The organism is Streptomyces sp. MNU76 (assembly GCF_020982545.1).
Taxonomy (GTDB): Bacteria; Actinomycetota; Actinomycetes; order Streptomycetales; family Streptomycetaceae; genus Streptomyces.
Genome location: NZ_JAJKLK010000021.1, coordinates 115,343 through 230,685, shown reverse-complemented (window position 1 = coordinate 230,685; position 115,343 = coordinate 115,343). Strand labels below are relative to the sequence as shown.

Here is a 115,343-nt window from a genome sequence, read left to right as displayed (position 1 = left end):
CTGGATCGGGTCCGGGACGAGGATCATGATGACGTCGGCCTCGGCGGCGGCCTCCGACGGGGTCACCACGCGCAGGCCCTGCTCCTCGGCCTTCGCCTTGGACTTGGAGCCCTCGTGCAGACCGACGCGGACGTCCGCGCCCGAGTCGCGCAGGGACAGCGCGTGGGCGTGGCCCTGGCTGCCGTAGCCGATGACCGCGACCTTGCGGCCCTGGATGATGGACAGGTCGGCGTCAGCGTCGTAGAACAGCTCGGCCACTTTGGGTTCTCTCCTTGAGTGCAGGTGTTGCGTCCCACCGTATGACGGCGGGCGGAATGAAGGTCTGCGGGTCTCGGCATACGGGCGGCCGCGCGTCGTCGGCCGCCCGTCTCGTGCGTCAGGCCGATCGGTCCAGGGCGCGCAGCGAGCGGTCCGTGATCGAACGGGCACCGCGGCCGATGGCGATCGTGCCGGACTGGACCAGCTCCTTGATGCCGAACGGCTCCAGCATCTTGAGCATGGCGGTCAGCTTGTCGCTGGACCCGGTGGCCTCGATGGTGACGGCCTCCGGGGAGACGTCGACGGTCTTGGCGCGGAACAGCTGGACGATCTCGACGATCTGGGAGCGCGTCTCGTTGTCGGCGCGCACCTTCACCAGAACGAGTTCCCGCTGAACGGCGGAGCCCGGTTCCAGTTCGACGATCTTCAGGACGTTGACGAGCTTGTTGAGCTGCTTCGTCACCTGCTCCAGGGGCAGTTCCTCGACCACCGTCACCACGATGGTGATGCGGGAGATCTCGGGGTGCTCGGTGACACCGACCGCGAGCGAGTCGATGTTGAAGCCGCGGCGGGAGAACAGGGCGGCGATCCGGGCCAGGATGCCGGGGGTGTTCTCCACCAGGACGGAGAGCGTGTGCTTGGACATGGTCGGGTTCCTTTACCTACGGCTCTCAGTCGTCTTCGTTGTCGCCGAAGTCGGGGCGGACGTCCCGGGCGGCCATGATCGTGTCGTTGGAGGTGCCGGCGGCGACCATCGGCCACACCATCGCGTCCTCGTGCACGACGAAGTCGACGACGACCGGGCGGTCGTTGATCGAGTTCGCCTCCTCGATGACCTTGTCGAGGTCGTCCGGGGACTCGCAGCGGATGGCGTAACAGCCCATGGCCTCCGACAGCTTGACGAAGTCGGGGACGCGGGTGCCGCGGGCGTTGGGGTTGATGTCGTCCGGACCGCTGTGCAGCACGGTGTTGGAGTAGCGCTGGTTGTAGAACAGCGTCTGCCACTGGCGCACCATGCCGAGGGCGCCGTTGTTGATGATGGCGACCTTGATCGGGATGTTGTTCAGGGCGCAGGTGGTCAGTTCCTGGTTGGTCATCTGGAAGCAGCCGTCGCCGTCGACCGCCCAGACGGTCCGGTCCGGGGCGCCGGCCTTGGCACCCATGGCGGCCGGCACCGCGTACCCCATCGTTCCGGCGCCGCCGGAGTTCAGCCAGGTGGCGGGCTTCTCGTACTGGATGAAGTGGGCGGCCCACATCTGGTGCTGGCCGACGCCCGCCGTGAAGATCGTGCCCTCGGGCGCGAGCTGACCGATGCGCTCGATGACCGCCTGCGGGGAGAGCGAACCGTCGGCGGGCTGGTCGTAGCCGAGCGGGTAGGTCTCGCGCCAGCGGTTGAGGTCCTTCCACCAAGCGCTGTAGTCGCCCTGTCCGCCCTGTCCGCCCTCGCTGTGCTCCTTCTGCACCGCCTGGATGAGGTCGGCGATGACCTCGCGGGCGTCACCCACGATCGGCACGTCGGCCGCACGGTTCTTGCCGATCTCCGCCGGGTCGATGTCCGCGTGGACGATCTTGGCGAACGGCGCGAAGCTGTCCAGCTTGCCGGTGACCCGGTCGTCGAAGCGGGCGCCGAGCGCGACGATCAGGTCGGCTTTCTGCAGGCCGGTGACCGCGGCCACCGAGCCGTGCATACCGGGCATGCCCAGGTGCTGCGGGTGGCTGTCGGGGAACGCGCCGAGCGCCATCAGCGTGGTGGTGACGGGGGCGCCGGTCAGTTCGGCCAGCACCTTCAGCTCGGCCGTGGCCCGCGCCTTGAGGACACCGCCGCCGACGTACAGCACGGGCCGCTTGGCGGCGGTGATCAGCTTGGCGGCCTCGCGGATCTGCTTGGCGTGCGGCTTGGTGACGGGCCGGTAGCCGGGCAGGTCCATGGCGGGCGGCCAGCTGAAGGTGGTCTTCGCCTGGAGGATGTCCTTGGGGATGTCGACCAGGACCGGGCCGGGACGGCCGGTGGAGGCGATGTGGAACGCCTGCGCGATGGCCTTGGGGATGTCCTCCGCCTTGGTGACGAGGAAGCTGTGCTTGGTGATCGGCATGGTGATGCCGACGATGTCCGCCTCCTGGAAGGCGTCCGTACCGATCGCCTTCGACACGACCTGTCCGGTGATCGCGACCAGCGGGACGGAGTCCATGTGCGCGTCCGCGATCGGGGTGACCAGGTTGGTGGCGCCCGGCCCGGACGTCGCCATGCACACCCCGACCTTGCCGGTGGCCTGCGCGTAACCGGTGGCCGCGTGGCCGGCGCCCTGCTCGTGGCGGACCAGCACGTGCCGCACCCGCTTGGAGTCCATCATCGGGTCGTACGCCGGCAGGATGGTGCCCCCGGGGATGCCGAATACGGTGTCGGCCCCGACCTCCTCAAGCGAGCGGATGAGGGACTGCGCACCCGTGACGTGCTCGACGGGGGTGGTCGGTCCTCCGGATCGGGGCCGCGGCTGCGGATGGTGGGCCCCGGTGGCCTGCTCGGTCATCGGCATTCTCTTCTCGATGCTGAGGGTGTTTTGCGAGGTTCGTGCGGTGTGCGGCTCACGCCGACTGGTGCCCGTGCAACAAAAAACCCCTCCTTGCCACGAGGCAAGCGAGGGGAGCGCGTCGGGTACGGTCGCTGGGGATTCCGGATCGCCGTCCGGTGGGTCCCAGCTTCAGCCGACGCGCTTTCCAAGTACGAGGATTCGGGTGCGCATGGCACTGACCCTCTCCCTCGCGCGCACCACGTGTCAAGCGGGTGGGACGGGAGTCTCATTATGTGAGCGAAGGGCACTTCCGCCTCCGTAGACAGCGGGTACACCACTTGTGTACACCCCGCGCCCCGCCATGCCCGCTCACCCCCGACACGTCCCTCGGGCTCTCTCGCGCCACCCGCGAACGCCGGTTCGGCGGGCCCTCCGGGCACCGGGTAGTGCCCGAGGGAGAGGGCCCGGCGGAGCCGGTACTCGTCCAGCGGTCCGGAGAAGGCCGCGCCCTGGCCGTGGGTGCAACCCATGGCGCGCAGGACCACCACCTGCTCGGGCAGGTCGACGCCGTCGGCGACGGACTGGAGCCCCAGGTCGTCGGCGATACGCAACAGCCCCCGGGTGATCTTGTGCAGTCGGGTGGACTCCACGATGCCCTCGACGAGGCTTCGGTCCAGCTTCAATACGTCGACCGGGAGCCGGCGCAGTGCCGTGATGGCCGCGTGGCCGCTGCCGAGGCCGTCCAGGGCGACCCGGATCCCGAGCCGCCGCAGATGGTGCAGGCGGCGCTCCAGTTCGTCGAGCGGGCCCTTGAGCTCGGTGTCGGAGAGCTCGACCACCAGGGAGCCGGAGGGCAGTCCGTGGCGGGTCAGGAGCGCCTCCACCGAGCCCGGGGGCAGCGAGCGGTCCAGCAGGCGCCGGGCGCTCATCCGGACGGACACCGGGACGTTGAGGCCGTTGGTGAGGCGGTCGGCGGCCTGCTCGACGGCCTGTTCCAGCATCCAGCGGCCCAGTTCGGCGGTCTTGTCGCTGCCCTCGGAGACCCGCAGGAACTCGGCGGGCGTGAACAGCACACCCTGGGACGAGCGCCATCGGGCCGCCGTGGCGACCGACGAGATCCGGCCGGTCTCCAGCTCCACGACGGGCTGGTTCAGCAGCATGAACTCGCCGTCGTGCAGCGCGGCCCGCAGCCGGGTGGCCAGCTCGGCCTTGCGAACGACGTCCTGCTGCATCTGCGGCTTGTACAACTCGACGCGGCCCTTGCCGGACGCCTTGGCCCGGTACATGGCGAGGTCGGCGTTGCGCAGCAGCTCGCCCGCGCCGAGGCCGGGCTCGGCGAAGGAGACCCCGATGGAGGCGGCCACCCGGACGTCGTTGCCGTCGATGGTGTACGGCTGCGAGAGGGCGACCCTGAGCCGGTCGGCGAGCTCCAGGATGTGCTGTTCCCGGGCGGCGCGGTCGCGGGACCCGTCACCGACGATCAGGGCCGCGAACTCGTCCCCGCCGAGGCGGGAGGCGGTGTCCCCCTGCCGGACGGCGTCCTGGAGTCTGCGGGCGGCCTGGACGAGCAGTTCGTCCCCGGCCTGGTGCCCGATGGTGTCGTTGACGGCCTTGAACCCGTCGAGGTCGATGAAGAGGACCGCGGTGTTGCGCAGGGCTACGCCCCGGTCGGAGGAGCGGCGGCCGGAGAGGGCCTGCTGGACACGCTTGGTGAACAGGGCGCGGTTGGGCAGGTCGGTGAGCGGGTCGTGCTCGGCGTTGTGCTGCAGCTGGGCCTGCAGGCGCACTCTTTCGGTCACGTCCCGGCTGTTGAAGATGAGGCCGCCGTGGTGGCGGTTGACCGTGGACTCCACGTTCAGCCAGCCTCCCCCGCTCCCGGCCTCGCTCGACCGGGAGGTGCCCCCGCCGCCGGCCTTGAACCGGCACTCGATACGGGTGGTGGGCTCCTCTGCGGGGTCGGCGGCGAGGAAGCGGCGCACCTCGTGGACCACGCAGCCGAGGTCCTCGGGGTGGATGATCGAGGCCAGCTCCTTGCCGACGAGATCCTCCGCGGGGCGTCCGTAGACCCCGGCGGCGGCCGGGCTGACGTAGCGCAGGATGCCGTTCGGCGCGGCGATCATGATGACGTCGCTGGAGCCCTGGACCAGGGAGCGGAAGTGGTTCTCCTTCTGGGCCAGTTCCTGGGTGAGGGTGATGTTGTCCAGAAGCATGATGCCCTGGCGGACGACGAGGGCGAGCACGACGGTGCAGGCGGTGATGAGCACCACGCGGTCGACGCTGCGGCCGTTGAGGACGTTGTAGAGGATGCCCAGGGTGCAGACGGCGGCGGCCAGGTACGGAGTGAGCGCGGCCAGGGATCCGGCGATGGGGCGGTTGGCCGGATAGCGACTGTGACCTCCTCCCTGGAGGAGCACATGGACGTGCCCTCCCTGAGCGCCGTCGTGCCGGTGGCCCGGCTGCGCCTCGTGGCGGTGTGCCGCGCGCACGTCGGGCCGCTGGCCGGGGATGTGCTCGTGCACCACGCGCCCGTGCCCGCCCTCGTCCGTCTGTCCACCGCGCTGGCCGGTCCAAGGGGCGTAGGCGAGGAGCAGGGAGCCCGCGAACCAGCCGGCGTCGAGGAGCTGACCGGACTGGTAGCTGGTGTGCACCAGGGGCGAGGTGAACAGGGCGTCGCACATCACGGTGAGCGCGAGGGCGCCGATCGCCGTGTTGACCGCGGAGCGGTGCATCGAGGACCGGCGGAAGTGCAGGGCGAGCACCATGCTGACCAGGGCGATGTCGAGCAGCGGGTAGGCCAGCGAGAGCGCGGTGTGCGCGGTGTTGGAGTCCTCCAGCTGCGCGTTCTGGGCGAGCGCGAGGCTCCAGGAGAGGGTGACCAGGGAACCGCCGATGAGCCAGGAGTCCAGGACGAGGCAGACCCAGCCGGCCTTGGTCACCGGCCTCTTGGCCAGCACCAGCAGGCCGACGATGGCGGGTGGCGCGAAGCAGAGGAAGAACAGGTCCGCGTAGCTCGGCTCGGGCACGGGCCGCTCCAGGACGACCTCGTACCACCCCCAGACGCCGTTGCCCAGGGCCGCCATCGCGGAGGAGAGGGCGAACAGCAGCCAGGCGGGTCGAAAGCGGCTGCGGCGGCTGCGCGCGTAGCGGAAGCAGGAGACGGCCGCGGCCCCCGCGGCGGCGCTGAGCCCGAAGTCGCCCATGAAGAGGGCGACTTTCTCATTGCCCCAGCCGAACGCGGCACCGACGGCGTAGGCCGCGCAGAGCAGGGCGAGGACGAGCTGGGCCCGCAGGCTCGCGCCGCCACGGCGGGGCGACCGCCCGCCGGTCGACTGCGCCCCGGACAGCGGCCTGGCGGCCCGGAGCGTGCGGTCCAGCGTGGAGGCGGTGGTCGGGCGGGTGCTCACGGGGTCTCCCCGGTGAGCACCACTCCCGTGTCCCGCCGGTCGCGCTGCGTCGGGTGCGTGTGCTTTCTGCGGCTGCTGTGCCTGCGGTACTGACCGTGACCGCCGCGACCGCCGTGGCTCCCGTGCGGGTGCCTCCGCGTCGCAGCTCGCCAGGGCCGCCGTCGGCGGCTCCGCCGCGTCGGATCGTTCGTCCATAGGCCGTGCATCGCCCGTCGCCCCCCTCGCTGTCTCAAGTCCGTCCCCGGCGCCGAACGATGCGCGGCGCAGCCCCTGTCGGGGACGATACACCAGTCTCGTCACTCAGGGACATAGTCCCTCTACGCTCAGTGAGCATCTGCGGCAAAACGAGCACGTTCCGCTTCCGAAGGAATGCGGAGGGTGCCCGAAGTGGATTACGCGTCGTCCGTCTCGCCTGTCGTAAGGACCACGTTGCGCAGTGGCTCCCGGTTCACGAAACGCCCCAACTGGTCCACCAACAGCCTTTTGGCACGCGGCAGGAAGGCCGACGTGGGGCCGCCGACGTGCGGGCTGATGAGCACCCCGGGCGCGCGCCAGAGCGGGTGCCCGGGCGGCAGCGGCTCGGGGTCGGTGACGTCGAGCGCCGCGGTGATCCTGCCGTTGTCCAGTTCCGCCAGCAGTGCCTTGGTGTCGACGACGCCTCCGCGGGCAACATTCACCAAGAGGGCCCCGTTCTTCATATGGGCCAGGAAATCGGCGTTGACCAGGCCTTTCGTCTGTTCCGTGAGAGGCGTGGACAGGATCACGACATCCGCCTGCGGCAGCAGGGAGGGCAGTTCGGTGAACGAATGCACCGGTCCGCGCGCCGTGGTGCGCTCAGAGCGCGCGACGCGCGCCACCCGCGCCACCTCGAAGGGTACGAGCCGTTCCTCGATGGCGGCGCCGATCGCGCCGTAACCGACGATCAGCACGGTCCTGTCGGCGAGCGCGGGGCGGAAGTCGCCCGTCCAGCGCTCCTGTTGCTGGGCCCTGACGAAGTCGGGGACGCCGCGCAGCGAGGCGAGGGTCAGGGTGAGCGCGAGTTCGGCCGTGCTGGCCTCGTGCACTCCGCGGGCGTTGCACAGCTGGACACCGGGAGCGACCACCGACAGCCGGGCGGTGATGTCGTCGACCCCCGCGGTGAGCGTCTGGACGACCCGCAGGCTCCGCATGGACGCCAGCGGGTTGCCCGCCACTCCCCGGCGCTTCATGTAGGGGACCACGTAGAGGACGCAGTCGGCGGGGTCGCCCGGGTAGGGCTGTGTGCCGTCCTCGCCCCCGTCCCAGAAGAGGTAGTTGGGGCCCTGCGGGAGCCCTTCGATCTCGTCCGGCGGGATGGAGAGCCACACGTCGGCGGTCACGTCCGGGACCGGGTGGGCAGTCGCGTCAGCAGTCATGCTCCGGAGGCTATGTCAGGTACCCGCTACGGCAGAGGTTAGGTTGGGGGTTCGGGAGAGGGAGGGTCACGACCAGGTGGAGCGCAGGACGATCGGCGCGGCGACGCTCGAGGTGGGGGCCGTAGGACTCGGGTGCATGCCGATGAGCTGGGCGTACACCGGGTCACGGCAACGGGGCGACGAGTCGATGCGGACGGTGCACCGGGCCCTCGACCTCGGCACCACACTGCTGGACACGGCCGACATGTACGGCCCCTTCACCAATGAGCTGCTGGTGGGCCGGGTACTGAAGGAGCGCCGCGCGGAGGCCTTCGTCTCCACCAAGGTGGGCCTGCTGGTGGGCGAGCAGCACATCGTGGCCAACGGCCGTCCCGGCTATGTGAAGCGTGCCTGTGACGCCTCCCTGCGCCGGCTCCAGACCGATGTCATCGACCTCTACCAGCTCCATCGGGCGGACCCCGAGGTGCCCGTGGAGGAGACATGGGGTGCGATGGCGGAACTCGTACAGGCCGGGAAGGTGCGGGCGTTGGGCCTCTGCGCGGTGGGCGCGCGGGCGGGCCGGCGGCCGGGGGCGGGCGTGCACGACACCACGCTGCGCCAGCTCCAGCGGGTCCAGCAGGTCTTCCCGGTGAGCGCGGTGCAGGCGGAGTTGTCGGTCTGGTCGCGGGAGGCCCTGGACACCCTCCTCCCCTGGTGCGTGGCCCGCGGCATCGGTTTTCTCGCTGCCATGCCTCTGGGGAACGGTTTCCTCACCGGCACCCTGACACCGGGCGGGGGCTTCGAGCCGGACGACCTCCGTGCCCGCCACCCCCGCTTCACCGCGGAGATGATGGCGGCCAACCAGCCCCTCGTCGTCGGCCTGCGCCGGGTCGCGGCCCGGCACGGGGCGGAGGTGACCCCGGCCCAGGTCGCCCTGGCCTGGATCCTGTCCCTCGGGCCCCATGTGGTCCCGGTGCCGGGCACGAAGCAGGCGCGGTGGGTGACGGAGAACGCGGCGGCCCACGCGCTGCGCCTGACCCCGGAGGACCTGGCCGAGGTGGCGGGCCTTCCGCCCGCGCGGGGATCCTGGGACTGAGGCCCACCCCGGGCCTGGCATCGGCATCGGCATCGGCATCGGCATCGGCATCGGCATCGGCATCGGTGAAAGATCCGCTGGTTCGGGCGGAGGTGGAACTTGTGGGGCACTCGCGGTGTAAGACAAGTAGAAGTTCCACGCCGAAGGGATCGTGATGGTGCAACGTCGAGTGGTGACGGCCGCGTTGGCCGCAGCCGTGCTCCTGGTGACGACCGGCTGCTCCTCCGAGGACGGAGAGAAGCCGGACGCGGCCGGCAGCTCACCCCCGAGCAGCAGCAGTGCCGGTTCGTCCCCGCCCGACCGGGCGGCGGACGAGGCGCCCCCGGCGAAGGGCTCGGTGAAGGTCGTCCGCACCGTCGCCGAGGATCTCGACACCCCCTGGGGCCTCGCGCCCCTCCCCGAGGGCGGCCTCCTCGTCTCCTCCCGTGACGAGGCCACGATCAGCAGAATCGACGAGAAGACCGGCAAGCGGACCGAGCTCGGCGAGGTGCCCGGCGTCGCCCCGGCGGGCGAGGGCGGCCTCATGGGCATCGCCGTCTCCCCGGAGTACGCCTCCGACCACATGATCTACGCGTACTTCACCTCGGAGTCCGACAACCGCATCGTGCGGATGCTGTACAACCCCGAGAAGCCGGCCGGCGAACAGCTCGGCGCCCCCGACACCATCCTCCGCGGCATCCCCAAGGGCACCAACCACAACGGCGGCCGCCTCGCCTTCGGCCCCGACCGGATGCTGTACGCGAGCACGGGCGAACGGTACGAGGGCCCCCTGGCCCAGGACAAGAAGTCCCTCGGCGGCAAGATCCTCCGTATGACCCCGGAGGGACAGCCCGCTCCGGGCAACCCCTTCGACGACTCCGTCGTCTACTCCTACGGCCACCGCAATGTCCAGGGCCTCGCATGGGACTCCGAACAGCGCCTGTTCGCCTCGGAGTTCGGCCAGAACACCTGGGACGAGCTGAACCACATCCGCCCCGGTGGGAACTACGGCTGGCCGGAGGTGGAGGGTGAGGGCGGCGAGTCCGGCTATGTCGACCCGGTGGCCGTGTGGAGCACGGAGGAGGCCTCCCCGAGCGGGATCGCCATAGCGGAGGGTTCGGTCTGGATGGCGGGCCTGCGCGGCCAGCGGCTGTGGCGCATCCCCCTCGACGGCACCGAGACCGCCGCCGAGCCGCAGGCCTTCCTGGAGGGCGACTACGGCCGACTCCGCACCGTGGTCTCCGCCGGCGGTGACAAGCTCTGGCTGGTGACCAGCGAGACGGACGGCCGTGGTTCCCCGGAGGAGGGCGACGACAAGATCCTGGAGCTGGAGGTGACGTAGGCCTCCCCCTACTCCTCGGCCGCCGTGCCGGACTCGGCCTCTTTTTCCACGGGCTCGGGCGGGCGTACGACGACCTTCCCGGACGCGAGGTCTATCGGTCCGCGTCCCGGATCGTTGTCCCCGACGTCCTCGCGGGTCAGTGCCAGCCGGTTCTCCTCGTCACGGGTGTGCTTGCGGCCAGGTGCGAACAGTTCCTCGAAAGCGTTGAACACCGTGTTCCCTCCCCAGGGCCACGAGGCGGCGGGCGGTCGGTCCCGGTCGAACAGCGGAGCCTCGGCGGTCCTCCCCACCATCATCGCGCTGCCAGCCGTTCTCCGGCCCCCGCCGGAGCCAGTCCGACACGATGGGCCACCGCCGCCGCCTCGCCCCTGCTGGAGACGCCCAGCTTGGCGAGGATGTTGGAGACGTGGACGCTCGCCGTCTTCGGGGAGATGAAGAGTTCCTCGGCTATCTGGCGGTTGGTGCGGCCGACGGCCACCAGGCGGAGGACGTCGTCCTCCCGGTCGGTGAGGCCGAGCGCGGCCACGGGGTCGGCGGGGTGAGAGCCGGCTCGGGGGCGCGGCTCAGGGCGAGGCGGGCCCGGCGGGCGAGGAGGGCGACCTCGTCGGCTAGGGGCGGGCGCCGAGATGGTCGCGACGGCGGCGGCCAGCCGCAGGAGTTCCGTCGCGCGGTCCCGGGCCTCGTCGTCGGTGCCGTCGGCCAGCAGGGCCTCGGCGAGGCGGTGCCGGACGCGGGCGAGGTCGTAGGGCCGCTCCAGGGGCTCGAAGGCGGTGACGACGTCGGACCAGACGTCGGGGGCCGTCGTGCCCTCGGCGCGCTGGAGCTCGGCTCGCACCCAGCACTCGTGGGCGAGCCAGATCGGTGAGCCGATGGTGAGCTTCTTGACCGCGGTGAAGATCCGGTCGAGGACCTCAGCGCGGCCGGGCCCGGCGGCCGCCAGGGCGCGGGCGTCGGCCTCGGCGGTGGCGGCGGTGAGCAGCAGGGGCCAGGCGTAGCGCTGGGTGCCGACGGCGAAGCCGGTGTCGAGGACGCGGGTCAGTTCCGTGCGGGCGTCCATGAGTCGGCCCTCGGCGGCGGCGATGCCGAGGGCGAGGAAGGAGAGCGGCAGGTCGTTCTGGGGCATGGGGTTGTGGTGACCGTAATGGCCGCGGGCGGCGGCCAGTTGGCCGCGGGCCTCGGCGACGTCGCCGCGGGCGAGGGCGACGGAGGCGTGGATGAGGGTGCTGAGGCCTCGGGGCTTGTGGCTGGAGACGACGTTCTGGGCCTTCCGCACCGCTTCCAGGGCCTCGTCCCATCGGCCCAGGGAGAGCAGGGACTCGGCGAGGTTGCCCCAGACCCAGGCCTCGGACTCCAGCAGGCCGCGGCGTCGGGTGACGTCGATGCCTTCCTTCAGCAGGCGCACGGCTTCCTGGGAGCGGCCGATGCCCTCCAGGCAGGACGGGATGTTCACATAGGAGCGGCCGACGACGACGGCGGGGCCGCGTTCGAGGGCTCGGCGGCGGACCTCCTCCATCACCTCGATGCCCGTCTCGACGTCACCGGCGTCGACCATCAGGCCGCCGAGGGTGAGGCGGGCGTTGAGCTCGATGTCCTCGGCGCCCACCATGCGGGCGTAGTCGACGGCGCGCTGGGCGTCGGAGAGGGCGTCGGGGCCGGGGGCGTGCAGCATCGACCAGCCGGCCACCCGGGAGAGCACCTCGGCGTGCACCTCGGAGGGCGGCAGTCCGCGGACGAGTTCCTGGGCGGTGGCGAGTTCCTTCCAGCCGTCGCCCCGGGCGAGACCCTCGGTCAGCATGGAGCGCTGGACCCAGAACCAGGCGGTGCGCAGCGGGTCGCCCCCGTCCGCGAGCAGGTCCAGTGCGCGCCGGGTGATCCGCATGGCCCGTTCCCGCTCTCCGCACAGCCGTCCGGCGACCGCAGCCTCGGCCATGAGGTCGAGGTAGTGCAGCGGGGTGGTGGCGGGGTCGCAGCCGCAGGGCGGGTAGACCTCGGTGTAGTCGACGGGGCGGAGGGAGGCTCGTACGGGTTCGGGGGCGGTGTCCCAGAGCTCCATCGCCCGCTCCAGGAGGCGTAGTTGCTCGGCGTGGGCGTGCCGGGAGCGGGCCTCGGCGGAGGCGTCGAGGACGGCGGGCAGGGCCTTGGCCGCGTCGTGGGCGTGGTACCAGTAGCTGGCCAGGCGGGTGGCGCGGCCGTCGGTGGGGACGAGGGCCGGGTCGGCCTCCAGGGCCTCGGCGTAGCGGCGGTTGAGGCGGGAGCGTTCGCCGGGCAGCAGGTCGTCGCTGACAGCCTCGCGGACCAGGGAGTGGCGGAAGCGGTAGCCGTCGCCGCCGGGGGCGGCGAGCAGGATGTTGGCGCCGACGGCGGCCCGCAGGGCCTCGATGAGGTCGTCCTCGGGGAGCCCGGCGACGGCGGCGAGCAGGGCGTACTCCACGGTGGAACCGCCCTCGGCGACGATGCGGGCGATCCGCTGGGCGTCCTCGGGGAGCCGTTCGACGCGGACGAGGAGCAGGTCACGCAGGGAGTCGGTGAGGCCGGGGCAGCCGCCGTCGTGGACGGCGACGGCGAGTTCCTCGACGAAGAAGGCGTTGCCGTCGGAGCGGTCGAAGATCTCGTCCACGCGCTCCGGTTCGGGTTCGGTGGCGAGGATGCCGGCGAGTTGGTGGCCGACCTCGGCGCGGTTGAAGCGGCGCAGTTCGACGCGGCGGACGGTGCGCAGGCGGTCGAGTTCGGCGAGGAGGGGGCGCAGCGGGTGGCGGCGGTGGATGTCGTCGGAACGGTAGGTGGCGAGGACGACGAGGCGGCCGGTGCGCAGCGTGCGCAGGAGGTAGGAGAGGAGGTGGCGGGTGGAGGCGTCGGCCCAGTGCAGGTCCTCCAGGACGAGGACGATCGTGCGGTCGGTGGCGAGGCGTTCCAGCAGGCGGGCGGTGAGTTCGAAGAGGCGCGCGGTGCCCTCCTCGTCGTGCCGTGCGCGCGAGGTCTCGCCCAACTCGGGCAGCAGCCGGGCCAGTTCCTGTTCCTGGCCGGCGGCCGCGGTGGCCAGTTCGTCGGGCAGGCTGCGGCGCAGGGCGCGCAGCGCGGTGGAGAAGGGTGCGTAGGGCAGGCCGTCGGCACCGATCTCGACGCAGCCGCCGAGGGCGACGACCGCGCCCCCGCGCGCGGCCTCACCGGTGAACTCCTCGACCAGGCGGGTCTTGCCGACCCCGGCCTCCCCGCCGAGCAGCAGTGCCTGCGGGCCGCCGCCCCGCCGCCCCCGATTTCCCCGTCTCCCCGTTCCCCGCCGCGTTCGCGGCGCCTCCATCGGCGCGGGTCAATGCCTCGCGCAACACCTTCAGTTCGTCGGTACGCCCCACGAACACCGGACTGACGGACCTGGTCTCCACAGCGCCGAGCATCGCACGGCCCTCGGACACTCGGGCACCGAATTTTCCCGCAGCAGAGCCCGGGAAGTCCGGTTGCGGGGCGGCCGTGGGTGGTGCGGGGTCGCTCGCGCGGTTCCCCGCACCCCTCGGCGGCATGGGCTCACGCCCCATGTCCCCCACGCCCCGCGTTCACGCGGCGCGGAGGAAACGGAGCCTGCGTGGGCGTTCACCATGCCCTCCGTGTTCCGTGTCCCGTTCCTCGCGGCGGGCGCGGCGGGCCGCGCGGACCCGGCGGTACTGCTCGGCCTCGCGGATCAGCTCGGCGGAACGGATCTGCTGGAGCTCGTACTCGAACATCTGTTACCCCTCGTGAAGCGTCGGTCTCGGCTCGCTTGCCGCGATGCCTCAACCTTCGTCCGTGAGGGGGGTGCGTCACATCGGGAGAGTTCCGCATCTTGAACGCGGGAGGGGCCTTAGGCCCGCCGTAGGTATGCCTACGGCGGGCCTAGGGCCCCTCAGAAGCAGCCGCTCCGCCCGGACCGGGCGGGCGCGTCAGGTCTTCGGCAGTGCGAGCAGGAGGTCGGAGTACTTCAGGGCGGCCAGCACCAGCCCGATGAAGCCGACCGAGACACCGGCCCAGGCGACCGACTTGATCCACGGTGCCTGTACCTGGTCGGGGTCGCCGAACGCGGGCCGCACCAGCACGGCCACGCCGACGATCAGGCCGACCAGCGCGAAGATGCCGCCCCACAGGGCGGAGGCCTGCCAGGCGTCGCCGTAGACGGCCTGGAGCTGGGTGGCGACGGTCGCGTTCGTCGCGGCCTGCATCTCCAGCTGCCCGGTGATCTCCTCACGCGCGGAGGCGACGGTGCCGACCCAGCCGCCCGTCAGGGAGACGAGGCCCAGCACCACCGACACGATGCCGGCGGCACCCTGACCGACGCCCGGCGTCGCCTTCGCGGTGGCCGGCGGGAACTCCTCGTCGAACTCTGCGGCCTCGTCGGAGGCGTCGGCGCCGTCGGTCTCGACCGAGTCGCCGGCCGGCGTCGCGGTCTCCTCCCGGGCCGCGTCCTCCTTGGTGACGTCGGTGCCCTTCACCGACTCGTCGTCGTTCCTGGCCTCGGCGCCCGTGTCGGCCCCGGTCTCGTCAACTGTCTTGGTTCCCATACCTCGCACCGTACGAATGTTGTCTGAGAGGTTTCTTAACGCTCGCTGTGAGCAACGCGAGCGCGTTCCGCACGCCATTCGGGCGCCAGGACGGACCATATCTCCAAGTCGTGCCGGACACCCCGGTGGGGATATCTCTCGCGCTGCACCCCGTCCCTCACCATGCCGAGCCGCCGGGCCACGTTCAGACTCGCCGTGTTGCCGGTGGCAGCGATCCATTCGACGCGGTGGATGTCCCGGACGTCCACGGCCCAGTCGATGAGGATCCGCATCGCGCGGGTGACCAGTCCCCGTCCGGTGCCGGCGGGCTCCAGCCAGCAGCCGACCTCGCAGTTGGCGTTCTCCGCGTCGAAGTTGAGGAAGAGGACCCCGCCGACGAGCTTGCCGTCCAGCCAGATCCCGTGCAGGGAGCCGGTGTCGGCGGAGCGCATGTCGGCGTACCGCTGGAGGACGGCGCGCGCGCCCTCGACGTCCGTGGCGGTCTGCCCGAAGGGGACGTACTGGTTGATGAAGTCCCGTCCCCGCTCCAGGTGGGCGAGGAACTCCTCGGCGTGCCAGGGCTCCAGGGGCCGCAGTTGCGCTCCGTCGTCACCCAGGGATATCGCGTACATCCGTCGGCCGCTCCTTCTCCACATCTTCCACCACGACGTCCGCGAGCCTCTCATGGGCGGCGCGGGTCTCGGGCGGTTCGATGCTGATGCGGGGCATGCGGCGGTCGAGCCAGCGCGGCAGCCACCAGTTGGCGCCGCCGAGCAGGTGCATGAGGGCGGGGACGAGGAGTGTCCGCAGGACGAAGGCGTCCAGGGCGACGGCGGCGGCGAGCGCGATGCCGAACATGGCGATCACACGGTCGCCGCTGAGCACGAAGGCGAGGAAGACGGAGATCATGATGACCGCCGCGGAGTTGATCACCCGGCTGGTCTCGGCGAGGCCGACCCGGACCGCGCGCCGGTTGTCGCCGGTCTCCAGCCACTCCTCGTACATCCGGCTGACCAGGAAGACCTGGTAGTCCATGGAGAGCCCGAAGAGGACCGAGACCATGATCACGGGGAGGAAGGGTTCGATGGGCCCGGCCCGGCCGAGGCCGAGCAGTTCGCTCCCCCAGCCCCACTGGAAGACCGCGACGACCACGCCGAACGCGGCGGCGACGGCGGCCACGTTCATCGCGGCGGCCTTGAGCGGTATCCCGACGGACCGGAAGGCGAGCAGGAGCAGCAGACAGCCGAGGCCGATGACGACGCCGACGAACAGCGGGAGCTTGCCGACGATGACGTCCGCGAAGTCGTCGTATCCGGCGGTCATCCCGCCGACGTGCAGATCGAGGGAGGTGCCGGTCTCGGCACGCGGCAGCACCGCGTCGCGCAGTCGTTCGACCAGCTCGCTGGTCCTCGCGGACTGCGGGGCGGAGTCGGGTACGACGGTGAGGTACGCGGTGTCGCCGTCGGCGCTGAAGGTCACCGGGGTCACCGCCGAGACGCCCTCGGTGGCCCTGAGCGTGGTGTCGAGGTGGTCGAGGGCGAGCTTGTCGGCGGCGCCGTCGACCTCGGTGACCAGGGTCAGAGGGCCGTTCACGCCGGGCCCGAAGCCCTCGGCGAGGAGGTCGTAGGCCTGGCGGGTGGTCGTCGTCTTCGGGTCGTTGCCCTGGTCGGAGGTGCCGAGGCGCAGTCCGAGGGTGGGCAGGGCCAGCAGGGTCATGACGACGAGGGCGATGGCGCCGAGCTTCTTGGGGTGCCGTTCGACGAAGGCGGACCAGCGGGCGGCGAAGCCCGTGGGCAGCTCGGGCTCGGGGCCGTGCTCGGCGAGGCGGCGGCGTTCGCGGCGGCTCAGCGCCCGCATGCCGATGAACGACAGCAGGGCCGGCAGCAGCGTCACGGAGGCGGCGACGGTGAGGACCACGGTGAGGGAGGCGGCGATCGCGACACCGTTGAGGAAGCCGAGCCGCAGGATCAGCATCCCGAGCAGGGCTATGCAGACCGTGGCGCCGGCGAAGACCACGGCCCGTCCGGTGGTCGCGACGGCGCTGCGCGCGGCCTCCTCGACGGACAGGCCCCGCTTCAGCCCTCGGCGGTGCCGGGTCACGATGAACAGCGCGTAGTCGATGCCGACGCCGAGGCCGATGAGGGTGCCCAGCATGGGCGCGAAGTCGGCGACCGTCATCGCGTGCCCGAGCAGGGTGATCCCGGCATAGGCGGTGCCCACGCTGACCAGGGCGGTCGCGAGCGGCAGCAGACTGGCGGCGAGCGAACCGAACGCCAGGAAGAGGACCACGGCGGCGACCAGCACCCCGACGATCTCGGCGAGATGCCCGCCGGAGGTCTCGGTGAGCCCGATCGACGTGCCGCCCAGCTCCACCTGGAGCCCGTCGCTCTCGGCGGACTTCGCCGTGTCGACGACGGCCTCGGCCTGCGCCTTGTCCACGTCCTCGGCCGGCTGGTCGAAGGTGACGGTGGCGTACGCCGTGCGGCCGTCCTCGCTGATCCGGCCGCCGTCGACGCCGTCGTAGGGGTCGGTCACGGCGGCGACGCCGGGCAGGTCGGCGATCTCGGCGAGGGTGCGGGTCATCGTCTGCTCGACGGCGGCGGCCCGCACACTCCCGACCTGGTCGCTCGTGTGCCAGACGACGGTGGCGCTGTCCCCGGTGACGCCCGGGAAGCCCTCGTTCAGCAGCTCGGTGGCGCGGCTGGACTCGGTTCCGGGGGTCTTGTAGTCGTTCGAGTACGCGGCTCCCGCGGCGGCGGCGCCGGCGGCCGTGCCGGCGAAGGCGAGAAGCCACAGGAGGACGGCGACAAGACGGTGCCGGACACACCAGCGCGCGAGGGCTGCCACGGATTGTGCTCCTGGGGAGGGGAGACATGGACAATTCCTGGCAACTCTTGCACCACAATCTGATCGTTTGGCCCCTTTGAGGGGCTCCTCACATGGGATGCGAGGCACCTCACAGAACAAACGGCGGCACTCTGTCGCCCCGTGTCACCGTCGTGACACGCCTGAGGGCGGCCCATCGCAGTGATGTGCCGCCCTCAGGAATACGCGGGGAGCCGCTGTCGCGTTCAGCCCTCGCCGACGCCCAGCTTCTCCAGGATCAGCTCCTTGACGCGAGCCGCGTCCGCCTGACCGCGCGTGGCCTTCATGACCGCGCCGACCAGGGCACCGGCCGCGGCCACCTTGCCGCCGCGGATCTTGTCCGCGATGGCCGGGTTGCCCGCGATGGCCTCCTCGACCGCCGTCGTCAGGGCACCCTCGTCGGAGACGACCTTCAGACCGCGCTTGTCGACGACCTCGTCCGGGGTGCCTTCGCCCGCGAGGACGCCCTCGATGACCTGCCGGGCGAGCTTGTCGTTCAGGTCGCCCTTCGTGACCAGCTCGGTGACGCGGGCGACCTGCTGCGGCGTGATGGCCAGCTCGTCCAGCGCCTTGCCCGACTCGTTCGCGCTGCGGGCCAGCTCGCCCATCCACCACTTGCGGGCGGAGGCGGCGTCCGCCCCGGCCTCGATGGTGGCGACGATCGGCTCCAGCGCGCCGGCATTGAGGATGGCCTGCATGTCGGTGCCACTGATGCCCCACTCCTCACGGAGCCGGTTGCGGCGGACCAGGGGCAGCTCGGGCAGCGCGGCCCGCAGCTCCTCGACCCACTCGCGCGAGGGGGCCACCGGTACGAGGTCCGGCTCGGGGAAGTACCGGTAGTCCTCGGCCTCCTCCTTCACACGGCCCGAGGTCGTGGACCCCGTGTCCTCGTGGAAGTGCCGGGTCTCCTGGATGATCGTCCCGCCGGACGACAGTACGGCAGCGTGCCGCTGGATCTCGAAGCGGGCGGCGCGCTCGACGGACCGCAGCGAGTTGACGTTCTTCGTCTCCGAACGCGTACCGAACTTCTCGGTGCCGTGCGGGCGCAGCGACAGGTTCACGTCGCAGCGCATCTGGCCCATCTCCATCCGGGCCTCGGAGACGCCGAGCGCCTTGATGACCTCGCGCAGCTCACGGACGTACGCCTTGGCGACCTCGGGAGCGCGCTCGCCCGCGCCCTCGATCGGCTTGGTGACGATCTCGATGAGCGGGATGCCCGCGCGGTTGTAGTCGAGGAGCGAGTGCGAGGCACCGTGGATGCGGCCGGTGGCACCGCCGACGTGCGTCGACTTGCCGGTGTCCTCCTCCATGTGGGCGCGCTCGATCTCCACGCGGAAGGTCTCGCCGTCCTCCAGCTGCACGTCGAGGTAGCCGTTGAAGGCGATCGGCTCGTCGTACTGGGAGGTCTGGAAGTTCTTCGGCATGTCCGGATAGAAGTAGTTCTTCCGGGCGAAGCGGCACCACTCGGCGATCTCGCAGTTCAGCGCGAGACCGATCTTGATCGCCGACTCGACGCCGATCGCGTTGACGACCGGGAGCGCGCCGGGCAGGCCGAGGCAGGTGGGGCAGGTCTGCGTGTTGGCATCCTGACCGAGTTCGGTCGAACAGCCGCAGAACATCTTCGTCTTGGTGCCGAGTTCGACATGGACCTCAAGGCCCATGACGGGGTCGTACGACGCCAGCGCGTCCTCGTACGACACCAGGTCGGTCGTGGTGGTCACGGTCTTACTTCCCTCTCAGCCCAGCAGGACGTCGTCGTCGCCCAGCCGCTTCAGTTCGCGGTAGAGGACGGCGAGGCCGGTGACGATGCCGATGGCGGCCACGGACGCGTCGATCAGCCGCAGCGTGTCCTGCTCGGCGCGAGCCTTCTTGATCCGCTTGGCGATGCCCCACGCGCCGAAGGCGGTGGTGGCGATGGACACGTACGTACCGGACTTGGACTTCTGGAAGTCCTTGGCCTTGGACAGTGTCTTGCTCACAGCGACGGAGCCTCCTCGAGAAGCGGGTGCCCCCACTTTTCCACGAAGGCGGCCTCGACGGCGGCGCCGACCTTGTAAAGACGGTCGTCCTTGAGCGCCGGGGCGATGATCTGCAGTCCGACCGGCAGCCCGTCCTCCGGCGCGAGGCCGCAGGGCAGGGACATCGCGGCGTTGCCCGCGAGGTTGGTCGGGATGGTGCAGAGGTCCGCCAGGTACATCGCCATCGGGTCGTCGGCGCGCTCGCCGATCGGGAAGGCGGTGGTCGGCGTGGTCGGCGACACGATGACGTCGACCTTCTCGAACGACTTCTCGAAGTCCCGGGTGATGAGCGTACGGACCTTCTGGGCGCTGCCGTAGTACGCGTCGTAGTAGCCGGAGCTGAGCGCGTACGTGCCGAGCATGATGCGGCGCTTCACCTCGGGACCGAAGCCCGCCTCACGGGTGAGGGAGGTGACCGCCTCGGCGGAGTTGGTGCCGTCGTCGCCGGTCCGCAGGCCGTAGCGCAGCCCGTCGAAGCGGGCGAGGTTGCTCGAACACTCGCTCGGCGCGATCAGGTAGTACGCGGCCAGCGCCAGGTCGAACGACGGGCAGTCCAGCTCGACGATCTCGGCGCCCAGCTCCTTCAGCAGCGCGACGGACTCGTCGAACCGCTGCACCACACCGGCCTGGTAGCCCTCGCCGCGGAACTGCTTGACGACACCGACGCGCATCCCGGCGACGCTGCCGTTGCGGGCGGCCTCGACGACCGGCGGGACCGAGGCGTCGATGGAGGTGGAGTCCAGCGGGTCGTGACCGGCGATCACCTCGTGCAGCAGCGCCGCGTCCAGGACCGTACGGGCGCAGGGCCCGCCCTGGTCGAGGGAGGAGGAGAACGCCACCATGCCGTAGCGGGAGACCGCGCCGTACGTCGGCTTGACGCCGACGGTGCCAGTGACGGCGGCCGGCTGGCGGATGGAACCGCCGGTGTCGGTGCCGATGGCGAGGGGCGCCTGGTAGGAGGCGAGCGAGGCGGAGGAACCGCCGCCGGAGCCGCCCGGGATACGGGTGAGGTCCCAGGGGTTGCCGGTCGGCCCGTAGGCGCTGTTCTCGGTGGAGGACCCCATGGCGAACTCGTCCATGTTGGTCTTGCCGAGGATGACGACGTCCGCGTCCTTCAGCCGCTTGGTGAGAGTGGCGTCGTACGGCGGGATCCAGCCCTCCAGGATCTTCGAACCGACGGTGGTGGGAACCCCGACCGTGGTGAAGATGTCCTTGAGCGCGAGCGGGACACCGGCGAGCGGCCCGAGCTTCTCGCCCCGGTCCTTCTTCTCGTCGACGGCGCGGGCCTGGGCGAGGGCGCCCTCGCGGTCGACGTGCAGGAAGGCGTGCACCTTCTCGTCGACGGCCTCGATCCGGGCCAGGTGGGCCTCGGTGACCTGGACGGCGGTCAGCTCGCCGGAGGCGATCTTCGCGGCGATCTCCGCCGCGGTGAGCTTGATGATGCTGTCGGTCATGACGTGATCAGTCCTCCCCCAGGATCTGCGGCACCTTGAAACGCTGCTGCTCCTGGGCCGGGGCGGCGGACAGCGCCTGCTCGGGGGTGAGCGACGGACGGACCTCGTCCGCGCGCATGACGTTCGTCAGCGGCAGCGGGTGCGAGGTCGGCGGTACATCTTGGTCGGCGACCTCGCTGACGCGGGCGACCGCGCCGATGATGTCGTCCAGCTGGCCCGCGAAGTGTTCGAGTTCTTCGGGCTTCAGCTCCAGACGCGCCAGCCGTGCGAGGTGGGCGACCTCCTCGCGCGTGATGCCAGGCATGCAGCGATCCTCTGGGGTGAGTGTGTGTGGTTTGGCGCCAATCCTATGGGGCGCGGGGCGCTGGCCGCGCCGCTGGGCCGGGCGCCCAGTGGCTCGGGTGCACTGTAATCGGGCGACCTCGGCCGCGTGGGGCTTCTCGCGCAGTTCCCCGCGCCCCTGAAAGACCAGGCCCTGCGGGCCTGAAAGGCGACGGAGCTGCGGGCCTGAAAAGCACGGGGCGCAGCCCCTGCTTTTCAGGGGCGCGGGGAACTGCGCGAGAAGTCCCACGCACCCGCGCCCGCCCACACACCCGAACCCCGAGCTGTCAGGCGCCGGCGCTACTCCTCGGCGGTAGCCGCCGGCAACGCCGCCGCCGGCCGCTGCCACCCCCGAGACCCCCGCGCCCGCAGCCACGCCGTGGCCTCCTCCGGCGGCATCGCGGCAGCGACGAGCCATCCCTGCACCGCGTCGCACCCGAGGTCCCGCAACCGCTCCCACGTCTCGTCGTCCTCGACGCCCTCCGCCACGACGAGCAGACCCAGCGAGTGCGCGAGATCGACCGTGCAGCGCACGATCTCCGCGTCCTCGTTGTCGATGGCCAGCCGCGCCACGAACGACCGGTCGATCTTCAGCTCGCTCACCGGCAGCCGCCGCAGGTGCACCAGCGACGAGTACCCGGTCCCGAAGTCGTCGAGCGACATCTTCACCCCGTGCCCGGTCAGCCCGGCCAGCGTGTCCGCGGCCCGCTGCGGGTCCTCCAGGAGCACGTGTTCCGTTATCTCCAGCTGAAGCGCCCCGGCCGGCACCCCGTGCCGGGCGAGCCGCGCGGCCACCGCCCCCGCGAACCCGGGGGTGTGGACGTCACGCGGGGACACGTTCACGGCGACAGGCACGTGGAGCCCCTGCGCCCGCCACCTCGCCACCTGCGCGAGGGCCGTGTCCAGGACGTACTCCGTCAGATGCGGCATCAGCCCGGACGACTCGGCGATCGCTATGAACTCGTCCGGCGGTACCTTCCCCCGCTCGGGGTGCACCCACCGCACCAGCGCCTCCAGACCGGCGACCTGCCCGTCGAAGCGGACCTTGGGCTGGTAGTGCAGCTCGACCTCGCGCGCGTCCAGCGCACGCCGCAGGTCGCCGAGCAGACCGAGCCGGTCCGGGGTGTTGGAGTCCCGCTTGGACTCGTAGACCTCGACACCCGTACGGTCCCGCTTCGCCTGGTACATCGCCACGTCCGCCCGCCGCAGCAGCCCCTCCGCGTCGAGCGCGTGGTCGGGGAAGACGGCGAGCCCGGCGCTGGCCTCCAGGACGAGGGTGAGCCCGTCGAGGTCGAGCGGTGAGCCGAGCGCGGCGACGAGGTTGCGGGCGACGCGCGACGCGGACGTGGTGGAGTCGGCGACGGGCAGCAGGACGGCGAACTCGTCGCCGCCGAGTCGCGCGGCCTCCGCTCCGCGGGGCAGGGCGACCCGCAGCCGGTCGGCTATCTGCAACAGCAGCCGGTCACCCGCGAGGTGCCCGAGCGTGTCGTTGACGGACCGGAAACGGTCGAGGTCGATCAGCATCAGTGCCGATCTCGCCCCGATGCGTTCGGCGTCGTCCAGGGCGGTCCAGGTGCGTTCCAGCAGCCACTGACGGTTCGGCAGTCCGGTGAGCGGGTCGCGCAGCTGTTCCTCGGCCCGGGCGCGGGCGATCCACAGGGTGGAGTCGAGCGCGATGAGGGGGATGGCGAAGAGCGGCAGCAGCAGCGGCTGGGCGAGGGCGACGACACAGACCAGCGGAGCGATGCCGAGCAGCGCGACGGCGACGAGACCCTGTCTGACCAGGGCCGTGCGCGCGACGGTGGGCAGACCGCCGCGCGGTGCGGCCAGGTACCAGAGCAGGACGCGGCTGACCACGAGATAGGCGATCGCGACCAGGGCCACCTGGGGCGCCGAGTAGAGGTTCCAGCTGTCCGGGTCCCAGGGGTGTTCCACCGAGGGGACCCGGCCGAAGACCCGCAGGACGAGCGCGGCGGCGCCGATGCCGAGGATGTCGACCGCGCCGTGCAGCACGCCCTGGCGCCAGCGCCCCCGGCGGGCGACGCCGACGAGCACGACGACCGTGAGGCTGACCATGCCGGCCGCCACCCAGCCGTAGAGCAGCAGGACGGCGAGGGTGAGGGCGGCTCCGGAGCCGGTGCCGCCCCACCAGCGGGCGCGGCCCATGGCGACGAGGTGGCCGACGATGATGCCGGTGAGCAGGGCGAGGGACCAGCCGACCGCTCCGGCCGGGAAGAGGGCGTGCTGCCCCGCGAACGCCCGGTAGAACCCGGCGCCCAGGATGGCGCCGGCCAGGCCCACGATCACGGCGGGCAGTGCGGGCCAGGACAGGTGCCGGTCGGCTTCGTGGCCCGGTAGCTCGTGGCCGCGGCTCTCGCCGAGCGAGCCGGTGAGGGTGGGCGCCCGGCCCGCGTCGACCGCGGTGCCGGAGGTGAGCTGTGCCGGGCCCGGTACGAGCGGGCCGCGTGCGCTCGCACCCGCACGGCCCGGCGGCCAGGTGACCCCGGTCCTGGGCTCCGTCCCCGTCGCCCGGCCGGGTCCCCGCTCCCGGCTCCCCGGATCCGGGCTCGTGGGTCCCCGGCTGCCCGGCTCCCGAGGTCCGGACTCGCGGCCTCCCCCGAACGGGCGTTCTCCCATGAGCAGGGAGCGGCCCCGTCGCCAGGCCCCGGAGACCCGGCGCAGGCGCAGCCGCGAGTCCGGGGCGACGCTCTCGGTCGGTTCCATTCCCGTCCCTCTCACAGCCGGCGGTGCCCACGCCACGCGGCCCGTTGCTCCCGGACTACCCGGGGCGACACCGCGTCCGAGAACCCGCCACGCGTCCGGGCACGGCAGGCGCACATCTCAACAGTAGGCCGCACAAGGCTTCCACGGGCAGCGGTCGGTGTCGGTTGCCCGAATGCGACCGGCCACCCGTATGCATCTGGTATGCGCCGAACGGGTGACCTTCAACCCCTACTCCTCGATCGGGAGCGCGACTTCCGCGGCCGCGTCCGGTCCCTGTTCGAGCAGGACGGCGAAGCCGTCCTCGTTCAGGACGGGTACCTTGAGCTGCATCGCCTTGTCGAACTTGGAGCCCGGGTTCTCACCGACCACGACGAAGGAGGTCTTCTTCGACACCGAGCCGGTCACCTTGGCGCCCCGGCTCTGCAGTGCCTCCTTGGCCCCGTCGCGCGTGTGGTGTTCGAGTGTGCCGGTCACGACGACCGTCAGCCCTTCGAGGGGCCTGGGACCTTCGTCCTCGCCGGCGCCCTTGTCCTCCAGGGGGACTCCGGCCGCCTTCCACTTACGGATGATCTCCCGGTGCCACTCCTCGGCGAACCACTCCTTGAGCGCCGTGGCGACGATGGCGCCGACCCCGTCGACCGCGGTGAGTTCCTCCTCCGTGGCCTGCTCGATCCGCTCGATCGAACGGAACTCGCGGGCCAGGGCCTGGGCGGCGACCGGTCCGACGTGGCGGATGGAGAGCCCGTTGAGGAAGCGGGCGAGCGGACGGCTCTTGGCCTCCTCGATCTTCTGGAGCAGCGCGAGGGTGTTCTTCTTGGGCTCGCCCTTCTGGTTGGCGAAGACCGTGACGACCTTCGGTTCGCCCGTCTTCGGGTCGTGCTTGGGCAGGCCGCTGTCCGCGTCCAGGACGTAGGCCTTGATGGGGAGCAGCTTCTCCACGGTGAGGTCGAAGAGGTCGCCCTCGTCGACCAGGGGCGGGTCGGCCGGCTCCAGCGGGCGGGTCAGTGCCGCGGCGGCGACACCGCCGAAGTGCTCGATGTCCAGGCACTCCCGGCCCGCCAGATACGAGACGCGCTCTCTCAACTGGGCGGGACAGCTACGGGCGTTGGGGCACCGCAGATCGATGTCGCCCTCCTTCATCGCGCGCAGCGGCGTCCCGCACTCCGGGCACTCGCTCGGCATCACGAAGGGACGCGTCTCGTTCTCGTCGCGCAGCGCCACGACCGGCCCGAGGATCTCGGGGATGACGTCCCCGGCCTTGCGGATGACGACCGTGTCACCGATGAGGACGTTCTTGGCCTTGACGACCTCCTGGTTGTGCAGGGTGGCGAACTCGACCTCGGAGCCCGCCACCGTGACCGGCTCGACCTGGGCGTACGGGGTGACCCGGCCGGTGCGGCCGACGCCCACCTTGATGTCGATGAGCTTGGTGTTGACCTCTTCCGGCGCGTACTTGTAGGCGATCGCCCAACGGGGTGCGCGGGCCGTCGATCCGAGACGGCCCTGGAGCCGGATCTCGTCGAGCTTGACGACCGCGCCGTCGATCTCGTGCGCCACGGAGTGGCGGTGCTCGCCGTAGTAGGCGATGAACTCCCGTACGCCGTCGAGGTCGTCGACCACGCTGTTGTGCTCGGCGGTGGGCAGGCCCCACGACTTGAGGAGGTCGTAGGCCTGGGAGAGGCGGGTGAAGCCGCCGTCGAAGCCCTCCAGGGCGCCGATGCCGTGGACGACCATGTGCAGCGGCAGGGTCGCGGTGACCTTGGGGTCCTTCTGGCGCAGTGAACCCGAGGCGGAGTTGCGGGGGTTGGCGTACGGCTTCTCGCCGGCCGCCACCCGGCGTTCGTTGAGGCCCTGGAATGCCTCCATCGGGAAGTAGACCTCGCCCCGGATCTCGACGAGCCCAGGGACGCGGTCGCCCTTCAGCCGGTGCGGGATCTCGGCGATCGTCATGACGTTGGGCGTGATGTCCTCGCCGGTCCGGCCGGTGCCCCGGGTGGCGGCTCGGGTGAGCCTGCCGTCCTCGTACGTCAGGTTCACCGCGAGGCCGTCGATCTTGAGCTCGCACAGCAGGTGGTAGTCGGAGGTGCCGACGTCCTTGGCGACGCGCTCGGCCCAGGCGGCGAGCCCTTCGTCGTCGAAGACGTTGTCGAGGGAGAGCATGCGCTCGCGGTGCTCGACCTCGGCGAGGTCGGTCTCGTACTCGACGGCCACCTTCTGCGTCGGCGAGTCCGGGGTGCGCAGCTCGCTGTACTCGTCCTCCAACGCCTCCAGCGTGCGCAGGAGTTCGTCGAACTCCGCGTCGCTGACGATCGGGTCGTCCTTCACGTAGTAACGGAAGCGGTGCTCCTCGATCTGTTCGGCGAGCCGCGCGTGCTTCTCGCGGGCCTCGGCGGGCACCGCCGCCTCGGCGGGCACCGATGTGGGCTGTGCGTCCTTGTCGCCGGCCACCGTGTTGTCCTCCGTCACTCTGGGTTGTCCGCGAGGGATCTCGCCGCCTTGACGCAGTGGGCGAGCGCCCGGCGTGCGTACGCCGGGGAGACCCCCGCGAGTCCGCACGTCGGAGTGACCGTGACCGCCTCCGCGAGCAGCCCCGGATGCAGTCCCAGCCTGCGCCACAGCGTCCTGACCCCCATGACGCTACCGGCAGCCTCTGACAATGCCCCCTCGGTGGTCGGCACGACACCGACGAGCAGCTTCGTGCCTCCTTCCACCGCTTCCCCGATCATGTCGTCGTCACGCTCAGTGAGCAAGGTGAAGTCGAAGGAGATACCGGTGGCACCGGCGCGACGCAGGAGCGCGAAGGGTACGTCGGGGGCGCAGGAGTGCACGACGACGGGCCCGTGCTCCGCGTGGACGCCGATGACGTCCCTGAGGGTGGCCTCGACGAGCTGGCGGTCCACGGCGCGGTGGGTGCGGTAGCCGCTGGCGCTCTTGACCTGGCCGCGCAGGACGGCGATCAGGGACGGCTCGTCGAGCTGGAGCACGATCCGGGCGCCGGGGACGCGCCGCCGCACCTCGGCGAGGTGCTGGCGCAGGCCCTCGGCGAGCGAGCCGGCGAGGTCGCGGCAGGCGCCGGGGTCGGAGAGGGCGGCCTCACCGTTCTTCAGCTCCAGCGCGGTGGCGAGGGTCCAGGGGCCGACGGCCTGGACCTTCAGCGGGCCCTCGTACCCCTGGGTGAACTCCTCCAGCGCGTCGAGGTCCTCGCCCAGCCACGACCTGGCCCGCTTGGTGTCCCGGCCCGGGCGGTCGCCGATGCGCCAGCCGCTGGGTTCCACGCGGGCGTACAGCTCGACGAGCAGGCCGGCGGTTCTGCCGATCATATCGGCGCCGGGGCCTCGGGCGGGGAGTTCGGGGAGGTGCGCCATGCCTGTCTGCGGCCACTCGAAGGTGCCGGTGACTGTCTTGGCGGCTTCTCTGGCGTCCCCGCCCGGCATGGATCCCACGCCGGTGGCCGGGCCGAAACTGAAGTCTTCGCTCACGCACCGAAGCGTACGGCTCCGCTGGGGGCGCGTTGTCGGGTGCGGCTCCGGTGGGGCTTCTCGCGCAGTTCCCCGCGCCCCTGAAAAAGCGGGGCTGCGCCCCGGCTTTTTTCAGGCCCGCAGGGCCTGAATCCTTTAGGGGCGCGGGGAACTGCGCGAGAAGCCCCGCTCACCCGCACCCGCCGCCGAAACACGCACCCCCCGAGTTGTCAGGCGCCGGGGCGGACCGTGAGGTCGTTCACCTCCGCGTCCCGGGGGAGGTCCAGGGCCATGAGGATCGTCGTGGCGACCGACTCCGGCGCGATCCACCGCGAGGCGTCGTACTCCTTGCCCTCCTGCTGGTGGACCTTCGCCTGCATGGGACTGGCGGTGCGCCCGGGGTAGACCGTGGTCACCCGGATCCCATTGCCGTGCTCCTCCCAGCGCAGGGAGTCGGCGAGTGCCTTGAGCCCGTGCTTGGAGGCCGCGTAGGCGGACCAGTCCGCGTGCGCGTTGAGCCCCGCGCCCGAGTTGACGAACACCACGTGCCCCCGCGCGGCCCGCAGTGGGGGCAGGAAGTGACGGGTCAGCTCGGCGGGCGAGACGAGGTTGACGTTGAGCTGGTGCCGCCAGGTCTTCGGGGTCAGGTCGCCCACCGCGCCGAGGTCGACCACACCCGCGATGTGCAGCAGCGAGTCCACCCGGTCGGGCAGGGTCTGGTGGGAGAAGGCCCAGGACAGCTTGTCCGGGTCCGCCAGATCGCCGACCAGGGTCCGCGCCCCCGGGAACTGAGCCGCCAGCTCCTTCGCCCGCCCCGCGTCGCGCGCGTGCAGCACGAGGTCGTCGCCGCGCTCGTGCAGCCGTCGGGCGACGGCCGCGCCGATGCCGGAACCCGCCCCGGTGATCACATGAGTAGCCATGCGGTCATGCTCGCATCATCCGGGGCGCACCCTCACGCTCACCCGGCCCCACGCTGCCCCCGCCTCGCGCTCACCCGGCCTCAGGCGACGCCCCGGCTCTCCTCCAGATAAGCCATCGCCCCCACCGGCTCCTCCGCGAAGAAGACCAGGTCGGTGAGCGGGCGAGGCAGGAAGCCCTCGTCCTCCATGCGCCGGAACTGCTCCTTCAACCCGTCGTAGAAACCGGCGGTGTTCAGCAGGACCACCGGCATCTCGGTGTGGCCGTGCTTCTTCAGCTCCAGGATCTCGGTCGCCTCGTCGAGCGTGCCGGTGCCGCCGACCATGATGACGACCGCGTCGGCCTTCTCCAGCAGCAGCCGCTTGGCTCCCCCACTGCCTTAAGGGCGTGGGAGGTGCCCCCAGGCCAAATCCCGGGCGACCACCATCTCGTCGGTGCCGGGCCGTGCCTTCGCCGACAGGAACTCGGCGGAGACGCCCAGCAGTCTGCCGCCCGCCTCCTGCACACCGTCGGCGACCACCTTCATCAGCCCGACGTCCGAACCGCCCCACACCAGGGTGTGTCCGCCCTTGCCGATCAGCTTGGCGAAGTCCTTCGCGGGGCCCGTGTAGCGGTCGGCGAGGTCGGCGGCGGAGAGGAAGACACAGATTTCATACGTCCACGTTAGGGGGCGGCACCGACATCGGGGTCCGCCGGTCCACCGGCTTCCTCCGCCACCGTCACGCGGATCTTCGACTGGCGGTGCGGCAGGTCCTCCCAGTCGTCCATCAGGCGGGCGGACAGGCCGTATGTGCGGGCGAGTTCGACGAGGGTCTCGGTCCGGTAGTAGAAGTCCTCGTGCAGCACCTGGTGTTCGGCGCCCTCGGTGCGGCCGAAGGTGAAGTCGAAGAAGCCGCCCGGGGCGAGGACCCGGCCCACGTGGGCGAGGCACTGCTCGATGACGTGCGGCGGCGAGTGGGAGAACACGCTGTGCGCGTGGACGACGTCGAAGTACCCGGAGGGCAGGAAGGAGAAGGTGAGGTCGGCGACGAGCGCCAGATGCGGCAGCTTGGCCTGCAGACCCTCTCGGGCGAGGGTGCGCTGCGCCTCCATGAGGATGGCCGGCGAGATGTCGATGCCGTAGTAGTTGCCGGTGTCCAGGTGGTCGATGAACAGCCGACCGGCCCGCAGGTTCCCGCAGCCGATCTCCAGCATCCGGTGCCGTGGCTCCAGGCCGTGCCGCAGGAGGTACTCGAACTGCATCCGGCCCATGCGTTCCCACTTCTCGACCGACGGGTTGTGCCCGACGGCGGCCTCCGGGCTGCGCGCCGTGTCGGCGGCCATGACGGCCCGGTAGTAGGAGATGTGGTCGCGGTGCTTGAGCTGAAGCCAGGTGTCCCGCGCGACCCGCCGGGCGTGCGCGGGCACGCGCCGGGGGTGACGCAGCGCGTAGCGGACGCGGTGGGTGAGACTCCGCCGGTTCCTGGACTGACGCCCGCGTCCGGAACCCCTCCCGGACGGGTCCACGGCCTGCCCGGACGCTCTCCCGGGCCGCTCGGCCAAGTTCCCTGACTGCTCGGACGGGTTCCCGGCCTGCCTAGAGGGGTTCCCGGACCGCCCGGTGGGGTTTTCGGGCCCCCCGGAGGGGTTCTCGGGCCGCTCGGACGGGTTTCCCGGCTGCCCGGACGGATCTATGGCTGTCATCACGGCCTCCTACGTCCCCCCTGCGGCCCGTCAGGGCCTCCGGCTGGGCTCGACGAGCACACCAAGCAGCCTGCGCCGCGCACGCGCGGACGGCTACCCGGAGGGGGACGATCGTGGCCGTGGAGCTACACCACGCCCGCCCGCGCGCGCGTGGTCGACGCGATCGTCGCCGACCCCACCACACGCGTGCCGTCGTACAGGACGATCGCCTGCCCGGGGGCCACGCCCCGGACCGGCTCGGTGAAGCGGACCTGGAGCTCGTCGTCGACCAGCTCCGCGCGGACCTCGGTCTCGCCGCCGTGGGCGCGCAGCTGGGCCGTGTAGGTGCCGGGGCCGGTGGGTGCCGCGCCGCACCAGCGGGGGCGGATCGCGGTCAGGGCGTCGACGTCGAGGGCGGCGGCCGGGCCGACCGTCACCGTGTTGTCCACCGGGGAGATGTCGAGGACGTAGCGCGGCTTGCCGTCGGGGGCGGGCGTACCGATGCGCAGGCCCTTGCGCTGGCCGATGGTGTAGCCGTAGGCGCCCTCGTGAGTGCCCAGGACGTTGCCGGACTCGTCGAGGATGTCGCCCTCGGAGCGGCCCAGCCGGTGGGCGAGGAAGCCCTGGGTGTCGCCGTCGGCGATGAAGCAGATGTCGTGGGAGTCGGGCTTCTTGGCGACCGCCAGTCCCCTGCGCTCGGCCTCCGCGCGGATCTCGTCCTTCGTCGTCACCGTGTCGCCGAGGGGGAACAGGGCGTGGGCGAGCTGCCGGTCGTCGAGCACGCCGAGGACGTAGGACTGGTCCTTGGCCATGTCGGAGGCGCGGTGCAGCTCCCGCGTGCCGTCCTCCCGCACGATCACCTGGGCGTAGTGGCCCGTGCAGACGGCGTCGAAGCCCAGGGCGAGGGCCTTGTCGAGCAGGGCCGCGAACTTGATCTTCTCGTTGCAGCGCAGGCAGGGGTTCGGGGTCCGCCCCGCCTCGTACTCGGCGATGAAGTCCTCGACGACGTCCTCGCGGAAGCGCTCGGCGAGGTCCCAGACGTAGAAGGGGATGCCGATGACGTCCGCGGCGCGGCGGGCGTCCCGGGAGTCCTCGATCGTGCAGCAGCCGCGCGCGCCGGTCCGGAAGGACTGCGGGTTCGCGGACAGCGCCAGATGGACGCCCGTCACGTCGTGCCCGGCTTCCGCCGCGCGGGCGGCGGCCACGGCGGAGTCGACCCCGCCGGACATGGCGGCGAGGACACGGAGGGGGCGGGTGCGCTGCGAGATCTCAGTCATAACCCTTCCAGGGTACGGGGCGCCGGGAACCGGAGCCCGCGAGTATCCGTTGACAGCTCGTGGGAACGAGAAGGGCTTCGAAGAACGGTTCCGGGAGCGGCGGAGCGAGCGCCTCCGGCGGCGGGGACGCGGACCGCCGCGTCGGCCGCCGCGCGCTGCTCATCGGCACGGCCGTGGCCGCCGTCGGTACCGCCGTGGTGGCGCGGGACGAGCTGACGCGCGCGTGGTGGCGGGTGCCGGGGGTCGCGAAGCCGCGCAAGGACGGCGAGGTCGACTACACGGGTGCGAAGTGGGTGGCGGCGTCGGACGCGAACTGGCGACTGGCGGACCGGCCGGACGACTTCGGCATAGACATGGTGATCATCCATGTCACCCAGGGCAGCTTCGACAGCGCGGTGAAGGTCTTCCAGGACCCGGCACACGGCGCGGCGGCGCACTACATCGTCCGCAAGGACGGCCATGTCGCCCAGATGATCCGCGAGCTGGACGTGGCGTACCACGCGGGCAACCGCGACTACAACGAGCGCAGTGTCGGCATCGAGCACGAGGGTTTCGTCGAGAAGCCCGAGGACTTCACCGACGAGATGTACGAGGCCTCCGCACGGCTGACGGCCCGGATCTGCGCGCGGTACGACATCCCTCTCGACCGCGAGCACATCCTCGGCCATGTCGAGGTCCCGGGGACGGACCACACGGACCCCGGAGAGGGCTGGGACTGGGACCGCTACATGAAGCTGGTGCGCGCGGCGGCGAAGACCGGGGCGTCCACGCCGGCCTGAACCTCGACGGTCCCGCGCCTGGTTCCGGGGCCTGATCGGCTCAGCTCAGGCCCGCGGTGCGGGCGCGTTCCACCACCGGGCCGATCGCCTTCGCGACCGCCTCGACGTCCGCCTCCGTGGAGGTGTGGCCGAGGGAGAAGCGGAGGGTGCCGCGGGCCAGGTCGGGGTCGGTGCCGGTGGCGAGGAGGACATGGCTGGGCTGGGCGACGCCGGCCGTGCAGGCGGAACCCGTGGAGCACTCGATGCCCTGGGCGTCGAGGAGCAGCAGCAACGAGTCGCCCTCGCAGCCGGGGAACGTGAAGTGCGCGTTGGCCGGAAGGCGTCCCGCGGGGGACGGGTCACCGCCCAGCACGGCGTCCGGCACCGCCGTACGGACCGCCTCGACGAGGGCGTCGCGCAGGGTGCCGATCTCCCGGGCGAACCACTCGCGCTGCTCGGCGGCCAGCCGGCCGGCGACCGCGAAGGAGGCGACGGCCGGGACGTCGAGAGTGCCGGAGCGGACATGGCGCTCCTGGCCGCCGCCGTGCAGCACGGGTACGGGGCTGTACTCGCGGCCCAGCAGCAGCGCGCCGATGCCGTACGGGCCGCCGATCTTGTGACCGGAGACGGTCATCGCGGCGAGCCCGGAGGCCTCGAAGTCGACCGGAACCTGACCGAACGCCTGGACCGCGTCGGCATGCAGCGGGACGTCGAACTCCGCCGCCACGTCGGCGAGTTCGCGGACCGGCATGATCGTGCCGATCTCGTTGTTGGCCCACATCACGGTGGCCAGGGCGACGTCGTCGGGGTTGCGGGCGACGGCCTCGCGGAGGGCATCGGGGTGGACCCGGCCGTACGGGTCGACCGGGAGGTACTCGACGGTGGCGCCCTCGTGGTCGCCGAGCCAGTGGACGGCGTCGAGGACCGCGTGGTGTTCGACGGGACTGGCCAGGACCCGGGTGCGGGCCGGGTCGGCGTCGCGGCGGGACCAGTAGAGACCCTTCACGGCGAGGTTGTCGGCCTCGGTGCCGCCGGAGGTGAGGACCACCTCGCTGGGCCGGGCCCCGAGGGCCTCGGCGAGGGTCTCGCGGGCCTCCTCGACGGTGCGCCGCGCTCGGCGGCCGGAGGCGTGCAGCGAGGAGGCGTTGCCGGTGACGCCCAGCTGGGCGGTCAGGGCCTCTGCCGCCTCGGGGAGCATCGGGGTGGTCGCCGCGTGGTCGAGGTAAGCCATGGTGAGCCGATTCTACGGGGCCGTGTTCGGGTGGCCTCAGCGGTGCGGCCCGGACTTGGCCGTAAGAGCACCTGGTGCTCCTGGCCGCGCTCTCGGCCCTCGACCGTCAGATGCTCCAGGAGACGGTGTTCGTCGTCTGCATCAGGGTGGCGAGGACGATCAGGTCGGCGACGCCCAGGCCGAGGCCCAGGAAGGCGCGGCCCCGTCGTGTCGTGCCGCGCTTGAGGGCCACCGCCGCGAGGACGATCGCGATGGGGCCGAGGAAGAGGTTGAGCACGAGGAGGCCCAGCAGGCCTAGTAGTGCGTCGCTGCTTAGTTGTGGCGTGTCTGGTTGGGAGGCTGGTGTCTGGTGGGTTCCTCCTTCCCTTTTGCCGGACAGGACTGTCGTCATGGGTTCACAGAAGAAGCGGCCGGTCAGGTTGACACCGCAGGATCGTGAGGAGTTGGTCCGGGTGACCACCACGGGTGTTCGTGGGGCCTCGATGATCATGCGTGCGCGTGTACTGCTAGCACTGGACACCTCGGTGGGAGACGTGGATCCCAAGGCGGTGATCGCGGCCCGGCTCGGCGTCTCCGGTGAGACGTTACGGCTGGTCGCCAAGCGTTTCGCCGAGACCGGTGGCGATGTGCACGCCACGATCGCGCGGAAGAAGCGCGACCTCCCACCGGTGCCCTCGCCGGTGACCGGCGAGGTCGAAGCCCGGCTGATCGCGATGGCGTGCTCACAGCCACCCCAGGGCCATACCCGGTGGTCGCTGCGGCTGCTGGAGAAACATGTCGCGCTGGCCGAGGACATCCCCGATCTGGACCACTCCACCATCGGGCGGGTCTTAAAAAAACGGAACTGCGCCCTCACCTGAGAAAGTGCTGGACCATCCCACCCCGGGCGAACGCGGAGTTCGCGGCCCGGATGGAAGACGTGCTGGCCGTCTATGCCCGGCCCTACGACCCGGCACGTCCGGTGGTGTGCATGGACGAGAAGCCCTACCAGCTCCTCGGCGATGCCCGCGACCCACTCCCGGCCCGCCCTGGTCACGACGCCCGCCAGGACAGCGAGTACATCCGCTGCGGCACGTCCTCGATCTTCGTGTGGGTCGAACCCCTGCGCGGGTGGCGTCGCGTTCAGGCACTGTCCCGGCGGACCCGGATCGACTGGGTAAGCCAGGTCAAACAGTTACTGAGCGTGGACTACCCCGACGCCGAGACCGTGGTGCTGGTGATGGACAACCTCAACACCCACAACATCGCCTCGTTGTACGAGGCGTTCGAACCCGAAGAGGCATTCGCCCTGGCCCAACGCCTCGAGATCCACCACACGCCCAAGCACGGGTCATGGCTCAACATCGCCGAGATCGAACTCTCCGCACTGACCCGGCAATGCCTCGACCGCCGGATCAGCGACCTCGACACCCTCAACACCGAACTCTCAGCCTGGCAGAACGCCACCAACACCGACCAGCGTCAGGTGAACTGGCAGTTCACCACCCACGACGCACGCATCAAACTGCGCCACCTCTATCCCAAAAACTAGCCGCGACAGTCTACTAGGACGAAGGAGGCGACGGCCATGCCGTCGGCGTCCCGGCCCCGGGGACGGGACGTGGTGGTTCCGGTCTGCTGACGTGCGGCGGTGAGCTGCATGGTCGATCTGCTCCCAACGGGTTCTCGGCGGACGGTCGTTCGACGGTGGCGGTGGCTGCCGCTGTGGCGGTGGCCGTCGCGGCGGACGGTCAGTGCGTGCCGCGGCCGCGGCGGGATTGGCGCTCGCGGTACGCGAAGATCGCCAGCCAGAGGGCGATACCGACGGCCAGCACGGTCGAGACGGCCGGCGGCACGTGAGCCACGGTGCCCAGGACGACACCCAGCAGAAGAAGTGCGGCGACGAGGAACAACATCGTGGGAACGCCTCTCGTGACAGTTGGGTGAACGGTTGTAGTTACAGTTGTTCACTGACTCCCGAGTCTAGCGCGCTGCCCGGCTTTGCAATTACGGAGAACAGTTGTTAACTGCATGGCATGAGTCACACGTTCGGCGTCCGGCAGGTGCAGAAGCAGAAGACCCGGCGGGCGCTCATGGACGCCGCGCTGGCCCTGCTGGAGGAGCAGAGCCTCAGCAGCCTGGGACTTCGCGAGGTCACCCGCGCCGTGGGCGTCGCCCCCACCGCGTTCTACCGGCACTTCCGGTCGACCGCGGACCTCGGTGTCGCGCTGGTCGAGGAGGTGCTCGGCAGTCTGCACCCCGTGCTCGCGGACCTGATGTCGGCGGTGGGCGACAGTGACGAACTCGTCGAGCGCGCCGTGGAGCTGATCGCCCGCCATGTCGACGGGTACCCCGCACACGTCCGGTTCATCGCGCGCGAACGGCACAGCGGGGTCCAGCCGGTGCGGGACGCCATCCAGGGCCAACTGACCCGGTTCGCCGAGGAGGTGCGCGGCGAGCTGGCCAAGCGGCCGGAGACCGCGGGGTGGACGGACGACGACCGGCTGATGCTCGCGGGCCTGTACGTCGACCAGATGCTGATGACCGCCTCGCTGTTCCTGGAGGCCCAGGGCCAGCCGGAGGAGGAGCGCCTGCGGGTGACCCGGCTGGCGGGCCGACGGATGCGGCTGATCAGCATCGGCTGTCACCACTGGCTGGACTGACACATCTCCGCGCGCGTTCGCGCACGCGCGCGGGTAGGGCGCGCCCCGCGTTCGGGGCGCGCCCTCATCGAATCAACCCTGCTCGGGGGCCTCTTGGGCACCAGGAGTTCGGCACCCGGAGACCGTCGACTCAGTCCGACAGCCTGGCCCTCGCCAACTGCCGCGACTGGGCGACCAGTCGGTCCGCGCTGTCCCAGACCTCGGCGTCCTCCTCCAGGAAGCCCCCGGCGAGGTTGCGGGTGGTGATGGCGACCCGGAGCGGTCCCGGCGCCGGGCGGCACCGGATGTGCGCGGTCAGCTCGACCGTCGGCACCCAGCCCTTCAGACCCATCTCGAAGGCGGTCGGCGGCAGCGCGTCCACCGCGAGGAGCAGGGAGAACGGGTCGGCGTCACGGCCGTCGGCGAGCCCGAACCAGGACCGCATCTCACCCTTGCCGGAGGGTGCGCCCAGGGCCCAGCCCAGCGTCGCCGGGTCGAGCTTCAGGAACAGCCTGTCGGCGATGGCGGAGCCGCCGGGGACGGGGCCGGGAGCGTCCTGGGGGCCGAAGCACTGCTCGATCGGCGGGATCGCGGGCGGCTTCGCCGTCGTCCGGACGTCGTCCGGGAGGGAGTCCAGGTCGCCGTAGGAGGCGAGGACGCGTATCCGCTCGATCTCGCGGCCCTCGTCGTCGTACTGGAAGAGGGAGGCCTGGCCGGTCGACAGGGTCCGGCCGGTGCGGACGACGTCCGTGCGGACGACCGCGGGGCCGGGCTGGGACGCGGTCAGGTAGTACGCGGAGATCGTGAACGGGTCGTCGTGCGGGAGCGCGTCGGCGAGGGCGCGTCCGAGGACGGCCAGGAGATAGCCGCCGTTGACGGCGCCGATGATCGTCCAGCCGGCGGAGAGGTCGATGTCGTAGACGCCGGGGACCCGCCGGGTGACCGCGGTGTCCCGGTCGAACTCGCTGTCGCCGACGGTGGCCTGTACGGAAGCTGCTTCGGGCATGGATGAACCGTACAACAGCTCATTACTAAGCGGTAGCTTTATGCTGTGGGGTGGCCTCGCCCCTTACGCCTCGGCCCTTACGCCTCCCCCTCCACGGCCGACGACCGCCGGTTCCACGCCCTCGGGGCCCGCCAGTGGTAGCGCATCGCCAGCAGGCGCAGCACGAACGCCGCGATCGCGGCGAGGGCGGAGGTGAGCGGGGTGAGGGCGTCGAGCTCGATGCACAGGACCACCGTCGCGGCACCGACCATCGCGGGCACGGCGTACAGGTCGCGGTCCCAGCGCAGCAGGGAGGGCACTTCGTTGGCGAGGACGTCCCGCAGCACACCGCCGCCGACGGCCGTGGCGAGGCCGAGGGCGGCGGAGGCGGTCAGGCCGAGGCCGTAGTCGTACGCCTTCGTCGTGCCCGCGACACAGAAGAGGCCGAGTCCGGCCGCGTCGAAGACGTTCACGCCGGTCTGGATGCGCTCCACGTGCGGATGGAGGAAGAAGACGAGGAGGGCGGCGAGCAGCGGGGTGAGGAAGTAGCCGAGGTCGGTGAAGGCGGCCGGCGGTACGGCGCCGATGATCAGGTCGCGGAACAGCCCGCCGCCGAGCGCGGTGACCTCGGCGAGGACGGCGATGCCGAAGATGTCGAAGTTCTTGCGGACGGCCAGCAGTGCGCCGGAGATGGCGAAGACGAAGATGCCGATCAGGTCGAGAGGGTATGGGGACACCCGTACATTCTGCCCCGCAAACAGGTGTGCGCCTTGCAATGCAAGGCGCACACCGTCTGGCGTCAGTCTTTACCGGGTTCCTCGGACGCCGCGGGCTCTTCCGGGCCCGCCGGCGCCTCAGGCTCCTCGGGCGTCTCGGGCGTCTCGGGCTCCTCCGGCGTCTCCGTCTTCTTCACCGTGTCCGGTACCAGCTCGCCGGCCTCCTTCGCGGCCGTCAGCAGGACGACGTCCTGCTGCTGCTGGTCCTCGAAGTTCTCCGGGTGGTGGCAGGCGACCCGCTGACCGGGCTTCAGCTCGGCGAGCGGCGGCTCGGTGGTCTTGCAGACCTGTGTCGCCTTCCAGCACCGGGTGTGGAAGCGGCAGCCGCTCGGCGGCGCGATCGGCGAGGGCACATCGCCCTTGAGCAGGATGCGCTCGCTCTTGGCGCCCCGGCGCGACGGGTCCGGGATCGGCACGGCCGACAGCAGCGCCTTGGTGTACGGGTGCATCGGCGCCGCGTAGAGCGAGTCCCGGTCGGCCAGCTCGACGATCTTGCCGAGGTACATCACCGCGATGCGGTCGGAGACGTGCCGGACGACGGAGAGGTCGTGCGCGATGATCACGTACGTCAGGCCGAGTTCGTCCTGGAGGTCGTCCATCAGGTTGACGACCTGGGCCTGGATCGAGACGTCGAGCGCGGAGACCGGCTCGTCCGCGACGACCATCCGGGGCTTCAGGGCGAGCGCGCGGGCGATGCCGATGCGCTGGCGCTGACCGCCGGAGAACTCGTGCGGGTAGCGGTTGTAGTGCTCCGGGCTCAGGCCCACCAGCTCCAGGAGGCGCTGGACCTCCTTCTTCACCCCGCCCTCGGGCTCCACGCCCTGGAGCTTGAAGGGCGCCGAGACGATGGTGCCGATGGTGTGCCGGGGGTTCAGCGAGCCGTACGGGTCCTGGAAGATCATCTGGATGTCGCGGCGCAGCGGGCGCATCCCGGCGGTCTTCAGGTGCGTGATGTCCGTGCCGTCGAACTCGATCTTCCCGCCGGAGGGTTCGAGCAGACGGGTGATGAGCCGGCCCATGGTCGACTTGCCGCAGCCGGACTCGCCGACGACGCCGAGGGTCTCGCCCCGGCGGACCTCGAAGTCGATGCCGTCGACGGCCTTGACCGCCCCGACCTGCCGCTGGAGCAGGCCCTTCTTGATGGGGAAGTGCTTGACCAGGCCCTCGACCCTGAGCAGCGGTTTCTCGTCGGCGTCGGCGCGCGGGGCCGGCACGGCGGCCCGGGTCTCAGTCTCGCTCACAGCTTCGGCGCAATCTCTTCGGTCCAGATCCGCGTACGGTCCTCCTGCGACAGGTGGCAGGCGGTGAAGTGGCGGCCGCCGACCTCGCGCAGCTCGGGGCGCTCGGTGCGGGTGATGTTGTCCTTGGGGACGTCCGCGTAGGGGCAGCGCGGGTTGAAGGCGCAGCCCGAGGGGACGTTGATGAGGCTCGGCGGCTGGCCCTTGACCGGGATGAGCCGGTCGGTCTGCGCGCGGTCGATGCGCGGCATCGAACCGAGCAGGCCCCAGGTGTAGGGGTGCTGGGGCTGGTGGAAGATGTGGTCGACCGGGCCGCGCTCCACGCAACGGCCGCCGTACATCACCAGGATGTCGTCGGCGATCTCGGCGACCACGCCGAGGTCGTGCGTGATGATGATGACCGCGGAGCCGAACTCCTTCTGCAGGTCCCGGATCAGGTCGAGGATCTGCGCCTGCACGGTCACGTCGAGCGCGGTGGTGGGCTCGTCGGCGATCAGCAGTTCCGGGTTGTTGACCAGGGCCATGGCGATCATGGCGCGCTGGCGCATACCGCCGGAGAACTCGTGCGGGTAGCCGTCGACCCGCTTGTGGGGCTCCGGGATGCCGACGCGGTCGAGGAGTTCGATGGCGCGCTTGCGGGCGACCTTCTTGCTGACGTCGTGGTGGACGCGGTACGCCTCCACGATCTGGCTGCCGACCTTGTAGTACGGGTGCATCGCGGACAGCGGGTCCTGGAAGATCATCGCCATGTCGCGGCCGCGCAGCCGGCGTACCTCGTCGGGGCTCGCCCCGACGAGTTCCTTGCCGTCGAGCCAGATCTCGCCGGACATCCGCACGTTCTTGCCGCGCGCGCCGAGCCGGTGCAACCCCATGATCGCCAGCGAGGTGACCGACTTGCCGGAGCCGGACTCGCCCACGATGCCGAGGGTCTTGCCCTTCTCCAGCTGGAAGGAGAGGCCATCGACGGACTTGACCACGCCGTCGTCGGTGGGGAAGTGCACCTTGAGGTCGCGCACTTCGAGGAACGCCTCGGGGGCGTCCCCGGCACGTGCGGGCTCGCCGACGGCGGCCCCGGTCTTGGACAGTTCGGTCACGAGAGCCTCACCCGCGGGTCGATCGTGGCGTACAGCAGGTCCACCACAAGGTTCATGAAGACGACGAAGAACGCCGCGAGCAGGGTCACCCCGAGGATCGGGGGCAGGTCGTTGGCGCTGATCGACTGGACCGCGTACTCACCGATGCCGTGCAGGGAGAACACGCTCTCGGTGATGAGGGCACCGCCCAGCAGCAGACCGACGTCCATGCCGAAGACGGTCACCAGCGGGGTCAGCGCGGCCCGCAGACCGTGCTTGACGACCACGTTGCGCTCGCGCAGGCCCTTGGCCCGCGCGGTGCGGATGTAGTCCTCGTTCATCGTCTCCAGCATGCCCGAGCGGGTGAGCCGGGCGTAGATGGCCGAGTAGAGGAGCGCCAGCGAACACCACGGCAGGAAGAGGGTGTTGGCCCACTGCGAGGGGTTCTCGGTGAAGGGGACGTACGTTCTGCCGAAGATCTCCAGCTGGTAGCTGAACAGCAGCAGGGCCAGCTGACCGGTGAAGAACATGGGCAGGGAGACGCCCGCGAGCGCCACACCCATCGCGGAGCGGTCGAAGATCGACCCGGGCTTCAGGGCCGAGATGACACCGGCCGTGATGCCACCGAGCAACCACAGCACGGCGGCGCCGGAAGCGAGGGAGATGGTCACCGGAAGGCGGCTGGTGAGCTGCGGCCAGACCTCCAGGTGGTCCTTGAACGAGTAGCCGAAGCAGGGCGCGTCGCAGCGGACCGTGGTGGGACCGAGGTCGTACGTGGCACCGGAGACGATGCCCTTGATGAAGTTCCAGTACTGCTCGTAGACCGGCAGGTCCAGACCCAGGTTCCGCTTGACCGCCGCGATGTCCTCGGGCGTGGGGTTCTTGCCGATGTACTGCTGTGCCAGCTGGTCGACCGTCTGCCCGGCGAGCTTCGGCAGGATGAAGAAGATGCCGAAGGTGACCGCGGTGACGACGAGCAGCAGGATCACCGCCGCGATCGTCCGGCGGATGATGTACGAGATCACGAGGACCGGCGCCGGCGCCCGCGGGTGTGCTCACCCGCGGGCGCCAATGCCTTCACCTGCCTTCCGGGGCTACTTCTTTTCCTTGGCACCGATGTTGAGGTAGTCGTACTGACCGCTGAAGGCCGAGGACGACACCAGGTTGGTGGCGTACGGCGAGCGGTACAGCAGGACCTTGAAGTAGGTCAGCGGCACGATGGCGGCCTGCTCCATGACCTTCTTGTCGACCTCGGTGTACGCGGCGGTGCGGGCGGCCTCGTCGGTGTTGCCGATCGCCTCGTCGAGCAGCTTGTTGATCGCCGGGTCGTCCAGCTCGGAGAGGTTGGTGTTACCGGACTCGCCGATGGCCTTGCCGTGCACGATCTGCTGCAGGAAGCCGTAGCCGGTGGGCCAGTCGGCACCCCACTGCATCATGATCAGGCCGATGTCGTTCTTCTTGTTGAACGCGGGCACGCCCGCGTAGTCCGAGAAGTACTTGCCCGACGGGTACTGCTTGATGTCGGCCTCGATGCCGACCTTCTTCAGCGCCTCGACGATCGCGGTGGCCGCGTCGACCTCGCCCTGACGGTCGGTACGGGCGGAGATGGAGGTCTTGAAGCCGCCCTCCTTGCCACAGGCCTTCAGGTGCTCCTTGGCCTTGGTGACGTCACCCTTGTTGTCCGCAGTGGCGTACGTGTCGGCCTTCTCGTAGCCCGTGACGTCGGTCGGCAGCACGGTGGAGGCGATGTCGCCGCGGATCGGGCCGCCCATCGCGGTCTGCACGGCGACCTTGTCGATCGCGTACTGGACGGCCTTGCGGCACTCGACGTTGTCGAAGGGCGCGACCTTGGTGTTGATCGCCGTGTAGACGAGACGGCCGCCGAGCGCGTTGTCGGTGTTGGCCAGCTCGTCCTTGTTCTTGAGGACCTGGGCCTGGGTCTGGGCGTCGACACCGGTGCCCTGGATGTCGATCATGGTGTCGCCGGCCATCACGTCCTTGTCGATGGTGGCCTTGTTGACCTTCAGGTTCACCACGATCTTGTCCGGGTACTGCTTGCGCAGCGGGTCCGTCTTGGCGTCCCACTCGGGGTTGCGGACGAGGACTATCTGCTTGCCCTCGTCGTACTTCTCGAACTTGTACGAGCCGGTGGAGACGACCTTCTTGGTGTAGTCGACGCCGGTGTCCTTGGCCTTCGGCACCGGAGCCGTCTGCGGCATGCTCGCCAGGTAGTCGAAGTCGGCGAAGGGCTTGTTGAGCTTGAAGACGATGGTGTTGTCGTCCGGCGTCTCGAGGGAGGAGATGCCCGCCTCGTTCTTGTCCTCGTACGGGCCCTTGTACTTGTCCCCGCCTTCCAGCAGCTGCTGGAAGTAGTTGGGGCCGGAGGAGAGCACGTCGCGCGCGAAGTTCGAGCGCTCGACCGCGTACTTGACGTCCTTCGAGGTGACGACGGTGCCGTCCTCGAACTTGACGCCCTGGCGGATCTTGTACGTCCAGGTCTTGCCGCCGTCGCTGGGCGTGCCCGCGCTCTCCGCCAGGTCGGGAACGAGCTCGTTGCCCTTCTCGCCGGGGCCGGGCTTGAACGTCATCAGAGGACGCGCGTAGAGGCGGCTGAAGTTGAAGCCGTACGCGTAGTACATGTTGCCCGGGTCGAGGGACTCGGGGGCGTCGGTGCTGGCGTAGGTGACCGTGCCGCCCTTCTCCGTCGACTCGTTCACGACACCCTTGGTCGCGGCGTTGGCGCCGGCGCCCTTGGGGGCGTCGTCCGTGCCGTCATCCGCCTTGCTGCAGGCGGACAGAAGCAGTCCGGCGGCGCTCGCAACCGCGACCGCGGCCATTGCTGACCTTCGCATGATGGTCGGTTTCCCCTTCGTAGTTGGACAGTTGTGTGGGACGACAGACCGCAGACGTCAGCGGCTGCGGGGGTCGAGGGCGTCCCGGAGGCCGTCACCGAGAAGGTTGAAGGCCAGCACCGTGATGAAGATCGCGAGGCCGGGAACGATCATGTATTGCGGGTCGACCTCGAAGAAGTCGACCGCCTGGTTGAGCATGCCGCCCCAGGAGGCCTGCGGCGGCTGGATCCCGACCCCGAGGAAGCTGAGCGACGCCTCGAAGATGATGTTGGTCGGGATCAGCAGGGTCGAGTAGACGATGATCGGCGCGACGAGGTTCGGCAGCAGTTCCTTGAACAGGACGTACGGGCCGCCCGCTCCCATCCCGCGCGAGGCGTCGATGAACTCCCGCTCGCGCAGCGCCAGGGTCTGACCGCGCACGATGCGCCCCATGTACGGCCAGTTGAAGAAACCGATCACGAAGATCAGCACCGTGATGTGCAGCGGCAGCCCTTCGAGGCCGAAGGCGCCGCCCTGCAGCGTCGCGGAGATGGCGATGGCGAACAGCAGCAGCGGGAACGCCAGGAAGGTGTCCATCAGCCGGCTCACGATCGTGTCGACCCGGCCGCCGTAGTAGCCGGCGACCAGTCCGAGCACCACGCCGATGGCGTTGGACAGCATCGTCGCACCGAAGGCCACCACCAGGGAGACCCAGGAGCCCTCCAGGATGCGGGCGAGGATGTCACGGCCGAACTTCGGCTCGACGCCGAGCGGGTGGTCCAAGCTCATCCCGCCGAAGTCACCTTTGGGGAGGGAGGTGTTGGGGTCGATCAGGTCCTGGTTGAAGGCGTTGGGGTCGAGCCCGAGCATCGACTGCAGGGGCCGGGAGAGGGCCGCGATCAGGATCAGCAGGACGACGATGATGCCGCCGGCGACCGCCACCTTGTCGCGCTTGAAGCGGGTCCAGGCGATCTGGCCGAGCGAACGGCCCTCGATCTTCTTCGCCTCGACACCTTCCAGCACGGCTTCGGGCTGAGCGTCGGTCTGCGCCCCAGTGGTCTCGATCGGTGCGGTCACAGTGACCCGACCCTCCTCGCCGGTGGTAACCGGCCTTCACCCGCCGTGGATTACGGCTTTGTCGACTTTCCATCGATCACGGGATCCGTCGATCCCGCATCTGACTGGGGGAGTCTTCAACGTCGTCGCGATCACCCGCCAGATCTGGCGGGGAAAGTATGCACAACCGTGATGCGGCGCCGGGGATTCCGTTATCCGAACACGGGGTAGCGCCTCTCGAACGAGAGACAGTCGGGGCATACGGGGTGAATCGCCGGAATCCATGGCCATCCGCAGCCCTCTACGCGCGAAGAGTGCGTCAGGGAGAAGATCGCGTCTCATAGACCGGAGAGCGCATCCGCGTCACCCCGGGTGCACGCCGGACCCCGACAAACCGCCCCGACCTTCATTTGTGCAAACTCGCGGGCGCTTCGCGGGCTCGGTCAAGTGTGCGAACGATGCCCCCGGCGGGCCCTGCACGCCGGAGCCGTGAGGGCGGTCGGGGCGCCGGAGCGCGCGGTGAACACAGAAGAGCACAGCTGTGGGAAGCGGTGCGTGAGCGAAGAGCACTCACTCTCGGCGGAGGCCCGGGAGCGTCAGTACGAGGGCGGGGCCGGGTAGCCGTACCCGGCGGCCGGGGCCTGGGCGGGGGCCGCGGCGTGGGCCTCGCGGTCGTAGAAGGGGCGGGCGCCCGCGCGCAGCCACATGGCGACCGGGTCGTACTCGTCGGACATCGCGACGGTGGAGACGGGCAGGCCGTCCGGGACCGCGCCGACGGACTGCTGCATCATCGCCCGCACCGAGTCGACGGCCGGCGGCGAGGTGTCGTACACGTCGAGGCCGATGGCCAGGTACGGCGCGCCGAGCGCGGGCTGCACCCAGGCGCGGCGCAGCGAGCGCACGGCGGGCGTGCGGTGGGCGTTCTGTGTCAGCAGGGCGTAGAACTGCGGGATCTCGATGGCCGGTTCGGACAGTCTGAGGGGGCCGGCGGGCTGCCGCTCCAGGCCGGTCGCGATCCGGCGCAGATCGAGCCAGGGGATGCCGACGCCGCCGCCCGGCGCGTGCGGGTTGAGCCAGAGGCCGTAGTGGTCGGGGTAGAGGGTGCGGGCCACGTCGAGGCCGTCGACCACCTCGTAACTGCGGTTCCAGCCACTGGCGGAGAGTTCCTGGGCGGAGGTCACGCACGGGGCGTAGTTGAACCCGTCGACCTCCATGTTCCCGTACTGGGCGTCCGGGGAGCCCGCCTGGCCGTGCCAGAGCAGCATCCAGATCTGGCCGGAGGACGGGGTGGCGACGGCACGCAGCAGTGCCTCGTAGGCGTCGTAACGCCCCGGTGTCACCTGGCGCAGCATGTGCTCGACGTTGCCGCTGCCGCTCACGTTGGCCGCCCTTCGGTGTTGGACCTTGGTTTTGGGAACAGCTTAGGTGGTGTGCTGGTCGAGCCGATCAGGGCTGGGGGGTTGTCGTGCGTCGCGGGGTGCGGGCTCGTTGTGGCTGGTCGCGCCCACACGGCGGAGCCGCATATGGACGCAGTCCCGCGCCCCTTCAGGGCGCCGGTCAGTACCCCTGCTGATAGAAGGGCCGTACCTTTTCGCGGAGCCAGTCGCCCACCGGGTCCTGGGCCACGTCCAGGAAGACCATGTTGACCGGCCAGGGGACGGGGGCCTTGGTGAGGACCCGGCCGAGGGCGGCGAGGGGGAGGGAGCGGTCCGCCTCCCAGGAGACCAGTTCGACGCCGATGAACATCACGGGGTCGGCGGTCTCGACGGTGGCGAGGCAGCGGCGGGCGGAGAGGACGACTCCGGTGCCGGCGAACTCGGCGGAGGCCGCGGCCAGGAAGTCCACCGGGTCGTCCTGCCAGTCCGGTTCGAAGAGGCGGACCCGCGCACCGCTCGCCGTTCCGTCCAGCGAGGTCCGGCCGGCCCGGCACAGCTCGGCCACGGCGGGCGGCGGCAGCGGGATGCCCACGACTCCGTCGGGGTTGAGGGCGAGCCCGACCTGCGGGGGCAGACCCCGCGCGAACTCGACGGCCGGGGCGATCGTGTACGACATGTGGTTGCCGACGACCTGCCGGAACTGTTCCTCGGAGCTGAAGACCGGCACATACGCCTGCCCGTCGAACTCCATGGTCGGCAGGTCGAGCTGACCGCTCTGCGGGCCGCCGCCCTCCGGCAGCGGCACCCACACGAAGCTGCGGGCCAGCACTTCCACGATCCGCGCCCCGGCCTGGGGCACCCCGAGCGAGGCGGACAACACCTCCTCCAGCTCGTTGCCGGGCCATCCGCCGTGCCCATGGGGATACGCCTGTGCCGGAAAGTCCGCCGGGAAGTCCATCTGCTGCCTACCGCTTTGCTCCGTGATGCTGTTGTCCCTGCACCTTAATTGCTCCCGGGGCGGGGGCGCGCCCCTCAGGAGCGCGGGAAGTCGATCCGCTTCAGGACATCGGCGGCGGCCCGGTCGATGAGGACGGCCGCCCCGCACCCCTTGGGCAGTCTCCCCTTCTCCACCGCCCGCAGCAGCCGGGTCATCGCCCCCCGGTGCCGGGCGAACGCGTACCGGGAGACGCCCCGGCCCCGCTCCCGCTGCCCGTCCCGGGCCTCGCCGGGAGTGACGTCGAGCAACAGCAGGTGCAGCGTGCCGCCCCGGCGGCGGGCCTCGCGCGCGAGCCAGTTGCGCACCCACGCCTGTGCCCCGCAGTCGTGCACGACCACGCCCTCCCCCGAGCGGAGGGCGCGTCGCAGCGCGGCGTAGTGCGCGAGGCGCACGAAGGGGCGGTAGACGGCGTACGGCAGATGGCGGGCGAAGCGGTCGTCGAAGCGGTCGCGCGTGTCCTGGGAATCGATGCGGGTGCCGGGCACGGTCCGCCGCATCAGGGTCGACTTGCCGCTGCCGGGGAGCCCGGTGACGACCACCAGGTCGTCCGGCCCGAAGGACAGCTCGTGGGGACTGCGCCCGGACCGCCCCCGGAGGTCGCGGACGACCGCCCTCGGGAACGGGCCGCAGGCCGCACCGGCCGGTGCGATGGGCTGCTTGGGCATCGCGACACCCGAGGTCGTCGCGTACGCCCTGGTCCTGTTCACCGTGATCGTCCTCCCCGGGGGTATGGGCGTCCCATCCCCACAGACCGTAAAGAAAAGGTAATGCCCGATCCCTCCTGGTTCAGTCCTCGTATGGCCACAAGAGTGCTACGGACCGCTGTGTCCGGCTCCCCTCCGTCGCCTCCCACCTCTCGAAGCTCCCCCTGCCGCCCCGCGTCGATGCGTGCAATGATGTCCGCGCCAACTGCATACCGGCCGCTTGAATCCGCGCGGGAGAGCTCCCAGCAGTCGATCGCTGGGGCGCCGAAGGAGCAAGTACCTCCCTTGAATCTCTCAGGCCCAGATACCGCGCGGGCGAGGCACATCTGAAAAGCGGGCCGTACCTCTCTTTTTGGGGGCCGGCTCCACCCACGGTGCAAGTCACGACCACCGGTACGTACGGTCGTGGTGAACCTCTCAGGTTCCGATGACAGATGGGGAGGACTTTCCCTCGCCTGTCGCCTGTCTTGCACTGGGAGCAGAATCCGATGAGCAGCAGCTCCACCACTGAACCGCGCCGTACCGCGCTCGACGCCCTGCACCGCTCGCTCGGCGCGACGATGACCGACTTCGCCGGCTGGGACATGCCCCTGCGCTACGGCTCCGAGCGGGACGAGCACCTCGCCGTCCGCACGAAGGCCGGCCTCTTCGACCTCTCCCACATGGGCGAGATCACGGTGACCGGACCGCAGGCCGCGGCCCTCCTGAACCACGCCCTCGTGGGCAACATCGGCAGCGTCGGCGTCGGCCGCGCCCGCTACACCATGATCTGCCGCGAGGACGGCGGCATCCTCGACGACCTGATCGTCTACCGGCTGGGCGAGACCGAGTACCTGGTCGTGGCGAACGCCTCCAACGCCCAGGTGGTGCTGGACTCGCTCGTGGAGCGTTCCGCCGGCTTCGACGCCGAGGTGCGCGACGACCGCGACGCCTACGCGCTGCTGGCCGTACAGGGCCCCGAGTCGCCCGGCATCCTGGCCTCCCTCACCGACGCCGACCTCGACGGCCTGAAGTACTACGCGGGGCTGCCCGGCACGGTCGCCGGAGTGCCCGCGCTGATCGCCCGCACCGGCTACACCGGCGAGGACGGCTTCGAGCTGTTCGTGAAGCCGGAGCACGCGGTCGAGCTGTGGCAGGCGCTGACGAAGGCGGGCGAGGGCGTCGGCCTGGTGCCGTGCGGGCTGTCCTGCCGGGACACGCTCCGTCTGGAGGCGGGCATGCCGCTGTACGGGCATGAGCTGTCGACCGCGCTGACGCCCTTCGACGCCGGGCTCGGGCGGGTCGTGAAGTTCGAGAAGGAGGGCGACTTCGTCGGGCGCGCGGCCCTCGCCGAGGCCGCCGAGCGCGCCGTCTCCGCCCCGCCGCGCGTCCTCGTCGGGCTGGTCGCCGAGGGCCGCCGGGTGCCGCGCGCCGGCTACCCGGTCGTCGCCGACGGCCAGGTGATCGGCGAGGTCACCTCCGGCGCCCCCTCCCCCACGCTGGGCAAGCCGATCGCGATGGCGTACGTCGACGCCGCGCACTCCACGCCGGGTACGGCCGGTGTGGGCGTGGACATCCGGGGCAGCCACGAGCCGTACGAGGTCGTGGCGCTGCCCTTCTACAAGCGCCAGAAGTAGACACTGGGCGCGCGGCCGCCCGGCCCGAGCGTGACACTGGGCACCTTCGCGCTGCTCAACAGCGGTTTCAGCAGTCCCCCCTTCATCACCACACCCTCGCGTACAGGAGAATTCAGGCCATGAGCAACCCCCAGCAGCTGCGCTACAGCAAGGAGCACGAGTGGCTGTCGGTCGCCGAGGACGGCGTCTCGACGGTCGGCATCACGGAGTTCGCGGCGAACGCGCTCGGCGATGTCGTCTACGCCCAGCTCCCCGAGGTGGGCTCCACGGTGACCGCGGGCGAGACCTGTGGCGAACTGGAGTCCACGAAGTCGGTCAGCGACCTGTACTCGCCGGTCTCGGGTGAGATCACCGAGATCAACGAGGACGTCGTGAGCGACCCGTCGCTGGTGAACACCGCCCCCTTCGAGGGCGGGTGGCTGTTCAAGGTACGCGTCGCGGAGGAGCCGGACGATCTGCTCTCCGCCGACGAGTACGTAGCCCACACCGCCGGCTGAGAAGACGAGGTCGTACGCATGTCGCTTCTGAACACGCCCCTGCACGAGTTGGACCCGGACGTCGCCGCCGCCCTCGACGCCGAGCTGCACCGTCAGCAGTCCACCCTGGAGATGATCGCCTCGGAGAACTTCGCTCCGGTGGCGGTCATGGAGGCGCAGGGTTCGGTCCTGACCAACAAGTACGCCGAGGGCTACCCGGGCCGCCGCTACTACGGCGGCTGTGAGCATGTCGACGTCGCCGAGCAGATCGCCATCGACCGGGTGAAGGAGCTGTTCGGCGCCGAGTACGCCAACGTGCAGCCCCACTCGGGCGCCTCGGCCAACCAGGCGGCCCTGTTCGCCCTGGCCCAGCCCGGCGACACCATCCTCGGGCTGGACCTGGCGCACGGTGGCCACCTCACCCACGGCATGCGGCTGAACTTCTCGGGCAAGCAGTTCGAGGTCGTCGCCTACCACGTGGACACCGCGACCGGCCTGGTCGACATGGCGGAGCTGGAGCGCCTCGCCAAGGAGCACCGGCCCAAGGTGATCATCGCGGGCTGGTCGGCGTACCCGCGTCAGCTGGACTTCGCGGAGTTCCGCCGGATCGCCGACGAGGTCGGCGCCCATCTGTGGGTGGACATGGCGCACTTCGCGGGTCTGGTCGCGGCCGGGCTGCACCCCAACCCGGTGCCCTACGCCGACGTGGTCACCTCCACGACCCACAAGACGCTCGGCGGGCCGCGCGGCGGCATCATCCTGGCGAAGAAGGAGTTCGCGAAGAAGCTGAACTCCTCGGTGTTCCCCGGTTTCCAGGGCGGTCCGCTGGAGCACGTCATCGCGGCGAAGGCGGTGTCCTTCAAGGTCGCCGCGAGCGAGGAGTTCAAGGAGCGGCAGCGGCGCACGGTCGAGGGCGCGCGGATCCTCGCGGAGCGGCTGACGGCACCGGACGCCCGCGAGGCCGGTGTCGACGTGCTCTCCGGCGGCACCGACGTGCACCTGATCCTGGTCGACCTGCGCAATGCGGAGCTGGACGGACAGCAGGCCGAGGACCGCCTCCACGAGGTCGGCATCACCGTCAACCGCAACGCGGTCCCGGGCGACCCGCGTCCTCCGATGGTCACCTCCGGCCTGCGCATCGGCACGCCCGCCCTGGCCACCCGCGGCTTCACCGCCGAGGACTTCACCGAGGTCGCCGACGTCATCGCCGAGACGCTCAAGCCGGCCTACGACGCCGAGGCGCTCAAGACCCGGGTCAAGGCACTCGCCGACAAGCACCCGCTGTACCCGGGGCTGGGGAAGTAACCCGGGCTTCACCGGCCCGTAGTCCCGCTTTTCCGGGGCACCGCGCACACTGGGAAGTGAGCGCGGTGCCCCACCCCCTGCACAACCCTCCCCCGTTCTGAGGAGTCACCGTGGCCATCTCGGTCTTCGACCTGTTCTCGATCGGCATCGGCCCGTCCAGCTCCCACACGGTCGGCCCGATGCGGGCCGCCCGGATGTTCGCCCGCCGGCTGCGCAACGAGGAACTGCTCGCGGGCGTCGCCTCCGTACGCGTCGAGCTGTACGGCTCGCTGGGCGCGACCGGTCACGGCCACGGCACCCCCAAGGCCGTGCTGCTGGGACTGGAGGGCGCCTCACCGCGCACGGTGGACGTCGAGTCGGCCGACGACCGCGTGGAGGCGATCAAGGCATCGGGTCGCATCCGTCTCCTCGGCGACCACGAGATCCCGTTCGCCTTCGACGAGGACCTCGTCCTGCACCGGCGCGAGACGCTGCCCTACCACGCCAACGGCATGACGATCTGGGCCCACGGCACCGACGGCGCCGAACTCCTGTCCAAGACCTACTACTCGGTGGGCGGCGGTTTCGTCGTCGACGAGGAGGCGGTCGGGGCGGACCGGATCAAGCTCGACGACACGGCCCTGAAGTATCCCTTCCGCACGGGCGACGAACTGCTGCGCCTGACCCGGGAGACGGGCCTGTCCATCTCCGCGCTGATGCTGGAGAACGAACGGGCCTGGCGCACGGAGGAGGAGATCCGCTCCGGGCTTTTGGACATCTGGGGGGTGATGCAGGCCTGTGTCTCCCGCGGCATGACCCGTGAGGGGATCCTCCCGGGCGGTCTGAAGGTCCGCCGCCGTGCGGCCGTCTCCGCCCGCCAACTGCGCGCCGAGGGCGACCCGTTGGCCCACGCCATGGAGTGGATCACGCTCTACGCGATGGCCGTGAACGAGGAGAACGCCGCCGGGGGCCGGGTCGTCACCGCGCCGACGAACGGCGCGGCCGGCATCATCCCCGCCGTCCTCCACTACTACATCAACTTCGTGCCCGGCGCGGACGAGGACGGCGTCGTGCGCTTCCTGCTCGCGGCCGGCGCCATCGGCATGCTCTTCAAGGAGAACGCCTCCATCTCCGGCGCCGAGGTCGGCTGCCAGGGCGAGGTCGGCTCCGCCTGCTCCATGGCGGCGGGCGCGCTGGCGGAGGTGCTGGGCGGCTCCCCCGAACAGGTCGAGAACGCCGCCGAGATCGGCATGGAGCACAACCTCGGCCTCACCTGCGACCCCGTCGGCGGCCTCGTCCAGATCCCCTGCATCGAACGCAACGGCATGGCGGCGGTGAAGGCCGTCACCGCCGCGCGTATGGCGATGCGGGGCGACGGCACCCACAAGGTGTCCCTCGACAAGGTCATCAAGACGATGAAGGAAACCGGCGCCGACATGAGCGTGAAGTACAAGGAGACGGCGCGGGGCGGGCTCGCGGTGAACATCATCGAGTGCTGAGGAAAAGGCCCTGCCCAGCGCGTTCGCATCTTTGCAGTTGCGGCTCGGCCCGGAACCCGTCGCCCAACACGCGGCCGTTCAACCGCCGAACAGCCCGGACTCCTCATGCGGGTCCGCCGGCCGGGGCGGTCGGCCGGTCCCCCGCGCTGCAGATCGGGAGTCACTCTCCGTGGTAGAGGCGGGGCAGGTCGATCAGTTGAATCGTGGGGTCGCTCTTTGCCAGGTGATGCAGCTCATCGGTGAAGCCCGTGCCGCTGAAGCAGTAGAGCCTCGTTGCCTCGGTAGCCGTGCCGTTCTTGATCAGGAGGGAACGGATGTGCCGGAGGCGTTCCAGGTGGCTGGCTCCCATCACCTCACTCCACTTCGCTTCGCCGATGGCGAGCAGCACCTGTCGACCCTCTTGGCTCTCGCCGTGGACTGCGACGTCGACCTCGTGACTGGTCCTGACAGCCGGGTCGTTGACAGTTCCGCCGGCGACGCGTGTGACGTGTCCTCCCTGAGTCTCGGGTGCCGCATGCCAGCGGGCCCATTCCCGGCAGACCTGCTCGAAGTGCGGACCGACGACTTTGCTGCGGAAGGTGGACCGGGTCCGGCGCCATACGTCGGACGCCCGCCCGGGGCGTTCCAGATCGCCCCAGGCCGGGCGCATGACCGCGTGGTAGAAGGTGACGAGCGGTTCGGCGATGCGGTAGGCGGAGCGGTTACGGCGAAAGGCATCGGCTTCGTGGGTGATCATGCCGACGTCCTGCAGAACGCTCAACGGGTGAGCGAGGTCGGTGGACTTGCGTCCCAGGTAGTCGGCGATGCCGCCACGAGCGGCGTTACCGGCGGCGATGGCTGCCAGTACCGAGTGGTACAACGCGGTGTCGTGAAGCTCAGGCTCCTCGGCGAGAAGGTAGCGGGCTTCTCGGAAAAGCGGACGCGCCGGGTTGAGGACGGCTCGGACGACCCAGTCGTCGAAGTCGTCCGGCCCGGCCGGGGTGTCGCCCTGGGTGAACTCACGGCGGTAGGCGGGCGTGCCGCCGACGATGGCATTGGTCAGCAGCGCGGTGCGCGGGTCGTCGATCTGCCAGAATTCGGCCGCGAGCCGGAAGTCCAGGGTCGGGACCACGAGTTCGAGGCCGGCTCGGCCACGCAGCGGAGCGTTACCGGACAGCAACCGGCCCATGAACGACAGTGCGGAGCCGCACAGCAGCAGGCGCACGGGAGTGTTGGTGTGCTGGGCAGCAGGGTCCAGAGCACGCTGGATGATCGAAGGCAGGGAGGGAGACGCCTTGGCGAGGAAGGGGAACTCGTCGATGACCGCCACGGTGGGGCCGCCCGCGTCGGCGATGCGCATGAGTTCCGCGACCGCCTCGTCCCAGTGCGCGAAGCGGAACGGAGTGGACTGCCCGCGATAACGGGCCAGTGCCTCACCGAACTGACGCAGGGCGTCGGCCTCGGTGGTCTCGGTGGCGGTGAACATGAAGCCGCCACTGGCACGAGCGACGGCGTCGAGCAGGAAGGTCTTGCCCTGTCGGCGGCGACCGGAGACCACGCCCAGCGTGGCCCTCGGGCCCGGCAGGGTGGCGAACCGAGTCAGCTCGACCCATTCGAAGACACGGTCGAACATCTCGGCGGGCTTGTCCACAGCACCAGCTCCTACGTATGGGTGCAGTTATTATAGCTAGACCTATACGTCACCTCGATCCGCCGCACCGCCTCCGGACCTCGCGAGACGAACGGACCTCGCGAGACGAACACTCGTGCCACTGCTTCCGGGCGATGTGCGCATTGAGGGATTCCGGCTCGTTTCAACGGACGCCAGCAGACGGAAGCGACGCCATGTTTCTCTATGGCTTCACTTCGTCCGCAACGTCTTCTCGGTGATCCCGAAGGGAGCTGCGGAGATGGTCGCCACGACGATCCGCACGCTCTTCGCCCAGCCCACCGCCGAAGCGGTCCGGGTCCACCTTGACACCGTCGCGGACATGCTCGGCGAGCAGTTCCCCAAGGTCAAAGAGATGCTTCTCGACGCGAAGGAGGACCTGACCGCTACATCACGCCAAGGGACGCCGTCCGCGAGACGACCACGGCCACCGGCCGCGCCGACTACGCCCTGTACGTGGAACGCAAGCTCGTCGGCGTGATCGAGGCCAAGCGGGAGGGCGCCGACCTGACCACCGCCGAGGCGCAGGCCGACCGCTGCGCCGACCACCCCACCGAGGCACAGCTGCGCCTGATCGCCTGGCGCACCCCTCTGCCCTTCCGCTATGTCTCGGACGGCGGCGAGACGCGGTTCCGCAACACACTCGACCCCGACTCGCGCAGCAGGCGGATCTTCTCCTTCCACCAGCCCCGCACCCTGGCGCGCTGGATCCGCCAGGCCGATCAGGCCCCCCAGGCGCCCTCCTACCGGGCCCGACTGCGCCTGCGCATGCCCGAGCTGGACGAACGCCCGCTGCGCCCCGCGCAGATCAAGCCGGTGCTCGGCGTGGAGAAGTCCGTCGCCCTGGGCAAGGGCCAGCAGGGCACGGGCCAGTCCCGCTCCCTGGTCCAGATGGCGACCGGCGCGGGCAAGACATACACGGCGGTCACGTTCTCGTACCGGATGCTCAAGTACGCGCAGGCCGAGCGGGTCCTCTTCCTGGTGGACCGCAACAACCGGGGTCCCTGACCGTTCGGCGCGGATGCCCGTCACTGCCTGCGGAGAGTCCGCGCGCGCGTTCAGCTCCCAGTCCGGCTCCGTGCCGTCGAGGGCCCAGCCCGTGTACATCGCCGCCGGGTTCTCGATGATGCCGAGGTCCGGCAGGGGCGTGCGCAGCCATGCGTCGAAGCCGTCCCGCGACATCGGTATCCGGGTCGCGAGCATGAACGAACGAGCGCCCATCGGGTGCCTCCTCGGGGCGACGGCTGCGGCGGTGCACCGCACCCTGGCCGCGGCCGTCCGCGCCGATCGTTCCTGCCGCGTCCGCGTGGTGAAGCTCCGTAGCGGGTTACGTGGTTCCACGTACGGGGCTGGTGCGGGCCTCGCGGCCGGTGAGGCCCGAGAGGGCCAGGGCGCCCGGGCCGGCGAAGACCAGCAGGAGGAAGCCCCAACAGAAGAGGACGGGGGCGAGGCCGCCGTTCTGGAGGGGGAAGAGGCCGTCCTTCTGGTGTTCCGTGAAGTAGGCGAAGGCCATGATGCCCGAGCTGAGGAACGCGGCGCCGCGCGTCGCCACGCCGAGGAGGATCAGGACGCCGCAGGTCAGTTCGATGACTCCGGCGTACCAGAAGGGCCAGTCGCCGACCGGGCTCGCCTTGCGGTCCAGGATGCCGAAGACCGTGGCCGCGCCCTCGCTGGTGAACAGCAGGCCCAGGACGATGCGGAACAGGCCCAGGACGAGGGGCTGACGTTCCGTCAGCCAGTCGTTCAGGCGGGGCGGGCTGCTCATGGGTACTCCTTGGATGTGTCGGCTACGCGTGGGTGCTCCCGGTTTTCCTACGCATCCGCCCGCCGTCCGGTTCACGGAATCGGGCGCGGACTTTCGACGGACATCGGCGCCGACTTCGGTGCGGGCACGGCGCGGGCGCGGTGCGGGCGCGGCGCGGCCTTCGGACGGCGGGACGGGGCGAATGTTCCGGGGCGTATCAGGGGGCCTCCCCGGTGTCGGTGAGGGCCGCGCCGAGTTCCGATCTGCGGCGGATGCCCAGCTTGCGGTAGGTGCTGGTCAGATGGGTCTCGACGGTGCGGCGGGCCAGGTGGAGGAGCTGCCCTATCTCGGTGTTCGTGCGGTTCTGGGCGGCGAGTTCGGCGATACGGCGCTCGCCGGCGGTCAGGGCAGAGGGGCCGGTGAGCGGCGTCGCCGTGCGGCGGGCACCGCCCTCGCGCAGCGCCGACTCCGCGAGGGCGCGCATGCGGTGGGCGCCGAGGCGCTCGGCGCGTTCGGCCGCCTCCCGGAACGCGTCCCGGGCCCGCCCCGCTCCCCGACGGCGACGAGCCCTCGCCCCTGCGCCACGAGCGCCGGTATCAACTCCACGTCGACGGGCGCGAACGAGTCCGGCGGCGTCCCTCGCAGGCCGCCCGCGGCCACCGATCCACCGCCGTCCGCCGTGGCCCGGCCACGGGCCCACGGCGCGGAACCGTTTCCGTCCGGCGACACCGCCCCGCGACCGTACGCCGCGCCGTGCCGGTCTCCGACCGGCGGCACCGCCTCGGCCGTGGTCGGCGAGGGGGGCCGTTCCACGTGCGGGGCGACGGGCTTCCTCGTTCGCGGGTCAGGGGTGCGTGCCGCGTCCGCCCGCGCCGCGGTCCACCGCCCACCCGCGGTGACGGCCCGTCCGAAGCCGGATGGGTCCGTCGCCGGTCCGCCACCCGGCGCCTCCGCTGCCGGTCGGCCGCCGCCCGGTGTCTCGGGCGTTGCCCAGCCGGTGATCGACGACAACGTGGACGTCCCGTCCGTCGGGCGGTCGGACACTGCTCGCAGCGGGCCCCCGCCCAGTGCCCAGCCGCGCGTCGCCGTCACCCTCGCGGGCGGGCCGCCCGCCGCTGTGACGCTCCACGAGGTCGCGCCTGCGCGCGAGGCCTCGGCACCCCACCGCAGCGGGCCGCCACCCGACGCGTCGGCACCCCACAGCGCCGGCCCGTGGTGGGCGGCGGCGGTCTCCGGCGGCGCGGCCGTGGCCCCGGGCTCCCCGGGGCCCTCCGTGCCGTGGCGGAGGAGGTGCACCGCCCGGTCGGCCAGGTGGAGGCCCCGGTGGCCCCGGGTGGCCGTGGCGAGCGTGGTGAGGGCGCGGCCGACCACTCGGGGCGTGTTCCAGACGGTGGCCAGGGAGAGTTCCTCTTCGGCCAGGGCCAGGGCCTCGTGGGGGCGGCCGAGGGCGAGGTGGCACTCGGCGGCGGCGGTGCGCCAGGGGGTGACGACCGGGCTCGCCACGTCCCGTGCCGCCTGGCGGCGGCCGCACTCCAGGAAGTCGTCCAGGGCGGCCGCCGGGTCGCCGGTGGCGGCGCGAAGGAGTCCACGGGCGTAGAGGAAGCGGTTCAACTCCCAGGTGTCGTGGGCGTTCTGGAGGTCGAAGGCGTCGGCCAGGCGCGCGGCCTCGTCCGTGCGGTCGGTCTCCACGAGGGCGATGACCGCGTGGGCCAGCGCGTTGGCGGACTCGGAGCGGCCCGCGACCGCGCGCCTGACCTCGGGGTCTGCGAGGACCTCCGCGTGGGCGCCGCGCGCGGCGGTGATGTCGACGCGGACGTTGCGCAGGGCCAGGTGCATGGGGTGCAGCAGGGAGGTCCGCCGGCCGCCGAGGCCCCGCCGGACCAGCCGTTCGGCCTCGTCGAGCTGGTCGGCCCACTGGGCGACCGCGGCGGCCGTGCCCAGCAGGAAGACCTCGTCCGTGGGGTCGACCGGCTGGGCGAGCAGGGCCCGGACGCGGTCCATCGCGGCGGCCGCCGAGGTCAGGCCGGCGGTGGCCTCGTAGCGCACCAGGAGCGCCTGCCCCGGGGTGCCGACCAGGTGGGGGGAGGCCTCGGCGGTCTCGCGCAGCCGGCGGTAGACCTCCTGCCGTACGCCCTGGTCGTGGTCGGAGAGCAGCGCCGAGGCGGTCTGGACCGTGCGGATCAGGTCCGGATGGTCCGTCAGGTGCTCGTCGTGCAGCCCGCGCAGCACGTCGACGGCGGCGCGGGCCTCGCCGCGTCGGGCCAGGGCGGTGCCGAGCGCGACGGCCGCCCGGACGCGCTCGTGGGGCGGGCCCGGCTGGCGCATCGCCTCGACGAGCCGGGGAATGCCCGCGCCGGACCGTACGGTGGCGTACTCCAGGGAGCCCAGTTCGGTGAGGACCACGGTGCGGCGGGCGGGCGGCATCGGTTCGTCGAGGGCGCGGCGCAGGAGGGCGACGGCGTCGTCGCTGCGGTCGTCGCGGACGGCGAGGTCGGCGGCGTCGAGCAGGGCGACAGCCGCCCAGGTCTCGCCCACGGGGCCGCAGCGCAGCAGTTGGCCGGCGACGGCCGCGGCGCTGTCACCGCGGTGCAGCAGCGCCTCGGCGGCCCGGCGGTGGGCGGCCTGCCGGTCGGCGCCGGCCCAGCCGCCGAGCACGGCGTCCCGCAGCAGCGGGTGGGCGTAGCGCGGCCGGCCCTCGGTGTCGGGGCTCAGCAGGCCGAGGCCGGTCATGGCGGTGAGCCAGCCGGGGACGCGGGCGGGGTCGACGCCGGCCGTGCGGGCGAGCAGGTCGGCGTCGATCGGCACGGGGGTGCCCTCGCCGGCGGGCGAGGGGGCGTTCTCGTCATCCGGTGCGCAGGTGCGAGCGTCACCCGGTGCGCGGGCGTGCGTGTCGTCCAGCGCGGCGAGTGCGCGGGCGACCTCGACGGTCGCGGGCCCGGCGCTGTCCAGCCACCAGGACACCGCGGCGGCGTAGTTGCCCGGGTAGAGCGCCGCGCAGGTGTCCGGAAGGGCAGCCTCGAAGGCCCCGGGGTCGGTGTCGCGGAGGTCGGACAGCAGGGCGCGCAGCCACAGCGGGTTGCCCGCGCCCGCGCGTAAGCAGGCGTCGACCCGTTCCGGCGGGGCACCGGCGTGGACGCTGCGGACCAGTCGCGCCGCGGCGTCGGGGCTCAGCGGGGCAAGGGTGTGGGTGTGCACGAGGGCGGGCGAGAGGGCGTGCGCGAGACCGTCCGCCGGGGGGTCGATGTCGTACTGGCCGCGCTCGGTGGCCACCAGGAGGACCGGCAGCCGGTCGATGCGGCGGACGGCCTCGACGAGCCAGCGGCGGGAGGCGGGGTCGGCGAAGTGGACGTCGTCCACGGCGACGAGGAGGGGGGACTCGGCCGCGTAGGACCGCAGCAGGCGCCACAGCCGGGCGGGCCTGCCCCGGTGCGGCGGGGTACCCGGCGGGTCCGGCGCCTCGCCCGCGGCCTGGTCGAACTCCGGCCCGTGGGAGAGGAGTTGGAAGACGGTGTCGAACGGTACGGAGGTGTGCTCGGGCGAGCAGCGGGCCCGCAGGACCCGCATGCCGTTCGCCGCCGCGTGCTCGGCCGCGGACTCCAGGAGCGCGGTGCGGCCGGTGCCGGTGGCACCCCGGAGCAGCACCAGGCGACCCGAGCCGTTTCGGGCACGGGTTGCCTCCGCGGTCAGCAGCTCCATGGCCTCACGGCGTTCGAGAAGCGGTTCCGGCGGGCACATCGCTGTCTCCTTCGTGGAAGGTGGTTTTCCGCTTCCGTAGACGGGGCAGGGCCCGTCGGGGTGCACCGTTCGCGGACGGTCGGCGTGAAAACGCCGTGGCCGGTCCCGCGGCCCCTCCCGCGGTGGTCCCGTGGTCCCTCCCGCGGTGATCTCGTGGTGCATCTCGTGGTCCTCCACGATTGCGCAGCGCACACGACACACAGAAGTGTGAATCGAGCCCATCGGCCACTCCCCTCACGGGAGCGGCGATTTCGTGCATACGGGAGAAACGGTTGCGCAGCACATTCCGGACCACGGACCCGGCGACGGCCCTGGCCGCGGCCACCGTCACGTCGGAGTCCCAGGAGACCCGGCGCCGCATCCCGGTCGTGGTCCACACCCTCGACCCGCTCTCCCGCGCCGGCGTGCTCAGCCAGCTGCGGGGGCACCCGGTGATCGACCTCGTGGACGACACCGAGGTACGGCCGGGCACCGTGGCCGTGCTCGTCGGGGACACCCCGGACGAGCCGCTGCTGTCCACGCTGCGCCGGCTGGTGCGCAGCGAGGGGGCACGGGCCGTGCTGGTGGTGAGCACGATCCGCGAGACGGAGCTGCTCGATGTCATCGAGTGCGGGGTCGGGGCCATCGTGTGGCGGCAGGAGGCGACCTCGCACCGGCTGGCGCAGGCGGTGCTCGCGGCCTCGCGCGGGGACGGCGATCTGCCCGCCGATCTGCTCGGCCGGCTGATCAACCAGGTGGGGACGTTGCAGCGTTCGGTGGCCGGGCGCACCGGGGCGCCCCTGTCGGGCCTGGTACCGAGGGAGATCGACGTCCTACGGCTGGTGGCCGAGGGGATGGACACCGGCGAGATCGCGAGCAAGCTCTCCTACTCCGAACGCACCGTCAAGAACGTGATGCACGGGCTCACCACCCGGCTGCACTTGCGCAACCGGGCGCACGCGGTGGCCTATGCCCTCCGTGAAGGCTACATCTGATCGAACGGGCAACCGAACCCGGCCAGTTGGGCACCGCACTCTGCCCGCCGGTTGTCCCCGGCGCGTCTACGGAGATGCCCCCGCGCCGGGGAGGATCGACGGACAGGCATCCGACACAGCAGGAGCACAGGAGCACGACCGTGATCCACGAGGTGGACGAGGTCCTCAAGGGACTGATCGGCGGTGGTGCCCTGGCCGGCTCCGGCATCGACGTCTCCTTCGAGGCCCCGACCCGCGACTGGGCGGCCCGGCGCAACGCGCCCGCCGTCAACACCTATCTGTACGACATCCGTGAGGACGTCTCGCGCCGCCAGCGCGGTCACATGCCGGTCCGCGACGAGCGCGACATCGTCGTGCGCCGCCGTCGGCCGCCCCGCTGGTTTCGGCTGTCGTACCTGGTGACGGCCTGGACGAAGCAGCCCCAGGACGAGCACCGGCTGCTCTCCGCGGTGCTGGCCAACCTGCTGTGCCGGGAGCTGCTGCCCGCGGACGAACTCCCGGGCGCGCTCGGCGCGCTGGGCCTGACCCTGCCGATCTCGGTGGCCGGGCTGCACACCGAGTCCCGGTCCCTCGCCGAGATCTGGTCCGCGCTGGGCGGCGAGCTGAAGCCGTCCCTCGACCTCGTGGTGACCGCGCCGTTCCCGGCGTTCCCCGAGTACGACGCCGGTCCCCCGGTCACCGAGGGCGCGGCGATCCGGGTGCGCGGCATCGACGGCGGCCCGGAGGACTCGGAGGAACGCGCGCACCGGCCGGGGCAGTTGGCGTCCGCGCCGATCACCGGGGAGCGGCGGCGGTGACCGTGCGCGTCGCCCGGGACACCGATGCCCTCCTGTTCCGGCTCGCCCGACTGCGCGAGCGCGTGGCCGAGTTGGTGGCCGAGCGCGGTGCCGGTGATCCGACGGCGAGCGATCCGCTGCGTGGGCTGTACCTGTCCGAGGAGGGCGTACGGCATCTGCTGGAGCCGTCCGCGCGGCCGGACGCGTCCGTGTTCGCCGACGCGCGACCGGAACCGGAAGAAGGGCCGGATCCGGAACCTGGCCGGGAACCCCCCGCCGACGGTCCGCTGGAGCGGCTCGCGGGGCGGCTGGGGCTGACCGAGCTGGACACGCGGATCCTGCTCATCGCCCTGGCGCCCGATCTGGACCGCTCCTACGAGCAGTTGTACGGGTACCTGAACGACGACGTGAGCAGACGCCGGGCCACGGTCGGGCTCGCGCTCGATCTGTGCGGACTGCCCGTGCACCTCGCGCGGGCGCGGGCCAGATTCAGTCCCTCGGCGCCGCTGAGCGCGCTCGGGCTGCTGACCGTCGAGGACCCCGAACGCCCCTTCCTCGGGCGGGGCTTGCGGGTGCCGGACCGGCTGGTCGCGCATCTGCTCGGCGACGACACGCTGGACGCGTCGCTCGTCGGCCATGTCCGTCCGCTCGCGTCGCCGTCGGCGGTGGCCGCGCCCTCGTCCGCGGAGGACGGCGGGTTCACGGCCCGGCTGGCCGCCCGGCTCGCCGCCGCTCCGCTCACCGTGCACCTGCGGGAGCGCCGCGAGGGCGACGGTCTGCTGCGCGCCGGAGCCGCCCTGCAAGCGGCCGGCACGCGGGCGCTGCACTTCACACCCCCGGCGGCCGAGGACGAGCTCTCCGCGCTCCTGCCCCGCCTGCTGCGCGAGGCCCGGCTGCGCGGGTGCGCGGTCGTGGTGTCGCCGTTGCCGGAGAAGCCGGGGCCGTTGTTCCGGGCGCTCACGGCGGCCGATGTGACCGTGCTGTTCGCGGGGCCGCAGCCGTACGACCCGCAGTGGTGCGACCGTGATCCGCTGGTCCTGGATGTGCCCCGGCCGCCCGCGGGCGCGGTGGACGCCTGGGCGGCGGCGCTCGGCGCCGGGGCGGACGGGCCGGGGTTCGACCTGGCCGCCACGGTCGCCCCGTACCGGCTCGGCGGTGACCGGATCGAGCGGGCGGCCCGCGCGGCCGTGGACCTCGCGGCGTTCGACGGCAGCGAGGTGACCGCGGCCCATCTGCGGCTCGCGGCCCGTCTGCAGTCCGCCTCCGGTCTGGAGCGGCACGCCCGCCGGATCCGGCCCGACGTCGGCTGGGACGACCTGGTGCTGCCCGACAAGCCCCTCGCCCAGCTGCGGGAACTCGCTCTGCGCGCCCGGCATCGCGACCGGGTGCTCGGCGACTGGCGGCTGAGCGCCGGGGGCGGCCGGGGACGGGGGGTGCTCGGGCTGTTCGCGGGCGATTCGGGCACCGGGAAGACACTGTCGGCTGAGGTCGTGGCGGCCGAACTCGGCCTGGACCTCTATGTCGTGCAGCTCTCCTCGGTGGTCGACAAGTACGTCGGCGAGACCGAGAAGAACCTGGAACGGATCTTCACCGAGGCCGACCGCACCGACGCCGTGCTGCTCTTCGACGAGGCGGACGCCGTGTTCGGCAAGCGCTCGGAGGTCAAGGACTCCCACGACAAGTACGCCAACATGGAGAGCGCCTATCTGCTCCAGCGGCTGGAGTCCTTCGACGGGATCGCCCTGCTGACCACGAATCTGCGGGCCAACATCGACGAGGCGTTCACCCGGCGGCTGGATCTGGTGGTCGACTTCCCGTTCCCCGACACCGCCCAGCGGCTGGCCCTGTGGCGGCACAGCCTGGCGGCCGTGCCCCGCGCCGACGACACGGATCCGGCGGCGGTCGCCCGCGACTTCGAGCTGGCCGGCGGGTCCATCCGCAGCGCGGTGGTCACCGCCGCCTACGCCGCCGCCGGACGCGGCGGGCCCGTCACCTCCGCCGACCTGCGGGAGGGCGCGGAGCGCGAGTACCGCAAGGCCGGACGGCTGGTGCCGGGCGAGGGCAACTGGTAGCGGGGCGGCGGCCGGTGGGGCGGGCCGAAGGCGGGGCGCCCCACCGGGACGGCAAGGGCCGCCCGCCGGTGGCGGCCCCGCCGCTTCGACCCGTGACTACGTCACACGCCACTTCTGGTTCGGTGTGCCCGAGCACGTCCACAGCTGGAGGTCGCCGCCGTTGCGGGTGGCGTTGTCCTTCACGTCGACGCACTTGTCGGCCTGCGGGTTGACCAGGTCGCCCTGGGTGCTGAGCACGAACTGCTGGGCGGGGTTGCCGCTGCACCTGGCCAGCTGGATGACCGCGCCGTCGTCCCGGGAGCCCCAGGCGACGTCCATGCACAGGCCGAGGGAGCGGACGGTGCCGTCGCCCCGGAAGTCCCACTTCTGGTTGGCCGAGCCGGCGCAGTCCCAGATCTGGAGCGGGGTGCCGTCCTTTCCCTTGCCGTTCTGCGCGTCCGTGACGTCGACACAGCGGTCCGAGCCCTGGCCGATGATCGCGAAGCCCTTCACGGTGGACGGCTTCTTCGTCTCCTTCGTCTCCGGTTCCTTCTGCGACCCGGATCCCGAGCCGCCGGATCCGGAGCCGGAGCCCCCGCCCGAACCGGAGTCGGTGTCGGAACCCGGATCCGCCTGCTCGGGCTCCTCCTCCTGCTGGGGAGCCTCGGGCGTCTCCGAGGGCAGCGGCGCCGCGGAGACGGTGGGCGCCGGGGCCATCGCGGACGGGCTGGCGCTCGGCAGAGTGGTCGTACCGGCCTGCTGGAGGTCGCTCGCGGCGCTGACGACCTTCGGCTGGTAGGCGAACCACAGGGTCACGAAGGTGATCGCCAGCGCCACGGCCACCCCGAGGCAGGTGGCGAGCCAGCCCGGCAGGAACCCCCGCTGGACATAGGTGCCGTCGACGGACTGCGGTGCCACGCCCGCCCGTTGGACGGCGAGCGCGTACGGTCTCTCCTCCTTGGACCCGAACCAGATGATCTGCCGGGGCTTCAGCGTGGCCTTCACGAACGCGGCACGGCCGGGCTCGATCTGCACATTGCTCGGGTGGATGTCGTACGACAGCTGATCGCCGTTGTCGCTGCCGCTGACGGCGGCGGTGACCCTGGTGTTGCCGAGGTTGTCGATGGCGAGCTGCGGACGGCCCCGCAGGCGTCCCTTCACGGTGGGCGGGACGAGTTCCGCCCTCACCTCGGTGAAGGGCGTGATCGTCAGGTTTCCCTCGGGGACCGTCGTGGCCTCCGGGTGCTGCGTGGGCGTGATCCGCACCGCGTACGGGTGGGGCCCGGCCGTCGCGTCGGGGGTGCGCGGCGGAGCGAACGTCAGCTCGACCGTGCCCGTGGTCCCCGGGTAGAGCCGCAGGGTCCCCGGCTCCACGGTCGTCCACGGCGCCACGTCGCCGACCGGCTCGAACCGGTACTCGTCGACCACGTCACCGGTGTTGCGCAGCCGCAGCCGTACGGTCGTACTGCTCCCCGGGTCCACGGTCGCGGAGGCGGGTTCGAGCGAAGTCCAAAGGCTCACAGAGGGACGCTACGCGGTCGCCCGCGTACGGTCAGGAGTCGCCGGGGCAGGCCGGGCTGCCCCGAAGGCCACCCGGCTCCGCCCCGACAGCCTTGTCACACGGTGAACTTGACGGCTTCCAGCCAGATGCCGTTGTCGAGGGTGCCGCCGAAGATGTAGTTCTCCCCCTCGCCGGGCTTGTCGCAGGCCAGGTTCTGCCAGCCCCGGTCCTTCTGGTGCACCGACTGGCAGACGCCCCGGCGGCCCTCGTCGACGTTGATGGTGAAGCCCAGCATGTTGGGGGCGTCCGGCTTGGAGTCGCCGATGTAGTTGTCCAGGCCGTCGGGCGCGCCCGACCAGGGTTCCACGTAATGGCCCTGACCGTTCGTCGAGCCGGGGTTGTGGACGAAGGCGGCGCTGGCGGTGCCGCCGACGCCGGACACCGCGATGTTGAGGGCCGTCAGCGGCCGGCTCTGGCCCACCGTGCCGGCCGTGTCGCCGTCGCACTCCGGGGCCGTCCAGCCCTTGCCCTTGACGAAGGCGCGGTAGCAGACGTGCCGGCCACCGGGGTCGGAGGCGGCCAGCTGCCGTACGGCGGTCGCGGCCGTCGGCGCCTTCTTCGGTTTCTCCTCGGACCCACCGCCCGATCCGCCGCCACCGTCGCCGGCACCGCCCCCGCCGCCGCTTTCGTTCTTCGGCTCCTCCGTCTGCGGGGGCGCCGACGAGACCGGCGGAGGGGAGGGCGTCGGCTCTGCGGGAGCGGACAGGGACGGCGTGGGCGAGGGCGCCAGCGTGCTGACGCCGGCCTCCCGCAGCTCCGTGGTGGCGCTGACGACCCTGGGCTGGTAGGCCAGCCAGAGCGTCAGGAACGTGATGGCGAGCGCCAGGAAGATGCCGAGACAGGTGGCGAGCCAGCCGGGCAGGAAACTCCGCTGCACATAGGTGCCCTCGACGTCGAGCGGGGTCACCCCCGACCGCTTCACCGCGAAGGTGTACGGCCGCTCCTCCTTCGACCCGAACCAGATGATCTGCCGGGGCTTCAGCGTGGCCTTCACGAACGCGGCACGGCCGGGCTCGATCTGCACATTGCTCGGGTGGATGTCGTACGACAACTGGTCGCCGTTGTCGCTGCCGCTGACCGACGCGGTGACCTTCGTGTTGCCCAGGTTGTCCACGGCGAGCTTCGGCCGCCCCCGCAGCCGCCCCTTGACCGTCGGCGGCACGAGCTCCGCCCGCACCTCCGTGAACGGCGTGATCGTCAGGTTCCCCTCGGGGACGGTCGTCGCCTCGGGATGCTCGGTCGGCAGGATGCGCACCGCGTACGCGTTCGGTCCGGCCGTCGCGTCCGGGGTGCGCGGCGGCGCGAACGTCAGCTCCACCGATCCCGTCGTCCCCGGGTACAACCGGAGCGTCTGCGGCTCCACGGTCGTCCACGGCGCGATGTCACCGACCGGCTCGAAGCGGTACTCGTCGACCACGTCACCGGTGTTGCGCAGGCGCAGTCGTACGGTCGTACTGCTCCCCGGGTCCACGGTCGCGGAGGCGGGTTCGAGGGAAGTCCAAAGGCTCACCACCGGGACGCTACGGCAGTGCCCGGCGGCGGGGTCAGAGACGCCGGGGCAGCCTTCCCTGCCTCAAGGGGCAGCCTCGGTGCCGGTCACCCCGGCCGACGGGGGAGGCGGCGGTCAGCTCCTGCCCTTGACCTTCGTGACCGTGGCGCTGGAGATGTCCACGGAGTTGGGCAGCATCGCCTGCGGGCGCAGCAGGTCCCGGAGCAGGAAGTCCATCAGCTCGGCTCCGCCCATGGCCTTGAGCCGCTGGGCCAGCGGCGGGTTGGCCTGCTCGAACCGGATGATCTCCACGAGCGTGCGCTCGACCAGGCCGGGGATGATGTCCGAGCCGGCGAGGATGTTTCTTGTGGAGGAGTTCGGGCCGTTTGAGCTCCTTCTCCGGGCCGTAGACCATCTGGTCCCCCGGCACCGTGAGCGCGAGCTGCCGCGCGAACATGTGCGCCTGCTGCTCCTCCGGGTCCTGGATGTGCGAGAAGGCGGTGGCCATGCCCATCAGGGCCTCCCCCTCGACCTCTCCCCGCTCGAACTCGCGCACCGGCTTGTACGCGGCCTGCTTCTGCGCGAGTTCCCGCTGACCCGATTTCGCCTTGTGCTCCGGCAGGTCCGGCCGGTTCGCGGGGGCGACGAGTTTGGGGTAGTCACGCTGGACGAAGTCGCTCAGCATGATCCAGCCCTCGCTCACCAGCCGGTCGATGCCGAGCTCCAGCCGGATCTCGCCGAAGCGGGGGGCGCGGTCCGTCTTGCCCCTGGGCTCGATGTAGAAGAAGACGAAGCCGTCGTTGCCGAGGACCAGTTCGTCGACGTTCATGGTGTTGTTCTCGGCGTCTCCCAGCTCCGACTTGGGCTTCAGTTTCTTCTCCGAGGCGAGCATCGCGTCGGCCCGTTCCTGCTGGGTGTAGTGGGCGAGCACGCTGCTGTTCAGCTCGTTCTCCAGCTTGGCCCTGACGTCCTTGACCCAGGCCCTGGCGCTCGCGCCGCCGATCTCCTTCGTGAGCTCGGCCCGGTTCAGCTCCGACATCTCCCGGACGTAACCGAAGCCGGACATGTCGAAGTTCACGGTGCTCTGCGCGAACTGCGGGTCCTTCCACATGGTGCCCCGGTCCGTCATGGCCTTGTACGGCGCGGCCGCCGCCTCGGGCATGCTCCCGTCGCGCTCGGCCTGCCCGCCCACGACCTGCATCTCGGCCCTGACGGCGGTGAGCACGTTCTCCAGGTAGCGCAGGTCGCCGGGGAGCGCCCCCTCGCGCAGGGGCAGGGCGAGCATCTGGAGCTCCGCCAGCCGGCTCAGGCATTTCTCCGGGTCGCGGACGGTGGACCTGTCGTACGCCAGGACGGCCTCCTTCACCGGGGCCACCGCCTCGGAGACCGGTTTCTCCTTGATCCAGCCCGCGAGGCGGCCGGTCAGCGACTTGGCCGGGGCGTTCGCCGCGCTCTCCAGCGTCTCGTGTCCCTTGCGCTGGACCGTGTGCCCGGCGGGGGCACCCGGCGCGACCGCCTTCGCGGGGCCGTCCGTCGCGCGTTCCGTCCCGGAGCCGTCCGTCGCGGGTGCCTTCCCAGGGTCGTCCGCCGCGCGCTCCAGCCCCGGCCCGTCCGTCGCGCGTTGCACGGGAGCGGGGCCGTCCATCACCCGCCGGGCGGTGGCCTCCGCCTGCTTCTCGGCCCAGTCGGAGGGGTCGGAGACGCGCAGGCCGGAACCGTCGTCGGTGCCGGGCACCGCGCCGCGCCGCTGCTGGCGGACGTGGTCCAGCTCATGGGCGAGGGTGTGCTTGTCCCGGCCGTCCCACACCACATGGGAGCCGGAGGTGTACGCCCGCGCCCCGATCTCCGCGGCGGAGCGCTGGGCCACGGCGTCGGTGTGGACGCGGACGCCGCCGAAGTCCTCGCCGTCGAACCGGCCCTCCATCTCGGTACGCAGCGCGGGGTCCAGCGGCTGACCCGAGGTACGCAGGACCTGATGCACGGCGGAGCGCTGCACCGGCGCGTGCTGTCCGCGGTCCGCGCCGCGTGCACGGTCCGGGGCGTGTCCGCAGTCCGGGCCGTGCCGGTGGCGCTGCTCCTCGACGGCGCGGGCCACCGCCGCGTTGCCCGCGGTGCGTTGCAGGGCCAGGAGCGCGGCGGCGGGCCCCTGCGGCGTGACACGTCCGGGCGTGCGCGCGGCTCCCGTCCCGCCCCGCTCCCTCTCGGTCGCTCCGTTCTGCGCTCGCACCGGTTCTCCTCGGCTCGAAGACACCTGCTCGGACACCTGCTCGGATCGACCAGCCTCACCGGACCGGCCACGGCGGCGGAAGGTCCACGGGGGCAGTCCCGGGGGCAGGCCGGGCCGTCGTTGCCCCCGCACGTGCCCCTGCGGGCAACGACGGTGCCCCCGTCCCGGCCCTCCGGGACGTTTCGGGGCACGCGCTTCGCGCGTGAGGGTGAGAGGCGACCTGTCTCGTACCCCAAGGAGAGCAGAGCATGCCGTCCTACCTGTCGCCGGGCGTCTACGTCGAGGAGGTGGCCAGCGGCTCGCGTCCCATCGAGGGTGTGGGCACCTCGGTGGCCGCCTTCGTCGGCCTGGCCCCGACCGGTCCGCTGAACGAGCCGACCCTGGTGACCAACTGGTCCCAGTTCGTCGCCGCCTTCGGCGAGTTCACCGACGGCTACTACCTCGCGCACTCGGTGTACGGGTTCTTCAACAACGGCGGCAGCGCCGCGTACGTCGTCCGCGTGGGCGGTACGGCCCAGGACGGCGCGTCCGCCGGCTCTCCGGCCGCCGTGACGGGGTCCGCCGCGCCGGCCGCGCTCCCTCCGGGCGAGCCGAAGCAGCTGGGCACGTTCAGTGTGACCGCCATCGCGGGCGGTTCGCTGAGCGTCGAGGTCGCCGACCCCGACGGCGAAGGCCCGGCCGAGCGCTTCAAGCTGATCGTCAAGGACGGCGACAAGCCGGTCGAGTCCTTCGACGTGACGGCCAAGAAGGGCGGCCGCAACTACGTCGTCACCCAGGTCAAGGAGCGCTCCAAGCTCATCACGGTCACGGAGACCGCGCCGGCCGCGCAGCTGGTGCGCCCCGACAACCAGACCGTGGCCCTGGCGGCGCCCGCCGCTCCGGCCGCCGTCGCGCCCGCCGCGGCCGACGACGCCCACCCGGGTCCGGCCGAGTACCTCGGCGACTCCGCCGACCGCACCGGCTTCGGCGGCCTGGAGGCCGTGGACGAGATCTCCATGGTCGCGGTGCCCGACCTGATGGCCGCCTACCAGCGCGGCGCGATCGACCTGGAGGCCGTCAAGGCGGTCCAGCTCGGTCTGATCGCGCACTGCGAGCTGATGGGCGACCGGGTCGCCGTCATCGACCCGCCGCCCGGCCTCAACGCCCGGCAGATCCGTGTCTGGCGCCAGGAGACCGCCGGCTACGACTCCAAGTACGCCGCGCTCTACTACCCCTGGATCAAGGTCTTCGACCCGGCCACCGGCCAGTCGAAGGTGATCCCGCCGAGCGGTCACGTCGCCGGTGTCTGGGCCCGCAACGACTTCGAGCGCGGGGTGCACAAGGCGCCCGCCAACGAGGTCGTACGCGGCGCGGTGGACCTCGAACTCCAGATCACCCGGGGCGAGCAGGACCTGCTCAACCCCATCGGCGTCAACTGCATCCGTGCCTTCCCGGGCCGCGGCATCCGCGTCTGGGGCGCCCGCACCATGTCCTCCGACCCGGCCTGGCGCTACCTGAACATCCGCCGGTACTTCAACTACCTGGAGGAGTCGATCCTGATCGGCACCCAGTGGGTGGTGTTCGAGCCGAACGACCACGCGCTGTGGGCCCGGATCCGGCGCAACGTCTCCGCGTTCCTCGTCAACGAGTGGCGGCAGGGCGCCCTGTTCGGCCAGCGGCCCGAGGACGCGTACTACGTCAAGTGCGACGAGGAGACCAACCCGCCGGAGTCGGTCGACCTCGGCCGCGTCATCTGCGAGATCGGTATCGCCCCGGTGAAGCCCGCCGAGTTCGTGATCTTCCGGCTGGCCCAGTTCTCCAGCGGCAGCGGCGAGTTGGAGGAGTAGGCCGCCGCCACCGGCCCGCGCCCTTTCCCGCTTTCCCGCTGAAGCCCCATCCCCGCTGAAGCCAGCCCCTTTCCCAGCCCCCTCAGAAGGACACAGAACAGATGAGTCTCGCGCCGGGTGACGCCCTTACTTCACACAATTTCGGCCTGCAGATCGACGGGGTGATGGTCGAGTACCTCGCGGAGGTCAGTGGCCTCACCCTCGAACAGGACGTCATCACGTACCAGCAGAACTCCGCGCAGGGCCGGCCCGAGGTCAACCTCCTGCCCGGTGTGCAGAAGAACGGGCAGTGCACGGTGGTCCGCGGTATGACCCAGTCGGCCGCGTTCAACACGTGGATCAACGACTCGATCAACGGTCAGATGGGCTCCGCACGCAAGAACGCGTCGATCATCATGATGGATTACCAGAACAACCCGGTGAAGCGTTACAACATGCGCAACGCCTGGTGCAGCAAGATCGACGCGAGCACTCTCAAGGCGGGCGAGGCGTCCGCGCTCACCGAGACCGTGACCATCGTCTTCGAAGAACTGGTCATCGAGTAATGCGGCGTACGGCTGGCAGGGCGGGCGCGATGACGGTGACGGGACAGGAGGCGGCGCCTTCCGCCACGTCCCCCTTCCCCACCACCGGCGCTCCCGTCGCCGCGCCGGAACCGGCGCCTTCTCAGGCGTCGGGTCCGGCATCGGCTCCGGCTCCGGCCGTCGCGCCGGTGGCGCAGCGGCTGCGGACGGAATTCCCGTTCGAACTGCCGCGCGGGTACGTCGACGAGGCGGGGAACGTCCACCGGGAGGGCGTGATGCGTCTCGCCACCGCCCGGGACGAGCTGATCCCGCTGCGCGACGTCCGGGTCCAGGAGAACCCGGCGTACCTGTCGGTCGTGCTGCTCGGCCGGGTCATCACCCGGCTGGGCAATCTGCCGATGGTCCACGACGGGATCGTGGAGAACATGTTCGCGTCCGACCTCGCGTTCCTCCAGGACTTCTACCGGCAGGTCAACGCGGAGGGCCACACCCGCGCGGCCGTGGAGTGCCCCCACTGCTCCGAGCCCTTCGAGGTCGAACTCGGCGGGAGCCGCCTGGGGGAATCGTGACGTACGCGACCGACCGGCTGCACGAGGAGATCGCGTACGTCGCCTTCCACTTCCACTGGAGCTTCGAGGAGATCCTCGACCTCGAACACCACGACCGCCGCCGCTACACCGAACAGATCGCGTCCCTCGTGACACGGGGCGGGTCGGAGGGCTGAACACGTGGGCTTCATGGATCGCCTACGGGGCGCCGCCGGGTCGGCGGCGCGCCGGGGTGCGGTTGACGGCGACGGCGGTGCGTCGGGTGACGGGGTCGGTTCGGGCTCGGCTTCGGGCTCTTCGGGCTCGGGTTCGGGCTCGGGTTCGGGCTCGGGTTCGGGCTCGGGTTCGGCTCGGGTTCGGGCTCGGGTTCGGGCTCGGGTTCGGGCTCGGGTTCGGGCTCGGGTTCGGGCTCGGGTTCGGGCTCGGGCTCGGGTTCGGGCTCGGGTTCGGGTTCGGGTTCGGGTTCGGGTGCAGGGGCGTCTGCGGGTGCCTCGGCCGGCGGGGCCGTTCCGGTCGGCGAGGGTGCTTCCGTCGGTGGGGCCGCTCCTGCCGATGGGGCTGCTCCTGCCGATGGGGCTGCTCCTGCCGGTGGTGGTGGCTCCGGTGGCGGTTGGGAGGGGCTGGGTCCGATTCAGCGGGCCACCGGGGGCGGACGGGCCGCTGTCGCGGACGCCGGGTTCAGCGGGCGGCTGAGCACCTGGCAGAACCCGTCCTTCACCGGGACCCTGTCCCACGCCGTCCTGCCCGGCGCTCCGGGCGGGCTGGTCAAGAACGTGCTCACCACGTCGGCGACACCCGTCGCCGGCCTCGAACTGCCGTCGCGCACCCTGCCGGTGGCCGGCGACGAGCCGGAGACCTCGTCCGCGTCCGCCGGTTCCTCGCCTACGTCCACGTCCGGCGAGCCTCGGCCGGTGCTGCGAGCCCCGTACCAGGTCACGCCGTCCCGTCCGACCGGCCCGCGGGTCACCCCCGCGCGTCCCCGGGCCACCCGTCCGACCCCGCTGACCAAGGCCCCCGCCACACCGGCCGTCCAACGCCGGACGCTACCGGCGGCACGGCCCACAGCCACCGGGTCCACCGGCACCCCGGCGGGTACCGCTTCGGGGCCGACGGCTTCGAGCGATGCGTCCTCCGGGCCCGTGACGTCCGGTGGCTCCTCGTCACCGCGTACGGAGTCGGCGGCCGCCCCTCCGGGGCGTACGGCAACCGCCGAGCGCGGGGCGGACGCGGGTCAGGGTCCGGTCGGCATGCCGGGCGGCACGCCTCGGGCAACGGCGCCTGCCGCAACGGCTGTCGGGCGCCAGGCATCTGCGAGCGGCTCCCCCGGTACAGCCGAGGCCGCCGCCCCGGGCAACACCACCGCCGACGCCGGTCGCGCGGGACTCGCCGTCCAGCGAGCGACGCCCGACACGCCCGCGGGTACGACGCCCAACTCAGCCCAGGCATCCGCGAACTCCCGCCCGGGCCCTACGGCATCGCACTCCCCGGGTACGACGCCGAGCCCCGGCCGTACGCCAACGAAGCCCGCGGGCACGACGCCCCACCCCGACCCTGCGGCGTCGAAGCCCGCAGGCACGCCGTCGAACTCCGGACGTCCGACACCGCACTCCGCCGGTACGACACCGAGCCCTGGCCGTACGACGTCGAACTCAGGCCGTACGACGTCGAACTCAGGCCGTACGCAGGCGAACTCCGGCCCAACCTCTGCGCCCTCCGCCGGTACGACGCCGAACTCCGGCCGTACGCAGGCCAACTCCGCCGGTACGACGCCGAACTCCGGCCGTACGCAGGCCAACTCCGGCGGTACGGCATCGGACTCCGCCCCTACGGCAGCGAACCCCCCGGCCACGGCAGTCGGCGCCCCCGGGACCACGCCTTCCACCGGCGTCACGGGCAGCCGCCGCACCACCTCCGGACGCGGCGAGGTCAGCGTCCGACGAGCGGCTACCGGGCGCACCACCCCCACCGCTTCAGGTCCCGGCGAGGCCGGCACCCACCGGGCAACGACCCCATCGGGCGGCACAGTTGGCACCCCCGGCGTACCCGGGCGCTCCGGCGCCGACATCCAGCGGTCAACGAGCGGGCCCAGCGCCACGGCGACCAGCCCGGCCGGTACGACGACCGGGCCCACCGGCACCCGCACCAACTCTGCCCGCGTCCCGGCCACCCCCGGACACCCCGAGGCCGACGTCCAGCGGACAGCGACCGGTCCCGGCCGTACCGCGCCGACCACCACCGGCGAGGCGATCACCCGCCCGAACGCCGCATCGGACAGCGCCCAAGGAGCATCCGGCCTCCCCGGTGGCACGGCGGCCGGTGCCGGCGCCCAGGCGCACGACAGCCGACCGTCAAGGGCCGGTCTCGGCAACCCGCCCGGCACCACACCCCGTACGACGACGCTTCACGGCACCACTCCCCACGTGCCCCACGACCCCGCCACCCGAGCCCCGTCCCCGGCGCCCCGTCGGCCGACATCCAGCGCTCGGCGACCGCCCCCACCGGCACACCGGCCCCGCCCTGCGCCGAAAGCCCGGCCCCCGTACGGCCCCCGGAGGGACGGGCTCACCTCACGTCCCACCGCGACCAACCCCTTCGACGTGCAGCGCACGGCGGCCACCACCAGCCCCAGCCCCGCGGCGGACGGTCACAGCGCGGCGGCACACCATCGCGGCGGAACGACAACGAGCCCCGGCAGCACGGCAGTCGGCCCGAGCGGCACGTCCTCCGGGACCCCCGCCGCCCCGCCCACCCGCAGCGCGGCCGGCACCACCCGGCGGACAACGACTGCCCCGGCGGCACGGCCTCCACCGTCCAACCCACCGCCACGCCCACTCGCCCCGTCCAGCGGAGCACCGCCCCCAGCGCGCGGCGCGTAGGCCTCGGCACCCCCACCCCGGCCCCGTGCCGCCCCCGCGCCCACACCCACGACCACGCCCCAGGCAACCCCGGCACCCCGACTCAGCGCACCTCCCCCACCCCCACCCCTGCCCCTGAGCCCGAGCCCGACCCCCGTCAGCCCCCTTGCTCGGTGCCCCTCACCGTCCCTCCTGTCGACGCGAAGCCACTGGCCGGACGCCCGACCCCCGGCACCCCGAGCCCCTCGCCCACCCCTCTCCCTGTACAGCGAGCAACGGCACCTGCCCCGGCGGCACCACACCGAGCAGGCCCCAGCCCCACCCCGGCGGCCCTGCCTGTCCCCTGACACCCATTGGCCGGCCCAGGGCCGCCCCCGGGCGCGGGAACTGCGCGACCGGCCACCCACGGACCGCAGTCGTCCCACAGCCCACTGCCGTCCCACAGCCCACAGCCGCCCCACACCCCGACCCGGCCCACCCACGAACCACCAGCACGCCGGCTGGCCGCAGCCGAGCCGAAGGCCCAGCCCGTCCGCCCCTCACCCCCACCCGCGCCCTCACCTCGGCGCTCCCTGCCCCCACTGCGCCCCCGGCAGCGCAGCGTCAGGCCCCCGGCCCGCCGTGCCCCTACGCCGCCCCACGGCCCCGGCACCGGCCCTGCCGTACAACGCCTCACCGGGACAAGCCCGCCCGCCCTGCCGTACCCCGCGGTCGCCGCCCCCACGACGCCCCCGCAGAAGCCCCTGCCGCGCGCCCTCCCGGTGGTCCAACGCCAGGCCCTCACCCCGCCCGCACCCCTCACCACCCCGCAGGCCCCCACTGCACCTGACCCCGGAACCGGCCTGCACCCTGCACCCCGGCTCCTGCCGCACCGCACCCGCCGCGATCCAGCGAGCCCCCTGACCCCCACGGCCCCACCCCCGCCACCGCGACTCACCGCACCGCGTCGGCCAACTCCCCCGTCCCACTCCTCCACCTCCTCCGCTCCTCCACGGCGGACGTCGCACCCCCGTTCGACCCCCGCGCCCTCACCGACTTCCAGCTCGACGAACTGACCCACAAGCTCATCGGCCGCGTCACCCGCCTCGTCCGCACCGAACTCCGCATGGACCGCGAACGCATCGGCAAACTCCGCGACCCCCGCCACTGACCCGGACCACCGACCCAGAGCACCCAGACCACCGCCGCCGACCGACCCCGCCCACCGACCTGTACGACCCGGCGGCAGCCGCCCGCAGAAAGGCCCACCCGATGCCCCGCGATCTCGACCCGGGCTCCACCATCTTCTTCACCCTGACGATCGACGGCGAGAGCCTCGGTTACTTCAACGGGTGCGAGGGGCTGTCCTCGACGGTGGAGATCGAGCACCGCCAGGAGGGCGGGAACAACGGGTTCGTCTGGCAGTTCCCGTCGCGCGTGACGTTCTCGAACATCCGGCTGACGCGACCGCTGACCCCGGACACGGCGAAGGTCGCGGCGTGGATCTCCTCCGTGGCGACGGGCGTGAAGCGCCCGACCGCCCAGATCGCGGCGCTGCGCGCGGACGGCTCGGAGGTGGCGCACTGGGGCCTCATCGACGTCCTGCCGGTGAGCTGGCAGGGGCCGTCCCTGGACCCGGCGAACCCGAGCGTGGCGACCGAGGTCCTGGAGATCACGCACCACGGATTCACGGACTGAGGGGCGGGGACAGCACATGGCGAAGGGCAGCAAGGGCGGCGCGGGCAAGAGCCTCGTGCGGGCCACACTGGCCATCCACGAGCCGCCGGTCGGGACGAGCACCACGCCCGGCGGGCTGATCAGGACGTTCAGCTTCGAGTTCAACCCGGCGGAGCTGACGCTGCGTCAGGGCGCCCAGTGGAAGACCACGATCAGCGCGGCCGTGCGCGACGGCGCCCTGCCGGAGTTCATGGGGCCCGAGGCCCGGCAGATGAACGTCGAGATCTTCCTCGACTCCTCCGACAAGCCGAGCGGCACCACGGTGCTGAAGAAGGTGGAGTCGCTGCTGTCGTGCTGCGAGGTGACGTCCAAGAGCCTCGCCGCGAAGCAGCCGTCGCCGCCCTGGGTGGTGTTCCAATGGGGGTCGTTCTCGACGGCCCGCTTCACGGCGTACGTCAGTTCGGTGGACGTCACGTACTCGCTGTTCGGAACGACCGGCGTGCCGATCCGGGCCACCTGCCGGCTGTCGCTGCACGAGATCCCCAGCACCACCAAGGGGCAGAACCCGACGTCGGGCGCGCTGACCGCGCGGAGTGTGCACCGGGTCGTCGCGGGCGACTCGCTGCAGTCGCTGGCGTGGCGGGAGTACGGGAACGCGTCCGCGTGGCGGGCGATCGCGGAGGCCAACGGCATCGACGATCCCACCCGGCTGCCCACCGGCATCGAACTCGTCCTGCCGGCCGCCGAGGAGGTCGGTTTCTGATGGTGAAGCCGTCCTTCTCCAACGTCATCCACGTCACGCTCGACGGGGCGAAACTGCCGCCGGAGTACGCCGATCTGCTGGTCGGCGGATGGGTCGACCTCGGGGCCGGGGTGCCGGGCGCGTTCCGGCTCACCTTCCGGGACCCGCACGGGCTGCTGCTGGGCAAACTGAACGTCAGGTTCGGCACCGAGGTCGTCATCGCACCCGTCGCCGACGGGCAGGGCGCGGGCAACCCGCTGCTCACCGGCGAGGTCACCGGTATGGAGACCGACTACGACGGCACGGGCACCTTCACCGTCGTCCGCGGCTACGACCCGGGCCACCGGCTGATGCGGGTGCGCCGGGTGGCCGCGTACCGCAATCAGACGGCCTCCGACATCGCCCGCAAACTGGCCGGGCTGAACGGCATCCCGGTCGGGCAGGTGCAGGGCACCCGGACGGTCTACGACTTCATCTCGCAGTCCAACGTGACGGACTGGGACTTCCTCGCGCGGCTCGCCGACGAGAACGAGATGGTGATGTCGCTGGACTCGAAGGGGAAGTTCCAGTTCGTCAAGCCGAAGCCGGCGTCCGGCGCGCCCCCGACGAGCACCCCCGGCGAGAAGAGCCCGTTCGTGCTCCAGGCCGGGGTGGACATCCTGCGCTGCCGGGCCGCCGTCACGGCCGCCGACCAGGTCGGCAGGGTCGAGGCACGCGGCTGGAACGTCACGACGAAGAAGAAGCTCACGGCGACCACCCCCGCGAACGACAACCCGGGGATCGCGATCGGCACCACCCCGCAGAAGGCGGCCGGCGCCTTCAAGGCCGCGAAACTGGTGGAGACGGACACGCCGTACGACCTCCAGACCGAGGTCACGCACGCGGCCGCCTCCCTCGCGGACGACATCACCTCCTCCTTCGCCGAGCTGGAGGTCACCGTGCGCGGCAACCCGCAGCTGCGGCCCGGGGTGCCGGTCACGCTCACCGAGGTGGGCACCCCGTTCGAGGGCAAGTACACCTGCACCTCCGTGCGGCACTCCTTCGGCGACGGCAGCCACTACGAGACCTGGGTGACCGTCAGCGGACGGCAGTGGCGCTCCCTGTTCGGTCTGGCGTCGGGCGGCGGCGCCTCCGCCGCGCCCCGGCTGCCCAGTGTGGCCAACGCCCTGGTCACCGACGTACAGGATCCGCTGAAGCAGGGCCGGGTGAAACTGCAGTTCCCGTGGCTGGACGACACCTACGTCAGCGACTGGACGCGGACGGTGCAGATGGGCGGCAAGGGAGGCGGCGGGATCTTCCCGCTGGACGTCGGCGACGAGGTGCTGGTCGCCTTCGACCGGGGCGCGCTCGACCATCCGTTCGTGATCGGCGGTCTCTACAACGGCGTCGACAAGCCGACGCCCGTGAAGGACGTGTGGCTGCACGACCCGGTGAAGAAGAAGGCGATCCGGCACACCCTGTCGGACCGCGAGGGCAACCGGGTCGACCTGCTCAGCCAGCAGACCGGCCTGCGCAAGCAGGGCGTGCGGATCGCCAGCGGCAACGACAAGCTGATCATCAACCTGGACCGGACGAAGACCGAGATCACGGTGGACAGCAAGGGGGCCGTCAGCATCACGGGCGGCACCTCGGTGTCCGTGAAGGCGGGGACCGATCTGACGCTGAGCGCGCTGCGGTCGGTGACCATCCGCAGCGGCGGGCCCCTCAACCTCCAGGGCCAGGGCATGGTCGGCCTGAGGTCACTGGGCGGCGCGGTCAACATCAACGCGGTCGGCGCCCTCTCCATGAACGCGGCGGGCGCCGCGACGCTCAGCGCGGCCGGGACCGTGCAGATCAACGCGGTCGGGCAGGCGGCGCTGCGCGCGGCCAACGTCGACATCACCGGCATCGTCATGGTCAACAAGAAGCTGTACCCGATCCCGTGACGGCCCCCGACAGCGCGCCATGGCCCGCCACGCCGCCGTGGCCCGCCGCGCCGCCGCGGCCCGTGGCCGAGGTCGTCCGGCGGCCGCTCATGAGAACACGTTCGTCTATAAGGAGGGTGGCCCGCTGATGGCCGAGCAGTTCGTCGGATCCGGCTGGGCGTTCCCGCTGCGCATCGGGCCCACCGGGGGCATCGCCCTGGTCAGCGGGGAGCGCGAGGTCGAGGAGGCCATCCGGCTGGTGCTGGCCACCGCGCCGGGCGAGCGGCCGATGCGCCCCGAGTTCGGCTGCGCCATCCACGACCTGGTGTTCGCGCCGGTCAACGAGGCCACCGCAGGCCGTATCCAGCACGAGGTGTACGCGAGCCTCGACCGCTGGGAGCCGCGGATCGAGGTGACCGACGTCGAGGTGACGGCGGGCGCCGACCAGGGCGTCCTGTTCATCGACGTCCGCTACTCGATCCGGGGCACCAACAACCCGCGCAGCCTGGTCTTCCCGTTCTACGTCATCCCCTCCCACGACGAGCCGGACCTGCCCTCCGAGGGCGCCGACCGTCCTGATCGTCCCGACCGTCCTGAAAGCGACCGATGATGGCCCTGCCCTCCCCGAACCTCGACGACCGCCGCTTCCAGCAGTTCGTCGACGACGCCAAGCGCTACATCCAGCAGCGGGCCCCGGAGTGGACCGACCACAACGTCTCCGACCCCGGCGTCACCCTGGTGGAGACGGTCGCGCACATGGCGGACCAGATCGTCTACCGGCTCAACCGGGTGCCGGAGAAGAACCACCTGGCGTTCCTGGACCTCGTGGGCATCACTCTGTTCCCTCCCTCTGCCGCGCGCACGGACGTGACGTTCTGGCTGTCGGCGCCGCAGGAGGAGCCGGTGCCGCTGCCGGTGGGCACCGAGGTCGCGACCGTGCGCACCGAGAGCGAGGAGGCGGTGGTCTTCACCACCGAGCGCGAACTCGACGTCGTGCCCTGCGCGTTGCGGTATCTGGTGACCCAGCGCCCCGGTGAGCCGGTCGCCGACCGGACCTCCGACCTCGCCGAGGGCAAGGACCTGATGTGCTTCGCCGAGTCCCCGCGCCCCGGCGACTGCATGCTGTTCGGGCTGACGGCCGCCGTGCCGCACTGCGCGGTCGTGCTGGAACTGGACAGTGTGGTCGACGGTGTCGGCGTGGACCCCCGGCAGCCGCCGCTGGTCTGGGAGGCGTGGACGGAGGACGGCTGGACGGTGTGCGAGGTCGACCGCGACGGCACGGGCGGCCTGAACCGGCCGGGCGAGGTCGTCCTGCACCTGCCCGGCGGGCACACCCTGTCCCGCACCGGCGGCCAGGAGGCCGGCTGGCTGCGCTGCCGGGTCACCGAACCCCTGCCCGGCCAGCCCTTCTACACCACCTCGCCGACCGTCCGGGCCGCCGAGGCCTTCACCATCGGCGGCACCACCACCGTCGTCCACGCCGAGACCGTGTACGACGAGGCGCTCGGCGAGTCCACCGGCCTGCCCGGCCAGCGGCTGCGCCTCGCGCACTTCCCGGTGGTCGGCGACACCCCGCCCGTGCTGCTGCAGACCGCCGAGCACGACGGCTGGACCGACTGGGACGTCGTCCCGTCCTTCGCCGCGTCCACCTCGTACGACCGCCACATCACCCTGGACTCCGCCACCGGCGAGATCGCCTTCGGGCCGGCGGTACGGGAGCCCGACGGGAGCCTGCGCCAGTACGGGGCCGTCGCGCCCAAGGGGTCCGTCATCCGCGCCGTGCGCTACCGCACCGGCGGCGGCCGGGCCGGCAACGTGGCCCGGGGTGCCATCCGGGTGCTGCGCACCTCCGTGCCGTACGTCTCCGAGGTCGTCAACCGGGAGGCCGCGCGCGGCGGTGTCGACGCGGAGACCGTGGAGGAGGCGAAGGTCCGGGCGCCGATCACCCTGCGCGCCCAGGAACGCGCCGTGACCCTGCGCGACTACGAGGAACTCGCCCGCCGCGCGGCCCCCGAGACCGCCCGCATCACCTGCCTGGAGGGCGAGGAGGGCGACCACGGGGCTTACGCGGTACGGGTGTTGGTGGTCCCCCAGGCGGTTCCGGACCCGGGCGGCCGGCTCCGCTTCGAGCAACTCGTCCCCGGTGACGCCCTGTTGCGCCGTATCACCCGCCATCTGGACGAACGCCGGCTGATCGGGACGCGGTTGGCCGTCGGGCCGCCGTTCTACCAGGGCATCACGGTCGTCGCGACGCTGCACGCCTTCCGGGGCGTGGACACCGACCGCGTCCGCCGTCAGGCGCACGACGCGCTCTACCGCCACCTCGACCCGCTGACCGGCGGCGCCGACGGCCGGGGCTGGCCCTTCGGCCGCCCCGTCCAGTCCGGCGAGGTCTTCGCCGTCCTCCAGCGCGTCCCCGGCGTCGAACTGGTCGACGACGTCCAGCTCCACCCGCCGACCCCTCACCGGCAAACGAGGCGACCCCACCAACCGCATCGACCTCTCACCCCCGTCCCTGGTCTTCAGCTTCGACCACCGGGTCCGCGTGATCGGGGACAAGCAGTGAGGGCGGCCTTTGACGGGGCGCAGCCCCAAAAGGGGCGCGGGGCTGTTACATATGCGGCTCCGCCGCGTGGGCGCGAACAACCACGACGGACCCGCGGCCGCCAACGCACCGCGCCCCCCGAGCTCCTGGGCGCACTCGGAGGCCACATATGAGGGGCTCCATCGACGGCCTCGGCTCCTCCACCCCCATCGGCACGATGCTCCCGGCCGTGTTCGCCGACGACGACCTCGCCCAACGCTTCATCGGCGGCCTCGACGAGGTCCTCGCCCCGATCCTCTCCGTACTCGACTGCCTGGACTCCTACTTCACCCCCTCCCTGGCCCCCGTCGACTTCACCCAGTGGCTCGCCGGCTGGGTCGGCGCCGAGACGGACGGCACGGAGCCGGAGGACCGCCTGCGTGCCGCGGTGGCCGCCGCCGCGTACCTGCACCGGGTACGCGGCACCCGGCGCGGCCTGTCCGAGGCCGTACGCCTGGTCTTCGGCGTGACCCCGGAGATCACCGAGAGCGGCGCCGCCACCTGGGACGCCCGCCCCTCGGCCCGGTGCCGGGCGAACCCCGCCCGCGCCTGCACGTGGCCCTGCGCCTGCCCGACCCCACCCCGGCGGACGAACACCGGCTGGACAGCCTCGTCGCCGCCGCCCGCCCGCCCACATGCCGTACACGGTCCAGGTGACCGCCGCCGAAAGGATCCCCGAGAGATGACCAGCCCGACCCCCGGCACCGGCCAGGCCCAGAGCTGCGCCGAATGCGGAACCCGCGGGGAGCCCGGCCAGTCCTTCTGCGACGCCTGCGGCGCGGTACTCGGCTGGTCCGGCACCCCGCCCCGGTCCACGACATCCGCCGCCAGGAGCGAGACCGCCGACCGCGCGGACTCCTCCGGCGCTCGGAGCGACACCCCGTAAACACGGACCCCTCCCACACGACGAGCGACCCACGCCCCGCCGCCCCGACCCCGGCAGCCGCCCCGGCTCCGCTCCTGCCACCGCTGCCCCGGCCCCGGCTCCGGGCGGCGCCAGCGCGCCCGGTGGCGAACCCGCTTGGGACGCCTTCGCCCACCCGGGCGCCGGAACCGGTACGGCCCGCACCGCGCACGACACGGCCCAGGCGGAGCGGCCCCGGCGCCGCCACCGGCGTCGCCGTCCCGGACACCGGCACGGCACCCCGTACCACCACCACCCCGCCATAAGCCCCCCCGTCGCTCCGGAGGCCCACACCAGCCCCAGGCCCACCCCCAGTCCCCGGCAGCTCCCACCCCGACGACCAGGCCCCCACCACCCCCTCCCGACGCACGCCTCCCCCGCACCCCCGCCTCACCGACCCCTGCTCCCTCACCCTCAGCCGCCGACCGCGCCCGGTCCCTCCTGGTCCCGGTGGCCGACCCCGAGCCCCGGGCGCCCGCGGAGCCGGCCGTCGCCCCCGTGCTGCCGGGCCGTCCCGATGTGCAGCGTCCCCAGGTCCGCGCCCCGCAGCCGGAGTTCGGCACCGAGGGCGGTGTGCCCTGCCCGTGGTGCGGGACCCCGACCCGGCCGGACCGGCACTTCTGCGCACGTTGCGCGATGCCGATGGCCGGCCGCGCGGAGACACCGGCACGGCTGCCGTGGTGGCGCCGGATGCTCACGGGCCGCAACACGGAAACCCCGTGGGCGGGTGACCGCCCCCGGCTGCGCCGAGGCTTCGGCCAGATCCTCAGCTGGCTGGTCGGCGCCCTGGTCCTGACCCTGATCGTCACCCTCGCCTTCCAGGCCGACGACGCCTACCAGGCGACCCGCGACCACTTCGCCAAGCGCGCCTCGGTCGTCCCGGACAGCTTCAAGGCGTCCCGTTCCTTCCCCGGCCACAAGCCGCAGCTGGCCTTCGACACGTACAGCAACACGTGGTGGGGGCCGGGTGTCACCCAGTCCGGCGAGGGCGAGTGGATCGAGGCCCGCTTCGAGGAGCCGACCCGTCTGCTCGACGTGGTGATCACCCCGGGGGTCTCCAAGAACGCGGACCAGCGCGCGGAGTCGGCCCGCCCGCACCGTATCGAGGCGAAGATCACCGCCGCCGACGGCTCCGTCTCCACCAAGACCCTCACCCTCGACCAGAGCGCCGGCGGCCAGCGCCGCAAGTTCCGCGTCGGCGACGCGGAGACCGTCCGGTTCACCATCCGCTCCGCCTACGGCGCCGACGCCGAGAAGCAGGTCGCGATAGCCGAGATCGAGTTCTTCGGCCGCTCCAACGGCAACAGCTAGCGGCCCGCCGCATCCGGCCGTCCCTCGCCGTCAACTGCTCGCCCACTGCACCGCCCTCGGCCTCCCCCACGGCCACCTGGTCCACGCGGCCACCACCTCCGGCGCCGCCCCGACCCCACGCCCACCCCGGCAGTCCTCGCCGTACGGCACTCAGCCGGGCGGCCCTGGGGCACGCCCGGCTGACCTCGGAGTGACGGGGTCGCGCGGCCTCGTGGAGCCGGACTGAAGGGCTGTCCCGCAATCCTCGGTGAATCAGCGGGACAGCCCTTGGGCGCGCCTCAGCGCGGGCAACAGGCGGAGCGCGTTGTCGCGGTGGATGCCGCGTCGTTGGCGGTCGGTGAAGACGGGGTCGGTCTCGATGGCCGGCACCGTGAAGTCGGTGATGATGTCTGCGGAGGCGGCCGGCCAGTCGGTGCCGAAGAGGATCCGGTCGGCGCCGGCGGTGGCCACCAGAGTGCCCGAGGGGGCCGACGGGCCCGCCGTGTCGTAGTAGAAGCGGTGGAGGTGGTCCCGTACACGGGCAGCGTCGAGGGGTGGAGTGCAGAAGCCGCCGAAGGCCTCCATGCGGGTGGCGATCTGAGGGAGGAATCCTCCGGCGTGCGGCAGGATGACCGACAGGTGCGGGTAGCGGTCGAGTGTCCCGGTGCGGATCAGGTTCACAGCAGCACGCGTGGTGTCCAGCAGGAAGTCGCACATGAAGTTCGGAATCCCGGGGACGGTGGGCACACCGGGTGTTCCGCCCGGGAGGTCGAGCGGATGGGTGAAGAGGACCGCGGCACGCTCGTCGAGTTCGGCAAGGAAGCGGTCGTACGAGGGATCACCGAGGTAGACACCGTTGTAGTTGGCTTTCACACTGACTCCGACGGCACCGAGCTCGTCGAAGGCGCGGCGGAGAGCCCACGTGGTCACTTCGGGATGGTCCAGGACAGCAGGAGCGAGGACGGCGAAACGGCCCGGGTGTTGGGCCACCAGGTCGGCCATCGCCTCGAAGACGACGGTGAGACCTTCCCTGGCCTGCGCCGCGGTGCGGTACCGGTCCTGCATGGTCGGGTTGAGGACCGCGGTCGCGATTCCTGCCCGGTCCATCAGCGCCAGGGTGGAGTCCAGATCCCAACGCGCCCACCACAGCAGCTCCTGCCGCTGCACCAGGCCCTCACGTTCCGCCCAGTCGACCCATGTCGGAGCGGTGAAATGGTGGTGGACGTCGATCCTTGCCCGGTCGGCGCCATCGCCGCTCCTCGAGCCCCGCGGCACCGCTTCCCCCCTGGCCAGAGCGCTGGACTCGCCCGTGGCAGCGACGGTGGTCGCCAACGCCCCGCCGGCGACGAGCAGACCGCGCCGGCTCATGGCCCGGGTCGATTCGGACATCCGTGTTCCCCATCCGTAGCGCCATCGGTTTGCCGCATCACGATGGCCCGTCGGCGGGCCCAGGATCACCACGGCGTGCCCGGTTCGAGTTCGGTTCCCTCGGACGGACGCGGTCCAGCCCACCGTCTGCGACGACATCCCAGGCCAGGATCCCTTCACGGCCGGCTCACGTACGAAGTCGGGGGCCGTCGCGTCCGACGGCCCCCGTTCCGGGTGATCAGCAGCAGGTGGTGGTCTCGGTGTCGAGCTCCGCCCAGGAGTGCACCGGGTACCGGACGTCGACGTGGCGGAGGGTGCTCGAGGCGCCCCAGTCAGCCCCGGAAGTCCGCCGGGCGTTCCGGGGATGCCTCGGTCAGGGCCTTGGCCACTGCTTCGGCTCCGGCCCGGAGGCCGTAGACGGGGGTGTCGGGCTGCTGGCGCCAGGAGTCGTCGAGGCCGCCCGCGTCGACGGTGTCGAAGCCGAGTTCGTCGATGAGGGAGCGGACCTTCTCCTTGGCCGCCTCGTCGTCGCCGGCGACGGGGAGGGCCATGCGGTCGGGGTCGCCGGCCGGGAGGGGGCGGTCGAGGATGTCCTGGGCGTAGGTGCCGTTGAAGGCCTTGATGACGGGGTGGCCCAGGTGCCGCTCGGTCCAGCGGCTCTCGGTGAGACCGTCGTCCTCGATGGCGGCGATCCTGCCGTCGCGCTGCCTCGGGTAGTAGTTGTTGGTGTCGATGACGGCGACACCGTCCGCGGCCTCGTCGAAAAGGCCGGACGGCAGGTCCGGGACGGCCTTCAGGGGGACCGTGACCACCACGACCTCGGCGCCGCGTGCCGTCTCCGCCACCACGACCGGGGTCGCGCCCGTCTCCTCGGCCAGCGCGGTGAGGGTGTGCGGTCCTCGGGAGTTGGCGACGGAGACGTCGTGACCGAGGGCGGTGAGCCGCCGGGTGAGGTTGCCGCCGATGTTGCCCGCGCCGATGATGCCGATCTTCATGTCAGGCCGCCCTTGTGATCGTGGGGAGGGAGAGGTCCCAGGGACCCCTAGCTTTTCATGCATGCGCATGCATTGCCGGGTTCAACCCTGCCCCTGCCCGCGCTATTCCCCACCCCGGCATGACGAAGGGGCACCCTCCGTCGCAGGTGACGGAGGGCACCCCTCGGCCGCTCGGCTCACTTGTCCAGGTGGGCCCAGAACTCGTCGAACGACAGGAGCTTGTCGCCGTTGAGGTCGCGGGTGCGGATGATGACCTCCGCCACCGACTCGGTGACGTTCCAGTCGCCTTCCTGGGCCAGGGCGGTCTTGAACTCGGCGGCGGTGATGAACCCGTCCCCGTCCGCGTCGATCCGCTGGAACTCCTTGCGCGCTGCCTCGATGTCCGCCACCGATCCGCCCCTTCTTGGTGCTCTGCCTCTTCCGGGCAGTCCTGCCGACAGTCCTACTGACGCAGGTCAGATTAACCGGACGCCCGAGCACGCAGTGCGGCGACCACCCACGCGAACTCCTCGGCGTGCGCCGACAGCGGCTCCACGCCCCGTACCAGCGCCGCCAGCTCCCGGAATCGGGCCGGCTCGGCGTGGGCCGCCGACATGACGCGTTCCAGCAGGACGGCCCGGTCGGCGTCGCCGAGCAGCCCGGCGAGCACCTCGTCGGCGGCGGACGAGGCCGGGTCGACGCCGACCCTCAGCGCCTCCCCCGCCAGCTGCACCAGGCGGCTCATGAGCCACAGGGACGTGCCCGCCGCCACCTCCGGCCCCCGGTCCGCCGCGTTGAACTCGACGGTCTGCCGCATCCGCGCCCGGAACCCCGGGTCCTGGAGCATCTCCGCCAATTCCACCCAGGCGTCCACCTGCTCGGGCGTGGGGTCCTCCGGCAGGTCCGCGAGGCTGAACCGCAGCCGGGTGCGGATGTCGGGGTCGGCGGTGTCGAGCCCCCCGAAGGTCTCCTCCATGAAGTCGTCGATGATCCGCCCCCGTTCGGCGGCGGACAGCCGGGCCAGTCTGTTCATCAGCGTCATCTCCTCCGCGGTCGAACCGCGTCGCGCCACGGTCGACAGCACCGCCCGGGTCACCTTCAAGGCTCGGATCTGCGCGTCCAGCGCGGCCACGTGCGCGGCAGCGACCTCCGCGACGGTCGTCTCGCCCTCGAGCACCCGCCGCACCTGGTCCAGGCCGAGGCCCAGTTCCCGCAGCGTGCGGACGAGTTCGAGCCGGGCGACGGACTCGGCGTCGTACAGCCGGTAACCGCCCGCACTCCGGGTGACCGGACGCAGAACGCCCTCGTCCGACCAGTAGCGGATGGTGCGCACGGACAGTCCGGAGCCGCGCGCGAGCTGCCCGAAGGTGAAAAGGCCGGTGCCGTTCTCGATCATGTCTGCGAGTGTGGGGCTTCCAGTGGGTGGAGGCTCAAGCGCGGGCGGGGAGTACGGCGATGGAGAGTCTGCGGGACATTCTGGACGCGGCGGCCGAGGGGGTCTTCCCGCCGGCGGACGGCGGTACGACCGTCGTCCCCCAGGACTCCCCCCGGGACGCGGGGGTCCTGTGCTTCACGGCGCACTCCGTCGTCTTCACGGACGAGGATCCGCGGTGGGTGCGCGAGCGCCTGGCGACGATGGAGTGCGACGCGCTGTCCGCGAGCATGAACCCCCGGTTCCTGGCGGTCCTCATGGAACGGACGGGCCGTACGGCCGAGACCATCGACGCGATGCTGGTCGCCCCGCCCCTGCCGGGCGAACCGCCGCTCCCGCTGCGCGAGATCCTGGACGCGGGCCACCCGCGCGTCATGTACGCGCGGCGGCGCCGTGACGACGTACGGGTGTGGGCGGTGGACGGCGGCGTCCTGACGACGGGCCGGGGGATCGCCGGGCGGCTGGAGGTCTCGGTCGAGGTGGCCGAGAGCGTACGGCAGCGGGGTCTCGGCCGGACGCTGGTGCGTGCCGCCCGCCATCTCGTCGACGAGCCGCTGTGGGCGCAGATCGCGCCGGGGAACGCCCGCAGCATGCGGGCGTTCCAGTCGGCGGGCTATCGGCCCGTGGGCTCGGAGATCCTGCTCATTCCCCGGTAGCCGCGCCGGGGGCTACGGCGTCGGCGTCGGCGTCAGTGCCAGGGCTCGTAGTGCGGGTTGCTCTCGCACTCGCTCATCTTCTCCGTCTTGGTCTTCTTGTCGACCGGGCAGACACCGACGATGAACTCCGTCCGGATACCGCCGGGGAAGGCGACCTCGACCTGGTCGACCCACTTGTGCTGGTCACCGATGGTCTTGTTGACGTCGACGCCGCCGGGGGCATCGATGTAGTAGTTGTAGCCGGACTTGTACCAGGTCTTGTAGAGGTCGTGGTCGTAGGTCGTGGAGACGTACGGCGAGGGCTGGTTGACCAGGACGTAGCTCTCGATGTCGTACTGCCCGTCGATGACGTCCTTGGGGTGGAAGCCCTGCTCGAAGACCACGGCCGGGCCCCTGCTGTCGCTGCGGTAGAGGGTGCCGCAGCTCTTGCGCCAGACCGGCTCGGGGGTGATGCGGGCGACGTCCACGCGGCGGTCGGCGGCAGCGTGCACCGGGTCCTCGAACTGAGGACAGGTGGGGGCGGCGGCCCTCGCGGAGGCAGCGGCGGGCTGCGAGGCGGGGCTCTGTGCCGGGGCGGTCGCGGCGGAGGTCGCGAGGACGGCGGAGAGGGACAGGACGACGGCGGCGGCCCGGCGCCGCGCACGAGAAGTGATCATGTCCAGCACGATCTCGGCTGCGCGGCGCCGGGCCGGGGACCGTCACTCGTATGGAGGCGTGTCAGCCCGCCCGGTTGTCATGTGTCACCGGAAGGTGCCGGTCGGGACCGGCGGCCCGCGAGTCTCCGGTAGTCACCGGAAGATGCCCGTGTGCCCGAGGGAGTAGCGGCCCGGCTGCGGGTAGACCGCGAGGCCGTGCGGGCCGCTGCCGACGGGGATGCGGGCGAGTTGCTCCCCGGTGCGGGTGTCGATGGCGTACACCTCGGAGTCGTAGCGGCCTGAGAGCCACAGGACCTTGCCGTCGGCGGAGACACCGCCCATGTCGGGGCTGCCGCCGTCGGGGAGGTGCCACTTCTTGGTGAGCTTGTTCTCGGTGAAGTCGAAGACGGACACGGTGCCTTCGCCCCGGTTGGAGACGTACATCTCGCGGGAGTCGCGGCCGACGTAGAGGCCGTGGGTGCCCTTGCCGGTGGGCAGCAGCTTCGGCTCCTCGAAGGTGTCGCCGTCCAGGACCCACATGCCGTGGGCCATCATGTCGGCGATGTAGAACCGCTTGCCGTCCGGTGAGATCTTCACGTCCTGCGGCATGGCTCCCTCGAACGGCAGCTTCTGCTGCCCGATCACCTTCATCTTCGCGGTGTCGACCTTGAGCAGTTCGCCGCTGAACTCGCAGGAGACGATGAAGTACGTGCCGTCGAGGGAGAAGTCGGCGTGGTTGACGCCGTAGCACGTGACCGGCTCGGTCTTGATCCGCTTCATGGTGTGCGGGTCGCGGAAGACGAGTTCACGGTCGAGGGAGGCCATGACGACGGCGTACTTGCCGTTGGGGGTGAAGTACAGGTTGTACGGGTCGTGCACCTCGACCGGCTTGCCCGCCTTGCCCGTCCTCGGGTCGATGGGGGTGAGGGTGTGGCCCCGGTTGTTGTTGACCCAGAGGGTCTTCAGGTCCCAGGACGGGACGACGTGCTGGGGCTGGCGGCCCACCGGGATGGTCTCGACGACCTCGTAGGTCTTCGGGTCGATGACGGTGACCGTGTCGGACTCGCTGTTGGGCACGTACACCCGGGAGGGGAAGTCCTTGACCACCGGGGAGAGCCGGTTCGGGCGGTCGGCGGCGTAGACGTCCCGGGGGTCCAGCACGGGCGGCATGCCGCGCAGGCCCCGGAGCGTCGTCCGCTGCTTCTTCCTCCGCTCGGCGGCCTCGGCTTCGGCGGCGGCCCGGTCGGCCCGGACACGTCGCTCCTGCTCGGTCGTCCCGGCGTCGGAGCCGCACGCGGCGACGGCGGCGAGGACGGCGGCCGCGAGGAGGGCGCGCCGCACGAGGTGGTGCTGCTTGGGATGGTTTTGTTTGAGGGGTGTTGCTTGAGGGGTGCGGGGGTGGTCACGCGACCTTTATAGGGAGGTTCACCATGAATGCCGGCGATTCGGCCGATCGACGGAGGTGCGTGGCGGCTGCCGCCGGGTGCGCGGCTCGACGGAGGTGCGCGCGGTGACGGGCCGACGGGCCCGTGATCCTGACCTGTCTACCGGTCCGCGACTCTCATCTCGAACCAGGTCGTCTTGCCCCGGGGAAGCAGATCGACCCCCCACCGGTCCGAGAGCTTGTCCACCAGGAACAGGCCCCGGCCGCTGAGGTCCATCTCCTGGACCGGCATCAGACAGGGCAGCCCCCGTGAGGGGTCGCGGACCTCGACGCGGATCCAGCCGGGCCGGCGGCGCATACGGAGTCCGAAGACGCGGGCGCCGGTGTGCCGTACGGCGTTGCCCACGAGTTCGGAGACGAGCAGGACCGCGTCCTCGGTCATCTTCGGCGACAGCCGCCACTGGCGCAGGACGACGACCTGGGCGAGCCGCCGCGCGGTGGCCGCGGACTCGGGACGGGACGGGAGCGGAACCTCTCCCTCGGTGGGATTGCCGAACAACTCCAGTGCCTTCTGCGCCCGTTCGTCCTCGATCGCAGGTGACCAACGCGCCGCGGTCGCACTCCCGTGCCGCCGCGGCTGTTCGATACCCTCCAGCCCCGCCATGCCCCCATCATGGCCGTCCTGAGCCCTCTTCGGGGCCGTTCCAGGGGAATACAACCCCCGGAACCAACCATTCCGGTGGTTTCGTTTGACATATGCCAGCGGCAGTAATCTGCTCGCCTCAGCCCGTTTGACCTGTGCGAACGACCTGAACTTCGGTCAGCCTCGGGCCTCTTGGGCGGGAATCCCTTAAGGCTGCCTTAAGGCTCGGATAAACCGCTCCTTCGGGGGACGCGGGTAATACACCGCGTCAACTGCAAGTCGATCAGCGGAACTTGTACGGCGGATTTCGGCCCGGGCCCGACCGTGCGCGGCGAGGCGCGCCGACCGCGCGCGCACGAGCCGTGACGACCCTGCGCGGCGAGGCACGGCCGACCCGCTCGCCAGGCGCGTCGGCCGTGCTCGCTCAAAGCGTGCCCGCCGTGCTTCCCCGGCCGTCAGACGAACTTCGCCTTGCCCGGGCCCTCCTCCACGAAGCTCCGCATTCCGCGTTCGCGGTCCTCGGTGGCGAACAGCCCGGAGAACCAGTTCCGCTCGATGGCCAGGCCGGTCTCCAGGTCGGTCTCCAGGCCCGCGTCGATCGACTCCTTGGCGGCCCGCAGCGCCATCGCCGGCCCGCGCGCCAGCCTGGCGGCCCACTCGTGCGCGGCGGAGTACACCTCGTCGGCCGGGACGACCCGGTCCACCAGACCGAGCGTCAGGGCCTCGTCCGCCTTGACCATCCGGCCGGTGAAGATCAGGTCCTTGGCCTTGGAGGGGCCCACGAGCCGGGACAGCCGCTGGGTGCCGCCCGCGCCCGGGATCACCCCGAGCAGGATCTCCGGCTGGCCGAGCTTCGCGTTCTCCCCGGCGATCCGGTAGTCCGCGCAGAGCGCCAGCTCGCAACCGCCGCCCAGGGCGTACCCGGTGACGGCCGCGACGACCGGCTTGGGGATGCGGGCCACGGCGCTGAAGGAGTCCTGGAGGGCACGGGACCGGGCGACCATCGCCGCGTGGTCCATGGCCTGCATCTCCTTGATGTCCGCGCCCGCCGCGAACACCTTCTCTCCTCCGTAGAGGACGACGGCGCGGACGTCGTCCCGTTCCGCCGCCTCCTCCGCGACTTCCTTGAGGCGGTCCTGGGCCGCGATGTCCAGGGCGTTCATCGGGGGGCGGTCGAGGCGGACGGTGCCCACGCCTTCGGCGACTTCGAGATGGACGGTCATGAAGGCAGGTTAACGGCCACTAACGGCAACGGCCCCGGTGCCGTGCATCACACCGGGGCCGTACTGCCGTACTGCCGTACTTCAGAGCCGTACTTCAGAGGTTCAAGCGGTGGCGCTCACGCCTTCCACTTGCTCCAGGACATGTTCCAGCCGTTGTAGCCGTTGTCCGGGTCGACGACGCGGTCGTTGGAGTTCTTGACGATCACCACGTCACCGACCATCGAGTTGTCGAAGAACCAGGCGCCCGGTGCCTTGCGGTCCCAGCCGCCGCGGGTGTCGCGCAGGCCGATGCAGCCGTGGCTGGCGTTGTAGTTGCCGAAGGCGCCGCCGCCCCAGTAGTTGCCGTGGATGAAGGTGCCGGAGGTGGTCAGCCGCATGGCGTCCGGCACGTCCTTGATGTCGTACTCGCCGCCGTAGCCGACGGTCTCGCCGTTCATCCGGGTCACGCGCAGGCGCTCGCTGATGACCATCTGGCCGTTCCAGGTCTCCATGCCGGGCTTGCCGGTGGTGACCGGGATGGTCTTGATGACCTTGCCTTCCCGCTCGACCTTCATGGTGAGCTTCTTGACGTCGACCGTGGAGACCTGGCTGCGGCCGATGGTGAAGGAGATCTTCTTGCTCTGCTCGCCGTAGACGCCGTCGCGGCCCTCGACGCCGTCGAGGTTGAGGTCGACGGTGACCTTGGTGCCGGCCTTCCAGTACTTCTCCGGGCGGAAGTCGATACGGTCGTTGCCGAACCAGTGGCCCTCGACGTCGACGGCCGGCTCGGTCTTGATGGTGATGGCCTTCTCGACGTCCTCGGGGGCGGTGATGCCCCGGGTGAAGCGAACCGAGAACGGCATGCCGACGCCGACCTTCGAGCCGTCCTCGGGGGTGAAGATGCCGACGAAGGTGTTCTTCGGGGTCAGGGTGGTGAAGGACGAGTCCTCGGCCGCCTCACGCCCCTCGGAGTCCTTCGCGACGGCGTGCACCTTGTACTCGGTGGCCGAGTTGAGGTGGATGGACGGCGTCCAGCTGGAGCCGTCCTTCGCTATCTCGCCGGCGATCTTCTCGCCCTTGTCGTTCTCGACCGTGACCTCGGACAGCCTGCCCTTGGCGGCGGTCACCTTGAGCGCGCCGCTGGTCGCCACGGCATCGGCGCCGTCCTTCGGGGCGATGGTGACGACCGCCTCCGAAGGCCCGGTGGCCGCCGCCTTGTCGGAGGCACTCTTGTCGGAGCCCTTCCCCTTCTCGCCGCCGGAGCCGGGTTCCGAGCCCCCGCCTCCGCCGCACGCGGTGACGGCGAGCAGCATCAGGACCGGCAGCACGGCCAGGGCCCCCTTGCGCCGCCGCGTCCGCGCGCCAACCGACGCCCCCGATATCGGTCGCCCGTTCAACTCTCTGGTCTCCCCTCGCACGGCCTGAGCAGGCCCGCACCCCTACGCGCAGCGTGCGCGTCCGCACGTACATTAACCGGATGATCGGAATGGATGGGTCTCGGTGAATGTCACCGTTCAGTCCCAACTTGGATGATCACGCGCGTCCCGCCTGCCGGCGCCGAGCCGGGTGCCATGTCGCCGCTATGTCGGTCTACTTCACCGCGGCACCCGCTTTCCATGCCTTCCACCCCATGTTCCATCCTCCGAGGCCATTGTCGGGAGCGACCGTTTTGTCATCGCTGTTCACGACCTCGACGACGTCCCCGACGAGGCTGCGGTCGAAGAACCACCCCGCGGGGGTGCCGGAATCGCCGCCCTTCACATCGCGCAGGCCCACACAGCCGTGGCTGACGTTGGCCCGGCCGAAGGCGTCCGGCGCCCAGTAGTTGCCGTGCAGGAAGGTGCCGGAGGTGGTCAGGCGCATGGCGTGCGGAACGTCCGGGATGTCGTACTCGCTCTTGCCGTTCGCCTTCCTGAAGCCCACGGTGGCCCCGTTCATCCGGGTCACCTCCAGCATCTCGGTGACGACCATCTTCCCGTTGTACGTCGTGGTCCTGGGCGCCCCGGCGGTGATGGGGAGGGTGGCGAGCACCCCGTCGCCGCGTTCCACGCGCATGGTGTGCCGGGCCGCGTCGACCACGCTGACCTGGTGGCGGCCGACGGTGAACGAGAACGTCCTGTCCTGCTGGCCGTAGACGCCGGGCGCGCCCTCGACGTCGCGCAGGCGCAGGGCGACGGTGACCCTGGTGCCGGGCCTCCAGTACCTCTCGGGGCGGAAGTCGAGGCGGCCCCCGCCGAACCAGTGCGGGCGGACCTCGACGGCCGGCTCGGCGGTCACCTCGACGGCGCGTTCCACGGCCGCGCGGTCCTCGATCACCCGGTTGAACTCCAGTGAGACGATCATCCCGGTGCCCACGGTGGCCCGGTTCTCGGGTGTGACGTACGCGATGAAGCGCTCGTCGGGGACGTGCGTGGTGAAGGTGACGTGCCGTGCCGAGCGCCGGCCGTGGCCGTCGAGGGCGACGGCGTCGACGGTGTACCGGGCGGCCAGCGCGAGCTTCCGTGAGCCGGTGGGGCGCCAGGTCAGTCCGTCGGCGGAGAGTTGTCCGGGGACGGGTGACTCCTGCGCGTCCTGGGACTTCACCACCTTGACGGACTCCAGGCGCCCGCTGGGCACCCGTACTTCGAAGCGCTGCTCCGGGCGCACGCCCTTGCTGCCGTCCTCCGGTGTGACCCGGATCGAGTCGTCGGGCGCCTTTGCGCTGGTGAGCGGCGGTCCGGCGGTGCAGCCGGCGACCCCGGCGAGCAGGCCGGCCCAGGTGAGCGCGGCGGCCAGGGCGGCCCCGGCGCGGCGCGCGTGCGTCTGTGCGTGGTTCACGTGCGGCCCAACGACGGCGCACGCCCCCGGGAAACGTGAGTGCGAGGCGTGCTCTGGGCAGAACCCTTGGGAGGACGACGCGATGGGGAGCGGTGACGGGACATCTCGCTCCCCTTCTCCGTCGCCCACCGAGCCGCGGGAGGCCTGAGGTGTCGAGCGCAGCCGAGCAGGACGAAGTACGGGGGACGCGGGGGGTGCCGGCCGCGCGTCCGGCCACCGTGCTGAACGGCGACCGGCGTGACGGGGCCGCGCCGGAGCCGAGGCCCGTGTGGCCGGGGGCGTCGACACCGCTGGGGGCGCGGTTCCGGGTGGGCCCCGACGGGGTCGCCGGCACCAACTTCGCGTTGTGGGCGGGCGGGGCGGAGTCCGTCGAGCTGTGTCTGTTCTCGGCGACGGGCGAGGAGACCCGGCTGAGGCTGACCGAGCTGACCCATGAGATCTGGCACGGCTTCGTACCGGGCGTCCTGCCGGGGCAGCGGTACGGCTATCGCGTGCACGGCCGCTGGGACCCGTGGACCGGCGCCCGCTGGAACCCCGCGAAGCTCCTCCTTGACCCGTACGCGCGTGCCGTGGACGGCGAGTTCAGCCTCCCTCCGGAGGTGTACGGGCACGTCCGGGACTGGCCCGAGCAGCATGTCGCCGACACGGTGCGCGACGAGAGGGACTCGGCACCGCACGTCCCGAAGGGCGTCGTCGTGCATGACGACGACGACTGGGCCGACGACCGCCGCCCGAAGACACCGTGGGCGGATTCGGTCATCTACGAGCTGCACGTCCGCGGCTTCACCATGACCCACCCCGGCATCCCGGAGGAACTGCGCGGCACGTACGCCGGGCTCGCGCACCCCGCCGCGATCGAGCACCTGGTGAAGCTGGGGGTGACGGCGGTGGAACTGCTGCCCGTGCACCAGTTCGCCCACGAGGACCATCTGCTGCGCCGGGGCATGCGCAACTACTGGGGCTACAACTCGATCGGCTACTTCGCCCCGCACGCGGCGTACGCCTCGTCGGGCACGACCGGGCAGCAGGTCGGGGAGTTCAAGCGGATGGTGCGGGCGCTGCACGCGGCCGGTATCGAGGTCGTCCTCGACGTGGTCTACAACCACACCGCCGAGGCCGACGAACGCGGCCCGAGCCTGTCGCTGCGCGGCATCGACAACCGGGGCTACTACCGCCTGCAGCACGACCCGCGGCGCTACGCGGACTACTCGGGCTGCGGCAACACCCTGCACGTGGTGCAGCCGCACGTGCTCCGTCTGATCACCGACTCCCTGCGCTACTGGGTGACGGAGATGGGCGTCGACGGCTTCCGCTTCGACCTCGCCGCCGCGCTCGCCCGCTCGATGCACGACGTCGACATGCTCTCCCCGTTCCTCGCGGTCATCGCCCAGGACCCGGTGCTGCGCCGGGTGAAGCTGATCGCCGAGCCGTGGGACGTGGGTTCGGGCGGCTACCAGGTCGGCGCCTTCCCGCCCCTGTGGACGGAGTGGAACGACCGCTACCGGGGCGCGGTCCGGGACTTCTGGCGGGGTGCGCTGCCGGACGTACGGGACCTCGGCTACCGGCTGTCGGGCTCCAGCGACCTGTACGCCTGGGGCGGCCGACGGCCCTACGCCTCCGTCAACTTCGTCACCGCCCACGACGGTTTCACCCTGCGCGACCTGGTGTCGTACGAGCGCAAGCACAACGAGGCGAACGGGGAGGGCAACCGGGACGGCTCGGACGACAACCGGTCCTGGAACTGCGGCGCCGAGGGGGAGACGGACGACGAACGCGTACGGGCGCTGCGGCGGCGCCAGTTGCGCAACCTCCTGACCACCCTGCTGCTCTCCACGGGTGTGCCGATGCTGGTCGCAGGCGACGAACTGGGCCGCACGCAGGGGGGCAACAACAACGCGTACTGCCAGGACAACGAGATCAGCTGGATCGACTGGAGCCTGCTGGAGGACCCCGCCTGGAAGGCCCTCTTCGACCTCACGTCCCGGCTGATCGCGCTGCGCCACGCGCACCCGGTCCTGCGCCGCCGCGCCTTCTTCTCCGGCCGCGCCCACTCGGCGGACGGGCTGCGCGACCTCGCCTGGTTCACCGCCCGCGGCACGGAGATGACCGAACGGGACTGGTACGCGCCGGCGGCGACGCTGGGCATGTATCTCTCGGGCCGGGACATCCCGGGCCGCGACGCGCGGGGGGCGCCCGTCCTGGACGACAGCTTCCTCACGGTCCTGCACGCCGGCGACCGTCCGGTGAGCTTCGTACTGCCCGGCACCCCGTGGGCCAGGCGCTACGAGGTGGTCGTCGACACGTCCCGGGAGGAACAGGGCGAGGGACCGGGGGTGCTGCACCGAGCGGGGGAGACGGTGACGGTACCGGCGCGCTGCGTACTGCTGCTACGGGTGGCCGACTGATCCTCCTTCGACCCCGCTCGCTTGTCGGTCGTCTGCGGGCCGGTGGGGCTTCTCGCGCAGTTCCCCGCGCCCCTTTCAGGGGCGCGGGGAACTGCGCGAACGGGGTCCGGGGCGGAGCCCCGAGTCTTTGACGCGGGGGTCGAAGGGGCGCGCAGCCTCTTGGGGATGGGACGGGTAGGGGCGGCGGGGGCGAGAAAGAGCGCATCAGGCCACGTCAAGGTGCCGGCTGCTGTGCCCCGGCTAGCCGAGGATCCCGCGTTCGTACGCCTTCGCCACCGCCGCCGCCCGGTCCTTCACGCCCAGTTTCGTGTAGAGGTGCGTGAGGTGGGTCTTGACCGTGGCCTCGCTGATGAAGAGTTCGCGGGCGATCTCGCGGTTGGCGGTGCCCCGGGCGACGAGAGTGAGGACCTCGCGCTCGCGGGCGGAGAGGGGCTCGTGGGCGGGGCGCGCGGGTGCGGACGGCCGCCACCAGGCGGGAGGCGATCGCCGGGGAGAGGACGGTGCGGCCCTCGGCGGCCGCGCGGACCGCCGTGAACAACTCCTCGCGCGGCGCGTCCTTGAGGAGGTAGCCCGTCGCGCCCGCCTCGATCGCCGGGAGGGTGTCGGAGTCGGTGTCGTACGTGGTGAGGACGAGGACCTTCGCGCGGGCCGCCCGGCGGGTCAGCTCACGGATGGCGTCCACGCCTCCCCCGCCCGGCATGCGCAGGTCCATCAGGACCACGTCGGGGTCGAGCGCGGCGACGAGTTCCACCGCCTCGACGCCGCCCGACGCCTCGCCGAGGACGGCGAAGCCGGGCGCGGACTCGAACATGCCGCGCAGACCGTCCCGTACGACGGGATGGTCGTCGACGATCAGCAGGGAGACGGGGTTCTCCGGATGCGGATGCGGGGGTGGATGCGCGTGCGGATGCGGGTGCGGATGCGGGTGTGCCTCGTCAGTCATGGCGGACCAACGGTACGCGAGCCGACAGGGCCGTGCCCTGGCCCGGCTCGGACTCGACGGTGAGGGTGCCGGCGATGCGCTCGGCGCGGACCCGCATGCCGTCGAGTCCGAAGCCGCCGGTGCCGGTGCGCTCGGGGACGGCGAGGGGGTCGAACCCCCGGCCGTCGTCGCGGATGTCGAGGATGACCTCGTCGCCGAGGAAGGAGAGGGTGACGCCGACACGGTCGGCGCGAGCATGCCGGGCCGCGTTCGACAGGGCTTCCTGGGTGATGCGCAGGAGCGTCGCCGCGACCTCGTCGTGCAGCTGCTCCACCCCGCCGGTGACGATGAACTCGGCGCGTGCGCCCGTCCGTTCGCCCCATTCCGCGACCGTCTTCTTCAGCGCCTCGGGCAGCCCGTCGTGCTCCAGGGCGACCGGCGCGAGATTGTGCACCGCGCGGCGGGCCTCGCCGAGGCTGTGGCGGGCCAGGTCCGAGGCGCGGGCGAGGTGGGTGCGGGCGACGGCGAGGTCGGGGGTGATCGCCACGACCTGGAGCTGGGCGATGATGCCGGTCAGGCCCTGGGCGATGGTGTCGTGGATCTCGGCGGCCAGCCGCCGGCGTTCGTCGGCTACCCCGGCCTCCCGTGCCTGGACGAGGAGTTGGGCGTGCAGCGCGGCGTTCTCGTCGAGGGCCTGCTGGAGGGCGGCGTTGGTGCGTTCGAGTTCGGCGATGGTCGCCGTGCGCTCGCGGGTCCGCCGCTCCTCCTGCTCGGTGAGATGGGCGATCACCATCTGCAGGCCGGAGTTGGCGGCCAGCAGGGCGGCGAAGACGGTCCAGCGGGCCGCCCCGTCCGGCGGCAGCCCGCCGGACTGCGCGCCCGCCACGGTGACCGCGGAGGCGAACAGCCCGAGCCGTCGCCATCGGCCCGGCAGTAGGCCCGCGTCCATGTAGCCGGTGGCGGCGTAGAACGCGAAGAACGGGTTGATCCAGGTCAGGGCGAAGGCGATGGCCCAGCGGACGACGTAGTAGCCGGTCCCGGCCGGGGACGGGGTCCGGCAGCGGTGACCGGCCGCGCCGGAGCCCGACGGGTGGGTGCCGGTCAGGTCGGAGCCGGTCGGTGGGCGTCCGCCGCGGGTGACGTGCCACCACACCTGAAGCGCGACGGCGGCGACGATCAGGGCCCCGGCGACGTACCACTCGGTGGCATCCGCCATCAACTCGCCGGCGGCGAGGACGGCGAGGACGGCGCTGACGCCGAGCAGCCCGTAGGGCCCCCAGGGGTGGAACTGGTCCCAGCGCCGCTCGATCATCCGGTCCGCCGCGGTCATCTCCCCAGTCTGTACGGCCGGTGCCCCGCCTACTCCCATCGGAACCAGCGTGCGGCCGCGGCCGTGAGCAGCACCGTCCATGCCACCAGGACACCGAGGTGGTCCCAGCCGGGCCAGGCGCCCGCCGCCGCCTCGTTCAGTGCCTGCGCGGCCGCGCCGAACGGGGTGAGTCCGACGGACCGGGCCAGGACGTCCGGCATGGTCTGCACCGGCATCCACACACCCGCGCAGAACATCGCCGGGAAGAAGACGGCGGAGCCGATCGCCGCCGAGATCCTCGTGGTGCGGGACAGCGCGCAGATCACGGCGCCGAGGGCGAGGGCGACCAGGACGGCCAGGAGGAGGGCCACCGCGTAGCCGAAGGACTGCTCGGGCAGCCGTACGTCGAAGGCGAGCCGGCCGACCGCCAGGGCGAGCAGCGCCGACACCAGGGCGGCACCTCCGTACAGGACCATCTGTGCGGAGAGCAGGGCGGCGGGGCGGACCGGGGTCGTGGACATCCGGCGCAGGACGCCGCGTTCGCGGTAGCCGGTGAGGATCTGGGGCATCGCCTGGATCCCGCCGACGATCAGCCCGAGCAGCACGCTCACGGGGACGTAGCCGTCGACCGGGCGCAGCCCGCCGAAGGCCGGGTCGGCCTCGCGGAAGGACGGGATCGAGCCGAGGATCGCCAGCAGGACGGTCGGGAAGCCCAGGATCCAGAAGAGGCTGCCGGGCTCCCTGCGGAAGAGGCGGACCTCGCTCTTCAGTACGGCGGTGTCGACGAGTGCGGTGCTCATGCCGCGGCGCCCTTCGCCACGGCGGTCGAGTGCGCTGCTCATGCCGCCGCTCCCTTCGTCGGCTCTGTCCGGTGCGTGCCCTCGGTGCGGTGCCTGCCCTCGGTGCCGCGCGGCCGCGTCGTCTCGTCGGTGAGGTCGAGGAAGGCGTCGTCCAGCGTGGCGTCGGTGACCCGGAGTTGGTGGGCGGTGGTGTGGGTGCGGGCGAGGAGGGTGAGGACGGCGTTGACGGTCTCGTCGGTGCCGGAGAGGGTGACCCGGCCGTCCTTGTGCTCGACCGCCGCGAGCGCGGGCAACGCGTTCAGGTCACGGTCGTCCAGCGGGGCGGAGGGAGTGAAGCTGATGACGGTGGCGCCCGCCGAGCGCCGGATGAGCCCGGCCGGGGTGTCCAGGGCGGCGACGCGGCCCTGGTCGATCACGGCGATCCGGTCGCACAACCGCTGCGCCTCCTCCATGAAGTGGGTCACGAGCAGGACGGTCACCCCGCCCGCGCGGATGTCCTCGATCAGCTGCCAGGTGTCCCGGCGGGCGCGCGGGTCGAGGCCGGTGGTCAGCTCGTCCAGGACGACGATCCGGGGATCGCCGACGAGGGCGAGCGCGATGAACAGCCGCTGCTTCTGGCCACCGGAGAGCTTGGCGAACCGGGTGCCTAGCCTGGCCGTGAGGCCGAGGCGTTCGGCGAGCGGCCGCCAGTCCAGCGGGGCCGGGTAGAAGGCGGAGTACAGCTCCAGCGCCTCGCGCACGGTGAGTTTGGGCTGCAGCTCGCTCTCCTGGAGCTGCGCGCCGAGCACCAGACGGGTGGCCCGGTGTTCGGTGACCGGGTCGAGGCCGGCGACCCGGACCCGGCCCGCGTCGGGCACGCGCAGGCCCTCGACGCATTCGACGGTGGTGGTCTTGCCGGCGCCGTTCGGGCCGAGGATCCCGAAGATCTCGCCCTCCTCGACGGTGAAGGAGACACCGTCGACGACGGCGCGGCCGCCGTAGGTCTTGCGGAGGTCGGTGACCTCGATGACGGGTGTGGACGACGTGTGTGGCATGTGTCGAGAATCCCGGCGGGCCCCGGGCGCGCGCATCGGCCATCGCGCTCGAACGGGCATCAGCCGATCGGCCGATGCTCCGGTACGACCCCCTCCGACCTTCCCGTACGCTCCTCCGGCGGCGCGGGTCGCGGGACGGTCGGCGGATCGTCGTAGGACTCACGACCGATGGAGGTCCGGCCAAAACTCGGTGGGCGTTGTCAGTGGCGATCCGTAGGCTCGCTGCTGATGCCCACGACACGTGCCACCGCAGAGGAACCCGACCGGACCGAGGAACCAGGGGCGGCTTCCGAGCATGCGGATGCCGAGCGGACCGAGCCCACGGACGCCGAACGGACCGAGCCCGGGCCCGCGGAACCCGAGTGGGCCGAGCCGCCCGCGAAGGCCCCGGGACGCTCCGCCGTACGTACGCTGCTGCGGCTGTGGCCGTATGTGCGGCCCGTGCGGGTGCGGCTGTCCGTCGCCGCGGTGGTCGCGATCGTCGCCTCCCTCGTGGGCCTGTTCATCCCGCTGGTCCTGAAGTGGATGGTGGACGGCCCGGTCGCCGAACGGGACCCGGCGGGCGTGTGGCTCGGCGCGCTGTACCTGCTGCTCCTCGGGCTCACCGAGGCCCTGCTGTTCGGCCTGCGGCGCTGGCTCGTGGCGCGGCCCCTCGCGGGGGTCGAGGCGTCCATGCGCGCGGATCTCTACCGCCATCTGCAACGCCTCCCGGTCGCCTTCCACGACCGCTGGGCCTCCGGTCAGCTCCTCTCGCGCGGGACGACCGATCTGATGCTGCTGCGGATGTTCCTCGCCTTCCCGCTGACGTTCCTGCTGGTCAACGCGGTGACCATCGTGGTCGGCGTGATCATCATGCTCGCCCAGGACTGGACCTTGGGGCTCGTCATCCTCGGGCCCGTCGTACCGGTGATCGTGACCTGCGTCGTCTTCGAGCGGAAGTACAACACCGTCGCGCGCCTCGCGCAGGACCAGGTCGGCGACCTGACGACGGTCGTCGAGGAGAGCGTTCTCGGGATCCGCATCGTCAAGGGGTTCGGGCGGCACCGCAGCCAGGCGCGCGCGTTCCGCGAGTTGTCCCGGACGCTGCGCGGCACGGAACTGCGCAAGGCGCGCCTGCTGTCGGTGATCTGGGGCGTCATCATCACGCTCCCCGAGATCGCGATCGGCGCGGCCCTCGTCCTCGGCGTCGTCCAGGTCGCCGACGGCGTGCTGTCGGCGGGCACCCTGGTCGCCTTCCTGTCCACCGCGCTCGCGCTGCGCTGGCCCGTCGACTCCATCGGCTTCCTGCTGGCGATGAGCCAGGAGGCGGCGACGGCGACGGAGCGGTACTTCGAGGTGATGGACGAGGAGCCGGAGTCCGGCGACCCCAAGGGGTCCGGTGCCCCGGCGCTCCGCCCGGCCGGGGCCAGGGACGGCGGGAAGCGGGACAGCGGGAAGTGGGACAGCGGGGACGGGGAAGGGGACGGGGACGACGGGGGCAGGGAGGGCCGAGACGGCGGGCTCCGGTTCCACGGCGTCACCTTCCGCTACCCGGACGCCGCGCCCGGCAGCGCCCACCCTCGACCGCATCGACCTGCACATCCGGCCGGGCGAGTCGATGGCCCTGGTCGGCGCCACCGGCTCTGGCAAGACCACCCTCACCGCCCTCGTCCCCCGCCTGCACGAGGTCACCTCCGGCCGCATCACCCTGGACGGCGAGGACATCGCCACGATGCCGAGGGACGCGCTGCGCGGCCTGGTCGCCGTGGCCTTCGAGGAACCCACCCTGTTCTCCGCCACCGTCGGCGAGAACGTGCTGATGGGCGCCCCACCGGACGCGGGCGGGACCGAGCTGGACCGCGCCCTGGCCATCGCCCAGGCGGAGTTCGCGCACGCGCTCCCGCAGGGCACGGCCACCCAGGTGGGCGAGCAGGGCCTCAGCCTCTCCGGCGGCCAGCGGCAACGCCTGGCGCTCGCGCGGGCGGTGGTCGGCAGACCCCGCTTCCTCGTCCTCGACGACCCGCTGTCGGCGCTGGACGTGCACACGGAGGCCGCGGTGGAGGCCGCGCTGCGCCGGGTGCTCGCGGAGACGACCGCGCTGATCGTGGCGCACCGCCCGTCGACCGTACTGCTCGCCGACCGGGTCGCCCTGCTCTCCGGCGGCCGGGTCACGGCCGTGGGCACCCACCAGGAACTGCTGCGCACGAACACCGAGTACGCCCATCTGATGTCCGGCACCGAGGAGGACGAGCGATGACGGCGCCCCTGACCACCGCGCCGAACAAGGAACCGAACGAGGAGCCGGACGACGTGTCGACCGGGGAACCCAACGGTGATCCGAGCGGAGTGTCGAGCGGTGAACCGAGCGGAGTGTCGAGCGGTGAACCGAGCGCGGTGTCGGGCGGTGAACCGAGCGCGGTGTCGGGCAGCGAGGCGAACGGGCATCCTGCGGGGCGTTCGGGCACGGTGACGTCCCTGGAGAAGTCGCCCGAAGGCGACCGGCCGCCCCCCGGGCCCGACGGCGACCTGTCCGCCCCTCCCGGGGGCGCGGCCCCCACGCACCGGGCTCCTGCACCCGACCCCGACCCCGCCCCCACCGAAGACCCGTTCGACCACGACGACCTCCCCACTCCCCGGGCGCCACCCTCGCCCTGCTGCGCTCCCTGCTCGCGCCGATGCGGACCCGGGTGATCGTGGCGAGCGTGCTGCTCCTGCTCCAGCAGGCCGCCGTGCAGGCGGGCCCGCTGCTGGTGGCGTACGCCATCGACAGTGCCGTACCGGCACTGCGGGACGGCCGGCACGGGCCGCTGATCGCGGTGGCGGCCGGTTATCTGGCGTGCGCGCTGGCGGCCGGCGGACTGCAGTACCTGTTCATCGGGGCGTCCGCGCGGGTGAACCAGGACGTGCTGCTGGACCTGCGCGGCCGGATCTTCCGGCACGCGCAGGCACTGAGCATCGACTTCCACGAGCGGTACACCTCGGGCCGGCTGATCTCCCGGTCCACCACGGACGTCGAGTCGCTGCGCGAACTGCTCAACGAGGGGCTCCAGGAACTCATCGGGGTGATCCTCGCCTTCGTCTACATCTCGGCGATGCTGCTCTGGCTCGACCTGGGCCTCGGCGCGGCGGCGCTGGCGTCGTTCGTACCGCTGTACGGGTTCGTGCGGATGTACCAGCGGCGCGCGGCGAGCGTCTACACGGCCCGGTCCAGCGCGATCGCCGCGGTGATCGTGAAGTTCGCGGAGACGATGAACGGGATCCGTCCGGTGCGGGCGTTCCGCCGGGAGGCCGCGAACGACGCCGAGTTCAGCGCGCTGAACCGGCACCACGAGCGCAAGAACGGCGACGCGATCCTGGAGATGGCCCGCTATGTGGTCTGCTCCCGGGTGGTCGCCAACATCACGGTCGCGGCGATCGTGCTGTGGAGCGCGTACCGGGTGGCGTCGGAGACACTCGCGCTGGGGGTGCTGGCGGCCGCGGTGCTGTATCTGCGGCGGCTGTACGACCCGATCGACCGGCTCGGCATGTTCCTCAACTCGTACCAGTCGGCCGCGGCCTCGCTGGAGAAGATCGCCGGGCTGCTGGCCCAGGCCCCGTCGGTCCCGGAGCCCGCCGAGCCGAGGGAACTGCCGGTGACGGACCGTGAACTCCCCGGCCGGGAGGTCGTGTTCGACGACGTACGGTTCGCGTACCGCACCGGCGGCGAGGTGCTGCCCCGCTTCGACCTCACCCTCGCGGCAGGCAGCACGGTGGCGGTGGTCGGCTCCACCGGCGCCGGGAAGTCGACCCTCGCCAAGCTGGTGGCCCGCTTCTACGACCCCTCGTCCGGGCGGGTCCTGCTGGACGGTGTCGATCTGCGCGACCTCTCGGTGCCCGAGCTGCGGCGCGGGGTGATCATGGTGACGCAGGAGTCGTTCCTGTTCTCCGGCACGGTCGCCGAGAACATCGCCATCGGCCGCCCCGACGCGGGCCGCGAGGAGATCGAACGCGCCGCGAAGGCCATCGGCGCGCATGACTTCATCACCGCGCTGCCCGACGGCTACGACACAGACGTACGCAAGCGGGGTGGCCGTATCTCCGCCGGTCAGCGTCAACTCGTGGCGTTCGCACGGGCGTTGTTGGCCGACCCGGCCGTCCTCATCCTGGACGAGGCGACCAGTTCGCTCGACATCCCGGGCGAACGGGCGGTCCAGCGCGCGATGGCGACGGTGCTGCGCGGGCGTACGGCCGTGGTGATCGCGCACCGCCTCTCCACGGTCGAGATCGCCGACCGGGTCCTGGTGATGGAACACGGCCGCGTCGTGGAGGACGGCACCCCGGCGGACCTGATCGCAGGCAAGGGCCGCTTCGCGGACCTGCACCGGGCCTGGCGGGACAGCCTGGCGTGACGACCCGTGCCCCGAAGGGGCGCGGGGAACTGAGCGAGAAGCCCCACCGAACCCGCACCCGAACACACACCCATCCACCCATTCACCCACTCAAACACACAGAAACCGGGGGCCGATGATCAACGCGTACGAGGACCCCGGCATCCCCGACCACCGGGGTGGCGCCCGCTACCTGTGGTGGCTGGTCAAGCAGCAGGCCGGCCGTTCCGCCCTCGGCTCCCTCATCTCGTGCGTCTGGATGGTCCTGCTGGCGGCCACCCCGTACCTGCTCTCCCGCGCGATCGACGAGGGACTGGAACCCGGCGACCACCGGGCCCTGGTCGGCTGGACCGCCGCCCTCTTCGGTGTCGGCGCCTTCAACGCCTGGCTGAGCGTCATGCGCCACCGCACGATGACCCGGGTCCGGATGGACGCCAACTTCCGCACGGTGAAGGTGGTGATGGCGCACGCCGTCCGGCTGGGAGCGGCGCTGCCCGGCCGCGCCGGCGCCGGGGAGGTCGTCACGATCGGCGTGGGGGACGTCCAGACGATCGCCGGGTCCCTGACGGTCATCGGGCCGGGGGTCGGCGCGCTCGCCGCCTACCTGGTGGTCGCCGGACTGCTCGTGACGGTCTCCCTGCCCATCGCGGCGGTCGTGCTGCTCGGGATGCCGCTGATCGCGGTGATCGTGGGGCCGATGATGCGGCGGCTGCAGGGCACGGAGACCGAGTACCGCGAGCGGCGGGGCGTGCTGACCGCGCGGATCGCCGACCTCGCGGGCGGGCTACGGGTCCTCAACGGGCTGGGCGGCAAGGGGCTCGTCGCCGACGCGTTCCACCGGGACTCGCAGCGGCTGCGGGCGCAGGGGTACCGGGTGGGAGCGGTGACCAGCTGGATGCAGGCGCTCGGGGTGGGGCTGCCGACGCTGTTCCTCGCGGTGGTGACCTGGCTGGCGGCCCGGCTCGCCGCGCAGGGGGCCATCACCGTGGGCGAGTTGGTGTCGGTGTACGGGTACGTCACCGTGCTGGTGCGGCCCGTGTCGTACTTCGTCGACTGGGGTTACGAGGTCAGCCGCGGGGTGGTTGCCGCGCGGCGCGTCATCCGGTTCCTGAACCTGGAGCCGCTGCCGGACCGCGGCACGACGGACGCCCCCGCCGAGCCGTCGACGCTGCACGACCCCACGTCGGGGGTGCGGGTGCCGCCCGGCCGGCTGGTCGCGCTGGCCGCCGACCGGCCGGCCGACGCGGCGGCCGTGGTGGACCGGCTCGGACGGTACGCGCCGACCGCGGTGACCTGGGGCGGCATCCCGCTGGACGCGATCCCGTTGGCGCAGGTCCGGACACGGATCCTGGTCGCCGACCACGAGGCCGACCTGTTCGCGGGCCGGCTGCGCGATCTGCTCGGCGGGCACGGGGACGTCGACGACGAGACGGCCGGGCGGGCGCTGCGAACGGCGGTGGCCGAGGACATCGTGCAGGGCCTCGCGGACGGCCTCGACTCGGCGATCGACGCCCAGGGCCGCAATCTCTCCGGCGGTCAGCGGCAGCGGGTACGGCTGGCGCGGGCGCTGGTGGTCGACCCCGAGGTGCTGCTCGCCGTCGAGCCGACCTCGGCGCTGGACGCGCACACCGAGGCCCGGGTGGCCGGACGGCTGCGGGCCGCCCGCGCGGGCCGTACGACTGTCGTCACCACCACGTCGCCCCTCGTCCTCGCCCACGCCGACACCGTCCTCCACCTGGTCGACGGCAAGGTCTCGGCCACCGGCACCCACCACGAACTCCTCGCCGCCGAACCGGGTTACCGGAACTTGGTGGCACGGGACGCGGGAGAGCCGGAGGGGGCGCGCGGCGGGGAGGACACGGGTGGCGCGGGGCGCACGGACGTGGAGGTCGTACGGTGATGACGACGGCGGCAAGGGCCAGGAAAGCAGCGGCGGTTGATCTCGACCCCCATCCCTCCGGGCGGCTGCCCATCGCCGACGCGCGGGCCGTGCGGCGGGCGACCGTGCGGCTGGTGCGGGCGGACGGGCGGGCCTTCCTGGCCGTGCTGGGGCTGAACGGGGCGGCTGCCGCCACGGGGCTCGCCGGGCCGTGGCTGGTGGGTCGGATCATCGACGAGGTGCGCGGCGGGGCCGGCGTCGGAGTCGTGGACCGGCTCGCGGCGGCGATCCTGCTGTGCGCGGTGGCGCAGTTGCTGCTGGCGCGCTGGGCCCGGTACGTGGGGCACCGGTTCGGGGAACGGACGCTGGCGCGGGTGCGCGAGGAGTTCGTGGACCGGACCCTGGCGCTGCCGGCGTCGGTCGTGGAGCGGGCGGGGACCGGCGATCTGACGGCGCGCGGCACGGCCGATGTGGACGCGGTGGGCAAGACCCTGCGTGACGTGGGCCCCGAGCTGCTGATCAGCTCGGTGCAGGCGCTGTTCCTGATCGGCGCGGTGTTCGCGTTGAACCCGCTGCTCGGGGTGTGCGCGCTGGTCGGGCTGAGCGGCATCGGGGTGGTGCTGCGCTGGTATCTGCGCCGGGCGCGCGCCGGTTATCTCGCGGAGGGCGCGGCCGGTTCGGAGGTGGCGGAGATCGTCGCGGCGACCGCGTCGGGGGCCCGTACGGTCGAGGCGCTGCGGCTGGAGCGCCGGCGGATCACCGCGAGCCGGGACGCGCTGGAGGAGTCCCGGCGCCGCCGCTTCCACACCCTGTTCCTGCGCACGGTGTTCTTCCCCGGGGTCGAGGTCTCGTACTTCGTGCCCCAGGTCCTCGTGCTCCTCCTCGGCGGTGTGCTGCTCGCGCGCGGCGCGGTCACGCTGGGCGTGGTGGTGTCGGCGGCCCTGTATCTGCAGCAGCTGAGCGGCCCGCTCGACGAGATCCTGATGCGGGTGGAGCTGCTGCAGAGCAGCGGCGCCTCGTTCGCCCGGGTGGAGGGTCTGGCCGGGGCGCCGCGCACCGGCTCCGGCGCCACCCCGGAGCCCGCGGACGACCGTATCGACGTACGGGGTGTCCGGTACGCGTACGAGAGGGGCGGCGAGGTGCTGCGCGGTGTGGATCTGACGGTCCGCCCGGGAGAGCGGCTCGCGGTGGTGGGCCCGTCCGGCGCCGGGAAGACGACGCTGAGCCGCCTCCTGGCCGGCATCGACGCGCCGACCGCCGGGAGCGTGACGGTGGGCGGGGTGCCCGTCGTCGACCTCGCCCCCGAACGGCTGCGCCGCCAGGTGGTCCTGGTCACCCAGGAGCACCATGTGTTCCTGGGTACGGTCCGGGACAACCTCCTCATCGCCGAACCCGCGGCCACGGACGAGGAGTTGTGGGCGGCGCTGTCGGCGGTGGGCGCGGACGGCTGGGTCCGCGACCTCCCCGCCGGGCTGGACACCCGCCTCGGTGAGGGCGGGCGCCGCACGGACGGCCCCCAGGCGCAGCAACTGGCCCTCGCCCGGGTGGTCCTGGCCGACCCGCACACCCTCATCCTCGACGAGGCCACGGCCCTGCTCGATCCCACCACCGCCCGCCACACCGAGCGCGCCCTCGCCGCGGTCCTGCACGGCCGCACGGTCATCGCCATCGCCCACCGCCTCCACACCGCCCACGACGCGGACCGGGTGGCGGTGATGGAGGACGGCCGTCTCACCGAACTGGGCACCCACGACGACCTGGTGACGGCGGACGGCGCGTACGCGGCACTGTGGCGGCGGTGGCACGGGGAGGAGACCGCGTGACAGTGACGCGGGGCCCGTGCGGTCCGGCGGACGCGCACGGCCCCGTGCGAGGATTACCGAACAGCCTTACGGCGATGGGAAGAACGCCTCCGGTGATGCCTCCGATGTGTGTCGTCTGCCCTCGCAGGCCGCAGGACGACAAGACTTTCTCCGAGTTCACCCTGGTCCACTTCCGGGCGACCCGGACGTATGACGACGACTGGGTCGGTCACCCGGAGAACGCCGTCTGGTTCTGCAACGACCACGTGCACCTGGCCGAGGGACTGACCGACCTGACGGCAGGCACCGCCAGGTGAACGCTCCGTTTATCGAACATGATCAACCGGGCAACGGACCATTTCCGGCCAACTTATTGACGCGCCCCTGACAGGAAGCGCAATCTCCTGCCACTCTGCCCACAACCGCGGCACAGCAACCTCACAAGCAGCGCTGTGACGTGCCGCGCGGCACCCCCACGCATGTGGTTATCGCGTTCGTCAGTGCACACCTTGTTCTGCCCGGACGGCCACCAGTCGTCCGGTCTCCCCTGGCCGTGCGAACCGCGGCCGCGCAGAAGGAGTCAGTGTTGAGACGCCAGTCCCACAGACGCACCTCCCACACCGGTAACACCTTCGGCCGCACCGCCCGCCGGCGCACGGCCGCCGGCGCGCTCGTCGCCGTCACCGCCCTGTTGGCCGCGGCCGTCCAGTCGGGCGCCGCCACCGCCGCCCCGGAGAAGGCACCGTCGGCTGCGGGCAAGGCCACCGGCACGGCCTCGGTCAAGCTCACCCCCGCCCAGCGGGCCGAGCTGATACGCGAGGCCACCGCGACGAGGGCGGAGACGGCCGAGGAGCTGAACCTCGGCGCCAAGGAGAAGCTCGTCGTCCGTGACGTGGTCAAGGACCGCGACGGCACCGTGCACACCCGCTACGAGCGGACCTACGACGGCCTCCCGGTCCTCGGCGGCGACCTGGTCGTCGAGACCTCGAAGGCGGGCGCGACCGAGGGCACCGTCAAGGCCACCAAGGCGAAGATCGCCGTCCCGTCGCTGACGCCGACCGTCAGCAGGGGCAAGGCCGAGAAGCAGGCCCTCGGCGCCGCGAAGGCGGAGGACGCCAAGAGCCCGGAGATCAACCGCGCGCCCCGCAAGGTCGTCTGGGCCGCGAGCGGCAAGCCGGTCCTCGCCTACGAGACGGTCGTCGGCGGCTTCCAGCACGACGGCACCCCGCAGGAGTTGCACGTCATCACGGACGCCACCAGCGGCGCCAAGCTGTACGAGTGGGAAGCGGTCGAGACCGGCACCGGCAACACCGTCTACAGCGGCCAGGTGACCCTCGGCACCACCCAGTCCGGTTCGACGTACAACCTCACCGACGGCGCGCGCGGCAACCACCGCACGAACAACCTCAACCGCGGCACGTCCGGCGCCGGGACCCTGTTCTCCGGCCCCGACGACGTGTGGGGCAACGGCAGTCCGTCGAACCTGGAGTCGGCCGCCGCGGACGCCCACTACGGCGCGGCGCTGACCTGGGACTACTACAAGAACGTGCACGGCCGCAGCGGCATCCGCGGTGACGGCGTCGGCGCCTACTCGCGCGTGCACTACGGCAACAACTACGTCAACGCGTTCTGGCAGGACTCCTGCTTCTGCATGACGTACGGCGACGGCTCCGGCAACGCCAACCCGCTCACCTCGATCGACGTGGCCGCGCACGAGATGACCCACGGCCTCACGTCCAACACGGCCGGCCTGAACTACAGCGGCGAGTCCGGCGGTCTGAACGAGGCCACCTCGGACATCTTCGGCGCGACGGTCGAGTTCTTCGCGGCGAACACCTCCGACGTCGGTGACTACCTCATCGGCGAGGAGATCAACATCAACGGCGACGGCACGCCGCTGCGTTACATGGACCGGCCGAGCAAGGACGGCTCTTCCAAGGACGCCTGGTACTCGGGCATCGGCTCGATCGACGTGCACTACTCCTCGGGCCCCGCGAACCACTTCTTCTACCTGCTCTCCGAGGGCAGCGGCGCCAAGACCATCAACGGCGTCAGCTACAACTCGCCCACCTCGGACAACCTGCCGGTGACCGGCATCGGCCGGGACAAGGCGGAGAAGATCTGGTTCCGCGCGCTGACCACCAAGTTCACCTCGACCACCAACTACGCGGGCGCCCGCACCGGCACCCTGGCGGCGGCCGGTGAGCTGTACGGCACCACGTCCGCCGAGTACACGGCCGTGGCCAACGCCTGGGCGGGCGTGAACGTGGGCACCCGGCCCGGCGGTGGCGGGGGCGGCGGTACGTCGTTCGAGAGCACGACCGACGTATCGATTCCGGACAACGGCGCGGCGGTCACCTCACCGATCACGGTGTCCGGCCGGACCGGAAACGCTCCCTCGAACCTGGCGGTCGCCGTGGACATCGTCCACACCTACATCGGTGACCTCCAGGTCCAGCTGGTCGCCCCCGACGGCACGGCGTACACGCTGAAGGCGTACGGCACCGGCGGCAGCTCGGACAACATCAACACCACGTACACCGTGAACGCGTCCTCCGAAGTCGCCAACGGCGTCTGGCGGTTGAGGGTCCAGGACAACGCGGCCCGGGACACCGGGTACATCAACAGCTGGAAGCTGACGTTCCCGTAGTTCACCTCGCGCGTGCGCGCAGATCTCCGCGCGCACGCGCTCCACGCCTGCGACAGGCGTCGCCCCGGTGGGTCACTTCCCGCCGGGGCGGCGCCCGTTCATGTTCCCGCACCATTCACCGGACAGTTGACTTTCGGCCAACATCATCACCCCCTCCTGACATGGACACGACCCAGGTGTCACTCTTCCTCCACCCGCCGCACCAGCACCAGCACCAGCACCACTGCACTTCCCCCACATAAGGAGCTCGTGTGACTCCCCGACGTCCTCTCTACGCGCGTCACAAGCGCACCACGCTCGCCATCGCGACCGCCGTCGCCGCCGGCGCGCTGCTGACCACCGGCCTGACCTCCGGTGCCACCGCCCAGCCCGCGCCCGTCGCGGACAAGGCCCGGCCGGCCGGGGCCCCGGTCCTGCTGACCCCCGCCGCGCGCACCGCCCTGATCAAGGAGGCGGACGCGGCCACGACCGAGACCGCCGACGAGATAGGCCTCGGCGCCAAGGAGGAACTGGTCGTCCGTGACGTCCTCAAGGACGCGGACGGCACGGTCCACACGCGCTACGAGCGCACCTACGGCGGCCTCCCGGTCCTCGGCGGCGACCTGGTCGTCCACGAGTCGAAGGCCGGCGACATCAAGAGCGTCACCAAGGCGACGACCGCCACCGTCAAGGTCCCCGACCTGACCGCGGCCGTCACCAAGGCCACCGCCGAGAAGCAGGCACTGAAGGCCGCCAAGGCCGAGGGCTCCACCAAGACCGCGGCCGACAAGGCCCCGCGCAAGGTCGTCTGGGCCGCCAGCGGCAAGCCCGCCCTCGCCTACGAGACGGTCGTCGGCGGCTTCCAGCACGACGGCACCCCGCAGGAGCTGCACGTCGTCACCGACGCGGAGACCGGCAAGAAGCTGTACGAGTGGGAGGCGATCCAGACCGGAACCGGCAACAGCCAGTACAGCGGCCAGGTCACCATCGGCACCTCGCGGTCCGGCTCGACGTACCAGCTCAACGACCCCTCCCGCGGCGCCCACAAGACGTACAACAAGGCGCGTGCCACGTCCTCCTCGGCCGGCACGCTCTTCACCGACGCGGACGACGTCTGGGGCACCGGCACCGCCACCAGCTCCTCCACCGACCAGAACGCCGCCGTGGACGCCCACTACGGCGCCCAGGTCACCTGGGACTTCTACAAGAACGTCCTCGGCCGCAACGGCATCAGGAACAACGGCGTCGCGGCGTACTCCCGGGTCCACTACGGCAACGCGTACGTCAACGCCTTCTGGTCCGACAGCTGCTTCTGCATGACGTACGGCGACGGCGCGGGCAACACCAAGCCGCTCACCTCGATCGACGTGGCCGGCCACGAGATGACCCACGGCCTCACGTCCAACACCGCCGGGCTGAACTACAGCGGCGAGTCCGGCGGCCTGAACGAGGCCACCTCGGACATCCTCGGCACGGCGGTCGAGTTCTACGCCGCGAACACCAAGGACCCGGGCGACTACCTGATCGGCGAGAAGGTCGACATCCGCGGCAACGGTACCCCGCTGCGCTACATGGACCAGCCGAGCAAGGACGGCTCGTCGGCCAACTACTGGTCGTCGTCGCTCGGCAGCCTGGACGTCCACTACTCCTCGGGCCCGGCGAACCACTTCTTCTACCTCCTGTCCGAGGGCAGCGGCGCGAAGACGATCAACGGGGTCGCGTACAACTCCCCCACCTCCAACGGCGCCACGATCACGGGCATCGGCCGGGACAAGGCCGTCCAGATCTGGTACAAGGCGCTGACGACGTACATGACGTCGACCACGAACTACAAGGGCGCCCGCACGGCGACCCTGAACGCGGCGTCCTCGCTCTACGGAGCGAACAGCGCGGAGTACGCCGCGGTGAACGCGACGTGGGCGGCGGTCAACGTCACGGCGTGACATCACGGCCTGACATAACGGCCTGGGTCCCAGGCTGCTCGGGGCGGTACCCGGAGAGAAGGCGACTCCGGGTGCCGCCCTAGTCTGTGCGCCATGCCCGAAACCACCGGCCCGCTCCCCGAGGGCCCCTTCACCTACGAGGCCGTCGGCGCGACCCGCGAGGGCCACTGCCCGCCGGACTTCAACCCCCTCCACGTCCGCTCCCGCATAGGCGAGGGCACGGACGTGTTCGAGCGGGCCGCGCACGCCGTCCGCACCTGGGAGATGCACCGCGCGCTGGGCGTAGGCATACGCGCCTCCGCCCCCGAGGCGGCCCCCGGCGTGGACGTGACGGTCACCCTCGGCGGCGTGATCAAGGCCCCCTGCCGCGTGGTCTGGACGGTCGACGAACCCCGCCGCAAGGGCTGGGCCTACGGCACGCTCCCGGGCCACCCGGAATGCGGCGAGGAGGCCTTCGTGGTCGACCGCACGGGAGACGGCACGGTCTGGCTGACGGTCACGGCCTTCAGCCGCGGCGCGAAGTGGTACGCACGGGCGGGCGGGGCGGCGACGCGGGGGTTGCAGCATGCGTACGCACGACGGTGCGGGGTGGTGTTGCGGAGGTTGTGCGATCACCCGAAGGAGTGAGTTCTGTCGAAGTCGATGCCGACAGATCTCGTCTACTTAGACTTAGACGAATCGACGGCATCGACCACGGAAGTGCCCCATGGGACGACATACGACTCAGCATCCACCGATCCCGGACAAGCCCCAAGACGTGGTCGACCGCGAACGGGAGTGGGCACTACTGACCGACTTCATCGGCGACCCCTCACCGGCCATGCGACTCGGCATCGTGTCCGGGCGACGACGCCACGGCAAGTCGTACCTCCTCCAGGCACTGTCGGAATCGCTCGACGGCCTCTACGTCACCGCCATCCGCGAGGAAGGCCGCCTTCCGGCGCTGCAGCGCTTCAGCGACGTGATCGCCTCGCACGCCGGACTGCACTCCGGCGCTCTGAGCCTGCCGGACTGGCCGGCAGTGCTCAACAGCGCGATCAACGTCGCGGCGCGTCGCTCGAAAGTGCCGCTCCTGATCATCGACGAGTTGCCGTACCTGCTGCAGCACTCACCTGAACTACCGGGATTCCTACAGCAGCTGTACGACGACCATCAGCGCGGTGAGGGTACCGGTGCCCGCGTCATCCTGTGCGGATCAGCCATGAGCGTCATGCACGAGCTGCTCTCGGGCTCGAAGCCCCTACGCGGACGCGCGGTCATCGACCTTCGCCTGGGCGCTTTCGACTACCGGGCCAGTCGCCGCTTCTGGCAGATCGAGGACTTGCCCACCGCACTCCGCGTCCACGCCGTGCTCGGCGGCGCCCCCGGTTACCAGCCCATCGCAGGGAACCCGACACCGAACGACGGCTTCGATGCCTGGGTGTCCCGTACGCTTCTGGACCCCGGCCGAGCGGTCTACTCCCGCACGGAGACCGAATACCTACTCCGTGAGGACCCTCGCATCACCCAGCACACCCTCTACTACGACATCCTCTCGGCCATCGCCCAGGGCGCGACCACGCCCACCAAGATCGGCGCCGCCCTCGGCCGCCCGCGCAACGCGATCGCGCACCCGCTGGACGTCCTGGAGTCCACGAGCTACATCCACCGGGAACAGGACATCCTTCGCCCCCGCCACCCGGTCATCACCCTGGTGGATCCCGTGATCCGCTTCAACCAGCTGATCACACTCCCCCAGGCATCAGCCGTGGAGCAGGGTTTCGCTGAGGAGGCATGGAAGGCATCCACTCCCACCTTCAACTCCCAGATCCTGGGCCCCCACTTCGAAGAACTCGCCCGCACCTGGACCCGCCGCTACGCCCACACGGTCCTCCCGGACGGCCTCCCGGGCCCGGTCGGCACCACGGAGGTCCCCGACCCTTCGGCCCGCACCAAACACGAGGTCGACGTCATCGCCCTCGCCCTCGGCGAACGCCCCCAGTCACCCCGCGCCCGCATCGCCCTCCTCGGCGAGGCGAAGGCGACGGTGGCCCGACGCGGAGTCGCCGACCTACAGCGGCTGGAACGCATCCGGGACTTGCTCTCGGAGCAGGGCTACGACACGAGCGGGGTCGCTCTGGCGCTCTTCTCGCTGTACGGGTTCCATGCGGATGTAACAGAGCTTGCGAAGCGGCGCCGGGATGTGCTCTTGGTGGATTTGGAGGCGCTTTACGGTTTGTGAAATACGCGCCTTCGCCTTCGCGCGACTACCGCTGAACGACCTACACACTAATTAACCTTCAACAATCCGCATTCTGCATGACCGCGGTAAGCGCGATATTTCGCCAAGCACCCATTGATCTCGACTCCGTGCTGAACGGGGCCCCCTACCGACCGTAATCAGCTGCCCTCGGCCTCAGCGACACGTTTTCAGTCGCTTCGCCGGGGCAGCGGGCGAGGT

89 protein-coding genes, 7 pseudogenes and 1 riboswitch (1 of these 97 cut by a window edge) are annotated in these 115,343 nt (G+C 71.5%); of the genes and pseudogenes, 38 read left to right on the top strand and 58 right to left on the bottom strand.

The genetic code is table 11. From position 1 onward, the window contains the following. From ilvC to E4N62_RS33980, 5 genes are all read right to left on the bottom strand, one after another. Positions 1-258: the beginning of a ketol-acid reductoisomerase gene (gene ilvC, locus E4N62_RS34000; protein ID WP_230220637.1), read on the bottom strand. 744 nt of this gene lie to the left of the window's left edge; 258 of the gene's 1,002 nt are visible here — the first part of the coding sequence; the start codon lies at positions 256-258; its stop codon lies off the left edge, out of view. A gap of 118 nt (positions 259-376) precedes the next feature. Then, positions 377-904, bottom strand: coding sequence for an acetolactate synthase small subunit (gene ilvN / locus E4N62_RS33995; protein WP_184899728.1), 528 nt, complete (start codon positions 902-904; stop codon positions 377-379). 25 nt (positions 905-929) lie between these two features. Further along, positions 930-2,786, bottom strand: coding sequence for an acetolactate synthase large subunit (locus tag E4N62_RS33990; RefSeq protein ID WP_230220635.1), 1,857 nt, complete (start codon positions 2,784-2,786; stop codon positions 930-932). Then, positions 2,783-6,172 (bottom strand): putative bifunctional diguanylate cyclase/phosphodiesterase, encoded by a 3,390-nt coding sequence (locus E4N62_RS33985; protein ID WP_374117121.1) that lies wholly within the window; start codon positions 6,170-6,172, stop codon positions 2,783-2,785. The genes E4N62_RS33990 and E4N62_RS33985 overlap by 4 nt, the downstream gene beginning before the upstream one ends. Before the next feature lie 392 nt (positions 6,173-6,564). After that, positions 6,565-7,566, bottom strand: a complete 1,002-nt coding sequence (locus E4N62_RS33980) for a 2-hydroxyacid dehydrogenase (RefSeq protein ID WP_230220633.1) — start codon at positions 7,564-7,566, stop codon at positions 6,565-6,567. Between the two features lie 76 nt (positions 7,567-7,642). Here E4N62_RS33980 and E4N62_RS33975 point away from each other — a divergent pair, with 76 nt between their 5' ends. Both E4N62_RS33975 and E4N62_RS33970 read left to right on the top strand, forming a co-directional pair. Next, positions 7,643-8,641: an aldo/keto reductase gene (locus tag E4N62_RS33975; protein ID WP_230220631.1), complete on the top strand. Its 999-nt coding sequence runs from the start codon at positions 7,643-7,645 to the stop codon at positions 8,639-8,641. Positions 8,642-8,795: 154 nt separating this feature from the next. Beyond that, entirely contained in the window at positions 8,796-9,962 is a 1,167-nt protein-coding gene (locus E4N62_RS33970) for a sorbosone dehydrogenase family protein (protein ID WP_230220629.1), read from the top strand. Between the two features lie 8 nt (positions 9,963-9,970). On the opposite strand, the gene E4N62_RS33965 is transcribed toward E4N62_RS33970, so the two are convergent. From E4N62_RS33965 to mnmA, 17 genes and pseudogenes are all read right to left on the bottom strand, one after another. Further along, positions 9,971-10,174 carry a DUF6191 domain-containing protein gene (locus E4N62_RS33965; protein ID WP_184899716.1) on the bottom strand — a complete coding sequence of 68 codons (204 nt, stop codon included), beginning with the start codon at positions 10,172-10,174 and terminating at the stop codon, positions 9,971-9,973. Positions 10,175-10,254: 80 nt separating this feature from the next. Continuing rightward, a pseudogene (locus E4N62_RS48900) lies at positions 10,255-13,354 on the bottom strand (AAA family ATPase). A gap of 156 nt (positions 13,355-13,510) precedes the next feature. After that, entirely contained in the window at positions 13,511-13,678 is a 168-nt protein-coding gene (locus E4N62_RS33950; RefSeq protein WP_230220627.1) for a hypothetical protein, read from the bottom strand. A 195-nt stretch (positions 13,679-13,873) separates the two neighbouring features. Continuing rightward, positions 13,874-14,488, bottom strand: coding sequence for a hypothetical protein (locus E4N62_RS33945; protein ID WP_230220625.1), 615 nt, complete (start codon positions 14,486-14,488; stop codon positions 13,874-13,876). A gap of 35 nt (positions 14,489-14,523) precedes the next feature. Beyond that, complete coding sequence (locus E4N62_RS33940; protein ID WP_230220623.1) at positions 14,524-15,099, bottom strand: GNAT family N-acetyltransferase; 576 nt, start codon at positions 15,097-15,099, stop codon at positions 14,524-14,526. Continuing rightward, positions 15,077-17,314, bottom strand: a complete 2,238-nt coding sequence (locus E4N62_RS33935) for an MMPL family transporter (protein ID WP_230220620.1) — start codon at positions 17,312-17,314, stop codon at positions 15,077-15,079. The genes E4N62_RS33940 and E4N62_RS33935 overlap by 23 nt, the downstream gene beginning before the upstream one ends. A 224-nt stretch (positions 17,315-17,538) precedes the next feature. After that, complete coding sequence (gatB, locus tag E4N62_RS33930) at positions 17,539-19,053, bottom strand: Asp-tRNA(Asn)/Glu-tRNA(Gln) amidotransferase subunit GatB (protein ID WP_230220618.1); 1,515 nt, start codon at positions 19,051-19,053, stop codon at positions 17,539-17,541. A gap of 15 nt (positions 19,054-19,068) precedes the next feature. Further along, positions 19,069-19,311, bottom strand: coding sequence for a hypothetical protein (locus E4N62_RS33925; protein WP_184899704.1), 243 nt, complete (start codon positions 19,309-19,311; stop codon positions 19,069-19,071). Next, positions 19,308-20,804 (bottom strand): Asp-tRNA(Asn)/Glu-tRNA(Gln) amidotransferase subunit GatA, encoded by a 1,497-nt coding sequence (gene gatA, locus E4N62_RS33920; protein ID WP_230220616.1) that lies wholly within the window; start codon positions 20,802-20,804, stop codon positions 19,308-19,310. Before gatA ends, E4N62_RS33925 begins: the two co-directional genes overlap by 4 nt. 7 nt (positions 20,805-20,811) lie before the next feature. Beyond that, entirely contained in the window at positions 20,812-21,108 is a 297-nt protein-coding gene (gene gatC / locus E4N62_RS33915; protein ID WP_005480000.1) for an Asp-tRNA(Asn)/Glu-tRNA(Gln) amidotransferase subunit GatC, read from the bottom strand. A gap of 317 nt (positions 21,109-21,425) precedes the next feature. Next, positions 21,426-23,849: a bifunctional diguanylate cyclase/phosphodiesterase gene (locus tag E4N62_RS33910; RefSeq protein WP_230220614.1), complete on the bottom strand. Its 2,424-nt coding sequence runs from the start codon at positions 23,847-23,849 to the stop codon at positions 21,426-21,428. Positions 23,850-24,077: 228 nt separating this feature from the next. Further along, complete coding sequence (ligA, locus tag E4N62_RS33905) at positions 24,078-26,297, bottom strand: NAD-dependent DNA ligase LigA (protein WP_230220960.1); 2,220 nt, start codon at positions 26,295-26,297, stop codon at positions 24,078-24,080. Positions 26,298-26,311: 14 nt separating this feature from the next. After that, the gene (locus tag E4N62_RS33900) at positions 26,312-27,328 is read right to left on the bottom strand and encodes a methionine synthase (protein ID WP_230220612.1); all 1,017 of its coding nucleotides are present in this window, start codon (positions 27,326-27,328) and stop codon (positions 26,312-26,314) included. A 209-nt stretch (positions 27,329-27,537) separates the two neighbouring features. Then, complete coding sequence (locus tag E4N62_RS33895; protein WP_230220610.1) at positions 27,538-28,227, bottom strand: SDR family oxidoreductase; 690 nt, start codon at positions 28,225-28,227, stop codon at positions 27,538-27,540. Positions 28,228-28,307: 80 nt separating this feature from the next. Next, positions 28,308-28,874 (bottom strand): annotated as a pseudogene (locus tag E4N62_RS33890) (LOG family protein). Between the two features lie 14 nt (positions 28,875-28,888). Beyond that, complete coding sequence (locus E4N62_RS33885) at positions 28,889-29,632, bottom strand: class I SAM-dependent methyltransferase (RefSeq protein WP_230220608.1); 744 nt, start codon at positions 29,630-29,632, stop codon at positions 28,889-28,891. A 401-nt stretch (positions 29,633-30,033) separates the two neighbouring features. Then, positions 30,034-31,164 (bottom strand): tRNA 2-thiouridine(34) synthase MnmA, encoded by a 1,131-nt coding sequence (gene mnmA / locus E4N62_RS33880; protein WP_184899692.1) that lies wholly within the window; start codon positions 31,162-31,164, stop codon positions 30,034-30,036. A 59-nt stretch (positions 31,165-31,223) separates the two neighbouring features. Here mnmA and E4N62_RS33875 point away from each other — a divergent pair, with 59 nt between their 5' ends. Then, positions 31,224-31,943: an N-acetylmuramoyl-L-alanine amidase gene (locus E4N62_RS33875; RefSeq protein WP_230220606.1), complete on the top strand. Its 720-nt coding sequence runs from the start codon at positions 31,224-31,226 to the stop codon at positions 31,941-31,943. Positions 31,944-31,983: 40 nt separating this feature from the next. On the opposite strand, the gene E4N62_RS33870 is transcribed toward E4N62_RS33875, so the two are convergent. Beyond that, entirely contained in the window at positions 31,984-33,153 is a 1,170-nt protein-coding gene (locus E4N62_RS33870) for a cysteine desulfurase family protein (protein ID WP_230220604.1), read from the bottom strand. Positions 33,154-33,259: 106 nt separating this feature from the next. Further along, positions 33,260-33,544 carry a DUF4190 domain-containing protein gene (locus E4N62_RS33865; protein WP_230220602.1) on the bottom strand — a complete coding sequence of 95 codons (285 nt, stop codon included), beginning with the start codon at positions 33,542-33,544 and terminating at the stop codon, positions 33,260-33,262. On the opposite strand from E4N62_RS33865, the gene E4N62_RS33860 reads away from it, so the two are divergent. Both E4N62_RS33860 and E4N62_RS33855 read left to right on the top strand, forming a co-directional pair. After that, on the top strand, positions 33,543-34,013 hold the full coding sequence (locus E4N62_RS33860; protein WP_230211441.1) for a helix-turn-helix domain-containing protein: 471 nt from the start codon (positions 33,543-33,545) through the stop codon (positions 34,011-34,013). The genes E4N62_RS33865 and E4N62_RS33860 overlap by 2 nt on opposite strands. After that, positions 33,902-34,684, top strand: a complete 783-nt coding sequence (locus tag E4N62_RS33855) for an IS630 family transposase (protein ID WP_230220958.1) — start codon at positions 33,902-33,904, stop codon at positions 34,682-34,684. Before E4N62_RS33860 ends, E4N62_RS33855 begins: the two co-directional genes overlap by 112 nt. A 199-nt stretch (positions 34,685-34,883) precedes the next feature. Here E4N62_RS33855 and E4N62_RS33850 read toward each other — a convergent pair whose 3' ends face one another. After that, positions 34,884-35,048 carry a hypothetical protein gene (locus E4N62_RS33850; RefSeq protein WP_230220600.1) on the bottom strand — a complete coding sequence of 55 codons (165 nt, stop codon included), beginning with the start codon at positions 35,046-35,048 and terminating at the stop codon, positions 34,884-34,886. Positions 35,049-35,168: 120 nt separating this feature from the next. On the opposite strand from E4N62_RS33850, the gene E4N62_RS33845 reads away from it, so the two are divergent. Then, positions 35,169-35,795: a TetR family transcriptional regulator gene (locus E4N62_RS33845; RefSeq protein ID WP_230220598.1), complete on the top strand. Its 627-nt coding sequence runs from the start codon at positions 35,169-35,171 to the stop codon at positions 35,793-35,795. 130 nt (positions 35,796-35,925) lie between these two features. Here the strand turns inward: E4N62_RS33845 and E4N62_RS33840 are convergent, their stop codons facing one another. From E4N62_RS33840 to E4N62_RS33795, 10 genes are all read right to left on the bottom strand, one after another. Next, positions 35,926-36,780, bottom strand: coding sequence for a thioesterase family protein (locus E4N62_RS33840; protein ID WP_230220596.1), 855 nt, complete (start codon positions 36,778-36,780; stop codon positions 35,926-35,928). 77 nt (positions 36,781-36,857) lie between these two features. Beyond that, positions 36,858-37,496, bottom strand: coding sequence for a trimeric intracellular cation channel family protein (locus E4N62_RS33835; protein WP_230220594.1), 639 nt, complete (start codon positions 37,494-37,496; stop codon positions 36,858-36,860). Between the two features lie 62 nt (positions 37,497-37,558). Continuing rightward, positions 37,559-38,776 carry an ABC transporter ATP-binding protein gene (locus E4N62_RS33830; protein WP_230220592.1) on the bottom strand — a complete coding sequence of 406 codons (1,218 nt, stop codon included), beginning with the start codon at positions 38,774-38,776 and terminating at the stop codon, positions 37,559-37,561. Then, positions 38,773-39,867, bottom strand: coding sequence for an ABC transporter ATP-binding protein (locus E4N62_RS33825; protein WP_230220590.1), 1,095 nt, complete (start codon positions 39,865-39,867; stop codon positions 38,773-38,775). The genes E4N62_RS33830 and E4N62_RS33825 overlap by 4 nt, the downstream gene beginning before the upstream one ends. Further along, the gene (locus E4N62_RS33820) at positions 39,864-40,871 is read right to left on the bottom strand and encodes an ABC transporter permease (RefSeq protein ID WP_230220588.1); all 1,008 of its coding nucleotides are present in this window, start codon (positions 40,869-40,871) and stop codon (positions 39,864-39,866) included. The genes E4N62_RS33825 and E4N62_RS33820 overlap by 4 nt, the downstream gene beginning before the upstream one ends. Positions 40,872-40,940: 69 nt before the next feature. Continuing rightward, positions 40,941-42,698: an ABC transporter substrate-binding protein gene (locus E4N62_RS33815; protein WP_230220586.1), complete on the bottom strand. Its 1,758-nt coding sequence runs from the start codon at positions 42,696-42,698 to the stop codon at positions 40,941-40,943. A gap of 57 nt (positions 42,699-42,755) precedes the next feature. Beyond that, entirely contained in the window at positions 42,756-43,754 is a 999-nt protein-coding gene (locus E4N62_RS33810; RefSeq protein ID WP_230220584.1) for an ABC transporter permease, read from the bottom strand. A 575-nt stretch (positions 43,755-44,329) separates the two neighbouring features. Then, positions 44,330-45,085, bottom strand: coding sequence for an enhanced serine sensitivity protein SseB C-terminal domain-containing protein (locus tag E4N62_RS33805; protein WP_230220956.1), 756 nt, complete (start codon positions 45,083-45,085; stop codon positions 44,330-44,332). 205 nt (positions 45,086-45,290) lie between these two features. Continuing rightward, positions 45,291-46,067: an enhanced serine sensitivity protein SseB gene (locus E4N62_RS33800; protein ID WP_230220582.1), complete on the bottom strand. Its 777-nt coding sequence runs from the start codon at positions 46,065-46,067 to the stop codon at positions 45,291-45,293. Between the two features lie 74 nt (positions 46,068-46,141). Then, on the bottom strand, positions 46,142-46,819 hold the full coding sequence (locus E4N62_RS33795) for an AAA family ATPase (RefSeq protein ID WP_374117136.1): 678 nt from the start codon (positions 46,817-46,819) through the stop codon (positions 46,142-46,144). Between the two features lie 212 nt (positions 46,820-47,031). Continuing rightward, positions 47,032-47,130, top strand: a riboswitch (glycine riboswitch). A 168-nt stretch (positions 47,131-47,298) separates the two neighbouring features. Here E4N62_RS33795 and gcvT point away from each other — a divergent pair. The 4 genes from gcvT to E4N62_RS33775 all read left to right on the top strand — a co-directional run bounded on the left by gcvT (position 47,299) and on the right by E4N62_RS33775 (position 51,685). Next, a complete protein-coding gene (gene gcvT, locus E4N62_RS33790; protein WP_230220578.1) occupies positions 47,299-48,426 on the top strand; it encodes a glycine cleavage system aminomethyltransferase GcvT in 1,128 nt (375 codons plus the stop codon). Positions 48,427-48,545: 119 nt separating this feature from the next. Then, positions 48,546-48,923, top strand: coding sequence for a glycine cleavage system protein GcvH (gcvH, locus tag E4N62_RS33785; RefSeq protein WP_045562486.1), 378 nt, complete (start codon positions 48,546-48,548; stop codon positions 48,921-48,923). 18 nt (positions 48,924-48,941) lie between these two features. Further along, positions 48,942-50,207 (top strand): serine hydroxymethyltransferase, encoded by a 1,266-nt coding sequence (glyA, locus tag E4N62_RS33780; RefSeq protein WP_230220576.1) that lies wholly within the window; start codon positions 48,942-48,944, stop codon positions 50,205-50,207. Positions 50,208-50,317: 110 nt separating this feature from the next. After that, complete coding sequence (locus E4N62_RS33775; RefSeq protein WP_230220574.1) at positions 50,318-51,685, top strand: L-serine ammonia-lyase; 1,368 nt, start codon at positions 50,318-50,320, stop codon at positions 51,683-51,685. Positions 51,686-51,845: 160 nt separating this feature from the next. Here the strand turns inward: E4N62_RS33775 and E4N62_RS33770 are convergent, their stop codons facing one another. Next, entirely contained in the window at positions 51,846-53,297 is a 1,452-nt protein-coding gene (locus tag E4N62_RS33770) for an ATP-binding protein (RefSeq protein WP_230220954.1), read from the bottom strand. Between the two features lie 133 nt (positions 53,298-53,430). On the opposite strand from E4N62_RS33770, the gene E4N62_RS49765 reads away from it, so the two are divergent. Together E4N62_RS49765 and E4N62_RS33760 are read left to right on the top strand one after the other, a co-directional pair. Continuing rightward, positions 53,431-53,814 carry a transposase gene (locus E4N62_RS49765; protein WP_374117120.1) on the top strand — a complete coding sequence of 128 codons (384 nt, stop codon included), beginning with the start codon at positions 53,431-53,433 and terminating at the stop codon, positions 53,812-53,814. Then, positions 53,790-54,341, top strand: coding sequence for a DEAD/DEAH box helicase family protein (locus E4N62_RS33760; protein WP_230220572.1), 552 nt, complete (start codon positions 53,790-53,792; stop codon positions 54,339-54,341). Before E4N62_RS49765 ends, E4N62_RS33760 begins: the two co-directional genes overlap by 25 nt. Positions 54,342-54,660: 319 nt before the next feature. Here the strand turns inward: E4N62_RS33760 and E4N62_RS33755 are convergent, their stop codons facing one another. From E4N62_RS33755 to E4N62_RS33745, 3 genes are all read right to left on the bottom strand, one after another. Continuing rightward, a complete protein-coding gene (locus E4N62_RS33755; protein ID WP_230220570.1) occupies positions 54,661-55,098 on the bottom strand; it encodes a DoxX family protein in 438 nt (145 codons plus the stop codon). Positions 55,099-55,294: 196 nt separating this feature from the next. Then, positions 55,295-55,561, bottom strand: coding sequence for a response regulator transcription factor (locus E4N62_RS33750; RefSeq protein ID WP_230220568.1), 267 nt, complete (start codon positions 55,559-55,561; stop codon positions 55,295-55,297). Further along, positions 55,480-58,812 carry an AAA family ATPase gene (locus E4N62_RS33745; protein ID WP_230220566.1) on the bottom strand — a complete coding sequence of 1,111 codons (3,333 nt, stop codon included), beginning with the start codon at positions 58,810-58,812 and terminating at the stop codon, positions 55,480-55,482. Before E4N62_RS33745 ends, E4N62_RS33750 begins: the two co-directional genes overlap by 82 nt. 272 nt (positions 58,813-59,084) lie before the next feature. Between E4N62_RS33745 and E4N62_RS33740 the strand changes: the two genes are divergently transcribed. The 3 genes from E4N62_RS33740 to E4N62_RS33730 all read left to right on the top strand — a co-directional run bounded on the left by E4N62_RS33740 (position 59,085) and on the right by E4N62_RS33730 (position 62,634). Continuing rightward, positions 59,085-59,786, top strand: coding sequence for a LuxR C-terminal-related transcriptional regulator (locus E4N62_RS33740; protein ID WP_374117119.1), 702 nt, complete (start codon positions 59,085-59,087; stop codon positions 59,784-59,786). Positions 59,787-59,926: 140 nt separating this feature from the next. After that, a complete protein-coding gene (locus E4N62_RS33735) occupies positions 59,927-60,583 on the top strand; it encodes a DUF4255 domain-containing protein (RefSeq protein WP_230220564.1) in 657 nt (218 codons plus the stop codon). Beyond that, a complete protein-coding gene (locus E4N62_RS33730; protein WP_230220562.1) occupies positions 60,580-62,634 on the top strand; it encodes an ATP-binding protein in 2,055 nt (684 codons plus the stop codon). Before E4N62_RS33735 ends, E4N62_RS33730 begins: the two co-directional genes overlap by 4 nt. A 96-nt stretch (positions 62,635-62,730) precedes the next feature. Here the strand turns inward: E4N62_RS33730 and E4N62_RS33725 are convergent, their stop codons facing one another. From E4N62_RS33725 to E4N62_RS33715, 3 genes are all read right to left on the bottom strand, one after another. Further along, entirely contained in the window at positions 62,731-64,134 is a 1,404-nt protein-coding gene (locus E4N62_RS33725) for an RICIN domain-containing protein (RefSeq protein WP_230220560.1), read from the bottom strand. 95 nt (positions 64,135-64,229) lie between these two features. Beyond that, a complete protein-coding gene (locus E4N62_RS33720) occupies positions 64,230-65,684 on the bottom strand; it encodes a hydrolase (protein ID WP_230220558.1) in 1,455 nt (484 codons plus the stop codon). Positions 65,685-65,718: 34 nt separating this feature from the next. Then, the gene (locus E4N62_RS33715; RefSeq protein WP_230220556.1) at positions 65,719-67,890 is read right to left on the bottom strand and encodes a DUF4157 domain-containing protein; all 2,172 of its coding nucleotides are present in this window, start codon (positions 67,888-67,890) and stop codon (positions 65,719-65,721) included. Between the two features lie 248 nt (positions 67,891-68,138). On the opposite strand from E4N62_RS33715, the gene E4N62_RS33710 reads away from it, so the two are divergent. From E4N62_RS33710 to E4N62_RS33695, 4 genes are all read left to right on the top strand, one after another. Beyond that, complete coding sequence (locus E4N62_RS33710; protein WP_230220554.1) at positions 68,139-69,716, top strand: phage tail sheath subtilisin-like domain-containing protein; 1,578 nt, start codon at positions 68,139-68,141, stop codon at positions 69,714-69,716. 101 nt (positions 69,717-69,817) lie between these two features. Then, positions 69,818-70,261, top strand: coding sequence for a phage tail protein (locus E4N62_RS33705; RefSeq protein ID WP_033526822.1), 444 nt, complete (start codon positions 69,818-69,820; stop codon positions 70,259-70,261). Next, positions 70,261-70,809, top strand: a complete 549-nt coding sequence (locus E4N62_RS33700; RefSeq protein WP_230220552.1) for a hypothetical protein — start codon at positions 70,261-70,263, stop codon at positions 70,807-70,809. Before E4N62_RS33705 ends, E4N62_RS33700 begins: the two co-directional genes overlap by 1 nt. Next, complete coding sequence (locus E4N62_RS33695) at positions 70,806-70,964, top strand: DUF6760 family protein (RefSeq protein ID WP_086786782.1); 159 nt, start codon at positions 70,806-70,808, stop codon at positions 70,962-70,964. The genes E4N62_RS33700 and E4N62_RS33695 overlap by 4 nt, the downstream gene beginning before the upstream one ends. Positions 70,965-71,419: 455 nt before the next feature. On the opposite strand, the gene E4N62_RS33690 is transcribed toward E4N62_RS33695, so the two are convergent. Both E4N62_RS33690 and E4N62_RS33685 read right to left on the bottom strand, forming a co-directional pair. Next, entirely contained in the window at positions 71,420-71,755 is a 336-nt protein-coding gene (locus tag E4N62_RS33690; protein WP_230220550.1) for a hypothetical protein, read from the bottom strand. Between the two features lie 264 nt (positions 71,756-72,019). Beyond that, positions 72,020-72,745 (bottom strand): hypothetical protein, encoded by a 726-nt coding sequence (locus E4N62_RS33685; RefSeq protein WP_230220548.1) that lies wholly within the window; start codon positions 72,743-72,745, stop codon positions 72,020-72,022. 2,149 nt (positions 72,746-74,894) lie between these two features. Here E4N62_RS33685 and E4N62_RS33680 point away from each other — a divergent pair. From E4N62_RS33680 to E4N62_RS33645, 8 genes and pseudogenes are all read left to right on the top strand, one after another. Further along, positions 74,895-75,320, top strand: coding sequence for a phage tail protein (locus tag E4N62_RS33680; RefSeq protein ID WP_037695699.1), 426 nt, complete (start codon positions 74,895-74,897; stop codon positions 75,318-75,320). Between the two features lie 16 nt (positions 75,321-75,336). Then, the gene (locus E4N62_RS33675; protein ID WP_184899634.1) at positions 75,337-76,062 is read left to right on the top strand and encodes a LysM peptidoglycan-binding domain-containing protein; all 726 of its coding nucleotides are present in this window, start codon (positions 75,337-75,339) and stop codon (positions 76,060-76,062) included. Further along, on the top strand, positions 76,062-77,966 hold the full coding sequence (locus E4N62_RS33670) for a VgrG-related protein (RefSeq protein WP_230220546.1): 1,905 nt from the start codon (positions 76,062-76,064) through the stop codon (positions 77,964-77,966). The genes E4N62_RS33675 and E4N62_RS33670 overlap by 1 nt, the downstream gene beginning before the upstream one ends. Before the next feature lie 127 nt (positions 77,967-78,093). Next, positions 78,094-78,555, top strand: coding sequence for a GPW/gp25 family protein (locus E4N62_RS33665; protein ID WP_230220950.1), 462 nt, complete (start codon positions 78,094-78,096; stop codon positions 78,553-78,555). Next, positions 78,555-80,511 (top strand): annotated as a pseudogene (locus E4N62_RS33660) (putative baseplate assembly protein). Before E4N62_RS33665 ends, E4N62_RS33660 begins: the two are co-directional and overlap by 1 nt. A gap of 148 nt (positions 80,512-80,659) precedes the next feature. Continuing rightward, a pseudogene (locus tag E4N62_RS33655) lies at positions 80,660-81,215 on the top strand (phage tail protein). Beyond that, positions 81,212-81,415 (top strand): hypothetical protein, encoded by a 204-nt coding sequence (locus E4N62_RS33650; RefSeq protein ID WP_230220543.1) that lies wholly within the window; start codon positions 81,212-81,214, stop codon positions 81,413-81,415. The pseudogene E4N62_RS33655 and the gene E4N62_RS33650 overlap by 4 nt, the downstream one beginning before the upstream one ends. A 468-nt stretch (positions 81,416-81,883) precedes the next feature. Next, positions 81,884-82,744, top strand: coding sequence for a carbohydrate-binding protein (locus E4N62_RS33645; RefSeq protein ID WP_230220541.1), 861 nt, complete (start codon positions 81,884-81,886; stop codon positions 82,742-82,744). A 252-nt stretch (positions 82,745-82,996) separates the two neighbouring features. Here E4N62_RS33645 and E4N62_RS33640 read toward each other — a convergent pair whose 3' ends face one another. From E4N62_RS33640 to E4N62_RS33625, 4 genes are all read right to left on the bottom strand, one after another. Further along, positions 82,997-84,112 (bottom strand): amidohydrolase family protein, encoded by a 1,116-nt coding sequence (locus E4N62_RS33640; RefSeq protein WP_230220539.1) that lies wholly within the window; start codon positions 84,110-84,112, stop codon positions 82,997-82,999. A gap of 311 nt (positions 84,113-84,423) precedes the next feature. Further along, positions 84,424-85,149: an NAD(P)-binding domain-containing protein gene (locus tag E4N62_RS33635; protein ID WP_308186052.1), complete on the bottom strand. Its 726-nt coding sequence runs from the start codon at positions 85,147-85,149 to the stop codon at positions 84,424-84,426. A 113-nt stretch (positions 85,150-85,262) separates the two neighbouring features. Continuing rightward, complete coding sequence (locus E4N62_RS33630; protein WP_013000557.1) at positions 85,263-85,475, bottom strand: EF-hand domain-containing protein; 213 nt, start codon at positions 85,473-85,475, stop codon at positions 85,263-85,265. Positions 85,476-85,546: 71 nt separating this feature from the next. Next, on the bottom strand, positions 85,547-86,461 hold the full coding sequence (locus E4N62_RS33625) for a MerR family transcriptional regulator (protein ID WP_230220535.1): 915 nt from the start codon (positions 86,459-86,461) through the stop codon (positions 85,547-85,549). Positions 86,462-86,520: 59 nt separating this feature from the next. Between E4N62_RS33625 and E4N62_RS33620 the strand changes: the two genes are divergently transcribed. Further along, positions 86,521-87,153 (top strand): GNAT family N-acetyltransferase, encoded by a 633-nt coding sequence (locus tag E4N62_RS33620; RefSeq protein WP_230220533.1) that lies wholly within the window; start codon positions 86,521-86,523, stop codon positions 87,151-87,153. A 32-nt stretch (positions 87,154-87,185) separates the two neighbouring features. On the opposite strand, the gene E4N62_RS33615 is transcribed toward E4N62_RS33620, so the two are convergent. The 6 genes from E4N62_RS33615 to E4N62_RS33590 form a co-directional block, all read right to left on the bottom strand. After that, positions 87,186-87,818 (bottom strand): ADP-ribosyltransferase, encoded by a 633-nt coding sequence (locus tag E4N62_RS33615; RefSeq protein WP_308186003.1) that lies wholly within the window; start codon positions 87,816-87,818, stop codon positions 87,186-87,188. Between the two features lie 123 nt (positions 87,819-87,941). Next, the gene (locus E4N62_RS33610) at positions 87,942-89,129 is read right to left on the bottom strand and encodes a YncE family protein (RefSeq protein ID WP_230220529.1); all 1,188 of its coding nucleotides are present in this window, start codon (positions 89,127-89,129) and stop codon (positions 87,942-87,944) included. 203 nt (positions 89,130-89,332) lie between these two features. Next, positions 89,333-89,836, bottom strand: coding sequence for an ATP-binding protein (locus tag E4N62_RS33605; protein WP_230220527.1), 504 nt, complete (start codon positions 89,834-89,836; stop codon positions 89,333-89,335). A gap of 434 nt (positions 89,837-90,270) precedes the next feature. Beyond that, entirely contained in the window at positions 90,271-91,038 is a 768-nt protein-coding gene (locus E4N62_RS33600; RefSeq protein ID WP_230220525.1) for an enoyl-CoA hydratase/isomerase family protein, read from the bottom strand. Positions 91,039-91,154: 116 nt separating this feature from the next. Further along, positions 91,155-92,414, bottom strand: a complete 1,260-nt coding sequence (locus E4N62_RS33595; protein ID WP_374117118.1) for an Ig-like domain-containing protein — start codon at positions 92,412-92,414, stop codon at positions 91,155-91,157. Between the two features lie 193 nt (positions 92,415-92,607). Next, complete coding sequence (locus E4N62_RS33590; protein ID WP_230220523.1) at positions 92,608-93,834, bottom strand: Ig-like domain-containing protein; 1,227 nt, start codon at positions 93,832-93,834, stop codon at positions 92,608-92,610. A 149-nt stretch (positions 93,835-93,983) separates the two neighbouring features. Between E4N62_RS33590 and glgX the strand changes: the two genes are divergently transcribed. Further along, on the top strand, positions 93,984-96,239 hold the full coding sequence (glgX, locus tag E4N62_RS33585) for a glycogen debranching protein GlgX (RefSeq protein WP_230220521.1): 2,256 nt from the start codon (positions 93,984-93,986) through the stop codon (positions 96,237-96,239). Positions 96,240-96,479: 240 nt separating this feature from the next. Here the strand turns inward: glgX and E4N62_RS33580 are convergent. The 4 genes and pseudogenes from E4N62_RS33580 to E4N62_RS33565 form a co-directional block, all read right to left on the bottom strand. Further along, positions 96,480-97,050, bottom strand: a pseudogene (locus E4N62_RS33580) (LuxR C-terminal-related transcriptional regulator). Positions 97,051-97,174: 124 nt separating this feature from the next. Further along, on the bottom strand, positions 97,175-98,491 hold the full coding sequence (locus tag E4N62_RS33575; RefSeq protein ID WP_230220519.1) for a sensor histidine kinase: 1,317 nt from the start codon (positions 98,489-98,491) through the stop codon (positions 97,175-97,177). Positions 98,492-98,520: 29 nt separating this feature from the next. Then, on the bottom strand, positions 98,521-99,270 hold the full coding sequence (locus tag E4N62_RS33570) for an ABC transporter permease (RefSeq protein ID WP_230220946.1): 750 nt from the start codon (positions 99,268-99,270) through the stop codon (positions 98,521-98,523). A gap of 38 nt (positions 99,271-99,308) precedes the next feature. Further along, the gene (locus tag E4N62_RS33565) at positions 99,309-100,304 is read right to left on the bottom strand and encodes an ABC transporter ATP-binding protein (protein WP_230220517.1); all 996 of its coding nucleotides are present in this window, start codon (positions 100,302-100,304) and stop codon (positions 99,309-99,311) included. 228 nt (positions 100,305-100,532) lie between these two features. Here E4N62_RS33565 and E4N62_RS33560 point away from each other — a divergent pair. From E4N62_RS33560 to E4N62_RS33520, 9 genes and pseudogenes are all read left to right on the top strand, one after another. After that, positions 100,533-102,540, top strand: a pseudogene (locus tag E4N62_RS33560) (ABC transporter ATP-binding protein). A 269-nt stretch (positions 102,541-102,809) separates the two neighbouring features. After that, a pseudogene (locus E4N62_RS33555) lies at positions 102,810-104,671 on the top strand (ABC transporter ATP-binding protein). A 115-nt stretch (positions 104,672-104,786) separates the two neighbouring features. Then, positions 104,787-106,550 (top strand): ABC transporter ATP-binding protein, encoded by a 1,764-nt coding sequence (locus E4N62_RS33550; RefSeq protein ID WP_230220515.1) that lies wholly within the window; start codon positions 104,787-104,789, stop codon positions 106,548-106,550. Beyond that, positions 106,550-108,352, top strand: a complete 1,803-nt coding sequence (locus tag E4N62_RS33545) for an ABC transporter ATP-binding protein (protein ID WP_230220513.1) — start codon at positions 106,550-106,552, stop codon at positions 108,350-108,352. The genes E4N62_RS33550 and E4N62_RS33545 overlap by 1 nt, the downstream gene beginning before the upstream one ends. Positions 108,353-108,426: 74 nt before the next feature. After that, positions 108,427-108,648: a hypothetical protein gene (locus E4N62_RS33540; protein ID WP_230220511.1), complete on the top strand. Its 222-nt coding sequence runs from the start codon at positions 108,427-108,429 to the stop codon at positions 108,646-108,648. Positions 108,649-108,914: 266 nt separating this feature from the next. Next, positions 108,915-110,981 (top strand): M4 family metallopeptidase, encoded by a 2,067-nt coding sequence (locus E4N62_RS33535; RefSeq protein ID WP_230220509.1) that lies wholly within the window; start codon positions 108,915-108,917, stop codon positions 110,979-110,981. 251 nt (positions 110,982-111,232) lie between these two features. Next, positions 111,233-112,903, top strand: a complete 1,671-nt coding sequence (locus E4N62_RS33530; protein WP_230220507.1) for a M4 family metallopeptidase — start codon at positions 111,233-111,235, stop codon at positions 112,901-112,903. Positions 112,904-112,996: 93 nt separating this feature from the next. Next, positions 112,997-113,530, top strand: a complete 534-nt coding sequence (locus E4N62_RS33525; protein WP_230220505.1) for a DUF1990 family protein — start codon at positions 112,997-112,999, stop codon at positions 113,528-113,530. Positions 113,531-113,609: 79 nt separating this feature from the next. After that, positions 113,610-115,124, top strand: coding sequence for an ATP-binding protein (locus tag E4N62_RS33520; RefSeq protein ID WP_230220503.1), 1,515 nt, complete (start codon positions 113,610-113,612; stop codon positions 115,122-115,124). Positions 115,125-115,343 lie beyond the last annotated feature (219 nt).

Coding starts and splice junctions, on each gene's coding strand:
- E4N62_RS33805 (WP_230220956.1), bottom strand. CDS start 45,085: ATGCTGCGCCAGGTGACACCGGGGCGTTACGACGCCTACGAGGCACTG.
- E4N62_RS33860 (WP_230211441.1), top strand. CDS start 33,543: ATGGGTTCACAGAAGAAGCGGCCGGTCAGGTTGACACCGCAGGATCGT.
- E4N62_RS33970 (WP_230220629.1), top strand. CDS start 8,796: ATGGTGCAACGTCGAGTGGTGACGGCCGCGTTGGCCGCAGCCGTGCTC.
- E4N62_RS33550 (WP_230220515.1), top strand. CDS start 104,787: ATGATCAACGCGTACGAGGACCCCGGCATCCCCGACCACCGGGGTGGC.
- E4N62_RS33545 (WP_230220513.1), top strand. CDS start 106,550: ATGACGACGGCGGCAAGGGCCAGGAAAGCAGCGGCGGTTGATCTCGAC.
- E4N62_RS33990 (WP_230220635.1), bottom strand. CDS start 2,786: ATGACCGAGCAGGCCACCGGGGCCCACCATCCGCAGCCGCGGCCCCGA.
- E4N62_RS33940 (WP_230220623.1), bottom strand. CDS start 15,099: ATGTACGCGATATCCCTGGGTGACGACGGAGCGCAACTGCGGCCCCTG.
- E4N62_RS33870 (WP_230220604.1), bottom strand. CDS start 33,153: ATGGCTTACCTCGACCACGCGGCGACCACCCCGATGCTCCCCGAGGCG.
- E4N62_RS33745 (WP_230220566.1), bottom strand. CDS start 58,812: ATGTGCCCGCCGGAACCGCTTCTCGAACGCCGTGAGGCCATGGAGCTG.
- E4N62_RS33800 (WP_230220582.1), bottom strand. CDS start 46,067: ATGGACTTCCCGGCGGACTTTCCGGCACAGGCGTATCCCCATGGGCAC.
- E4N62_RS33600 (WP_230220525.1), bottom strand. CDS start 91,038: ATGACCGTCCATCTCGAAGTCGCCGAAGGCGTGGGCACCGTCCGCCTC.
- E4N62_RS33815 (WP_230220586.1), bottom strand. CDS start 42,698: ATGCGAAGGTCAGCAATGGCCGCGGTCGCGGTTGCGAGCGCCGCCGGA.
- E4N62_RS33700 (WP_230220552.1), top strand. CDS start 70,261: ATGCGGCGTACGGCTGGCAGGGCGGGCGCGATGACGGTGACGGGACAG.
- E4N62_RS33570 (WP_230220946.1), bottom strand. CDS start 99,270: ATGAGCACCGCACTCGTCGACACCGCCGTACTGAAGAGCGAGGTCCGC.
- E4N62_RS33945 (WP_230220625.1), bottom strand. CDS start 14,488: ATGGGAACCAAGACAGTTGACGAGACCGGGGCCGACACGGGCGCCGAG.
- E4N62_RS33910 (WP_230220614.1), bottom strand. CDS start 23,849: ATGGAACCGACCGAGAGCGTCGCCCCGGACTCGCGGCTGCGCCTGCGC.
- E4N62_RS33650 (WP_230220543.1), top strand. CDS start 81,212: ATGACCAGCCCGACCCCCGGCACCGGCCAGGCCCAGAGCTGCGCCGAA.
- E4N62_RS33565 (WP_230220517.1), bottom strand. CDS start 100,304: ATGCCACACACGTCGTCCACACCCGTCATCGAGGTCACCGACCTCCGC.
- E4N62_RS33540 (WP_230220511.1), top strand. CDS start 108,427: ATGGGAAGAACGCCTCCGGTGATGCCTCCGATGTGTGTCGTCTGCCCT.
- E4N62_RS33635 (WP_308186052.1), bottom strand. CDS start 85,149: ATGCATGAAAAGCTAGGGGTCCCTGGGACCTCTCCCTCCCCACGATCA.
- E4N62_RS33605 (WP_230220527.1), bottom strand. CDS start 89,836: ATGGCGGGGCTGGAGGGTATCGAACAGCCGCGGCGGCACGGGAGTGCG.
- E4N62_RS33950 (WP_230220627.1), bottom strand. CDS start 13,678: ATGTTCGAGTACGAGCTCCAGCAGATCCGTTCCGCCGAGCTGATCCGC.
- E4N62_RS33850 (WP_230220600.1), bottom strand. CDS start 35,048: ATGTTGTTCCTCGTCGCCGCACTTCTTCTGCTGGGTGTCGTCCTGGGC.
- E4N62_RS33840 (WP_230220596.1), bottom strand. CDS start 36,780: ATGCCCGAAGCAGCTTCCGTACAGGCCACCGTCGGCGACAGCGAGTTC.
- E4N62_RS33750 (WP_230220568.1), bottom strand. CDS start 55,561: ATGCGCGCCCTCGCGGAGTCGGCGCTGCGCGAGGGCGGTGCCCGCCGC.
- E4N62_RS33755 (WP_230220570.1), bottom strand. CDS start 55,098: ATGAGCAGCCCGCCCCGCCTGAACGACTGGCTGACGGAACGTCAGCCC.
- E4N62_RS33705 (WP_033526822.1), top strand. CDS start 69,818: ATGAGTCTCGCGCCGGGTGACGCCCTTACTTCACACAATTTCGGCCTG.
- gcvT (WP_230220578.1), top strand. CDS start 47,299: ATGAGCAGCAGCTCCACCACTGAACCGCGCCGTACCGCGCTCGACGCC.
- E4N62_RS33680 (WP_037695699.1), top strand. CDS start 74,895: ATGCCCCGCGATCTCGACCCGGGCTCCACCATCTTCTTCACCCTGACG.
- E4N62_RS33665 (WP_230220950.1), top strand. CDS start 78,094: ATGGCCGAGCAGTTCGTCGGATCCGGCTGGGCGTTCCCGCTGCGCATC.
- E4N62_RS33640 (WP_230220539.1), bottom strand. CDS start 84,112: ATGTCCGAATCGACCCGGGCCATGAGCCGGCGCGGTCTGCTCGTCGCC.
- gatA (WP_230220616.1), bottom strand. CDS start 20,804: ATGACCGACAGCATCATCAAGCTCACCGCGGCGGAGATCGCCGCGAAG.
- E4N62_RS33525 (WP_230220505.1), top strand. CDS start 112,997: ATGCCCGAAACCACCGGCCCGCTCCCCGAGGGCCCCTTCACCTACGAG.
- glyA (WP_230220576.1), top strand. CDS start 48,942: ATGTCGCTTCTGAACACGCCCCTGCACGAGTTGGACCCGGACGTCGCC.
- E4N62_RS33710 (WP_230220554.1), top strand. CDS start 68,139: ATGCCGTCCTACCTGTCGCCGGGCGTCTACGTCGAGGAGGTGGCCAGC.
- E4N62_RS33670 (WP_230220546.1), top strand. CDS start 76,062: ATGGTGAAGCCGTCCTTCTCCAACGTCATCCACGTCACGCTCGACGGG.
- E4N62_RS33575 (WP_230220519.1), bottom strand. CDS start 98,491: ATGACCGCGGCGGACCGGATGATCGAGCGGCGCTGGGACCAGTTCCAC.
- E4N62_RS33625 (WP_230220535.1), bottom strand. CDS start 86,461: ATGATCGAGAACGGCACCGGCCTTTTCACCTTCGGGCAGCTCGCGCGC.
- E4N62_RS33865 (WP_230220602.1), bottom strand. CDS start 33,544: ATGACGACAGTCCTGTCCGGCAAAAGGGAAGGAGGAACCCACCAGACA.
- gcvH (WP_045562486.1), top strand. CDS start 48,546: ATGAGCAACCCCCAGCAGCTGCGCTACAGCAAGGAGCACGAGTGGCTG.
- E4N62_RS33845 (WP_230220598.1), top strand. CDS start 35,169: ATGAGTCACACGTTCGGCGTCCGGCAGGTGCAGAAGCAGAAGACCCGG.
- E4N62_RS33675 (WP_184899634.1), top strand. CDS start 75,337: ATGGCGAAGGGCAGCAAGGGCGGCGCGGGCAAGAGCCTCGTGCGGGCC.
- E4N62_RS33770 (WP_230220954.1), bottom strand. CDS start 53,297: ATGTTCGACCGTGTCTTCGAATGGGTCGAGCTGACTCGGTTCGCCACC.
- gatC (WP_005480000.1), bottom strand. CDS start 21,108: ATGCCTGGCATCACGCGCGAGGAGGTCGCCCACCTCGCACGGCTGGCG.
- E4N62_RS33895 (WP_230220610.1), bottom strand. CDS start 28,227: ATGGCTACTCATGTGATCACCGGGGCGGGTTCCGGCATCGGCGCGGCC.
- ilvN (WP_184899728.1), bottom strand. CDS start 904: ATGTCCAAGCACACGCTCTCCGTCCTGGTGGAGAACACCCCCGGCATC.
- E4N62_RS33520 (WP_230220503.1), top strand. CDS start 113,610: ATGGGACGACATACGACTCAGCATCCACCGATCCCGGACAAGCCCCAA.
- E4N62_RS33620 (WP_230220533.1), top strand. CDS start 86,521: ATGGAGAGTCTGCGGGACATTCTGGACGCGGCGGCCGAGGGGGTCTTC.
- mnmA (WP_184899692.1), bottom strand. CDS start 31,164: ATGACTGAGATCTCGCAGCGCACCCGCCCCCTCCGTGTCCTCGCCGCC.
- E4N62_RS33980 (WP_230220633.1), bottom strand. CDS start 7,566: ATGACTGCTGACGCGACTGCCCACCCGGTCCCGGACGTGACCGCCGAC.